This window comes from Billgrantia saliphila, from assembly GCF_002930105.1.
In the GTDB taxonomy this organism is placed as follows: domain Bacteria; phylum Pseudomonadota; class Gammaproteobacteria; order Pseudomonadales; family Halomonadaceae; genus Halomonas; species Halomonas saliphila.
Window position 1 is genome coordinate 1 of the sequence record NZ_PJRN01000012.1, and the last position, 110,886, is coordinate 110,886.

The window sequence follows — 110,886 nt, forward strand, 5'->3', positions numbered from 1 at the left end:
CGCTCAGCGCCGATGGTAGTGTGGGGCTTCCCCATGCGAGAGTAGGTCATCGTCAGGCATCTCTTCAGAAACCCCGGCCAACTGGTCGGGGTTTCGCCGTTTTAGGGCCTCCAGGGAGCGTCGCGGAGCGCCGCCCGTCGAAGGGCCGGCCAACGGCCCCGGCCCTTCCTCCAAGAAAGCCCCGTGTTCGAAGGAACGCGGGGCTTTTCTTTGCCTGTCATTTCTCTTCGTAAAGCTCGATGGGTGTGCCGTCGGGGTCACTCAGGAAGGTGAAGCGCGCTCCGGTCAAGGCATCGAGCCGGATAGGCTCGGGGCAGGCTCCACGGGCTTCGAGCAGGGCCACGCAGGCATCCAGGTCGCACGTCGCCAGGGCCAGGTGACGCAGGCCGCAAGCTTCGGGATAGCTCAGGCGTGCCGGTGGCGAGGGGAAGGAAAAGAGTTCAAGCTGAATACCGCCGGGCAGACGCAGATCCAGCTTATGGCTATCCCGCTCGGTGCGATAGGTCTCACTGATGATCTCGGCGTCCAGCACGTCGAGATAGAAGCGCTTGGCGCGAGGGTAATCGGCGGTGATCAGCGCAATGTGATGGACGCCCGACAGGGGAAGGGGAGACGTGGGCATACGGGTGATCTCAGGACGAGCCGGGCGTCACGCGACGCCCGACATAGAATCAGTGGCAGAGTGCCTCGAAGGTCTCGATCAGGCTGTCCATCTCGTCATCGGTGCCAATGGAGATACGCAGGAAGTCGCGCAACGCTTCGGTATTGAAGTGACGCACCAGAATGCCGCGCTCACGCAGGCCGACGAACAGCTGGGCGGCATCGTGCCGGGGATGGCGAACCAGGACGAAGTTGGCCTGGGAGGGGAGCGTCTCGAAGCCGAGCTCCTCCAGTCGCCTGACGGTGCGCTGGCGTGTGGTAATGACCTTCTCACGACAGGCCTCGAAGTGCCCACGATCCTCCAAGGAGGCGATACCGAGTGCGCTGGCCAGGCTGTCGATGGGATAGGAGTTGAAAGAGTCCTTGACCCGCTCGAGACCCTCGATCAGCTCGCGCGAGCCAATGGCGTAGCCCAGGCGCAGGCCGGCGAGGCTGCGTGACTTCGAAAAGGTGCCGGTTACCAACAGATTGGGATAACGGCCGATCAACGGCACGGCGCTCTCCCCGCCGAAATCGACGTAGGCTTCGTCGACCAGCACGACCTGCTGGGTGATCCGCTCCAGCAGGCCGGCAATGGCGCTGCGCGAATGGCCGTGGGCGGTCGGCGCGTTGGGATTGGCGAAGATGATGCCGGCGCTGTCTTCGGTGAAAGCATCCAAATCGATGCGCCACCGATCGTCCAGCGGCAGGGTGCGCTGCTCGATCCGGTACAGTCGGCAGTAGACCGGATAGAAACTATAGGTAATCGCCGGCATTTCCAGGGGAAGCGCCTGACAGAAGAAGGCCTGAAAAGCCAATGCCAGTACTTCGTCGGAGCCATTGCCGACGAATACCTGCGCCGGCTCGACCCCATGCTCCCGGGCGAGCGCTTCACGCAGGGCGAGGGACTGTGGGTCGGGGTAGAGCCGCAGGTGATCGACCGGATAGTCGCGCAGTACCGCCTCGACGCCGGGTGCCGGCGGGTAGGGGTTCTCGTTGGTGTTCAGCTTGATCAGTTTCTCACGCGGCTGCTCGCCCGGTACATAGGGCGTCAGCTCGCGCACCGCCGGGCTCCAGAACTGGCTCATGGTCTCTCGCTTGGCTGTCGGCACATGACTCAGGCCATGTTGACCGCTGCGCCCTGACCGCGCAAGCCGGGAGCGTGCTAGCCTAGGCGCTTTCGAGCGAACCCTCTCCCGGAATCCTTCATGACCGCACAGATCATCGCCACCCTGCTGCCGGTATTCCTGATTGCCGGCTGCGGCACCCTCTACGGGCGCTTTCGTACTCCCGACATCCGCAGCCTGAATACTCTCAACATGGAAATTTTCGTGCCCATGCTGGTATTCGCCGTATTGGCTGATCGCCAGGCCCCGCTGGCTGAATACGCCGGCCTGGCATTCGGCGCAGCGATAGTGGTGCTGGGATCCGGCGTGGTGCTATGGCCGCTAGTAAGACTGCTGAAGCTCGAACCCAAGACCTTTCTGCCACCGATGATGTTCAACAATTCAGGCAACATGGGCATTCCCCTGTTGGTGCTTGCCTTCGGCGAGGCGGCATTGCCCGCTGCGGTGGTGGTCTTCATCGTCGAGATGCTGCTGCACTTCTCGGTCGGCCTCTACATGCTGAGCCCGCAAACGCCGCTGTGGCGCCTGCTGAGAATGCCTATCGTACTGGCCAGCCTGGCGGGGCTCGGGATCAACCTGAGCGGCGTGCCGCTCCCGGGCTGGCTGCTCGAGGCGTTGCATATGCTGGGCGGAGTCTGTATCCCGCTGATGCTGTTCGCGCTGGGAGTGCGCATGCTCGACATCGATTTCGGCGACTGGAAAACCGGTTTGCTGGGCGCGGTGCTTTGTCCGCTCTCGGGGCTGATCCTGGCATTTCCGATGATATTGTGGCTGGAGCTGACGGGACTGCAGGCCGCGGCACTCTGGGTATTTGCCGCGCTGCCGCCCGCTGTGCTCAACTATCTAGTGGCTGAACAGTACCGGCAGGAGCCGCACAAGGTCGCCTCTCTGGTGCTGATTGGTAACCTGGGCAGTCTGGTGGTCATGCCCATCGTATTGGCACTGGTCTTCACGCGCGTCTATCCCGTTGCAGGCTGAAGATGTCGTCGATCAGGCGCCAGACTGTCTGCCTAAGCACTTAGGGGTTATGCTGTGACTCATGCTGACATCGGTTCATGGCGACAAAACCCATAGGTTAGGAGTGAGCAAATGCAAATAAGGACCCTGTTGGCTGGCTCGGCCATGCTGGCCTTACTGGCCGGCTGCGCGGCCGGCCCGACCGACGACAGTGCCGACATGGCAATGGACGATGCCGAAGAGGTGTATCAAGGTACTCTGCCCTGCCGTAACTGTGCGGGCATCGATCTTGACGTGAGGCTACGCGGTGACGAGCAGAGCTCGCTCGAGGAGCGTACCTTCAACCTGCGCGCAAGCTACCGTGAGCACCCCCAGGAGCCGCCGGATGAAGAGTATGCGGGCAACTGGGACGTGCTCAGCGGCACGGCCGTCGACCCGGATGCCACCGTCTACGAACTGACCCCCGACGGCGAGGGCCAGGTCTACTACTTCCTGCGTATCGACGAAGAGACCCTGGAACTGATCGATCCCCAGCGTCGCCGGTTCCAGAACAACGAGGCCCTGCAACTGCAGCGCCAATAGCGTCTGGTGGAAACGAGCGAAGGCGGCCAAGTGGCCGCCTTCGTGCGTCTGGGCACGCGTGGCCTGTTAGAATGACGCCGAAATCAGCGGGAGAGAGGCCGGCATGGCCAAAGCGAAGAGCGCCTTCGTCTGCACCGAGTGCGGGGCGGAGTATCGCAAGTGGCAGGGACAGTGTTCGAGCTGCCAGGAGTGGAATACCCTCAGCGAAGTCCGACTGAGTGCACCCCGTCCGGGTGCGGCGTCCTCCGGCGTGGCAGGACGCTCCGGCTATGCCGGCGGCCTGTCGAAGGAGGTGGTCGACCTGGGTAGCGTCGACCTGACCGAGGTGCCGCGGCTCTCCTCTACTTTCGGCGAGTTCGACCGCGTGCTGGGCGGGGGGCTGGTGCCGGGTTCGGCGGTGCTGCTGGGGGGGCATCCCGGCGCCGGCAAATCGACCCTGCTGCTGCAGACCGCCTGCAAGCTGGCCCAGGCGCGCAAGGTGTTCTACGTCACCGGCGAGGAGTCGCTCTCCCAGGTGGCGATGCGGGCGCATCGCCTGCAGCTGCCCACCCAGGGACTCAAGATGCTGGCCGAGACCAGCGTCGAGACGGTGCTGGCGGTGGCCGAGCGCGAGCGTCCCGAGATTCTCGTCATCGATTCGATCCAGACCATGCACCTGGAGGATATCGCCTCGGCGCCCGGCGGCGTGGCCCAGGTGCGTGAGTCTGCCGCTGTGCTGACTCGCTTCGCCAAGCAGACCAATACCGTACTGCTGCTGGTGGGGCATGTCACCAAGGATGGCACCTTGGCCGGGCCCAAGGTGCTGGAGCACATGATCGATGCCTCGCTGCTGCTCGAGGGCGGCGCCGACTCGCGTTTTCGTACCCTGCGCGGGCAGAAGAATCGCTTCGGTGCGGTCAATGAACTGGGTGTGTTCGCCATGCTCGAGCATGGCCTGAAGGAGGTGAAGAACCCCAGTGCCATCTTCCTTTCCCGCGCCGAAGAGCAGGCACCGGGCAGTCTGGTGATGGTGGTCTGGGAGGGCACGCGTCCGCTGCTGGTGGAGGTTCAGGCGCTGCTCGACGAGTCGGCGCTGGGCAACCCGCGACGGGTTGCGGTGGGGCTCGATCAGAACCGGCTGGCCATGCTGTTGGCGGTGCTGCATCGCCATGGCGGGTTGTTCACAGGTGACCAGGACGTCTTCCTCAACGTGGTGGGCGGGGTCAAGGTGCTGGAGACGAGCGCCGACCTCGCCGTGCTGTTGGCGGTGGTATCGAGCCTGCAGAACCGTCCTCTGCCGCGGGAGCTGGTGGCGTTCGGGGAAGTGGGGCTGTCGGGTGAGATCCGGCCGGTGCCCAGCGGGCAGGAGCGCATCGTCGAGGCGGCCAAGCATGGCTTCACCCGAGCCATCGTGCCCCGGGGCAATGCCCCGAAGCGCACCCCCGAGGGCATGGAGGTCGTTGCGGTGGACAAGCTGGCCGATGCCCTCGAGGCACTATGAGGCAATGGACCTCTGCTGCGGTAGAATGCCTAGAGAACTGCCAAGGAGAACGACATGAGCGCGATCCGACTGACTCAGTACAGCCACGGCGCCGGCTGCGGCTGCAAGATTGCTCCCGACGTGCTGGACGCGATCCTGGCCAAGGCCGGGCCGGGGGCAGCCCATTCGCGACTTATCGTAGGCAACCAGGGCCGCGAGGATGCGGCCGTTTATGACCTGGGCGATGGACGCGGCATGATCGCCACTACCGATTTCTTCATGCCCATCGTCGACGACCCCTTCGACTTCGGCCGCATCGCCGCCACGAATGCCATCAGCGATGTCTATGCGATGGGCGGCAAACCGGTACTGGCCCTGGGTATCCTGGGATGGCCGCTGGACAAGTTGGGTCCCGACATCGCCGCCGACGTGGTCGCCGGGGCCCAAGGCGTATGTCGAGAGCTGGGGCTTGCCCTGGCCGGCGGTCACTCCATCGATGCCCCCGAGCCGATCTTCGGCCTGGCGGTCAATGGCCTGGTCGATCTCGAGCATCTCAAGCTCAACAAGGGCGCCCAGGTGGGCGACCTGCTGTTCCTGACCAAGCCGCTGGGCGTGGGGTTTCTGACTACCGCCGAGAAGCAGGGGCTGCTCGAGTCCGGCCACCAGAATCTGGCCCGCGAGACCATGTTGAAGCCCAACCTGATCGGCATGGCGCTGGCCAAGGTGAAGGGGGTCCATGCCATGACCGACGTGACCGGTTTTGGCCTGGCGGGGCATCTGAGCGAGGTGTGCCAGGCGAGCGGCGTGGCCGCACGCATCGATTTCCGACGCCTGCCGCGCCTGGCCGAAGCCGAAGCCTACCGCCGCCGTGGCGCTGTGGCCGGTGGTACGCATCGCAACCACGATGCGCTGGGCACGGCGTTGAAAGACATGGACGAGCCGCACTGGCAGTGGTTGTGCGACCCGCAGACTTCCGGTGGGCTGCTGCTCTCCGTGCATCCTTCATGGCAGGACGACGTCGAGCGCATCGGTCGTGAGCATGGCATCGAGCTGGTTCCCTTCGGCGAGATCGTCAAGGCCGAGGGGCCGGCGCTCATCGAGGTGCGTGGATGAACCCGACGCTGGTCGAGCCCGATCTCGCCCTGCTGCAGCAGGGGCGCGTGCTGATCGATGTGCGCGCTCCGGTCGAGTTTGCCCAGGGAGGACTGCCTGGAGCGGTCAACCTGCCGCTGATGGACGATGAGGAACGGCGACTGGTCGGGATCGAGTACAAGCAGCGCGGCCAGCAGGCCGCCATTTCGCTTGGCCAGCGACTGGTAAGCGGTGGCATTCGGGCAGCTCGCATCGACGCCTGGCGGCGTACGCTCGAGGCCCACCCCGACGCCATCGTCTACTGTTTTCGCGGTGGACTCCGCTCGCAGATCGCCCAGCAATGGCTCGCCGAGAGCGGGGTGGAGCGGCCGCGCATCCGCGGTGGCTGGAAGGCGATGCGCCAGGCACTGTGCGCACGCATCGATGCGGCGGCCGAGCAGCCGTTGCTGGTGGTCGGCGGGCTTACCGGCTGCGCCAAGACGGCGCTGATCCTGGCGCTGCCTAACGGCCTCGACCTCGAAGGATGCGCCCGCCACAAGGGCTCGGCCTTCGGCCGCCATCCGTTGCCCGCACCCAGCCAGATCGACTTCGAACACGCCATGGGGCTTCGGTTGCTGTCGCTGCCCGGCCCCTTGGTCGTCGAGGACGAGTCGCGCCATATCGGGGCCGCCAACGTACCCCTCGCCTTCTGGCGGGCCATGGAGCGCGCTCCCCGGGTGCGAGTCGAGATGCCGCTGGACTGGAGACTGGCGCAGATCCACAAGGATTACATCGACGACCTATGGACTATCTACCGTCACCAGTTCGGTGAATGGCTGGGCTGGGCTCTGATGCGCAAGCAGCTGACTACCGCCCTGTCGCGATTGCGCAAGCGCCTTGGCCATGCCCGGCTGGCCCGGTTGCAGCGTCTGCAGCAGCTTGCCTTTCGCGAGCATGAACGTGGCAACCCCCAGGCGCACGAGGCGTGGCTGGCACCGTTGCTGACCGAATACTACGACCCCATGTATCGCTACCAGCTCGAGAAGCGCGATCCGGGCCGATTTCTGCACGTGGGTGACTGGGAGAGTTGCCTGGAGGTGGCCCGCGCCTGGTCGACGGAGATCTCGCGCCGCCAGACGGGGCAGTTGCAGCCGGCCTGAGTCGGACTCACATGGGAGCGGTGCGTAACCACTGGCTGAGCAGGCGGTCGAGCAGCGGCGCCAGGCGATCGAAACGCACGCTGTCGGCCAGGATGCTTGCGCTGGACTGGGCATGAGGGCTGGTTTCGCTGCCTTCCGGACGCTCGTCGCTGGCCAGCAGTTCGCTGACGTCGGCGCGGGTGACTTCGAGGTGACACAGCAGCCCCAGCGCGCGCCCCGCGTCCCAGGCGAAGCCCTGCACCGGGCTGCCGGAGCTACCGCCCAGCGGCAGGGCGTCTTCGGGCAAGGCGAAGACATCGCGATGCCACATGAAGGCGATGAACTGCTCGGGCAGATCGAAGGGGCTGTCGGGGGCCAGCGTCACCTCGTGCCAGCCGATTTCGGCGAAGGTGCCGCGGCCTACCATGGCACCGAGTTCGGCGGCGATCAGCCGGGCGCCCATGCCGATGCCGAGCAGCGGCTTGTTGCCGTCCAGCGCCCTGGCGATCAGCTTGCGCTCGCGCTTCAGCCAAGGGTGACGCGCGTCGTCCATGATAGGCATGGGGCCGTCGAGGATGATCAGGGCGTCGCCATCAGCGAGGCTGGGCGGTGCTTCGCCCTCATGCAAGTGGAAGACGGTATGGCTGTGGCCCATGCTGGTCAGCCAGTCGGCGATGCGGCCCGGACCATGATGCGGGCTGTGTTGAAGAAGGTGCAGGTGCATGGGAACCTCGCCGTTGAGGGAACACGAAAAGAGGAGTGGCAGCGTACATGAAGCCGGCGCTGCGCGAACAGATTCTGACCATTCTCGCCGCGATACCTCCGGGTCGCGTGACGACCTATGGGCGTATCGCCGCCATGACCGACGGCGCCACGCCCAGGCTGGTGGCCCGCGCGCTGCGCGAGTTGCCCGACGGGCATGGGTTGCCGTGGTTTCGCGTGCTTACCGCATCGCGACGCCTGGCCGACCACCCCGGTGCCCCCGAGCAGCGCCAGCGGCTGCTTGCCGAGGGCGTTCATTTCGACGCGCGCGGCCGCGTGGCGGCGGAAGCACTCTGGCCATGAGGCGTGCGGCACGATCCCGCTCACTTCACGCCTTCTTCTGACCACCGATTCACGAGGAGAATTCATGAGCCAGCCGAAAGAGGGCTTTCATCAGCGGCTGCAGGCTCTTTCACCACGCCGGCAGCAGGCCTTCATGGCGGCGCTGTGTGAGCGGTTGCTGCCCAACTATGCGCTTTATGCGCAGATGACTGGCCGCGGCGATCCGGCGGGCTTGCGCGCGATCCTCGATCTGGTGTGGGAGCACCTGAGCGTGCGCGAGGCACGCATCGATTTCGACCGGCAGTCGGAGAAGCTCGCCGACCTCGAGCCGCCGCCGGATGACGACAGCTTCGGTGCCCGCCGTGCCGTGGAGGCAACGGTGGCGCTCGCATCGCTGCTCGATACGCTGCGCGGCGATGCCCCGGGGGCGGTACTGGAAGTCAGTCGTGCCTCCAAGGGTGGGGTTCGCGCCTACATCGAGCTGACCGAGGGCGAAGAGGATGCACGACGCCTCGCCGAACTGGTGAAGGACCATCCCTTGATGACGGACGAAAACGACTTTCAGGATGCGGTGCTGGAAGCGGCCGAGGGGCGGCTCGATCGCGATGAACTCAAGGCGTTGCGCCGCCTGGGACGCAACGACGGCGTGAGCAACCTAGGACTATCAACCGATTGAGACGAAAGCAAAAAGCGCGGTTCATCGGCTTAGGGCCGTCTGGACTCGCGCTTTCGTCGGCATCTGTTTCGAAGGCTGCCGTTTCGAGGTTTAGAGGCGCATTTCGATCCCGCGCTCGGCCATGTAGCGCTTGGCCTCGGGGATGGTGAACTCGCTGAAATGGAAGATACTGGCGGCCAGCACCGCATCGGCACCGCCTTCCACCACGCCCGCCACCAGGTGATCGAGACTACCGACACCGCCGGAAGCGATCACCGGCACCGTCACGGCGTCGCTGATCGCCCGTGTCACGCCGAGATCGAAGCCGGCCTTGGTGCCGTCGCGATCCATACTGGTCAACAGCAGCTCGCCGGCCCCATATTCGACCATCTTTTTCGCCCACTCGACCGCATCCAGTCCGGTAGGGCGTCGTCCGCCGTGGGTGAAGATCTCCCAGCGCGGCGATTCGCCCTCGGCGGAGACACGCTTGGCATCGATGGCCACGACGATGCACTGGCTACCGAAGCGCTCGGCGGCCTCGCGCACGAAGTCTGGGTTGGTGACCGCGGCGGTGTTGATCGAGACCTTGTCGGCGCCGGCGTTGAGCATGGTGCGGATGTCATCGCAGGTGCGAATACCGCCGCCCACGGTGAGCGGAATGAACACCTCGCCAGCGATGCGCTCGACCATCTCCACCGTCGTATCGCGGTCCTCGTGGCTTGCCGTGATGTCGAGGAAAGTGATCTCGTCGGCGCCCTGAAGGTTGTAGCGCTGGGCGATCTCCACCGGATCGCCGGCATCGCGGATGCCGACGAAGTTGACGCCCTTGACCACGCGGCCAGCGTCGACGTCGAGACAGGGAATGATGCGTTTGGCCAGTCCCATGATTCAGCTCCCGGCTCGGTCGAGCCCTGCAGTCAGTTCATCGCACAGCTTCTGGCCTTCGGCCACGTCGAGGCTGCCTTCGTAGATGGCACGGCCGGTAATGGCGCCGAGGATACCCGGCTCGCCCGCGTCTACCAGGGCGCGCAGATCGTCTAGGTTGGTCACGCCGCCTGAGGCAATGACCGGCAACCCGCCTTCGCGGGCAAGCGCGGCGGTGGCCTCTACATTGACGCCGTTCATCATGCCGTCGCGGGCAATATCGGTATAGACGATACTGGAGACGCCGTCGTCGGCGAAGCGCTTTGCCAGATCGGTGGCCTTGACTGTGGAGACCTCGGCCCAGCCGTCGGTGGCGACGAAACCATCGCGTGCATCGAGTCCGACGATCACATGGCCGGGAAAGGCGCGGCACATCTCGCCGACGAATGTCGGCTCCTTGACCGCCTTGGTGCCAATGATCACATAGGAGACCCCGGCCTCCAGATAGTGCTCGATGGTTGCGGCGGAGCGAATGCCGCCACCTATCTGGATTGGCAGCTGGGGCCAGCGGCGGGCGATGGCGGTGACGGCCTCGCCGTTGATCGGCTCACCCTCGAAGGCGCCGTTGAGATCCACCAGGTGCAGGCGACGGGCGCCGGCATCGACCCAACGCGCGGCCATGGCCACCGGGTCGTCGCCGTAGGTGGTGGCGTCTTCCATGCGACCCTGCTTGAGTCGGACGCACTTACCGTCCTTGAGATCGATGGCGGGAATAACCAGCATGTCGTGTCCTCTATGGTACCGTCTGCGGCTCGGCTCGGCGCGCTCGCTATATGGCGCAGTTCAGGCGTTCAATTGATCAGGCGCGATTCAGGGCTCCCAACTGACAAAGTTCTCCAGCAGCCTGAGCCCGGCCCGAGAGCTCTTCTCCGGATGGAACTGGACGGCGAAGGTGGCGTCACGGCCGATGGCCACGTGGGCGTCGATGCGGCCGTAGCGCGTCGTGCCGAAGACGCAGGCGTCGTCACTCGCCGCCACGTAGTAGCTGTGCACGAAGTAGAAGTGCTCGTTCTGATCGATGCCGTTCCATAGCGGATGCGCATGATGCTGGTACACCAGGTTCCAGCCCATGTGCGGCACCTTGAGACGCTGCTCGTGCTCATCGACCATGTCGGTGGGGAAGCGCTTCACCTCGCCGGGCAGAAAACCCAGGCAGGGAATGCCGCCGCTCTCCTCGCTATGATCGAGCAACATCTGCTGACCGACGCAGATACCCAGCAGCGGCTTGCTCTGCTTTGCCAGCAGCTCCTGCACCAGCCCGCGCAATTCGGTCCTCTCGAGCTCTCCCATGCAGTCGCGAATCGCCCCCTGGCCGGGCAGCACCAGGCGGGTGGCGCCCTGGATGCGGCGCGGGTCGCGCGTGATGACCACGCGCTCGTGGGTCACGTGCTCCAAGGCCTTGGCAACCGAGTGCAGATTGCCCATTCCGTAGTCGATGACGGCAATGGTCATGGCGGCTCCTCTCAGGTTCGGTCGACGGCGTTACAGGCAGCCTTTGGTGGACGGCATCTGCCCGGTCATGCGCGGGTCGGGCTCGACGGCCATGCGCAGCGCGCGGCCGAAAGCCTTGAAGATGGTCTCCGCCTGGTGGTGAGCATTGAAGCCCTTCAGGTTATCGATATGCAGCGTGACCCGTGCATGATTGACGAAGCCCTGGAAGAACTCCCAGAACAGCTGGGTATCGAGGCGCCCAATGCTGGCTCGCGTGAACTCGACATCCATGAACAGGCCGGGACGACCGGAGAAGTCTATCACGACACGAGACAGCGCCTCGTCCAGCGGCACATAGGCATGACCATAGCGGCGAATGCCGCGCTTGTCGCCGATGGCCTGGTTGAAGGCCTGCCCGAGCGTGATGCCGAGATCTTCGACGGTGTGATGATCATCGATATGCAGATCGCCCACCGCCTTGATGTCGAGGTCGATCAGGCCGTGGCGCGCCACCTGGTCGAGCATGTGGTCGAGGAAGGGAACGCCGGTCTCGCAGTTCAGTCGGCCTTCGCCATCGAGGTTCACTGTGACCGTGATCTGAGTTTCCTGAGTATCACGGCTGACCGTGGCGATTCGCTCGGACATGTCGAACTCTCCCGCGCTGACGCGCGTCGCATGAGGTGGGCCCGGACGCGAGCCGGGCGGGCAAGTCGCTGTGCTTGCCGTAATCGGGCGTCCATTATAGTGAATCGCCCCCCCCATCCGCTACAATGCGCCATCACAGCGGCGGCACCGGGCCGCGGCCGCCCAGGAGACCGTCATGCCGGTAACGCTTCACCTCGTCGATAAGGCCGTCTGGGCGTCGGATGCCCAGACGCGCCAAGATCTGGCGCGAATCTATGCCGATGCACCCGCCGAACGCCTCGCCATGCCTGTGGACGGCTTCCTCCATGGGCATCTCGAGGATGGGCATTTCTTTGGCTGCGCGCGTTTCAACGACCGTCTTCTGGGGGCGGTCGCGGTGAGGGCCGACGAACAGGCCTGGTGGCTGTCGGAGCTATGCGTGCGCAAGGCCACTCGCCGGCGCGGAGTGGGCTCGCGGCTGCTGGCGCTGGTTGCCAAGGCCGCCCACGCCCGTGGTCTCGAGCTGCGCGCTCCCGCTTCGCAGCTACCGGTGGCCGACCAACTACTGCTGTCTCGTCTGGGGTATCGTCCGCATGCTACCGACGACTATTTCGTGCTCGCACCACCGCTGCAAGGAGGCGGTACATAATGAAGCGACTGTTTCAAACGCTGCTCGCCGCCATCGGGGTCCTGGGCGTCGTGGTGGTGGCGGCCGTGGTCTACGTCACGACATTCCTCGATCCCGAAGACTTCAAGCCGAGGCTGGTCGAAGTGGTTCGCGAGCACAGCGGCCTGGAGCTATCCCTGGACGGGCCGCTCTCCTGGTCGTTCTATCCGCGGTTGGGCGTAAGCGTGAAGGAGGCGGAAGGTCGCCTGCCGGAGCAGCAAGAGGGCGAACCGCCTTTCCTGGCGTTCAAGCATGCCGAGGTCAGTCTCGCCTTTGCGCCGCTGCTGCGCGGCGAAATCGCCATCGAGGGGCTGATGCTGGATGGCATGGAGCTGCGCCTGGTACGCGACGAGCAGGGGCGAGGTAATTGGGAAACCCTGCTGCAGCGTCTCGACGAACGCCGTGAAGGCGCCGAATCCGCCCTAGCGCCGGCCAGTGCGGGGCCCAGCCTGGAGGGCGGCAACCTGACCGTGGCCCTCAACATCGCCAGCGTGCAGATACGCAACGGGGCGGTTCGCTATCGCGACCGGGCGGCCGGGCGCGAGTGGTTGCTCGAGGAGGTGGGCCTGTCGGGTTCCAACGTCAATCCGCAGCGCGCCTTCCCACTGCGAAGCTCCTTTCGCCTGAAGTCCTATGACCGCCTTGACTGGCGCGAGCTGGAGCGCAAGCCGGCACTGGCCAGCGATATCAACCTGGAGGGACGAATGCGCCTGGCGCTGGCCGAGCGACGTTACGTCATGGAGGCGCCGAAGCTGAGCGCCGCCACCTTCTTCAGGGGAGTCGAAGGTCGGCAGCAGACGGACCTGACCGGCCAGCAGCTCATCCTGGATCTGTCCCAGCAGCGCCTGCAACTGCAGGAAGGCCGCCTCGAAGCCGGACTGCGGCACCCGGCGCTGGGCGAAGACCCCTTGCCCCTGACTCTCGCCCTGGCGCTGGATGCCGACCTGGAGGAGCGAGCGGCGCAACTGCGCGATCTGCAGCTCACCGGCCCCGACGGGCTGCGCTTGAGCGGGCATCTCAATCTGACCGGCCTCGGCAGCGCGCCGAGCTACAGCGGCCAGCTTAGCCTGGCGCCGCTGTCCCTCAGGCCGTGGCTTGCGCGCCTGGGCGAGGCGCCGTCGATGGCGGAGGACGGGGCACTCACCGACGTGGCTCTGACCAGCCCGGTCCGCGGCGACCTGGAGCACATCGAGTTGGCGGGACTGACGCTGGTACTCGACGACAGTACCTTTACAGGGCGCCTGGGCATGGGCTTCGATGGAAGGATGCTGGATTTCGAACTGCAAGGCGACAGCCTCGACCTGGATCGCTACCTATTGACCGACGCCCCTTCCGAACAGAGTGCGGCGCGGGGCAGTCTGTTCGGGATCGAGCGCGCCATGGCCAACGATCCCGCAGCGCTGGTGCCGGCCGAATGGCTGGCGGAGCTGAGCCTGGACGGAAGCCTCGAGCTATCGCGGCTGCAGCTTAACGGGCTCGACTTCACCGAGGTGGGGGTGGCGCTATCCGGTGCTGAAGGGCGACAGCGACTGGAGCGTTTCGAATCGGCCTTCTATGACGGCGAGTTGAGCGCTTCCGGTGCACTCGATCTGACCCGCGAGCCGATCCGCTGGCAGTTCGAACCGAACCTGTCGCGGGTGCAGCTGGAACCACTGATCCAGGCGTTGACCGAAGACGATAGCCCGGCGCCGCTGCGTGGACGCCTCTCTCTCGAGGGTGAACTGGAGTCGCGCGAAAACACCTGGCCGGCGCTGAAGCGCAACCTGAACGGTACGCTTGCCGGGCGCATCGACGAGGGCGCCGTATTCGATGTCAACGTCTCGCAGGAACTCTGCACGCTGGCGGCGACGATCGAGGGGCGCGAGACGAGCCGTGACTGGAGTGCCGATACGCGCTTCGAGCGAGCTGAAGCCAGCCTGCGCATCCGCGACGGCGTGGCACGCAGCGACGATATCCTGGTGACCCTCCCCGGAATCGAGATGGGGGGAAGCGGCGAGCTGGATCTGGGCAGCGAGCGCTTTGATCTGCGCACCGCGGCGCGCTTCGTCGACGGGGCCGACGCTGCCTGCCCGGTGAATCCGCGGCTACAGCGGGTGCCCCTGCCGGTACGCTGCAGCGGCGAGCTTTCCGGCGACAGCGACGAATGGTGTCGCTTCGATCGCGAGGCGTTCCAGGCCGCATTGGCCGAGCTGCTGCGTGATGAAGTGGGCCGCCGCGCCGGCGACGAGCTAGAGCGTCGGCTCGAACGTCCCCTGGAACGACTCGAGGAGCGTCTGGGCAACGACGCCGGCAAGGAACTTCGTGATGCCCTGCGCGGTCTGTTGGAGTGAGTACCAAGTAAGCCAGTCCCTGCGCCGACTCCCGAGTCGGCGCTTTTTTTCGCAAGGCCGGCTTTTTTGCAAGGATAATCGATGAGCGAGATGCCCACGCCCGTGCTCGCGCCGGAAGCGTTCCAGCAGCGCCTGCTGGCGTGGTTCGACCGGCATGGCCGCCATGACCTGCCCTGGCAGCGACAGCGCACCCCGTACCGGGTGTGGGTCTCGGAAATCATGCTGCAGCAGACCCAGGTCGCCACGGTGATTCCCTACTTCGAACGCTTCATGGCGCGCTTTCCCACGCTCGGCGACCTGGCCGCGGCCCCTCAGGACGAGGTCCTGCACTTGTGGACCGGGCTTGGTTACTACGCGCGCGGGCGTAACCTGCACCGGGCCGCGCGCGAGGTGATGGCGGAGCACGCCGGCGAACTGCCGGTGGCGAGCCTCGATGCCCTGGCCGCGCTGCCCGGCATCGGGCGCTCCACCGCGGGGGCAATCGTCGCCCAGAGCACCGGGCGCCGGGCGGTGATTCTCGATGGCAACGTCAAGCGCAGCCTGACTCGCCTGCACGCCGTCGAGGGCTGGTCGGGGCGCCCGGCGGTAGAGCGGCGACTGTGGGCGCTGGCCGAGCACTACACGCCGCACGCACGCGTTGTCGACTATACCCAGGCGATGATGGATCTCGGCGCGACCCTGTGTCGCCGCGGGACGCCCGAGTGTGGACGCTGCCCGTTCGCCGACGTCTGCGTGGCCCACGCCCGTGGAGAGGAGCGCCGCTTCCCCGAGGCCAAGCCGAAGAAGGCGTTGCCGACGCGCACTACCCGGATGCTGGTGTTACGCGATGCCGACGGTCGGGTACTGCTCGAACAGCGCCCCGCCAGCGGGTTATGGGGTGGGCTGTGGGGATTGCCGCAGTTCGACGATCCGGCAACGCTGCGTGCTTGGCTCGACGTCCACGCACCTGCCGCCGAGCTCGATCCGGCGTGGCCGGCCTTTCACCACACGTTTAGTCATTTTCGACTGGAGATCACGCCGCAGCCGGCTCGCGTCGATGGACTCGATTCGATCGGTGAGACGCGATGCTGGTACGATCCGGCCAATCCCCCGCGCCTTGGTCTGGCCGCGCCGGTCAAGGCTCTGCTGGCGTCACTGGCTCCTTTCGCCCTGGCCGCTTCCGAGGGACCATGAGAACGTTGCCGACCGCTTGCATTTCGTGATGAGGAGTTCGTCCATGAGCAGTACTGTATTCTGTCGCAAGTACCAGCAGGAGCTCGAGGCCCTGCCGTTCCCGCCGCTTCCCGGCAAGAAGGGGCAGGAGATCCAGGCCAACGTATCGAAGCGGGCTTGGGAGGAATGGCAAGCGCTGCAGACCCGCCTGATCAACGAGAAGCACCTCAACATGCTCGATCCCGAGTCGCGAGCGTATCTCAACGAGCAGATGGAACGCTTCCTCGACAACCGTGAGACCGACCAGGCGGAAGGCTACGTACCGCCCCAGGACTAGGCCTCCGGGCCGACGCTTACCCGCCATCTGCATGAAACGAAAGGGTTGACGCTGCGGGGCGAATCTTGTTTAATACGCACCGTTGGCAGCGGCCAGATAGCTCAGTCGGTAGAGCAGGGGATTGAAAATCCCCGTGTCGGCGGTTCGATTCCGTCTCTGGCCACCACAATGCTGGGGTATCGCCAAGTGGTAAGGCACCGGTTTTTGGTATCGGCATTCCCAGGTTCGAATCCTGGTACCCCAGCCACGCCAACCCCTATCCGATCTGCAGTTCGCCTGGATCGGTCCCGAGCCGGCATAGCTCAGTTGGTAGAGCAACTGACTTGTAATCAGTAGGTCCCGGGTTCGACTCCTGGTGCCGGCACCATCTAGACCTTCGGGATTTCAGGCACTTGCAGTGATTTAAAACCGCCCTTGAAGGCGGTTTTTTTGTGCAAGCGTAAAACTCCATATCGCCGAGCTTTTTGCCTTCTCGACCTCTGATGCTGGAGCTGTTCTTACGATCGTCACCTTGGGAGTGGATTGAGCCAGCAGCAACGTTGGCACAGAGGGCAAGGCATTGAGAGAAAAGTAACAATTCGGGTGCGGCACTACTATCCAAGGCATAACGTATGTTATGTGGCAAGACGCCTAGATGCGTCTACGATGAGGTTCGAGTCACAAGCAGAGACACTGTAGCAATGAAATGCTCCATTCCTGCCTTGGATATGGAGCACAAGCTTGACGGTCGACCCTAATTTTCTCAGCGCCCTGATGATCCTCAAATTGGAAGGTGTATTCACCCTGACCGGCGAGGAGAGGCAGGCGCTACACGACTTGCCAATGCGAGTCGTAGTGCTCAAGACCAATCAGGACATCGTACATATCGGTGAATGTCCGCTTCAATCCTTCTTGGTTCTGGAGGGCTTTGCCAGCAGCTATAAGCTGACAGCCGATGGTGTTCGCCAAATCGTGGCCCTGCATATACCCGGTGACGCCCCAGACCTGCAAACCCTGCACCTGAAGCGCATTGATTGCAGTTTCGCCTCGATTAGCCCCTGCAAGGTTGGGTTCTTCCAACTCGACGATTTGCGACGTATATGTGAGCGTCATCCGCGCCTCTCCGCCGCCTTCTGGCGCGAGACGCTGGTGGATGCCTCGATCTTGCGGGAGTGGGTAGTTAATGTCGGGCGTCGCGATGCCTATACACGGGTCGCACATCTTCTCTGCGAGTTCCTGGTGCGACTGAAGGCGGTGGGGCTTGTTGAGAACAGCGCCTTCGATTTCCCCATCACGCAGGCTAACCTGGCGGACGCGACTGGTATCAGCGCGGTCCACATGAGTCGTGCACTCAAGGCTCTTCGTGAGGATGGGCTGATCCAGACCAGGAGAATGCATCTGGCCGTCCCTGACTGGGCGAAGTTGGTGAATGCAGGCGACTTCGACCCTTTCTATCTCCACCTGGGGGTGAACGCTGCAGCAGGCTTTAGGCCCGCCCCCCAGCCAAAGGCGGCGGCGTTGTAAGTGGCCGATGCGGGACCAGCGACGGTTCGCTGCCTATAGATGACCGGACCCGCCGAGCCGGCTCCGTGGCCAGTTCAGCCTAGGGCGCTTTATAATTTATGAGCGGTAAGAATGCTAGGCACTGCCGCCATCATGAAAGTGCCTAAGCCTCGACCTGGTTGGCCATTCTGCTTCGGCTCTGGTACTTAGAAATTTGCATTCTTTTTAAAGAACTCAATCATCCTTGTGCCGATCTCTTCTGGCTGCTCTTCAGGCATGTAGTGTCCGCAATTACGAATAATTCCGCCTTCGATGTGACTCGCTAGCGGTTTCATGGCTTCGAAGATGTTCGGGGACATGCCTGTATCCCCGCCTAGCGCAAGAATCGGAGTATCGAGTTTTTTCGTTGCTAATGTTTTGTTCTGTTCAATGTCGTCTAATATTGATCGGTAATATTCTAGCGCGCCTCGTAAATTTCCGGGCTGTTTATAAACTCGTTCATATTCATCAATATCAGCCTTCGTGAAAGTGCCTGCTGGATTATAAGTTTTTCTATGAAAAAACCACTCTATATAGCTTCGCTCGCGGCCGGTGATCAATACTTCAGGAAGATCGACTACTTGATGGAAGAAGAAATGCCAAGCTTTCCAGCTATGCGGGCCAACATCGATTGTCGATTTCAGCGTTACTCCCGGTATGTTGGCGTCTAGCACCACAAGCCGGTCTACCTCGTTGGAAAAGCGCGCGACATAGGGATAAGCCACCCAAGAGCCTATATCATGCGAGCCGATATGGTAGCGCTCGAATCCAAGCTTTTTTGCTAATGCATGGACGCGATCGCCAGTTGTTTGCGTATCGTAGCCATCCAGCGGCTTGTCAGAATCTCCTTGGCCAGGAAGGTCAATCGCAACCACATGGAAATGATCGAAAAGTAGCGGCATGATCCGGCGCCATGCATACCAGCTTTGCGGGAAGCCGGCCATCAGTAGAACGGGAAAACCTTGTCCACCTGAAACTGTGTGAAAGCGAATGCCCTCAGCATCAACCATCGAGTGTGTAAATATTTTGCCGCCGAGCTCAATTTTATCATGTGCAGGCATCGCTTTTTCCTATGTTGGTTGCGGTTTACTTCTTGAGTAAACGTCATCTCCCATACAGTATCGTCTAGATTCGCCATGCATCAAGAACCGGCTTCATAAATTTCGCTCAAGCTTTTTGCGAATGGGGATCATGCCGCCCGTAGACATGCGAATTTGAAAGATAACAAGTCAGTTCAGTCGACTCAGATGAGCTGCTGCCATAATATCAGTATGCCGGCTGACACAATCATGCTCATGCCTAACCAGGTCATGACATCTGGTACTTCATTGAAAAGCAGGTAACCCCAGAAACAAGCAAATATCAGATAAGCGTAATCGTAAGTTCCGATCAAGGCCGATGGGGCGACTTGATAGGCTTTGGCCACGGCCGTATTCACAGTGACGAGCAATAATGCGTATGCTGCCACGATAAAAAAATCCTGGGGGCCGATCGGTTGCCAAGTAGAGAGCAGGAAGGGAGCATGTTCGGCGAGATGCGCAGTCTCGGCGACGGCCAGCACTGCGCTGAAGAAGCTGCCTGCACCCAAGAAAGCCAAATTCAGCCCTAGCGCTAGCAACAAAGGATGTTCCCTCTGACAATGACGGCGTGTGGCTACCATCGCCAAGGCGTACAGCAATGCCGCCATGACGGGTAACAGGGAGGCTGTGGCAAAGGCATCGCCGCCTGGCCGCAACACCATCACGACCCCCAGAAAACCGAAAGTAATGCCGACCCAACCCCGGCGTGAAAGGAACTCATCTGTCCCCATGGAAGCCAGGATGGCGATGAACAAAGGGGTTGTGTAGATGGCGACGGCCGCCACGGATAGAGGGATCAATGGCAAGGCGGCGTAATAGGCGATCCACATCAGCAGTAGAAGTAGGCTCCTCACGGCGACCCAACTCAGTGATTCGACACCGAATCGGACGTCTGAACGAACGGTGATCAACCCGATCAATGTGGGCGTCGAGACTAGCGAAGCAAGCACGTAGAGTTGCCACAGCGAAATTTTTGCGCTGAGATACTTAACCAGAGCATCAGCTAAGGCGAGCAGAAAAACGGCCCCCAAGATGAGCATTATGCCTTGGAGCACGTTATCGTCTTGCTTGGGAGCAGGCTCCATTGCGTGATTCCTGACGTGCATTCCGCTTTAGCATGCCGGCCTCACGATAAGCACTACAAACGATTTCTGTGTCACAATGCATGAGCTCAGGTTATGGATAAACACGCTAGAGGATTGCCGCCACTGGCCACACTGCGGCCTTTTGAGTCAGCTGCTCGACTTGAAAGCTTTTCACGTGCTGCACACGAGCTGCATCTGACCCAGGCGGCGATTAGTCGCCAGATTCGTGCACTGGAAGAAGACCTTGGTGTGACGCTATTCGAACGTCGTAACCGTCGAGTGTATCTAACCCGAGAAGGCCGAGAGTTCGGCCGTACGGTTTCACAGGCATTAGAAAGTATCGCCACTAACGCGCAGGCGATACGGGGTAATGCCGACGATAATCATGTGGTGCTGTTCTGTCAGTTATGCGAAGCATTCTATTGGCTGATGCCACGTCTGGCTGATTTTAATCGTCGACATCCAAAGGTCGAGATCCAGTTGGCCACCTCGACACGACCGGTTACCGAATTTGGAGGGACTTTTGATGTTGCCCTACAAACAAACGGGAGGCCCAGCGGCAGCCACCGGTTGGTGTTAACCGCTGAAGACGAGATATTTCCGGTCTGCAGCCCTGCCTACCTGGGCGATGCTACTACCCGTTTGAGTCTCGATGCCCTGCTTACCCATCGATTACTGCATCATCACGCCGAGCCGGCGGACTGGCTGGAGTGGGACGGTTGGTTCCGGGCCATGGGCCGCTTCGATATTCCTCTGGACGAGGGGGCGTTCTTCGATAGCTATCCGCTGCTGCTGCAGGCGGCGATTGCCGGGCACGGTATCGCATTGGGCTGGCGTCGTACCACACGGCGGTTGATTGAGAGTGGTGACCTGATCCGCCCGGTAGACGAGAGCCTGCCGCAGCACGATGCCATCGCACTCTATACCCGTAAGGGGGCGCCTCGCCGCGTTGCCAGTCAGGCATTACTGGATTGGCTGCGTGAACAGTTGGGCGAAGAAACGAAATGCTGGGGATGAGGACCGCTGTGAGCGATTGCTTTGAGCCTAGCGACGGCACATCGAGATCACCGGTGTATTCAGGCGCTTGCAGTGATTCGAAACAGGGCGACCAGTGGTGCTTCGGAATGAAAGCTCACACCGGTGTCGATGCAGCCACTGCGACTGACGGGTCACTAGCCAACCCCGATAGGACTTGACGAATCTGGGCGCGCAACCAGACCAGGCTGGGGTCCTTATCGACATGCACGGGCCATATCATATTGACGGGTGGAAAATTCAGAGCCAGCGGTACCGGGCTTACCTGAAGCCCCAGCATAGGTCCATAGCGTTCACCGATGCGTCTCGGCACGGTTGCCACCAAAGCTGTCTGGGAAGCTGCGGATAGCACCGGCATGAAGTCTGGCGCCGCCATCACCACATCCAGCGTAACGCCGATATGCTCCAATGCCTCGCGGATGCAGCCATGAATGCTATCGCTTTGTGATAGCACGGCATGCCGCGCGCCGAGGTAGGTGTCGCGATCGAGCGGGTTTCGAAAAGGCAAGAGCGAGGGGTTAAAGCAGCATGCGACCTCGGCGTCCATGAGCGATTCCCCCCGGTAGCGTGAGGCTAGATAATCCGAACAACCTATCGCCACATCGATTTCGCCGGCATCGAGCATGGCGTCGACCGTGCCGGGAGTAGCCGTACGGCTCAGAAATTTAATACCTGGAGCGGTGCTCTGGATACAAGCAACCAGATCTGGCAACAGCAATAATTCCATTTCACCCGATAGGCCGAGACGGAAGGTGCGTTGCTCGGTCTCAGGGCAGAAACTGTCTCGCTCGCTCAAGGCGGACTGTGCCTGTTGCAGAGCCATGCGTATCGGCACCGCCAAGGCCCGTGCCCGCGCTGTCGGCTGCATGCGCTGGCCGACACGTACGAACAGCTCATCCTGCAGTAACAACCGTAATGTCGAGAGGCTATGGCTCATAGCTGGTTGTCCGATACGCAGCTTGGCGGCTGCGCGAGTGACGCTCAACTCCTGCATCATCGCATCGAAGGCGATCAACAAATTGAGATCAAAAGAACGAAGATTGAAATGATCGATAGTATGCATGCTTGGTATCGATTGGTTCGTTGACCTCACTTATTATACCTTTTACGACACTATCGCAAGCCTCTCGATGCGGGGCCGTTTTACTTGAGGAGAATCTCATGATCACTCGCCGTTCGATGCTCAAAGGCTCGCTGGCTAGTGCCGCACTGGGCTTATTTGGTGGCGCGGTGATGCCGTTTAACGCACTGGCTCGGGCTCCGCTGGCAGGCATGCAGGCTCCCGGATACTATCGTAAAATGCTCGGGAATTTCGAACTGACCGCACTCTCGGATGGCACTATCGACTTGCCACTAGACACGCTCTATAAAAATACGTTACCCGAACATGTCGAAGAAAGGCTCGCTGAGATTTTCCAGTTGCCCACGACGCATATATCCGTCAACGCATATCTATTGAATGCCCAGCAGCGGTTGATACTGCTCGATACCGGTACTGGAAGCTTGCTGGGGCCACAGTTGGGCCGGCTTCCTGATAACTTGCGTGCCTCGGGCTATCACCCCGAACAGGTCGATGACATCGTCTTGACTCATATCCATACTGATCACTCCGGCGGCTTGGTTTTGAATGGCCAATCTGTCTTTCCTAACGCAACGCTGCATGTACCACAACGCGAGCTGGACTTCTGGTTATCTCGGGATCAAGCCGATAAGGCCAGCGAGGCGTTGAAGCCGATGTTTCGTGAGGCTCGCAATGCCCTGAGTCCCTACATTGAATCGGACAGGCTCAAGCCCTTTGCTGATAATGCCGCGCCCATTGCCGGTGTTGTACGCTCGGTACTTCGAAATGGCCATACGCCAGGGCACAGCGCGCTGGTGGTGGAAAGCCAAGGCGAAACCTTCGTCTACTGGGGAGATATCACCCATGGCGATGCCTTGCAGTTCGACGACCCCGGTATAGCTATCGATTTCGATATCGATTCGGCCCAGGCCATAGCAAGTCGCCAGGCGGCCTTTGCAGACGCTGCACGTGAACAGTACTTAGTAGGTGGTGCTCATATCGCCTTTCCTGGGCTTGGCCACGTACGTCGCGATAGCGATAACTATGATTGGGTGCCCCTCAACTACCAGACGCCGCTTTAAAAGCTCTGATGGTAGGCTAGTTGCGAAGAAGTCCGGCAACTTAGGCCGGGCTTCTTCAGCCCCTGTTCGGCTTCGAAAGGCGACCGAAAAATTCTGGACATTAAGAACCCAGATATTCGGCCTTGGCCTGGCGCAGGTGCTGTTCTGCATTGCACTTCTGACTGGAGCCGACCTGATTCCCGGTCTGTCATTTGTGCTCAAGCCTGCTGTGTCGAAGTTGCACAGCTGATGCCGCTTTGAGACCAAGGTCCCGCTCCGGCACGTCTCCTCACGGCTTTCTCCAGAAGCACCTTTGCTGGCACAGCAACCAGACAAAAGTCTTCAGGCTTCAATGCTTCTGGGCAAGGTTCATCAGGTAGAGAGCACCTGCCAGTGCCAGCACCGACAACGCCAGATAGATGGCCTCCAGCGGCGTCTGGAAGCGAATGTCCACGACGGCACGGAAGAATTCGATGATTACCGCGAGGATAACGACTCGGGCGATTTTGTCCTTGAGCTGGTCGAAGGACTGAACGTTGAAGGGGTGTCCCGTGGCATGCTCTTCGGCTTGCTCGATGGGTGAAACGAACAGCCGATAGACGCCAAGACCGAAGATCAGCAGGACGATCGCCACCAGATAGATATCCACGGCCATGACCACGCTCGGTACGACGGTATCGTGAATGTCTGGCCCGCTACCGATGAGATAATACTCGGCCGTGGCGAGAACCAGCTTGAGGATATCCATGGTGCCGATGACGAAGAGCGCAAAGGCACCTGCCAGGCTGGGGACGACCGCCAGCAGCACGAGAAAGCGGCTGCTCCAGAGCCAGCGTTCAAATCGTCTTTCCCAGCGCCCCTGGGGGGGCGGTGGCGGCTCCGGTGTCGTCGGCATGGCGGTCTCCTGGCTGGGGTGACGGGGAGCGGTGGGTGATCGTGGTCCACCGTGGCCCCATCAAGCCGCTCCTCCAATGCCGCCAATGTAGCAAGGCAAACCCGACCAGTGCCATGTTGGAAAAGGCGATTCGGGGTGCTCTTGAAAGCGCAACGCAGCATCGCCATATCTACGGCGCAAGCTCCTCTTGGGAGTCTGCCGCCACGGCTGCACGCCGTTGGAACGAGTTGGGACTGAACCTGATCACGGATACACAGGAGGTGATTGGATGACAGTGAAGACATCGTCCAACCGTAAGCTGAAACAGGCGACCGATTATGTCGGCGCCGACACCATGACCGCCCAGGTCGACAACACGCTCGATCGCATGCGCGATCCCTATCCCACTCGGCTTGCCAAGCCGCTCGACACCCTGTGGCTGGAGCGCCAGGAGGGTGTGGTGCGCGGCCGTGCCGAGGAGGGGCCGCTTAGTCAGGCGCAACTCGACGAGTTCGAGCGCAAGGGCTTCCTGTTCGAGCCCGGCTTCATCAGCGGAGAGGAGCTCGACGAGCTGCGTCGGGAGCTGAGCGGGCTGCTCAATCGCGACGACTTCCGTGGTTGCGATTTCAGCATCACCGAGCCCGACAGCCAGGAGATCCGCTCGCTGTTCGCGGTGCACTATCTGTCCGAGCGTTTCGCCGCCCTGGCACGTGACGAGCGCCTGGTGGGCCGCGTGCGCCAGATCCTCGGCGGCGACGCCTATGTGCATCAGTCGCGGATCAACTACAAGCCGGGCTTCGAGGGTAAGGGCTTCAGCTGGCACTCCGATTTCGAGACCTGGCACGCCGAGGACGGTATGCCGGCCATGCACGCCGTCAGCGCCTCGATCGTGCTGACCCACAACCACGAGTTCAATGGCCCGCTGATGCTGATTCCCGGCTCGCACAAGGTCTTCGTGCCGTGCCTGGGCGAGACGCCGGACGATCACCACCGTCAGTCGCTCAAGCGCCAGGAGTTCGGCGTGCCCGGACGCGAGGCGCTGCGTGAGCTGGTCGCGCACCACGGTATCGAGGCGCCGAAGGGAGCCGCAGGCGGCTTGCTGCTGTTCGATTGCAACACGCTGCACGGCTCGAACGCCAACATGTCGCCGGATCCGCGCAGCAATGTCTTCTTCGTCTACAACCGGCGTGACAATGCCTGCGCCGAGCCCTTCGCCGCACGACGTCGGCGTCCCAGCTTCCTGGCCCATACGCCGGATGAGACGTGGGCACCGCAAGGCTGACCCCGTCGCGGAGCGCGGTGAGTGGATGGAACAGGGCGCATGGTGCGGTAGACTGTTAGCCTTGTCGTCGAGATGCGGCACGCATAACGAGAAGGAGAAGACCCGCCATGCGCTTTGTCCCCCGTTTCACTGATGGCCAGGCGTTTCCTCATCCGCTTGGCAAGATCGTCTGCGTCGGCCGCAACTATGCCGATCACGCCAAGGAACTGAACAACCCGATACCCAGCGAGCCGCTGCTGTTCATCAAGCCCGCCACCAGCGCGGCACGCTTCGATGAGCCCCTAGAGGCCCCGCTCACGCGCGGAGAAGTGCACTACGAGGCGGAGCTGGCGCTGTTGATCGGCGAGCGGCTCAGCCATGCGACCACCAGCGAGGCCGAGCGGGCCATCGTCGGCATCGGCCTGGCCCTCGACCTGACCCTGCGCGACTTGCAGGCGCGCCTCAAGGAGAAGGGCCATCCCTGGGAGGTGGCCAAGGCCTTTGACGGTGCCTGCCCGCTGACCGACTTCCTGCCCCTTGATCGGGTACCGAACTGGAGCGCGCTGACCTTCGAGCTGGAGATCAACGGCGAGCTGCGCCAGCACGGCGAGGGCGCCGACATGCTATTCCCGGTTCCCACCCTGGTGGCCGAGATGAGCCGTCACTTCACCTTGGAGCCCGGCGACGTGGTGCTGACCGGCACTCCTGCCGGCGTAGGCGAGTTGCCGCGCGGCGCCAGTCTGCGCCTGACTCTTACCGGCGGCCTGGAGGTCAGCGGCCGAGTGGCGGAATAGACAGTTCAGTAGCGCTCGGCTTCCAAGTACACGCCCCCTCGGCCTGGCCGAGGGGGCGTTTCGCTACTGGACGCTAACGGGTCCGGTCACTCCAGGTAGGTATAGCCCTGCAAGCCGGCTGAGAGATCGTCGAGGAATTGCGCCTGCTCCTCGGCGGAGAGGCCGCTCTCCTGCAGCTGGCCGGCGAGCCGATCGCGCAGTATCGTGGCGTCGAAATTGACGTACGCGAGCACGTCGGAGACGCGATCGCCCTGCTGGGCGTGGCTGAGCACCCACTCGCCATTCTCGCCGAGCGCGGCATCGACCGAATCGGTATCGCCGAAAAGGTTGTGCAGGTCGCCGAGAATCTCCTGATAGGCGCCGACCAGGAAGAAGCCCAGCAGGCGCTCCTCGTCCTCGTGCCACTCGGGCAGCGGCAGGGTGGTCTCGACGCCTTGGCCGTCGACGTAGCCGTCGATGCGTCCGTCGCTGTCGCAGGTAATGTCCTGGATCACGCCGCGGCGGGTGGGCTCGCGATTGAGCCCGGTCAGCGGTAGCACGGGGAAGATCTGGTCGATTCCCCAGACGTCTGGCACCGACTGGAACAGCGAGAAGTTGACGAACAGCTTGTCGGCGAGCTTCTCGGCCAGTTCGTCGATGATCTCGCGATGGGCGCGGTTGCGGCTGTCGAGGCGCTCGCGCAGCCGCGCGCAGGTGGCGAAGTAGACGCCTTCCGCTTCGGCGCGCACGGTGATGTCGGCCAGCCCCATGATGAAGCGGTCATGCAGCTCGCTCATCGCCTGCAACAGGTCGTGCCACGCCTCGACCAGTTCGCGCGGTTCGACGCCACCCTGAAGCAGCTCGTGAACCCGCCATAGCTCGTCGAGCTGCGGGTCGTCCTCGGCCTGGCGCTCGGGAGGCTGATCGTTGACCCGTTCCTCGCCGATCACGTTGGCGATCAGCACTGCGTGATGGGCGGTCAGCGCACGGCCGGACTCGCTGATCAGGTGCGGATGGGGAATCTCGGCCTCGGCGCAGGCCTGGGCGAAGGCGCTGACCACGTTACGCGCGTACTCGCGCATCGAGTAGTTGATCGAGCAGAAGCTGCGCGAGCGTGTGCCCTCGTAGTCGATGCCCAGCCCGCCGCCTACGTCGACGGTGTCGATCGGCGCGCCCAGCGCCAGCAGGCTCTGGTAGAAGCGTGCGCACTCGCGCAGGCCGGAATGGATGTCGCGGATGTTGGCGATCTGCGAACCCAGGTGGAAATGCACCAGCTGCAGGCTGGCCAGTGAGTCGGCCTCGCGCAGCCGCTCGATCACCGCCAGCATCTGCGAGGCGGTGAGGCCGAACTTGGATTTCTCGCCGCCGGTATCCTGCCACTTGCCCATGCCCACCGAGGCCAGGCGTGCGCGCAGGCCGATGCGCGGGGTGACGCCCAGGTTCTCGGCTTCCTCCAGGATCAGCGGCAGCTCGGAGAACTTCTCCACCACCAGATAGACGCGGTGGCCGAGCTTCTCGCCCATCAGCGCCAGGCGGATGTACTCGCGGTCCTTGTAGCCGTTGCAAACGATCAGCGAGGGACCGTCGGCGGAGAGCGCCAGTACGGCGAGCAACTCCGGCTTGCTGCCGGCCTCCAGACCGACCCGCCCACGACCGCGTTCGCGGGTGGCGAGTATCTCTTCCACCACGCGGCGCTGCTGGTTGACCTTGATCGGGTAAACCGCGGTGTAGCCGCCGATGTACTCCTCCTCCTGCATGGCGAGGTCGAAGGCGTCGCACAGCTGCTCGACGCGGTCGTGCAGGATATCGCTGAAGCGCACCAGCACCGGCAGCCGCAGGCCGGCTTCGCGCAACTCGTCCACCAGCGGGGCGAGGGGTAGTGCCGGTCCTTCGGCCTCGCTGCCGAGCGGGCGCACCAGGGCGTGGCCGCTGTCGTCGACATCGAAATAGCCGCTGCCCCATTGATCGATGTTCCAGGTGCGGCGGGCACGCTGGGCAGGACCGGAGGCAGCTCCCATGGATAGGCTCATGTGTTGCTCGCTTCGGGCAGTGGCAGGGCGCCGTGCTTGAGGCGCGCCGCGAGAATGGTATGGAACCGAGCCGGGTCATGCGGCGTCAGGTCGTGAGCCGGCGGGTCCACGTAGACAACCAACAGGCGTGAGAGCCAGTAGCGCAGCGCCGTCATGCGCAGCATCGTCGGCCACACCTCGCGCTCGTCGGGTGTCAGCGGACGGCGGGCCTGGTAGGCACTCAGCAGCGTGTCGTGGCGCTCGCGATCGAGCCGCCCATCGGGACCGGACGCCCAGTCATTGATGACGATGGCCAGGTCGAACAGCAGGTCGCCGGTGCACCCATTGTAGAAGTCGATGATGCCGCCGAGACGACCTTCCTCGAACAGGGTGTTGTCGCGGAACAGATCACCGTGCAGGGCGCCCTGCGGCAGATCGGGAGCGTTGCCGAAGACGTCCTGATAGATCTCCACCTCGTCCTTCATCAGCGCCTGGTCTTCGGGAGAAAGATAGACCAGCACCTTGTGATGCATGGCCGAGAGCCAGTTCAGGTCGCGGGGATTGGGGCGGTGCCCCGGAAAGTGCTGTGATACCAGGTGCATGCGCCCCAGTGCGTCGCCCAGCGCCCGGCACTGGGCCAGGCTGGGTGCCATCGGATGACGCCCGGGCAGACGCGGGAACAGCAGCGACGGCTTGCCGGCAAGACTGTGCAGGGCAACGCCTTCGCGATCATGAACCGGGCCCGGCACCGGCAGGCGATGCTCGGCCAGGTAATCGAGCAGGTCGACGAAGAACGGCAGTTCCTCGTGTTCGCCCTGTTCGAACAGCGTCAACACCAGCTCGCGGCGGTCGGTGGTGAGGAAGAACGTGGTGTTCTCCGTGCCGCCGGCGACCCCCTCAAGGGACACCAGGGTGCCGACATCGAAGCGCTTCAGGAACTCTACGACCTGTGCGTCGCTTAACGGGGTGAATACGGCCATGTGTCTCTCGCCCAGCTTGCCAAGCCGCCTATTGTAGCGACTTGGCACCTCGATGCACGCCCGCGGATGCGATTCGGCGCCAGCGCCATGGCGAGCCTCACCAGCGGATCAGCACCCACTCCGGAATCGCGACCCGATCGCCCTCCTGGCGCTCGAAGTTGCCGTCGCCATCGTGATCGACGAGAAAGTAGCCGGGTCCGCTGCGCGGACGAATCTCGATGGCATAGAGCTGGCCGTTGACGCGGTACTCGCGAATGGTGCGATCCGCTTCCTGGCGGATGGTGATGTCCGGCTCCACGTCGGCCGACGACTGCGCCAGGGCCGGGGCGGCCATGGCCAGCCCTAGAGCGAACAGGGTTACCGTCAGGATGTGTCGTGAAAGGTTCATGTTGGCCTCCGAAGACCGCTTGCGACGATCACTGCCACGACGTGGCTACGTGCAGTGTATGACGTTGGCTGGCACGAGCCCAACGATGGCGGCAAAAGCGGCGCGCAATGCGTATCATGGCTGACCACGATCACGCTTTCAGCCCAGACCAACGGATGCCGATACATGGCCGATACGCCCATCGTTCTCGTCGACGGTTCGTCCTATCTCTACCGTGCCTTCCACGCCCTGCCGCCGCTGACCACCTCGTCGGGTCAGCCCACCGGTGCGATCAAGGGCGTGCTCAACATGCTCAAGCGGCTGATCAAGGATTATCCGGAAAGCCCCATGGCGGTGGTCTTCGATGCCAAGGGCAAGACTTTTCGCGACGAGCTGTTCGAGCAGTACAAGGCGCAGCGTCCGCCCATGCCCGACGACCTGCGTAGCCAGGTGGAACCGCTTTACGCCTGCGTCCGCGCCCTGGGGCTGCCGCTGCTATGCGTCGAGGGGGTAGAGGCCGACGACGTCATCGGCACCCTCGCCCGGCTGGCCACCGAGGCCGGCCGAGACGCGGTGATCTCCACCGGCGACAAGGATATGGCGCAGCTGGTCAACGGCCATATCACCCTGGTCAACACCATGAAGGACGAGTTCCTCGACGTGGAGGGGGTGAAGACCAAGTTCGGTCTGCCGCCGGAGCTGATCATCGACTTCCTGGCGCTGATGGGCGACAAGGTAGACAACATTCCCGGCGTGCCGGGAGTGGGCGAGAAAACTGCGCTGGGCCTGCTGCAGGGCATCGGCGGCGGGCTCGACGCTATCTATGCCGACCTCGACCGCGTCGCCAGCCTCGATTTTCGCGGCGCCAAGACGCTGCCCAAGAAGCTCGCGGAGCATCGCGACCAGGCCTATCTCTCGTATCGGCTGGCCACCATCAAGACCGACTGCGAGCTGCCGGTGGGGCTCGACGATCTCGACATCGCCCATCCCGACCGCGAGGCGCTCAAGCGGCTCTATACCGAGCTCGAATTCAAGGCCTGGCTCTCCGAACTGCTGGCCGGCAAGGACGAGGGGGTCGACGACATCGCCCGAGGCGCCGGGGTCGCGGGTAGCGCCGCGGCGGGCAATCTCGATCCCGACGCGCCTCCTGCCAGCGTCGCCGCGTGCAAGAACCACCTGATCCTGACCCAGGCGGAGCTCGATGCGTGGCTGTCCCGGCTCGATGCCTGTGAGGCCTTCTGCTTCGACCTGGAGACCAACAGCCTCAATTACATGGAAGCCGAGATCGTCGGCGTGGGACTCGCGCTCGAGCCCGGCGAGGCGGCCTACGTGCCGCTCGCCCACGATTATATCGACGTGCCTGACCAGCTCGACCGCGCCAGTGTGCTGGCGTCACTGAAGCCGCTTTGGGAGGACGCCTGCCGCGGCAAGATCGGCCAGAATCTCAAGTACGACATCTCGGTGCTGGCCAACTATGACATCCAGGTACGAGGGCCGTTGACCGACACCATGCTCGAATCCTACGTGCTCAACTCCACCGCCACCCGTCACGACATGGATTCGCTGGCGCTCAAGTACCTGGGCCAGAAGACGGTGAGCTTCGAGGAGATCGCCGGCAAGGGGGCCAAGCAGCTCACCTTCAACCAGATCGACTTCGAACAGGCCGTGCCCTACGCCTGCGAAGACGTCGACGTGACCCTGCGCCTGCACTGCGAACTGCGCCCGCGCATCGAGGCGGAAGGGCGCTTGGCCGAGGTGCTCGACAGCATCGAGCGGCCGCTGATCCCGGTGCTGTCACGCATCGAGCGTACCGGTGTGGCGATCGATGCCGCGCGCCTGCATGCGCAGAGCCAGGAACTCGAGGCGCGTATCCAAGAGCTCGAGACGCGTGCCTTCGAACTGGCCGGGCGTGAGTTCAACCTCGGTTCGCCCAAGCAACTCGGTGAAATTCTGTTCGAGGAGCAGAAGATCCCGGTCATCAAGAAGACGCCCAAGGGCGCGCCCTCCACCGCCGAGGCGGTGCTAGAGGAGCTGGCGCTGGACTATCCGCTGCCCAAGGTGATCATGGAGCATCGCGGGCTGGCCAAGCTCAAGTCGACCTATACCGACAAGCTGCCGCGGCTGGTCAACCCGCGCACCGGTCGGCTGCACACCAGCTACCATCAAGCGGTGACCGCCACCGGGCGGCTGTCGTCGTCCGACCCCAATCTGCAGAACATCCCCATCCGCACCGAGGAGGGTCGCAAGATCCGCCAGGCCTTCGTCGCCCGGCCCGGCTATCGCATCGTCGCCGCCGACTACTCGCAGATCGAGCTGCGCATCATGGCGCACCTCTCCGAGGATGCCGGCCTGCTTTCCGCGTTCGCCGAGAACCGCGACATCCATACCGCCACCGCCGCCGAAGTGTTCGGTGTACCGCTCGACCGGGTCAGCGGCGAGCAACGGCGCAGCGCCAAGGCGATCAACTTCGGCCTGATCTACGGCATGAGCGCCTGGGGCCTGGGCAAGCAGCTGCGCATCGAGCGCGGACAGGCCCAGACCTATATCGACCGCTATTTCGACCGCTATCCCGGCGTGGCTCGCTACATGGATCGCATCCGTGCCCAGGCCGCCGAGGACGGCTTCGTCGAGACTGTGTTCGGGCGTCGGCTCTATCTGCCCGAGATCCGCGCCCAGAACCACGCCCGGCGTCAGGCCGCCGAGCGTACCGCGATCAACGCGCCGATGCAGGGAACCGCGGCGGACATCATCAAGCGCGCCATGATCGATGTAGACGGCTGGCTGCAGGACAGCGAGTTCGATGCCTGCATGGTGATGCAGGTCCATGACGAACTGGTATTCGAAGTCGGCGAGGGGCAGGTCGAGGCGTTCATCAGCGAAGTGAAGGCACGCATGCAGGCCGCCGCCGAACTCAGCGTGCCGCTGATCGTCGAGGCTGAGAGCGGCAGCAACTGGGACGAGGCGCACTGAGGCCGGTGACGGACTGATTGCGGCTTCCAATCGGCACGATAGGCGTGCCGCCACTGTCGGCCATGCGGCGGCGCGCTATGCTGTGCGATAAGCCACTGCGAAGGGAGACGACATGGCAGACGCACCGCAGCGTACGCACGCCGAGCCGGACGAGGAGACGATCCAGCTTGCCACCAAGCTGTTCAACTGCGCCCGACAGGGCGATGTGGAGACCTTTGCCGAGCTGCTGCCGCAGGGCTTGCCGCCCAACCTGCGCAACCACAAGGGCGACAGCCTGCTGATGCTGGCCAGCTACCATGGCCACCACGAGACGGCACGACTGCTGCTCGAACATGGCGCCGATCCCGAGCTCGGCAACGACCAGGGCCAGAACCCGCTGGCCGGGGCCGCTTACAAGGGTGACCTGGCGATGGTGGAGCTGTTGCTCGCGCACGGCGCCGACGTGAACGGCTGCGCCCCGGACGGCAAGACGGCGCTGATGTTCGCCGCCATGTTCGACCGCGTCGAAGTGGTCGACTGCCTGCTCGCCCACGGTGCCGGCCGCGAAGCACGCGACAGCCGGGGCATGACCGCCCGTGACCTGGCTCAGGCCATGGGGGCCGAAGCGGCTGTGGGGCGTCTCGATGAGTAGGGAATTTTGAGTCGGAGCCGTGTTAGTAAGGGATCATCAGAATGACACCCGACACCAGCGCGAACAGCAACACGCCCTGGCGCAGTCGCCTGGCGTCGATGCGGTGGTGTGTCACGCGGCTGGCGGCGCTGCCGATGATCAGCGGCGGCAGCAGGTAGAGGGCCCAGAGCAACTGGTCGAGGTGAAATTTGCCCGCGGCGGCCAGAATGATCAGCGAGATGATCTCACCGACGAGGAAGCAGCAGGCGATGGTCGAGCGCAGTTCCGGCCCGGGTCGATGCTGGTAAAGCAGCGCCAGGGGCGGGCCGCCGACGCCGGTGGCGGTCTCGGTGACGCCGGTGATGACGCCGACCGAGGCGCAGGCGCCTGCCTTCGGTTGGAACACCGGGGCGAACAGGGCGGCGAGCACGGCGATCACCGTCGAGGCGCCGACCACCTGGTTGAGACTGTCGGCGCTCAGGATGACCAGGATCCACAGGCCGATGAAGGTACCGGGCAGGCGACCCAGGCTGATCCAGCCGACCCCTTTCCAGTCGATCGCCTCGCGTTCGCGCAGGCCGACGTAGAGATTGAGCGGCAACATCAGGATCAGCAGCGCGATCGGCAACAGATCGGGGCGCAGGAACCCCAGCACCGGAGCGACGATCAGCGCGAAGCCGATGCCGATCGCGCCCTGTATGAAGGCGGCGATGCCGGTGGCGGCGGCGATGATAACGAAGACGACGATCTCGTTCATGATGGACGAGCCGCTCCTGCGGTCCGCTCGTCGTCGATCTCCTGATTTCCTTTGATCGTTGCCCGGTGCGCCGACGATGGCGAATGCACTCGGTAGATCGGCGCGCGTTCCACCGCGGCGCCGGCCACCTCGCGCACCTCGGCAAGCAGCGCGCGGGCATCCCAGTCCACCGGCCAGCCCTGCCACAGGCGCAGCCGACCGTTGGTGAACACGGCCTCGATCTGGTCACGATTGCCATAGCGCACCAATTCCCAAGGACGATCCCAGGACGGCGTCATCTCCGGCACGTCGAGATCGACGAGCAGGAAGTCGGCGGCCAGGCCCGGGGCGATCTCGCCGGTCAGCCCCTTGAGTCCCGCCGCGTCGGCACTGGCACGGGTGGCGTGGTCGAGCCACAGCCAGCCGCCGCCGCAGGACGAATCTCCGGTCGTCAGGCCGACGGTCAGGCGCTGGCTGGTCTCGGCGGCATCCATCAGGCGGAAGGCGTCGCTGCGCGTGCCGTCGGTGCCCAGGCCGAAGCGGATGCCCAGCGCGGCCATCTGAAGTGCCGGCGCCACGGCATTACCTTTCCAGGAACTGGCGACCGGATTGAAAGCCACCGCAGTGTTGGTGTCGCGCAAGAGGTTGAGCTCCGTTGGCGTCACCAGGGTAGCGTGGGCGACCAGCGTCTGCGGCCCCAGCGCACCCACCGCGTGCAGATGCTCAAGTGGGCGTTGACGCCGCGCGACCAGCGAGCGTTCCACCGCCTGGAGGTGCTCGTTGACGTGGGTCTGGAAGATGGCGCCGCCCTCGGCGCACAGTGCGGCCACGTCGCGGAGCATGGTATCGCTGGCCACCTCCGGTATCGATACCGCCAGCGACGGCGCGACCAACTCATGCCCGCCCCAGCGGGCCAAATGCCGCTCGGCCTCGCGACGGATCGCGGCGCCATCCTTGATCACGTCCTGGCCGCCCAGGTCGTTGCAGATGAAGCCGAGCACGCAGCGCAGGCCGGTCTCCTCGGCGGCCTGGGCGATGCTGCCGATCTCTGCCGAGGCGCGGGTGCCGGCGTCTACCGCAGTGGTGAAGCCACCGCGCAGCGCCTCCAGCGCGGCGAGCTTGGCCGAGAGGTGCAGCATCCTCTCGTCGAGGCTGGCCTCGAGCGGGACCCAGATACGCTTGAAGATTTCGGAGGGCTCGCCAAACACCAGCGACTTGCCCAGCGATTGGGTCAGGTGATGGTGGGTGTCGATGAAGCCAGGCATCAGCAACTTGCCCGGCAGTTCGATCGGCGTCAGTTCGGGGTGGCGTGCGAGCAGTGCCTCGCGCTCGTCGATCTCGGCGAACTTACCGCCCGCGACGAGGGCCGCCTTGCCCTTGGCGCAGCCACTCTCGAGCAGTATTTCCTCGGGGAGCAGCAGAAGGGCGTCGGTGTCGAAAATTTCGGGGGAAAGCTTCCCCTTGCCCACGGCGTCGTGGGCCAGTGACTGAGTGTACATGAGGTTCCCTTTCTACTTGCTCTTGACGTGTTCGCTGGCGAGGTCGGCCTGCTCGGTCGCCGGTGCTGCATTGCGCGAATGGCCGAGGTGGTGGAATAGGATATTGACCAGCACCGCCGTCAGCGTGCCCATGGCCAGGCCGTTGCCGAGGATGATCTGCAGATGCTGAGGGAAGGCGCTGTAGAAGCCGGGCACGACGATGGGGATCAGGCCCATGGCCAGTGCCGCGGCCAGTGTGAACATGTTGCCGTGCTCGTTGAAATCGACTTTGCGCAGGATATTGATGCCCATCACGCCGATGATCGCGAACACGATCACCGCGGTACCGGCGACCACTGCGGTGGGCAGGGTGGCGGCCAACCGGCCGAGCGGAGCGAGCAGTGCCAGCACGACCAGGATAATGCCGGCCGCCACGGTCACGTAGCGCGAGCGCACGCCGGTGGCACGTACGATGCCGATGTTCTCGCCGCTAGTAATGATCAGCGAAGTGCCGAAACAGCCGCCGATCAGCGAACCCAGCGCGTCGGCACGGATGTTGCGCGGTACCAGCGCGCGCGAGTCGCCCTTTTTCTCGACGATCTCAGCGGTGGCCATGGTCTGGCCGGTGGCCTCGGTCATCGACACGACGCTGAAGATGATCAGCGGCAGCGAGGCGAAAATGTCGAACTTCGGCATGCCGAAGGGGAACAGCGACGGGAAGGCCACCACCGGGCCGGACAGCACGTTGTCGAAGCTCATCACGCCAAGCAGCGTGGCCACGGCCGCGCCGGCTACCAGCCCCAGCATTACGGCGATGCGCTGCAGCACGCCGGTAAACACACGGGCGAAGATGACGATGAAGCCCATGGTAAGCAGCGCCAGGACGATGCCGGTCATGTTGGCGAAATCCGGTGAGTCCGGCTTGCCGGTAATCAACCCGCCAAAGATGCGGATCAGATTGACCGCGACCAGCAGCAGCATGGTGCCGATCACGATCGGTGGAAAGTACTTCAGGACTCTGGTGAAAAACGGCAGGGCCAGAAAGTAGAACAGCCCGGTGAGAATAACCGCGCCGGTCGCCGTCTGTATGTCGGTGGCCTGGGCGATGGCCAGGAAGATCACGATCGGCGCGCCGCCCGGCACTTGGACAAAGGGCAGCCGCGCGCCGATGCCGAAGGGGCCGAAGGACTGCAGCAGCGTGCCCAGGCCGCAGGCCAGGAAGGTCGCGCTCATCAAGGCAACCGTGACGTCGCTGTCGAAGCCCATCGCCCGGCCGACCAGAAACACGGCGGTGATAGGCGCAGCGGCCATCACCAGCACGTGCTGGAATCCGTAGAGCATCATCGAGTGCAACGGCAGTTTCTCGTCCACGGGCTCGACCGCTGTCGCATTAGGCTCGGTGGGATCGTGTGTCGTTTTCATGGCTAGCTTCCTCTGTAATTGTTGTCGCCGCTCTACGAAAGCTAGCGCCGCCCGACTGTCCTGGTCCATAATAAAGTTTCGCTCATTTTGTTGCCGAAAAGGCAACGGTCCGCCTGCTCTGGATGATTTGCTATGCAGTTACTGCTGACCTCCCTGCGCTATTTCGAGGAAGTCGCCCGCCAGGGGTCGCTGCGCAAGGCGGCGGAACGGCTTCACGTTGCCGCCTCGGCGGTCAACCGCCAGATTCTCAAGCTCGAGGGCGAACTCGGCGTGCCGCTATTCGAGCGCCTGCCCCGGGGGCTGCGGCTGTCACCGGCGGGGGAGCTGATGCTCTATCAGATTCGCCAATGGCAGCGCGACGAGCGCCAGATGCTGGAGACTCTGGGCGACATTCGCGGCACTGGCTGCGCCGAGGTTCGAATCGCCACCATCGAGTCGCTGACTGACCAGCTGTTGCCGACCCTGTTGCGAGGCTTCAAAGAGCGCTTTCCCAGGGTGCGTTTCGTGCTGACCACCGGCCTGACCGAGACGATCCTGGAGCAGGTCGCCACCGGCGAGGCCGATATCGGCATCTGTATGAACCCACCGGTGACGCGGCGGATTCGTTTCGATCAGGCGGTCGAGCTGGGCTTCGGCGCGGTGATGGCGCCATCGCATCCGCTGGCCGAGAAGGAGACGGTGCGCCTGCGTGACTGCCGTCACTACCCGGCAATTTTACCTAGCGCCGAGATGTTTCACGGCTCGACCCTAGAGCGGACACTTGCCCACTCGGACATCGACCTCACGCCACTGGCCGGCTGCAACCGAATCTTGACGATCAAGTCGCTGGCGCGGGCCAGGTTGGGGGTAGCCTTTCTCAATAAGCTCGATATCGCCCGTGAGCTGGAGCATGGGGAGTTGGTATTCAAGCCGCTGCAAGATCGGAACATCGCCAAGGCGCAGCTGGTGTTGTGCAGCGCCGCCGAGCGTTCGCTGCCGTTGGCGGTGGCGGTGCTGGCGGAGGAGTTGCGGGAGGCGCTGCTCGGTATCGAGCCCAAGGATGATGGCGATATTCCGAGGGCGCCGGGGGATGCGTAAACGCAAACGCCCGCGGCCATGGCCGCGGGCGTTCTCTCGCAGGAAGTAGCGCTTAGCGCCAGCCGACGCGATCGAAGATACGAATCGCTTCCGGGTTGTTCTCGCCCAGGATGCTGACGTTGAGGTCGTCCTTCTTGAACTCACCCCACGACTCCAGCGTCTCGCTCATCTTCACGCCTTCCACGACCGGGAACTCGTAGTTGCCGGCGGCAAAGATTTCCTGGGCCTCGTCGGAAGCCAGGAACTCGAGGAAGCGGATGGCGTTCTCGCGGTTGGGCGCGCCTTCGACCACACCGGCGCCGCCGACGTTGACATGAGTGCCGCGGTCGTCCTGGTTGGGGAACAGGATGTCCACCTTCTCGGCCACTTCGCGTTCGGCGGCATCCTCGGACTCGAGCAGGCGCACGTAGTAGTAGTGGTTGGCCACGGCCAGGTCGCACTCACCGGCAGCCACTGCCTTGATCTGATCGGTGTCACCGCCCTCGGGATCGCGCGCCATGTTGTCGACGATGCCCTGGGCCCACTCCTCGGCAGCCTCGGCACCGTGGTGCTCGATCATCGAAGCCAGCAGCGACTGGTTGTAGATGTTGTTCGAGGAGCGAATGCAGACTTCACCCTCGAAGCGCGGATCGGCCAGATCCTCGTAGGAGGTGATCTCGCTGGGGTCGATGTTCTCGGGATTGTAAACGATCGCCCGGACGCGCTGGCTGAAGCCGAACCACTTGCCTTCCGGATGGCGCATGGCCTCGGGCAGGCGCTCGTCGAGCACATCGGATTCGACGCTCTGGAAGATGCCGTCCTGCTCGGCGCGCCAAAGGCGACCGGCGTCGACGGTGATCATCACATCGGCGGGGCTGGCCACGCCTTCGCGCTGGATACGCTCGATCAGCTGGTCGGACTCGCCCTCCAGCAGATTGACCTCGATGCCGGTCTGCTCGGTGAAGGCCTGATAGAGCGCCTCATCCGAGTCGTAGTGGCGGGCCGAGTAGAGATTGACCTCTTCTGCCGCCGAGGCAGCGAAAGCCGAGCCGGCCAGTACGGCGGCGAAGGGAACGGTGAGACGATGGCGTGGGTTCATGGGCTACCTCGTTGACCTTGCGGGGCAAGGTTTTGTCATTGAATGAGAATACGTTGTATTAAAGTGATCGCTATTGAAGCGCTTTGCCGTGGGGGCGTCAAGCATCCCGCGCGGTACGGCGAAGAACGGCGAGCCGGTGCCATGACCCCGGGCAAACAAATGTGGAGAAGATGGCAAATGCGAGGAGATTCCAAACGTATTTGCTGGACATTTCGAGTAGGATGAGTAAAGCCAACCCTCTTTTTCAAGTCGCTTTTTTCTATGACTAGCCAATTGAAGCCAATGGACGCCGGAACGATCGCCTACCGTCAGGCTACCGCGCTGACCATGGAAGGGGTTCACCACACCTTCGGCAATCAACCCGCCGTGCGGGGCGTCGATCTCGAGATCGCTCCCGGCGAGGTGGTCTGCCTGCTGGGGCCGTCCGGCTGTGGCAAGACCACCCTGCTGCGCATCGCCGCCGGGCTCGAAGTCCTTCAGCGTGGGCGCGTGACTCTCGATGGCGGGGAGATTGCCGTTCCCAAGGGGCGTCACGTGCCCCCGGAAAAACGCAATGTCGGTCTGGCATTTCAGGACTCGGCGCTGTTTCCGCATCTCACGGTGCTAGAGAACGTCACCTTCGGCCTCAAGGGGCAGCCCGCGCGGCAACGCCGCGAACGGGCCATGGCGCTACTCGAACAGCTGGGCATGGCGGCTTATGCCGAGAACTACCCGCACATGCTCTCGGGTGGGCAGCAGCAGCGCGTGGCGCTGGCCCGGGCGCTGGCACCGGCGCCGCAGCTGATGCTGCTCGACGAGCCTTTCTCGAGCCTCGACGCGCGCCTGCGCGATCGCATTCGCGACGACACGCTGCACGTGCTGAAGAAGGTAGGCGCGGCGACGCTGCTAGTCACGCACGATCCCGAGGAAGCGATGTTCATGGCCGATCGCATCGCCCTGATGCGGGAAGGCAGCATCGTGCAGGTGGGTACCCCGAGGGAACTCTACTGCGCCCCCTGCGATCCCTTCGTGGTGGCCTTCTTCGGCGAGGTCAACGAACTCCAGGGCGTGGTACGAGGCGGGCGGGTGCAGACCCCGGTGGGACCGGTCGAGGCCGGCTGGCTACCCGAGGGCAGCCAGGCGCTGGTCATGATCCGCCCCGAGGCGCTGCGCATCACCGAGCACTTCGACCCCGCCCCCGAGCATCGCTACAGCCATGTGATCATGGCCAAGCTGCTGGGCCGCAGCAGCTTGCTGCATATCTGCGCCCATGGTGAGGATGGCCGCGAGGCTCACTTGCATGCGCGCGTGCCCGGCGTGTTCCTGCCCGCCGAGGGCCAGCGGGTCGATATCCATCTCGACCTGTCGCAAGTCTTCGTCTTTCCGTCAGCGGCTGCCGGAACCGGGCCGTGAGCGGCGCATCGCCAAGCTGAGCAGAACCACGGGAACGATGCCGACGACGACGATGGCCAGTGATGCCGTCGAGGCCTCGGCGAGGCGCTCGTCGGAGGCCAGGCTGTAGGCGCGCACCGCCAAGGTATCGAAGTTGAACGGGCGCAGGATGACCGTCGCCGGCAGCTCCTTCATCACATCGACGAACACCAGGATACCCGCCGCCATCAGGCTGCCACGCATGATCGGGGTGTGGATACGCTTGAGCGTGCCGGCCGGAGACTGGCCCAGGGTGCGTGACGCGGCGTCCATGCTCGGTGTCACCTTGCCCAGGCTCGCCTCCACCGTATTGAAGGAGACGGCCAGGAAACGCACCACATAGGCGTAGATCAGGATGAACGCCGAGCCGCTGAAGACCAGCCCCAGGACCTTGCCATAGTGCGCGTGCAGCCAGCTGTTGAGCGTGCTGTCGAGCCAGGCGAAGGGAATCAGGATGCCCACGGCGACCACCGAGCCGGGTATGGCATAGCCCATGGCGGCGATACGCGTGGCAAAGCGAATCGGGGGGCTGTCGTGCAGTCTTACCCCGTAGCTGAGCAGCACGGCGAGCCCCACGGCGATCGCCGCGGCGATGGTGGCCAGCGTCAGGCTATTCCAGGCGAACTCCAGGAAACGGATGCCGAACAGGGCGTCACCCTTGGCCATGGCCATATGAGCCAGCAAGCCGCAGGGAAGCACGAAGCCGATCAGCACTGGCAGGGCGCAGGCGAGCAGGGCGCCGGCGGCACGCCAGCCGTGCAGGCGATACTCAGGCAGCTGCTGGTAGCGGTTGGTGGTGTGGAAATACTTGCGCTTGCCGCGCGACCAGCGTTCCAGCAGTACCAGGGCAATGACGAAGAGCAGCAGACAGGCTGCGAGCTGGGCCGCGGCGACCTGCTCGCCCAGGCCGAACCAGGTGCGATAGATGCCGGTGGTGAAAGTGTCCACGCCGAAGAATTGCACCGCGCCGAACTCGTTCAGCGTTTCCATCAATACCAGCGAGACGCCACCGACGATGGCTGGGCGGGCGAGCGGCACGGCCACGCTGCCGAACAGGCGCCAGGGGCCGCGGCCCAGGGTGCGGCCCACGTCCAGCACGCATACCGATTGCTCGAGGAAGGCCGCACGCGCCAGCAGGTAGACGTAGGGGTAGAGCACCAGCGTGATCAGCGTGGCCGCACCACCCAGCGAGCGTATGTTGGGGAAATAGTAGTCGCCGTGGCTCCAGCCGAAGAGTTCTCTAAGCCAGCTCTGCAATGGGCCCGCGAACTGCAGGAAATCGGTATAGGCGTAGGCGATCACGTAGGTGGGCACCGCCAGCGGCAGCAACAGCGCCCATTCGAACAGCCGCCGCCCGGGGAAGCGGCACATCACCACCAGCCAGGCCGTACCGGTGCCGATCACCATGGTGCCGAGTCCTACCGTAACGGCGAGAATGAAGGTATTGCTCAGGTAGCGGCTCAATACGGTGCTGGCCAGATGCTGCCAGACGCCTTGGGTAGGCATGAAGACATGAGCGAGGATGGCGATGACCGGCAGCGCCACGAACAGGGCGATGGCAAGGATCAGCAGGGTCCAGGGGTTCAGGCGATGCGAAAGCCGGCGCGTCACGTCGGACAGGCCGGCAGCGGCAGATCGGAACAAGCGGGGACTCCCTTCACTGGCCCGGCTCGCGGAAGCAAAGAATGCGAGGTGGTAACGTCTGCGAATGATACCAGTCTGGGCTCGCTACTGCAGCCGGGTGTGCCTGACCGAGGTCAAGGCAAGGCGCCCGTATCCTGGGATACGGGCGCCGTTCGAGGGGGAGTCAGTAACCCAGCAGTACCGACGGCAGTCCCGTCACCAGCACCGGGAAGAAGGCCATCAGCACGCAGGCCAGCACGATCAATGCCACGAAGGGGATCACCGCCCGGTAGAGGTCGAGGGTCTCGACCCCCGGCGGTGAGACGCCTTTCAGATAGAACAGCGCATAGCCGAACGGCGGCGTGAGGAAGGAGGTCTGTAGCACCACCGCCACCATCACCACGAACCACAGCACGTCGACGCCCATGTCGGCGACGATCGGCAGCATGATCGGGAAGCTCAGCAGCACGATGCCGGTCCAGTCCAGGAACATGCCCAGGATGAATACCAGGAAAAACATCAGGATCAGCGCGCCGATGGTGCCGCCGGGCATGGCCATGACCACCTCGTGGATCACCTGCATGCCGCCGCCCCGTGAAAAGACGCCGGTGAACGCGGTAGCGCCCACCAGCACCAGCATCACCATGGTGGTGGTCTTGCTGGCATCGATCAGGGTGCGGTAGCAGGTCGAGAGCTTGCGGTCGCCGAAGATCAGAAACAGCACGAAGGCGATGAACACCCCGATGGCAGAAGCCTCGGTGGCCGTCGCGATACCGGTGAACAGCGACCCCAGCACGCCGAGAATCAGGGCCATCGGCGGCAGCACGTACTTGGCCAGCATGATCAGCAGCTCCCGGGTGGAGACGTCGGCGCGCTCCTCCGCCGGCACCGGCGGCCCGTAGCTCGGCTTGAAGTAGCAGATCAGCAGCACGTAGAGGGCGTACATCACGCCGAGCATCACGCCCGGCACCAGTGCGCCGGCAAACAGCGCCCCCACCGAGACCGGCGAATAGCTCGCCATCAGGATCAGCATGATGCTCGGCGGAATCAGGATGCCCAGGCAGCCGCTGGCCATGATCACCCCGGTGCTGAGCTCCTTGTTATAGGAGTACTTGAGCATCGGCACCAGCGCGATCATGCCCATCACGGCAATGGAGGCGCCGACGATGCCGGTGGTCGCGGCGAGCAGCACCGAGACGATGACCACGGTCAGCGCCAGGCCACCTCGCAGGTTGGCCAATAGCAGGCGCATCGACTCGAACATCTTCTCGGTGACGCCCGAGTCGTTGAGAAAGCGCGCCATCAGCACGAACAGCGGAATCGCCACCAGGACGTAGTTGTCCATGGCATTGCCGTAGATGTTGTTGATCAGGGTGCCGAGCACCTTGGTGCCGGGGCCGAGCACAGCCCCCAACACGGCGACGCCACCCAGCACGAAGGCCAGCGGGTGGCCCATGAACAGGCCGACGAGCAGGCCGCCGAACATGAACAGGGTGAGCATCTCGGGGCTCATGCGGCCTCCTTCTTGTTCAGTTCCTGTACGGCACGGATCACGATGGCGACGGCCTGCAGGAGGATCAGTACGGCAGTAACGACGATAACCGCCTTCACCGGGTAGACGGGGAGCGCCACCATGCCGTAGGTGGTCTCGCCGCGGCTGAAGGAGCGTGCGAAGAAGCTCCAGCCGTAGGTGAGCAGCATCCAGATGAACGGAATGAAGAAGATCAGGTAGCCGAGGATTTCGAGAGCGGCCTGCTTGCGTCGCGACAGCAGGCGCTTGAGCACGTCGACCTCGACGTGGGCATGATGGCGCAACGCGTAGGCCGCCATCAGCATGAAGTGGGCGCCGAACAGCATCTTGGTGACGTCGAAGGCCCAGTCGCTGGGACGCCCAATGAAGAAGCGCATGGCGATGTCGTAGATCACGATCAGGGTGATCACGGCGAGCAGCGGGGCGATCAGGCGTCCGAACCCCTCGTTGAGGGCATCGATGGCCCTGGCAATGGCAGTCATGGTGAGGATCTCGGATTCGGTCGGATCAAGCGCGGGTCGTGGGGTGTCGTAATGAAGCTCGATCGAGGGTGGGTCCGTTCAGGACCCACCCCGACCCGCCTACTGGTTCATGCAGGATTCGATTTCCTCCAGCGAAGGAAGGTCGTCGGTAACGCGGCTCATATTGTAGGGCACGGAGATGTCGCGCCAGTTAGCATAATGCTCCATATAGCTGATCATGGAGTGGTAAATCTTGGCGTGCATTGGATCTTCACAGGCGCCCTGGATGATGACCTCGTTGGTGATGCGCTGGATCTCGGCCAGGTCTTCCTCGGACAGCTGGTTGATCTCGGTGCCATCCTCCAGGAACTTCACCGTGCCGTCGGTGGACTCGCGCTCCGACCAAGCCAGCGACCAGGCCATGGTGGCTTCGGCAGCGATCTTAAGCTTTTCCTGAGTCTCCTCGGAAAGCGCGTCCCAGGCATCCTTGTTGATCATCACGCCGAACACGCTGGCGGACTGGTGCCAGCCCGGTACGGACCAGTAGTCGGCGACCTCGGCGAAGCCGGCGTTGTAATCGACTCCCGGGGTCGAGAACTCGGCGCCGTCCACCACGCCGCGTTCGATAGCCTGATAGATCTCGCCGCCCGCCAGGGTGACCTGGGAGCCGCCCAACTGCTCGAGGACCCGGCCCTGATCGCGGCCGGAAAGGCGTAGGCGCTTGCCTTCCAGGTCGGCCAGACTCTCGATCGGGGTGCCACCGCGGAAACCAGATTCATTGTTGGTGATGCCGTAGGGCAGGTAGACCATGTTGTACTGGCCGTAGACCTCCTGATAGAGATCCCAGCCGCCCCACTGCATGATCCAGTTGAGGTAGTCCACCCCGTTGAACAGGCTGGTGGTGGTTGCAAGCGGCGAAAAGGCGGGCGAGCGGCCGGCCCAGTAGCCGGGCCAGTCGCCTGCGGCCTCGATGCTGCCGGTCTCGGTGGCGTCGAAGACCTCGGTGCCAGGCATCAGCGTGCCGCCGGCGCGGAATTCGATCTGCAACTCGTCGCCAGCCAGCTTGTTGACCAGTTCCGCCCAGTGGCGGTCGATCTCGATCAGGTCCAGGTTATCCGGCCAGGTCGTGGTCATGGTCCACTGTTCCTGGGCCTGGGCGGAGGAGGCGAAGGTGGCCAGGGCAATGCCGGCTGCCAGGCCGCTCAGCGCGAATTGAGCCTTTCTCTTCATGTCGTGCTCCCTATGGGTCTTGTTGTCATGCCGCGATACGGGATCATCCTGTCGAGCGGGCGCGCCTCGGCGCGACAACGGCCTGCGGTGAGCCGCCCGACACTTTGGACAAGCTAGCATGTTGATGCAGCAGGAATCGATAGCCCGCTCGGCTTAGCGTAGCGGCTGGGAGAGCGTCGTGTCGGTTATCGACAACGCTTAATTAAGAAATTGAACATCAAGGATGTGGCTGTAATGCAAGGTAATCTGTGAGAGGCGAAGGATTCGCCACTGGCCAGCAAGGGGAGCCTGAGGCAATACCAAAGTCTTAAGATCATTGTGCCGGAGCACCTTCTCGACCGCTCTCGGGCCCGGCGCCTGCCATGGGTGCCACCAAGGGCACCGGGCACTGCAACCGGGAGCTTGCTATTGCAGGTTACATTGAGTGTGCCGTGTGCTCGCGACATCATGACCCATGGGCATGACACGCGCACCCCGCCGGGTGAACAGGAGAAATAAGTGGAAAACCGCAGCGTCCAACGATTGATGGATTGGTCCCACCAGTTGAGGGCCTGCGGGTGGCGCAGTCTGGTATGGCTCGCAGCCGATCCCGATCTGGCACGGTCGCGGGCGGTGGCGCTGTGGCGTGCACGGCGCTGGCGATCGCCCTGCTGGCTGTCTTCGGCCCCGCCAGCCGAGATCGACGCCTCGGCCTGGATCTCGGTCGGTCGCGCCCGAACGCAGCTGGGGCGGGAGCATGACCTGGTCGTTGTCGATGCGGTCAGCGAAGAGGCGGAGTTCGATCCGGATGCCTTCGGTGCCATCAGCGGTACGCTGCGTGCCGGTGGGCTCTTGGTGCTGCTCACTGAGCCACACGAGAATGCCGCTTCAACCGCGGCGAGCCGTTATCGACGACGCTTGTTGCGGCGCCTGTCCCAGGCGGCCGATATCGTGCATTGGCCGGCCGGTGCCGCGCCGACGTTGCCCGAGCTGTCCGACGGCGCACCCGAGGCATCCGAGTCGATCGACGACCCGGCGTGCCGTACGCATGACCAGGCGGAAGCTGTGGCGCGTCTGGTCGCTCTCCGACGTCGCCGCCCGTTGGTGCTGACGGCAGACCGCGGGCGGGGCAAGACGGCGGCACTGGGCATTGCCTGTGCCCGCTTGCTCGCGACGGGCCTGGAGGCGATCCATGTCACGGCGCCGCGCCCGGAGGCGGTAGAATCGCTGTTCGAACGCCTGACGGCGCTATGCCCGCAGGGAAGTCGGCAAGGCAACCGCTTCGTCGATGCCCATGGCCGATGGGTGGCATTCGTCGCCCCCGACGAACTCAGTGCCCGGGTCGAGCGCGGTGAGGCCGGTGGACCGGGCGCCTGGCTGCTGGTGGACGAGGCGGCGGCCATCCCCGCCGCGTTGCTGGCTCGATGGCTCGAGGCCTTTCCGCGTATCGCCTTCTCCACCACGCTGCACGGCTATGAAGGCTCGGGGCGCGGCTTCGCCCTGCGCTTTCGCGAGCGGCTCGAACGCTTGGCGCCCGACTGGCGCGAATTCCATCTCTCGGCGCCGGTGCGTTGGGCCAAGGGCGACCCGCTCGAGCGACTGGTCGGCGAGTTGCTGCTGCTCGACGCCGAGCCGCCGCCGGCCGTATCGGGAGCACAAGCGAGCTCGCGCCTGTGGTCGCGCGATGCGCTGTCGAGCGACGAGGCGGCGCTGCGCGACATCTTCGGCCTGCTGGTGCAGGCGCACTACCGCACCACACCCGCCGATCTGCGCCGCCTGCTCGACGAACCGGGCCTGCGCATCGCCACGCTGACCGCCTGCGAGCATACCCAGGCCGTGGCGGTATGCGGTGACGAGGGAGGTTTCGATGCGGAGCTGGCGGAGCAAGTGGCCCGCGGCGAGCGCCGCCTACGTGGCCATTTGCTGGCCCAATCGCTGGCGGCACATGCCGGTTGTCGCGAGGCTTTGATGGCGCGTCTGCGTCGGGTGCAGCGCATTGCCGTGCATCCCGCTCGGCGTCGCGAGGGGCTGGGCCGTCGTCTGCTGGAAGGCGAGCGCGACGCGGCACGTGAGGCGGGAGCCGATCTGCTGGGCGCAAGCTTCGGCGCCGAGACGGGGCTGCTGGCTTTCTGGCAGGCGCTGGGTTTTCGCACGGTGCGGCTGGGGCTGTCGCGTGAAACCTCGACCGGCGAGCACGCCGTGATGGTGCTTGCCCCGCTGAGCCCGCGGGGCGAGGCGATCGTCGCCGAGCTCACGGTTCGTTTCCAGCAGTTGCTGCCCGCGCTGCTGGCCTTCGAACTGGCCGCACTCGATCCCGGTGTGGCGGTGGCGCTGCTGAGCGAAGGGCCTCGCCCGGCGCTGGGCGAGGAGGAGCGGCGCGATATCGCCGATGTCGCCTTCGCGCGTCGCGAGCCGGCCTTGGCGCGTCCTGCACTGCAGGTGCTCCTGCGCCGGGCGGCGGTCGGCGGGGCGACGGCGGGGCTCGATTGGCTGGTGGCCTGGGCCTTTCAGGGGCGCGATTCGGCCTGGCTGGCTGCACGGAGGGGACTGCGTGGGCGCCGAGAGGTCGACAGAGGCTTGCGGGAGGGTGTTGCGGCGCTCTTCGCGAGCGGGGCGGCAGGCGACGAATGACTTTTCCCAGAAGCGAGGGCCCGGTAAGGTAGCTCGGTTAACCTCACGAAGACGCATCATGAACGAACATCTCGAGCACCTCACGCCGCAGCCGCTCTGGCGCCATTTCCGGACGCTGTGCAACACGCCCCGGCCATCCGGACACGAGGCCGAGCTGGTAGCCGTCCTGGAGCGTTGGGCGGATGGCTGCGGCCTGGCTCACGACCGTGACGACTTCGGTAACCTGCGTATTCGCAAGCCGGCAACGGCAGGCCATGAGGCCGCCCCCGGCGTGATCCTGCAAGGCCATCTCGACATGGTGGCCCAGGCCAACGCCGATCATCCGCACGATTTCACCCGCGACCCCATCGAGACCTACGTGGACGATGGCTGGTTGCGTGCGCGTCACACCACCCTGGGTGCCGACAATGGCCTGGGTGTGGCCGCAGCGCTGGCGATCCTAGAAGATGACGCGCTGGTACACGGCCCGCTGGAAGCGCTGTTCACCCTGGAGGAGGAAACCTCCATGGGCGGTGCCATGCACCTGGCGGAGGGCTGGCTCGAGGGGAGCGTGCTGCTCAACCTCGACTCCGAGGATCGCGGTGAAGTCTTCATCGGCTGCGCCGGCGGCGCCGATATCGTGGTCGAGGCACAGCTACCCACGGCCGAACCGAGCGCCGGAGAAGTGGCCGTACAGCTTTCGCTCACCGGCCTGGTCGGCGGACACTCGGGCATCGATATTCACCGTGGCCGGGGCAATGCCAATCGCCTGTTGATTCGGGTGCTACGGGTACTGGAGGCTTTCGATATTCGCCTGGTGAGCTACCGTGGCGGCACCCTGCGCAATGCCATTCCACGTGAAGCCTTCGCCACTCTGGTGCTACCTGCCGATGAAGTGACGGCAGTCAAACGGCGGGTGGCGGAGCTGCAGAAGACGCTGCGCGCCGAGCTGGCCGGCATTGACGAAGGCGTCGTGCTGTCGCTGAAGCCGCTGAAGGACTTGCCGGAGCAGGCCCTCAATGCCCATGCCAGTCGCATGCTGCTCGCGGCGCTGAACGCGGCGCCCTACGGCGTGGAGCGGATGAGCACCGAAGTGCCGGGAGTAGTGGAAACCTCCAACAATCTGGGCGTGGTCAGTCTGGAGAAGGGGCGCTTTCACCTGTGTGCCCTGGTGAGATCGTTGCGCGACAGCGCGACAGCCGATATCGCCGATCGTTTCCGTGGTCTGTTCGAGCTGATCGGGGCGCGTACGCGCGTCGAGCACGCCTACCCCGGCTGGACGCCGGACCCCGACAGCCCGCTATTGGCGCGCTTCCGCCACCTTCATCGACAGCTCGTCGGCAGCGATCCGGCGGTCAAGGTGATCCATGCCGGGCTCGAGTGCGGCATCCTCGCCGGCAAGTATCCACAGCTGGACATGATCTCCTTCGGCCCCTCGATTCGTGGCGCCCATTCACCCGACGAGCGGGCGGAGCTCGACTCGGTGAGCGAGTTCTGGCGGCTGCTGCGTGGCTTGATCGAGGATCTCGCGACGCCACAGGCTTGAGCGACGGCAGAACGACGCCGCCCGCCGAAGAGCGGCGGGCGGCAGGGTCGTGCAGCCCCTGTTGCGGGGCTACCGATGGCCTCAGGCATGCTGGCGGCTGTGCTTGCCTTCAGCGATCTCCTCGATCAGCTTGCTGCAGAACGCTTCCAGATCGTCGGGCTTGCGGCTGGTGACAAGGCCACTGTCGACCACCACTTCCTGATCGACCCACTCGGCGCCGGCGTTGCGCAGATCCTGCTCGACCGAGGGAAAGGACGTCATGCGGCGACCCTTGGCCACGCCGGCATTGATCAGTACCCAAGGCCCGTGGCAGATCGCGCCGACCGGCTTGTGACTCTCGAAGAAACGCCGGGTGAACTCAAGCGCCTTGGGGTTCTGGCGCAGGGTATCCGGATTGAACAGTCCGCCCGGCAGTTCGAGGGCGTCGTAGTCATCGGCATCGGCCTGTTCCAGCCGGCGGTCCACATCGTAGGATTGGCCCCAATCGGTCTTGGCCCAGGCGCGAATGGTGTCCTTCTCGGGGGCGATCACGTGCACGGTGGCGCCCGCGCGCTCAAGAGCGGCCTTGGGCTCGGTGAGTTCCGACTCCTCGAAGCCATCGGTGGCCAGAATGGCGACGGTCTTGCCTTTCAACTTCTCGCTCATGATTACCTCCTTGCAAACGTGGCCGTCCGTCGGACGGCAAGTGCGAGTTGCGTCTGTCGCTCCATCAAGCGTTGTGGCGATGAGGGGGGATCACAAGGTCAACCATGTTGGAAAACGTCACACGACTTTTCGATGCGTGACGGGAAAAGCCCGGAGCCGGACGCCGTCCGGCTCCATAACCGGACGCTTCAACCCAGATAGGCGTTGAGCATCCAGACGGTCTTCTCCTGCTCGCGGATATAGTCGCCGGCCTGGGCGGCGGTCCCCTCGTCGTCGGCATCCGAGGCCAGCGAGAGAATGTCGCGCTGAAGCTCGATCAGAGTCTGGTAGCCCTTTAGCACGCCGCGCACGCAGGCCTGCCCGTCATGCACGTCCTTGTCCTCCTGGATCTGTGCCATGGCCACGTAATCACTGTAGGCATGAACCGGCTTGTGACCCAGGGTAAGAATGCGCTCGGCCACCTCGTCGACCTTGGTCAGCAGGTCGGTATAGAACTCCTCGAACTTGTTGTGTAGCTCGAAGAATTGCGGTCCCTTCACGTTCCAGTGGTAGCCGCGCACGTTCATGTAGAAGATCTGGTAGTTGGCCAGCAGTTCGTTGAGTTTCTCCGCCAGCTGATTGGCACTGTCATGATGCAGGCCGATGGCGTTGGTGTCGCTCATGTAGGCACTCCTTGTCTTGTCGCGTGGATGGATTCTACTTCCAGTGTAGGGACTGGGGAGGCATCGATTAAGCCAAATATGGACATGGCGCCGATAGTGTAACTCCATCGCGGGCGGCCATTTACCGTCTGGATCGAGGTCGTGTGCCGCGGGCCTCCTCGGAAGAGGGAACCCGCTGAGGGCGATGGGCTCTGATAACGTATGGACCCATATCGCCCCTCCAGACGGGTTCCCCTTGCGCGGTCCCGCGGGCAGCGTAGACTGCGGGCAAACGACGAACGGAGACGTCCCATGCGCCTGTCCTGGCTGATGCCCTGCCTGATCCTGCTGGTTGGCTGCGAGACTACACCGACGACACTGCCGACGGCGGAGCCGCGCCCGGCGGAAGAATGCCGCTGGGAGACCGGCGATGTCGAGGTGCGTGAATGGGTACAGCGCGCGCTCGACGCACTGGAGGCGGAGGATTTCGTAGTGCGCGATACCGAGCTGGAGTTGGGTGTGATCAGCGCCGAGCGGACTCGTGTCCTGCCGTACTACGGCGATCGCTACGATAGCTGGGAACGTCCCGGCCTGTTCGGCGGCTTCGGGGTGGGCAGTCGCGGCGGGTTTTCCACCGGCATGATGATCGGCTTCGGCGGTGGCGGCGGTGGATTCACGCAGGACGCCACAGAGTTGGAGCGTGTATCGCTGGTGGCCGACGAGGGTTGGGTTCGGCTCAGCCGCGACATCCAGGTGATCGACTGGCGTGGCGAGCTGCGCGAGACGCGCAGCGGCAGCGACGCCGATTTCTGTGGTCGGCTGCGCCGGGCCATCTCGGCCGACACGACACAGGAGGTGCGCTGATGCGAGTCCTTGCCCTGGCTCTGCTGTTGACACTGCTGGGCGGCTGCGCCGCCACACCCGCCGCGCCCGAGCCCCGCGAGCTATCCCTGGCCGCGCCGCCTCGCGCGACGCTGCAGGAAACCATGGCCGTTCTGATGGAACAGGGCTATGTGATCCGGCATGCCGATGCCGACCTGGGGCGGGCCGAGGCGGCGCTGGCACGCTGGCCGGGCTATCGAATTCGCGCCACGGTGACGCCGGAGGGCCAGGGCGCGCGCATCTCGCTGACGGCGACCCGGGGCGGTCGGCCCTTACCGCCACATCTGCTCGATCCCGTGCTGGCGGAGCTACAACGCAGGTTGGGGCTGGCTCCCTGAATCCACGATGACTTCATACGGCTAGGTTCGTTCATACGGAAAGGCACGCAACATCATGACGTTATCACTCGATTTCGCGCGAGCGAAGGTGGCTCGCGCCTGGCGTCTGGGGCTGTGGTGGCTCGCGCTGCTTCCAGGAGTGCTTCAGGCCCATCCACACGCCTGGATCGACTTCAGCGTTCGTCTGATCGTCGACGATCAGGGGCGCCTCGAGGCGCTGCATCAGGCCTGGCGTATGGACCCTTTTTATAGCCTCATTCTGCTCGAGGAGCTGTCTCAGGCGGAGGGCGGCCTGGAGGCGGGACTCGACCAGTTGGGAGCGGAGATTCTTGCCAACCTCGAGCCGCAGGGCTACTTCACCGAGGCCCGGCTGGGCGATCAGTTACTGAATCTGGGCGAGGTCAGCGAATACACCGTGATGGAGCGCGGCGGCCGGGTGGAGTTCGTCTTCCTGCTGCCTCTGGATACGCCGCAGCCATTGCGCCAGCGGACACTGGAGTATCGGATATTCGACCCCAGCTACTACCTGGAAATGGTCCATGAGGCCGAGGGCGATACGCCACGGGACGACGCCCTGCGAGTGAACGGCGAGCTGGCATGCACGACCCGCATCGAGCCGGCCGATCCCGACCCCGAACGGGTCATGGCGGCATCGATGCTGGACGTCAATGATGAGGCCGAGCCCGGGCTTGGCCGTCATTTTGCTGAGACAGGCGTGGTGACATGCGATTGACGGTCGGTACCACACCCCGGGGGCGGTTGATCGGTTGGGGGTTGTTGTTGGCGTTGGCGTCGGTCGTGGTGCTGTTCCTGGCCCAGGGCGGCCTGCAGACGCTGAGCTTCCAACTGGTCACCTGGCAGCGGGATTTTCACCGCCTGCTGACGCTGGCCATCACCGAATTCTCCGCCACTTCGTCAGCTTCCGCCTGGGCCGTGCTGCTCGGCATCAGCTTCGGCTACGGCGTCTTCCATGCCGCCGGTCCAGGGCACGGCAAGGCGGTGCTGGCCACGTATCTGCTCTCGCAAGGTGGCGCCGTGCGTCGGGCATTGATGCTCTCCTTCGCCGCCTCGCTGCTGCAGGGGCTAGTGGCCATCGGCCTGGTAGTAGTGCTGATGCATGGGCTGGGCTGGGTGACGCGCCGCGCCATGGGCAGCGTGGCTTGGGTCGAACAGGCCAGTTACCTGATGGTGGCGGTGCTGGGTGCCTGGCTCTGCCTGAGGGCGATTCGTCAGCTGCGCCGGACACGCGATGCGCACGTCCGCGAGCCTGCCCATGATCATCGTCAGGTTGCCGATCTGCATGACCCCCATGATCACCACGGCCATGATGGCCATCATGGCCACTGCTGCGGTGGCCAGCATCATATCGATCCACACCAGGTCGGCGACTGGCGCACGGCGCTGGGGACGGTGGTGGCCATCGGCATGCGCCCCTGCAGTGGCGGCGTGTTGCTGCTGGGTGCGTCGACGCTGCTGGGGCGGTTTCCGGTCGGCGTGGCGGCGGTGCTGGTCATGTCGCTGGGTACGGCATTGACCGTCTCGGGGCTGGCACTGGCCAGCGTCATGGCGCGCGACTGGGCGGAGCGTCGGCTGGCACGGCAGAGCAGCATGCGGCATGCCGGCCGTCTGCTGGGCTGGGCCTCCCTGGGGGGTGGGCTGGCCATTCTGGCCCTGGGCGTGTCGCTGTCGATCACCGGCGCGACTCAGTCTGCCTCGACGCCACTGCTCGAACCTCCCGCGCGCAGCATCCCGTCGAAGGCGCCGGACGGCCACCCCTTTGGCGGCTGAGCGCCGCCAGGCCTATAGATTCAGGGCGTCGAGCTGCGCCAGCAGTCGGTCGCGCATGGCAGCCAGCGCGTCGAGATCGTAGGGGCGGGCCTCGCCGTGCCCCCACACCGGTCCCGGCCATGCCTCGTCGTCGCGGCGCCGGGCGATCAGGTGAACGTGCAGCTGGGGCACCATGTTACCCAGGCTGGCCACGTTGAGCTTGTCACCCTCCGTCAGCGTCTTGAGCATGTGCCCGACCTCGGCGGCTTCATGCCAGAGCTGGCGCTGGTCGGTCTCGTCAAGCTCGTAGATCTCGCTCACCCCGGAACGCCGCGGTATCAGCAGCAGCCAGGGGAAGCGGGCGTCATCCATCAACCGCAGCTGGCACAACGGCAACTCGGTGATCGGGTAGCTGTCCCTCGCCAGGCGTTCATCGAGTTCGACGATGGTCATGGGCTTCTTCCTTGTGGCGATCGTCGGCTAATGATGACACAAGCGCTCGGCGCATGCTGATGCGGTCCAAGCCGCGCTTGCGATTCGATAATGCTAGAGTGTAAGAACGAAACCCACCGGAGGAGTGCACCATGAAGCGGACCGTGTCACTGATGTTGATCGCGCTGTTTGGCCTGACGCTGCTCAGCGGCTGCAACACCATGCGCGGCATGGGCGAGGATATCGAGCAAGGCGGCGAGGCGATCCAGCGCGAGGCAAGCTGATTTCCGGGCGCGGTTATGCAAAGCGAGACAATGACTGTTACGCTGAAACAGGCCATTGCTTCACGGAAAGGAATGGAAATCCAGTAACGTTCAAGGAGAAACCACCATGAAGAAAGCGATTGCTCTGAGTTTCGCCCTGTTGATGACCGCTGGCGCCCTGGCGGGTTGCAACACCATGGAAGGCGCTGGCGAGGACGTCGAGCGCGGCGGTCAAGCCGTGCAGGACGCCGCCGAGTAAATCACGCGGTCCGGCTTGGCGGCACACGGGCGACCTGGCAGTCTCCCCGTGTGTCGCCTGAACGATCGCTTTGCCACTTCACCTCCCCGAGACACCGCGAATGCCGAACCCCTTGAGGTCGTGCCTGGCCGCCGCCGGGTTGATGTTGCTAGCCGGTTGTTCCCCGATGAGTCAATCGAATGCTTCCCACGAACCCGCTCCCAAGCCGCCTCGCGTCACCAGCGAGAGTGAGGACGCCTGCGGCGCGAACCGCGTGCAGGACCGGATCGGGCGCCGTTATGACGATGCGCTGGGCGAGGCGATCCGTCGCGAGAGCGGTGCGGCCATGCTTCGCGTGATGCGTCCGGGGGAAGCGCATACGCTGGATTATCGCGCCGATCGGCTCAACGTCCATCTCGATGAAGGCGGTACCATCACCGACATCGGCTGCGGCTAGCCGGTTTCATTGCTCCCACCTTTACGTTTGCCTTTCACTCCTGCCTGGGAGTGCTGCCGTGTTCTGCCTGCGCGCGGCGCTCGGCTTCCTCGGCCTGCTTGCGCATCGCCTTGCGCAATGCGGCCTTCTCGTAGCGTAGCTTCTGCTGTGGCGTCTCCAGCCTGAGCGGCGGCACCGGTGCCGGTTGGCCGTGAAGGTCCACCGCGACCATCGTCAGGTAGCAACTGTTGGTATGGCGGATCACTTTATCGCGAATGTTCTCGGCCACCACCTTGATGCCGATCTCCATCGAGGAGCGTCCCACGTGATTGACGCTGGCAAGGAAGGTGACCAGTTCGCCGACATGAATGGGTTGCTTGAACAGCACCTGGTCGACTGACAGCGTGACCACGTAGTGACCGGAGTAGCGGCTGGCGCAGGCATAGGCCACCTCGTCGAGCTTCTTGAGAATGGCGCCGCCATGCACCTTGCCGCTGAAGTTGGCCATATCGGGCGTCATCAGCACGGTCATGCTCAATTCATGCTGACCGGGGAAATCATGGGGCAGGTTGCCTGAGTCGGCCATGTGCGGAGTCCTTGTCGGTTCATTTCTTTGCGCCGGGAATCGGCACGGCTCGCCACGTCGGGAAATGACAGCGGGCCCCGGCCGGGCCCGCGATTGCGGTGAATTCCCGCTCAGAACCAGGTCAGGCCCACCGAGATGATCACTCCGGTAATGACCAATTGAATCAGGCAGTAGCCCATGATGTCCTTCGCCTTGAGGCCGGCGATGGCCAGCACTGGCAGTGCCCAGAAGGGCTGCAGCAGGTTGGTCCAGGCATCGCCCCAGGCCACGGCCATGGCCACGCGGGAAACATCCACGCCGAGCGCCTCGGCCGCCGGCAGCATGACCGGAGCCTGGACCGCCCACTGGCCGCCGCCCGAGGGCACGAAGAGGTTGACGATGCCGGCGCTGATGAACGACCAGAACGGCAACGACATTTCGGTGGCGAAGGAGATCAGCGCCTCGGACATGGTCTCAGCCAGCCCCGACTGCACCATGATTGCCATGATGCCGGCATAGAAAGGAAACTGGATGACGATGCCGGCCCCGCCCTTGATCGCCTCGTTGAGGCTCTCCAGTAGGCTGCGTGGCGTGCGATGCAGCACGATGGCCAGGAACAGGAACATGAAATTGACGATGTTCAGGTTCAGGCCGCCCCCGCGTAGTACGAAGTGGTCGAGCAGGAAAATCACGCCGGGGATGCCGACCAGCCAGGCGAGGGTAATGCTGTTTTCCAGCCGCTCGGCGGGACGAGTGATGCGCGCCCGGGTGGCGGGGCCGTCGTCGAGCAGTTTGGGATCGACGTAGACGCTCTCGTTGTCGTCAGGCAGCATCGCTCGGTTGACCAGCGGGATCGCTACGAACAGACAGAGCACGATCGCCAGGTTGAAGAAGGCAAAGATGGTCGACCCGGTGCCGATCACGCCGATCTGCTCGGCGGTGAAATGGCCTTCGGTGGCAATCGTCAACGGTATCGAACCCGCCAGCCCGCCGTGCCAGACCACGAAGCCGGAGTAGGCGCTGGCCACCAGCAGGCGATAATCGACTCGCACCAGCCGCGCCAGCTCCTTGGCGAACAGTGCGCCGACCACCAGGCCGAAGCCCCAGTTGATCCAGCTGGCGACCAGCGAGACCAGCGTGACCAGCAGGATGGCGTGTCCGGCATGCTTCGCCAGCCCGGCGAGACGCTGCAACAGGCGCTTGATCGGCGGCGAGCTGGCCAGCATGAAACCGGTCACCAGAATCAGCAGCATCTGCATGGAGAACGTCAGCAGGTTCCAGAAACCGTCCCCCCAGTAGCGCATCACCGCCAGCGGTGTCTGTCGCTCGACGGCGATCGCGGCGGCGGCGGCGATGACTGTCAACAGCAGCACGAAGATGAACGGGTCCGGTAGATAACGATCGACCAGCCGGACGGCAGGTCTTGAGAGGAATCTGAGCATGGCAGTCGCTTCTTCTGGTTATCTTGGGTGCGTCTAGGAAAAGTAGCGCAAACGCATCGGCTTGCCCTAATGATCCAGTAAGGGCACCGCTTCAGGATTTTCTATCGAAAGGTTACCGTGACGTCCCGCTGGCGTTCACGATGCCGCCAGTGGGCGCGTCGATGGTGAAGATAGTAGCCGACCAGCACCGCCGAACGCACCACGGCGAAGGAGAGGAAGGCCAGCCATAACGCGTGATTCTCGCCGCCGGGTGGGGCGAGGCGGCTTCCCAGCCACCATATCGGCAGGTAGGCCGCCAACGCAACGAATATACTGTTGCGCATCTCGCGGATCGCCGTGGCGCCGATGAAGACACCGTCGAATAGATAGCTCCAGACCGCGATCAGCGGCATCGCCACCATCCAGGGCAGGTAGTGGCCTGCCGTGGCACGTACCTCCGGCAGGCCGGTCAGCAGGGCGACCAGGTGATTTCCAGCCAGTGCGAAGGCCAGTGCGGCGGTCGCTGCCGTCAATAGCGAGAATTCGGTAGCGGCGCGCACGGCAACGGCGAACTCGTCCCAACGACGGCGCCCCACGGCGCGCCCGGCGATGGCTTCGACGGCATGGGCGAAGCCATCTAGCCCATAACTGGTCAGCATGATGAACTGCATCAGCACCGCATTGGCAGCCAGTACGGTGTCTCCCTGCGCCGCGCCGCGCGAGGTAAAGAAGGCCATGGCGAACAGTAGCCCCAGCGTACGCACGAAGAGGTTGGCGTTGACCTGAAACAGTTCGCCGTAGGCGGCCAGACCGAGCAAGCGTTCGCGCAAGAAACGGCCCTGGAGCAGGCGCAACTGGTGGGCGACCCGCCAGACACCGAAGGCCAGCGCCGTGTAGTCGGCGATCACCGTGGCCCAGGCCACGCCATTGCTGGCCATGCCCAGGCCGACCACGAACAACAGATCGAGGACGATGTTGACGCCATTGGTCAGCACCAGCAGGGCCAGCGTGACGCGAGAGTTCTGCTGGCCGAGAAACCAGCCGAGAATGGCGTAGTTGGCCAGCACCGCCGGGGCCGAGAGAATGCGGATTTGGGCATACTCGGCGGCAAGCTGGGTGGCGGTCGCGCTGCCATCGAGCAGCCACAAGCCGAAGGCGATCAGTGGCTTGGAAAACACGATCAGCAGGGTACCGATACCGGCGGCAAGCAGCAGCGACTGGCCCAGCAGGTTGCGCACCTCGCTATCGTCCTCGCGACCCGCCGCCTGGGACGTGAGCCCCGTCGTTCCCATGCGCAGGAAGCCGAAGCCCCAATAGAGGAAGCCGAACAGGGTCGCCCCCAGGGTGACGGCGGCGAGATAGCGCGCATCCGGCAGATGGCCGACCACCGCGGTATCCACCAGGCCGAGTAGCGGCACGGTGACGTTGGAGAGGATGATCGGCCAGGCCAGCGTCCAGACGCGCCGGCGAGCGGAGTGGAGAGTCTCGGGGAGCTCGGGCACACGCGATTCCGTCGTTGAACGAGTCGAGCAGAATGGCGGCGGTCGCGGCATAACGCAACCTCCGCGGTGCCAGCTTCACTGAGGCTGGAAGCCGCGATCGGGGTGTGGGAACTTAGCATAAGCGCATGGGCCGGCTTCGCATCGAAGCGACCGACATACGAGGGGCAAGCGAATGGCAAGAGTCAGGATGAGCATGGCGGTAGCGGTAGGGCTGGTGGTGGCCAGCCTGGCGGCGACGGCGCAGGAGCCGCAGCGCCTGGAGCCAAGGCCCAGCGGCGGGGCGATGATTGCCGACGCCCTAATCGCGCGTCCGCTGCTGGCGGTGGCGACCCTCGGCGGAACGGCGCTGTTCGTCGTCTCGCTGCCGTTCTCGGCGCTGGGCGGCAACGTGGATGCCGCGGCCGAGACGCTGGTGAAGACGCCGGCGCAGGCGACATTCCGTCGCTGTCTGGGGTGTACCTCGATCAACTCCCGCCCGGCGGAGCGCTGATCCGGCCGGCCCGGAGCGCGACCCCATAGCGTCGCGTCTCAGGCGGCGGTGATCAGGCGATACTTCGCCATCAGCTCGTCCTGAGTCTCGCGGCGCTCGGGGTCGAGCGGGATGCAGTCGACCGGACACACCTGCTGGCACTGCGGCTCGTCGTAGTGGCCGACGCACTCGGTGCACAGGTTGGGATCGATGATGTAGATCTCCTCGCCCGCCGAGATGGCGCCGTTGGGGCATTCGGGTTCGCAGACGTCGCAGTTGATGCACTCGTCGGTGATCATCAGGGCCATTGGGCTACCTCGCGATCGGGCGGGCCGCGTCCGGCCGTGCCCAGGATAAAGCGGCTCGGAAATTACCGAGTAATTCGGTCAGGTATTGTAATGCTTGCGCAGCGTTTCGGCGACCCTGGGATGCACCAGGCGCGACACATCGCCGCCGAGCTTGGCGATTTCGCGCACGATGGTCGAGGAGATATAGGAGTTCTCCACTGCCGGGGTAAGAAAGACGCTCTCGAGTTCCGGGGCCTGGGCGCGGTACATGTTGGCGAGCTGCAGCTCGTACTCGAAATCCGATACCGCGCGCAGGCCGCGCAGAATGATGCGCGCGCCCTGCTCTGTCATCAGATCGGTGAGCAGGCCCGAAAAACCGATGATCTCGACGTTGTCGAGCCCCGCCGAGATCTCGCGGGCCAGGGCGATGCGCGTGTCGAGGTCCAGCGCGGGATTCTTGCCCGGGCTGGCCGAGATCGCCACCACCACCTTGTCGAACAGCAGCGAGGCGCGCTCGATCAGGTCGAAATGGCCATGGGTAATGGGATCGAAAGTGCCGGGGTAGACCGCAATTTTCATGGCGCTTGGCTCACTTGCGCAGCCCAAGAGGGCTAGGCTTCGTGTGAAAAGAAAGCCTAGGGTAAACGCCAGCGAGCCAGCCGACAATGCCGTCGGGCCGGGGTGTCAGTCGTCCAGCTTGCCGAAGGGGTTGTCCACCTTGAGCGATACTGGGCGTGCATAGCCGGGGATGCGGATGGCGTCGGCGTTGACGTCGAGTTCGGGGCCTTCCAGCACCCCCTCGCCGAAGCGGTAGCGTGCCTGATAAGCGCCGCGGTCGGCGTCGATCAGATAGGCCCGGGTCGCGTCACGGGTCGCCGCGCGCCGCTCCCGCCAGGCCTCGATGGCGGCTTCACCGTGGCGCTTCTCCAGCAGGCGCTCGGTGACGTCCGGCGATAGCACGACACCGGTAGCGTTGTTGCCGCCGAAGCCCTTGGCGTTGATGAAAGCGGCATCGGCAGCGAAGGCCATCGGCTCGCGCGAGAAGCGCAGCCGCTCGGCGTAGACGTCATCGGCGACAGCGTCGAGGGTGGGAATACCCGGCAGCAGGCCATAGGCGAAGCTGCCCAGCGCGTTGGTCAGCTGATCGCCGGCGGCGCTGCCCTGGGAATGACCGACGTAAGCCTTCACCGCGACCACCGGCCACGCCTCGATATCGTGGGCGCGAGCCACCAGATCGAAGACGTGGGATTCGGTGACGCGGTTCTTTGGCGTACTGGTGCCGTGGGCGTGGAGAAAGGTACGTTCGCGCAGTGCCCGCTCGCCGAGCATGTCGCGTGCCAGCGCGGCCGCCTTGCCCAGGGTAATGTAGTTGCCGATGCCAGGGGCGGAGATCGACCGCTTCCAGCCGTCGGCATTGACGAAGACGCCGGGCACACTGCCCAGTATCTCGGCGCCGAACTCCAGCGCCAGCGCGTCGTCGAGCAGCAGAATGAACTGACTGGATTCGGCGATGGTGAAGCCGCAATTGCGCGCGAAGGGGCGGCAGGCGCGTTGGTAGTCGGCGTCGGTGAGCAGCTCCAGAGCGTCCAGCGCCTTGAGACTCTCGTCATCGGCCAGGGCCCCCATGGCACGGAAGCCTTCGATGATCTCGGGCGTCACCGGGGCGTCAGAGGTGCCCACCATCACTGCGCGGCGCTGGCCGTTGCGGATGTCTTCGACTCCCAGGCGCAGGTTGTAGAGAAAGCTGGCACAGGCGCCCAGCGCCGCACCGGTACCGCCGACACTGCCCAGCACATAGGCGTTGAGAAAATCGGCGGGCATCTGGCCGTAGCCCAGCGGCATCTGCTTGGATGTGGCGCGATTGCCCGAGACGAAGCTCTTGAGCAGTCCGCCCCAGCCCTCATCGTCGAGCTGGCCGATGGAGTTGCCGGCGTAGACGGCGACCTCGTCGGGATCGAGACGGTCGCGCAGGCTCTCCCAGGACAGGCCGCTGCCGGCCAGGCAGTCGCTGGCGGCGAAGATCGACATCGATAGCCCGCGAGGGTGGTGCACGCTGCGATAGTAGCGGCTGGGGTCGAAGCCGCTGGGCAGTTGTCCGGCGGCACGCACCTGGGCCGGACGGGTCTCGGGCAGCATCACGTCGAGCTCGCCGGGGGGCACCGTGACTTCCAGGGTATGACGATCCAGCTCCCGCACCTGCCAGGTCGGCGGTAGACGTTCGGGAAGCTGGCGACGGCGAATACGAAAGACAAGCTCGGCGCCAAGCTCGAGGCTGGCACGACGGTTGGCCGGCAGCCCCTCGTCGTTGAAGCGGGGGTCCTCGATGCGTCGGACCAGGGTGTGGTCGAGCACCTGTCCGCGGCAGCGCTCCACCAGGCGGCTGGCCTCTATGCGTTCGCCGGCGGCATCGAACCAGGCCCCTTCCCGATGGCTGCCCAGCCCCATCAGGGCGGCCAGCCCGAGCAGCAGGGCCTCCTGCTCGGCTTCGGGAAGAGCGTCGATCACGGTGCGACGAAATGCTTGATGGCCAGACGTACGACCGGCGGCATTGACGCCGCCCATGCCGACGATCACCGGTAAGTGTGACAAGCCGCTTTCCTCGTATGCTGTTCGTGCGAGTCATGTTTTATAGGTGTGAGAAAGGCGATCATAGCACCCGGCTCGGGACGTCGTCATGGGCGCCCGGCGCCGCGGTCATCGTCAATTGTGAAACGAACGTTTGAACTGTGACGCGCGAAGCGCTATGCTGGTTGCGCTGTTTGAGTCATACGAGTGGGTATGTGGGCGCGCTCCCTGGAGCGCGTCTTTTTTTTGCCTGCTCTTCTCGCCTCCTCGCGTCGCCCGTCACGGCTGCTAGAATGGCCAGTTCTTCCACACCGAACCCAACGCCATGCATGCCACTTCCCGCGCCATCTCGACCAACCAGCTCGGCCCTCACAAGGATCTGGCGCGCCGCGTCGAGCGCGGCCTGCGCCATCCGCTGCGCAAGCCGGTGGCGGCGCATACTCGCGAGGCGTTCGCCAGCTGCCTGAACTGGCGAGCGCGTCAGGACGAGAACGGGCCGCGTCCGCTGATCCTGGACGCCGGCTGCGGGGTGGGGCTCTCGACTCGTCGCCTGGCGGAGCGCTACCCCGACCACGCGGTGATCGGGGTGGACCGCAGCGCCGACCGGCTGGCACGCGATCACGGCGCCATCGCCGACAACGCCCTGCTGGTGCGCGCCGACCTGGTGGACTTCTGGCGCCTGGCGCTGGAAGCCGGGTGGCAGCCGGCCCGGCACTACCTGCTCTATCCCAACCCCTATCCCAAGTCGGCGCGCCTCAAGCTGCGCTGGCATGGCCACCCGGTCTTTCCGGCGTTGCTGGCGCTGGGAGGACGGCTGGAGCTGCGTTCCAACTGGCGGCTCTATCTGGAGGAGTTCGCCTTGGCGATGGCGCAGGCCACCGGTGTCATGGCCACGGTGGAGCCGCATTCGCCCGGCGCGGACTGCCTGACCCCCTTCGAGTCAAAGTATCATGGCAGCGGTCAGCCGCTCTGGCGCCTGGTGGCGACGCTGCCGCATGCGCCCGAACTGGTGCCCTCGATAACCGCAGGAGAAGCGTGATGGCGTACCTCTACCTGGCGCTGGCCATCGTGGCGGAAGTCGTCGCCACCAGTGCCCTCAAGGCCAGCGACGGCTTCAGCCGCCTCGGCCCCAGCCTGGTGTCCGCGATCGGCTACGGCGTGGCCTTTTTTTTGCTGTCGCTGGTGCTGCGCACCGTGCCGGTGGGCATCGCTTATGCCATCTGGGCCGGCCTGGGCATCGTCCTGGTCGCCCTGGTCGGCGTCCTGGTGTACGGCCAGCGCCCCGACCTGCCGGCGGTGCTGGGCATCGCGCTGATCGTCGCCGGGGTGTTGGTGATACAGCTCTTTTCACGCGTTTCCGCTCACTGAGGGCATCGAAAACGGAGCCGATTGCATGTTAGGTAAAGGGATGACCACGCTGCGCTGCCTGCTGCTGCTGGTTGGTTTGGTGCTGCCCCTGGCGGCGCCGGGATCGGGATTTTCCGAGCTGAATGGTCTGACCGAGCGGGGCTTCCAGGTGGGCGCCGAGGCCCGCCTGCTGGGTGACGGCGCCCGCCCCGATGAGGTGCTCGGTGCCATCGAGCCCCATCGCCAGCTGTCGCCGGCGTCGGTGACCAAGGCCTATCTGGCGGCGGCGGCGCTCGATCGTTGGGGACCTCAGCACCGTTTCGTGACTCGCCTGGTCAGCGATGCCGCACTCGATGAGCACGGCGTGCTGCGGGGCGATCTGGTGCTTGACGGCGGCGGCGACCCGGCGTTGGCCAGCGAAGACCTGTGGCGGCTGGTACAGCGGCTGCACCAGCGCGGCGTGCGCGAGGTGGCGGGGCGCGTTGTGGTCAGCCAGTGGCGCTTCGGTCCGGTGGCCTGCATTACCACCGACCGCTGCCAGGCACAGTCGCGGGCGAGCAACAGCTACAGTGCGCTGCTCTCGTCAGCCGGCGTCAATCACGGCAACTGGTGCGTCAACGTGGCGCCTGGGGCGGCCCCCGGCCAGCCGGCCCGGATCACCAGCTGCGACAGCCAGGCGTTGATCGTCGACGTCGACAACCAGGTCGAGACGCGGGCGGCGGGAAGCGGCACCGAATTCAGCGCCGAGCGCGTCACCCGCGACGAGATCGATACGCTGGTGCTGCGCGGGTACATGGCGCTCGATGCTGCGCCCCGCGACGTGCATCGGGCTAGTGGCGATCCCGCCCGGCAAACGGCACGTACCCTGACGGCTCTGCTGGAGCAGGCCGGTATCGCGGTCAGGGGAGGCTACGTCACCACCGTCGCCGAACCGCCGCCGACGTCGCGCTCCCTGGCGGAGGTGGAAGGCAAGCCGCTACAGGAACTGCTGCTGCGCACCATGAACTACTCCAACAATTTCATGGCCGACGTGCTGGCGCTCAACTTGGCCGGCACGCCCCAGGCCAGCCTGCTGCAGGCGGGCGAGACGATCCAGCATTACGTCGATGGTCTGTCCGATCACGGCCCGCTGGTGATGCTCAGCGGCAGCGGCCTGACCACCGAGAACCGTACTTCGGCCCACGGCACCAACGTCCTGCTGGAAAGCATGTTTCACCGACCGGCGCTGTTTCCCAGTTTCGTCGCCAGTTTCCAGGCGCCGGCCAACGGCGTCTCGCGTTTCATCCGCCGCGGCTCCTCGCTGTTCCAGCATCATGTCATGCTCAAGACCGGCACGCTCAATCAGCCGTTCGCCGTGCGTGCCGCCAGCGGTTATTTTCGTACCCGCTCGGGCCGCTGGGGTGTATTCACCGTGCTGGTCAACGGCACCGCGAACACGCCCTGGCTCAACTGGACCCAAGTGCTCGACCCCTTGGCACGGGACCTGGAACGCATGGTTGAGGCACACTGATGAGCGACTTTGCCCCTCTCCCGAATAAGGATGGCCAGCGTGAGGACGGCAGCACGATGAAACCGGAACGTACCGGCTGGCGGCACCTGATCGATGCCACCGGCTACTCGCTCAAGGGACTCAGGATCGCCTTTCGTCACGAAACGGCGTTCCGTCAGGAGCTCGCCCTTTGCGTGGTGCTGATGCCGTTGGCCTGGTGGATCGGTTCGGGGCCGGTGGAGTGGATTCTTCTGCTGGGTAGCTGCCTGTTGGTGCTGATCGTCGAGCTGATCAACAGCGCTATCGAGAGCGTGGTGGATCGCATCGGCACCGAACATCATGAACTTTCCGGAAAGGCCAAGGACATCGGGTCGGCCGCGGTGATGCTGGCGCTACTGGCGGCCGGGCTGGCCTGGGGGCTGCTCGCCTGGCAGAAGTTCCTCGGCTGAAGGCTATCTTTGCACGCTGGCGCATGGCATCGCTAAGATCGGTAATCGTCTTGGTCAGGCAGGCTGTGCGTCGCATACCACCATGGCCTTGATCACACCGGTCGCCGGATCGCACCACTGCGGCATCAAAGTGGGCAACTCCGCAAGCGGGCCGCGGTGAGTGATCATCGCCGTAGGCTGCAGGTTGCCGCTTTCGATGAGACTCGTAACGGTCTCGAAGTCTTCGCGGGTGGCGTTGCGGCTGCCTAGAAGTGTAAGTTCCTTCTTGTGGAAGTCAGGGTCGTTAAAGGAGATATCGGCCTTGACCACACTCACCAGGACATAGCGCGCTCCATGCCCGGCCAGGGCGAAGCCGCGATTAATAGCAGCTGGATTACCGGTTGCGTCGAACACCACGTCCGCCAGGGCGCCGTCGTTATGGCGGGCGATACAGGCCTCCAGATCATCGTCCAAGGCATGCAGGATGCCGTCGGCACCCAATGTGTCACAGCAGAAGCCTAAACGGTCGCGGTTGGTATCGACGACGAGTGTACGAGCGCCGCGGGTCTTGGCGATTTGCAGGACACCCATGCCGATCGGTCCCGCGCCCACGATGACAACGAGTTCATCCGGTTTGATGTCGCTCCGCCGCACGGCATGGGCGCCGATCGCCAGGCATTCCACCAGTGCGAGCTGTTCCGAATCGAGCTTCTGAGACGTCACCAGATGATCGGCCGGCACGCTGAGATAGTCCGCCATGCCACCGTCACGGTGCACGCCGATGACCTGCATGTTCTGACAGCAGTTGGTCTTGCCGTGACGGCAGGCCCGGCATTCGCCGCAATTCAGGTAGGGAATCACGTAGGCGAGCTGGCCAATCAATTCGGGGTCAACGCCGTCGCCAGCGGCAACGATATCACCGGAAAGCTCATGCCCCAGTACGCGCGGATAGTCGAAGTAGGGCTGGTTTCCGCCATAAGCATGGATATCGGTTCCACAAATACCCACCCGGCGAACCCGGATCATCGCTTCCCCTGCAGCGCACGATGGTGCGGGAACATCGCGTAGCTCCATGTGGCGCGGCTGCGTACAGACTAGGGTCTTCATAGGCTCAGGGCTCTCCTAAAGGGGGCAGGTGTCGGGCGGGCTGGTGCGGGCCCGCCAAACGACGCCTGACCCTGGGTAGCAAGGCGATGTGCTATTGCTGGCTATCGGGAGACATGCCGAGATAGGGCGACATTTCACGCTGGCTGGGGTCCAGCAGTCCCGAGAATTCGGTCAGGTCGACGGATTCGGTATCGGCAACATGCACGCCGGTATCCACGCTACGAGGCAGCGCAACCCCTTGCTGGGCGGCATGCGCGTACCAGACGCCGGCATATCCCATCATGTAGGGATCCTGCACGATCAACGAGTCGATAATACCCTGGCGGAGGAAATCCACTTCCAGCTCGCTGGAGTCGAACGCTACCAGGCAGACGCTTTCGCCGGCTCCCTGCTCGGCAAATGCCGTGCCGGCACCGTCGCCCATCAACTGGTTGTCGGCAAAGATGCCGCGCAGGTCGGGGTAGCGATTGAGCAGATCCAGCGTATCGTTCATCGCCTTGGCGGTATCGTTGTTAGCTACTCGATTATCGACAACCTCAATGTCGGGGTAATTAGAGATAGCTTCGAGAAAGCCCTCATCGCGGGAAACCAGCGACTCGCCGTTGGGGTTGGCTCGCAGGTAGGCCACCTGACCGGCTGCCTCGCCTTGGGTCTTTTCGATGCATCCTGCGAGCGCATGCCCGGCACGCTGGCCGGCGGCAAAATTGTCGGTTGCGATCAGTGCCGCGTACTTGTCCGTATCGACACCCGAGTCGATGATGATCATCGGTATTTTTGCCTCGGTCGCGGCCTCTACCGGCCCGGCCAGGGCATCGGTCGAGACCGGGGCCAGCACGATGGCGGGGGGGCGACGGCTGATCAGGTTTTCCATGATCGAGATCTGCTCCGCCACCTGGGTTTCGTTGGCAGGACCTAGTTCCTCGATCTGGATGCCGAGTTTCTCGGCGGCTTGCTGGGCCCCGTCGAAGACCGCCTGCCAGTAGGAGGCCGTAGTTGCCTTGATCACGACCGGAATCGTCATGGTGTCCTGGGCCATGGCCGGCGACAGACAACTGGCCGCCGCCGCTGTAATGGCGAGGGTGTGTTTGGCGAATCTCATGGTTATGCTCCTTGCATTGGTCTTGTTGTGTGTGAGCGCTTAGGCAGTCTTGCGGTCGGTGTACCCCGTCATGTACTTGATGAGTTCCTCCTGGCTGGTGTCTTCGGAGCGCGCGACGTGTACGATGCGGCCGCGGTACATCACCGCGATGCGATCGGCGACTTCGAGTATCTCGATCAGGTTGTGACCGATATAGATCACTCCGACCCCCTTACTGGCCAGCATTCGAGAGAGCTTGATCACGTTTTCCCGCTCCATCACGGCCAGGGCCGCGGTGGGCTCGTCGAGAATCACTACCTTCGCTTCCCAATAGAGTGCGCGGGCAATCGCAACGGCCTGACGCTGGCCGCCGGAGAGGCCGGCTACCGTACTCGTCCCATCGGGAATATGGCTTTCGATGCTGTCGATCAGTCGCTGTGTTTCCTGCTGGATGGCGCGCTTGTCGACGACGGGTAAAAGGCCGAGCCAGCGGCGGGTGGGTTCGCGGCCCAGAAAGATGTTTCCCCCAACGGATAGTTCATCGGCCAAGGCCAGGTCCTGATAGACCGTTTCGATGCCGGCCTTTCGCGCCTGCTTGGGCGATCCGAATGCCACCGGCTGGCCATCAAGAAGTATTTGGCCATCGTCGCGCTGATAGACACCGGAAATATGCTTGATCAGCGTCGACTTGCCCGCGCCGTTATCGCCGATGACGGCCAGCACTTCACCGGCCTCGAGCGTCAGATCGACGCCGCACAGCACTTCCACGGCACCAAAGCGTTTCTTCAGCGAACGGACTTCCAACAGCGAATTCATGGCCTTCTCCCGTCTTACTTCAGGCCGCTCTGGCGGCGTTTATGCAGGTTGTCGACGTAGACCACCACGGCGATCAGCACACCCGTGGCAACCATTTGCCAGAAGGAGTCGATGCCCAGCAGGTTGGCGCTATTGGCAATGGTGGCGAACAGCAGGGCACCGATGAACGTGCCCAGCACGCTGCCTCGTCCCCCGAACAGGCTGGCGCCCCCTACCACCGCGGCTGCAATGGCGTTGAGTTCGTAGGCGACCGCCGCCGTAGGGGAGCCGATGCTCATGCGCGACATGAGCAAGATGCCGGCGATACATGCGGCCAGTGAGCTGACGATATAGGCGAAGAAGACGATGCGCTTGATGTTGATACCTGCGCGCCGGGCCGACTCGTAATTGCTGCCCATGGCAACCATGTAGCGACCGGTGCGGGTCTGGCTGAGGATGAAATGCAGGATCAGGCCGATCACCAGCATCGTCCAGAACAGTGACGGGATACCCAGCCATTCGGCGCGGGCAAAACTCGCCATTTCCTTGGGCAGGCCGAAGACGCTGGTACCGTCGCTGACCAGGAAGGCGCCCCCTCGGTAAGCCTGCAAGCCGGCCAAGGTGATGATGAAGGCGGGAATCCCCAAACGGTAGACCGAAAAGGCGTTGAGCGAGCCAATGGCCACACCGAGCAGCAGAGTGAGGCCAATGGCGACAGGAATCGGCAGGCCCATGGTCAACAGGGTGGCACAGACCACGCCCGACAAGGCGGCGACCGAACCCACCGACAGATCGATGCCGCGAATCAGGATGGGAAACAGCACGCCGAAGGCGATGATGCTATCGACCGAGACTTGGCGCAGGATGTTGATGAGATTATTGGTAGTAAAGAAGGTGCTCGTCGACAACGACATGACCCCCCACAACAGCAGCGTGAGCCCGAGCACCAGGGTTTCTACCGGCAAACGCCATCGCTTCACTGCCACCCGGTGACTAGTAGGTTTTTTTACTGTTCGGCCAGCTGGAAGATTGGCTTCATGAGTTGCCATTTGTTGTTCTCCTCTGTCCATGGGGTCGGGCGCTGGTAGCGTCCCATTTCGTCTTCCCACTGCTGGATGATTGGTGATTGCCGCTCGGCTTCGGCCATGGCCGCGAAGCTGAAACGTTGCGCGTCGACTTCCATGATCATCGTCAGACGTGTGCCGAGACGGTAGATCTGCATATCGATGACCCCGCATCGGAGGAGGTGATCGCGTACCTCTGGCCAGATGCGGTGGTGGCGGCGTTCGTACTCTGCGATCAGCGCTTCATCGTCAATCAGGTCCAGGGCCAGGGCCAGGCAATAGCGCATGGTCGTCGCCTCATGAAGCGGTCAGTGCTCTGTCGAGATGAACGTAGCCGCCATCCACGAATAGCCATTGCCCCGTGGTATGGGAGGCTCGGGCCGAGAGCAGGAAGACGGTGGTATCGGCGAGTTCCCGCGCCTCGGTCATACGCTGCCCGAAGGGAATCGCAGACGTGATTTCGGCCAGCTTGGTGTCGGCGTCTTCGAAGGTATCGATCCAGCGTCGGTAGAGCGGCGTCATGACCTCGGCGGGAATCACTGCATTGACGCGCACGCCATCCTTGGCCAGGCTCGCCGCCCATTCTCGGGTCAGCGCCAGTTGGGCGCCCTTGGATGCGCTGTAGCCACTGGTATCGCCTTGCCCGGTGAGAGCTGTCTTCGAACTGACGTTGACGATGGCGCCGCGCCAGTCGCGCAGGTGGGGCAGGCACAGATGGGCCATGGTGTAATAGTGGATGAGGTTGCGTCTCAGCGAGGCGGTGAAGGCCTCGACGCCCGCCTCCAGGCCGACCTTGTCATTGACGCCGGCATTGTTGACCAGCCCGTCGATCCGGCCAAAGCGGTCGATGATTTCATCTACTGCCCGGCGGCATGCCGCCTCGTCGCTGAGCTCCGTCGCAATGAAGCAGGCTTTTGACGACAGGTTTTCCAGTTCGACCATGAAGTCCGGTTGAGGCTGGCTGCGGGCAAGAATGACCGGAATGGCGCGCTCCTGCGCCAGGGTGAGCGAGATAGCCGCGCCGATCCCGGATGCGCCGCCGGTGACGATGACGACCTTGTCGTCCAGTTCAAGATCCATGATTCACCTCGTCAGCGGGGTACTGCCCGATACGATAGAGTCGTTGGGCGTTGCCGCCGAATAGCGCCGTCTTGTCGAGTCCGCGCCGAGTCGCCCAGTCATCGATAAGGCAATACACCGCCGTGTAGCTGCCTGCGACCAGGCATACCGGCCAATCGGAGCCGAACATCAGCCGTTGTTCGCCAAAGACGTCGAGCGCCGTATCCAGATAGGGCCATATCTGTTTCGGCTGCCAGCGCTGCCAATCGGCTTCGGTGATCAGGCCCGAGAGCTTGCACGCAACGTGCTCCAGCTCGCCGAAGCGACGGAAATCACGTCGCCAGTTCTCGAAGTCGCTGTCGCGAATATTGGGCTTGCCCAAATGATCGAGAACGAGGACGTGACCACCGCAGGCCGTACATAGCTCGTAGGCGGAGCCGAGGTCGGCTGTTGTGACCAGCACGTCGTAACTCAATGCGTGCCGCTGCAAGGTCCGGATGCCTTGGCGTACGGCTGGGTCGGCCATATAAGCGGCCGGTTTTTCTTCGTCCTGAATGAGGTGGCGGAAACCGCACAGGCGAGGGTGTGACCACTGTGCCAGACGTTCTTCCAGGTCCGCGGCGGTAAGGTCGACCCAGCCGACGACACCCACGATAGAGGAGGTCCGATCGCTCAGCTCCAGTAGCCATCGGGTCTCCGCCTCACTGGGCCTGGCCTGTACGGCGATGCTGGCTTGTATGCCACAAGCGGTTCGCTCCCTGGCCAACTGCTCAGGTAGGTAATCTTGCCTGAGCGCTGTCATGGATTCGTCGATCCACGGGTATTCGGCAGCCGCGTAGCGCCAAAAATGCTGATGAGCATCGATACGCATGGTTGCCCCTTAACGACTGGTGCAGGGCTGGTGTAGCTCATCGAAAAGGGAAGCAGGATGCATGGCATGGCTCCTTTGTTGTGATTGTCATTGATGGCGAAGTTATGCCGAACATGGGAAAATGCTTGGACTAGTCATCTAAAGGCCTGACCAATGATCCGGTTAACTATGGTTGGCTTTCGCGCCAAACAACAAGGTTTGTACGTAGAACTTTGGTCGAAATGCTACGAGGAGTGACCAGATGCCGATCAAGACGATCCAGTCCCAGCGCCTCTACCGGCAGATTGCCGACCAGCTGCAACAATTGATTCACGACGGCGAATTTCCCGCCGGAACGTTGCTACCGCCGGAGCGCGAGTTGGCGCAGTCGCTGGGGGTCAGTCGGGCTTCGGTGCGCGAGGCGCTCATAGCCTTGGAAGTGGTAGGGCAGGTCGAGGTTCGGGTCGGCCATGGCGTGCTGGTCAAAGCCGTCTCGCCACTGCCAAATGAGCCCGTCATGCAGGCGGCCGTGCGTAAGGAGTCCTGGGCCATGGACCCTGAGTTCGCCAGCGAGATCGAGCTCAATCTCGACGAGGAAATCCCACCCTTCTCGCTGCTACAGGCACGACGCTACCTGGAGCCGGAAAACGCTGCTCTCGCCGCTGTCAACGCCAGCGAAGAGGACCTCACCGCCATCCGTGCCGCCCTGGCCCGCAACATGGACGACACCTTTAGCTACAGTGGTAAGTTGGTTGGAGACCGGCTGTTGCATATCCGCATAGCTGAAGCCTCGGGAAATGCCGCCTATGCGTTACTGATCAAGCATTTGCTGGGTCATAAATACGGCGCAATGTTTCGCCGTCTGCAGGATCACTACATGGAAACGGGGATGGCGTTGCACTCACAGGGGGACCATGAGCGCATCGTTCGGGCGATCGAGGAGCGCGATCCCGAAGCGGCACGACGCGCGATGGAAGTGCATCTGGATCATGTGATCAATGTGTTCTTCAACGAGTAAGTACGAGCGGCTCTTCTTCCGCCATGGCCCGTTCGCTATGCTGAGTGCATTCGAATTCTGAGCATGAGATGCCCATGGCCCTGCCCGACGACTTTCTGCCTGCCGCTGACATCCCCCCTCAGCTTGCCTCCGCCCTGCAGAAGGCCAGGCAGCGCTTGAGCGATAGCCTGGCGCAGGCCGACGACCTCGCCGAGATGACCGGTCAGGAGCCGCCATCGGAGAACTGGCTGGCGCTGGATACGCAGCGGCGCCGGGACCTGGCGCGGGTACTGACCATTTCCGACTTCGCCCTCGACACCCTGGTACGCCATCCCGACTGGCTGCAGCACCTCGATGCCAGCGGCGAGCTGGAGGCGTCGCCGCCCGCCGAGGCGCTCTCCGCCTGGCTGGCCGACCGGCTGGAAGGGGCCGAGGACGAGGCGGGGCTGCATGCCGCGCTGCGCCGCTTTCGTCGGGCGCGCATGCTGGGCATCGTCTGGCGCGACCTGACGCGGCCGGCGGGTGTCGACATGTGGACGACCGCGGCGGCGGTGTCGCGGCTCGCCGAGGTCTGCCTGGAGGGGGCGCTCGCCTGGCTCGAAACGCACCTCGAGCCGCGCTGGGGACGGCCGTCCACACGCGCCGACAGTAGCGAGCAGCGGCTGGTGGTACTGGGCATGGGCAAGCTCGGCGCCGGCGAGCTCAATCTTTCTTCCGACATCGATCTGATCTTTGCCTTCCCCGAGAACGGTGAGACCGAGGGTGGGCGCAAGTCGCTCGAGCATCAGGAGTACTTCACTCGCCTGGGGCAGAAACTGATCGCCGCGCTCGACGCGGTGACCGCCGAAGGTTTCGTCTTCCGTGTCGACATGCGCCTGCGCCCGCTGGGCGACGGCGGCCCGCTGGTGGGAAGCTTCGCCTCGCTGGCGGCCTATTACCAGAACCAGGGCCGCGAGTGGGAGCGCTATGCCATGCTCAAGGCGCGGCCGGTGGCTGGCGACCTGGAGGCCGGAGCCGAGCTGCTGGGGCATCTGCGCCCCTTCGTCTACCGTCGCTATCTCGACTTCGGCGCCATCGAGTCGCTGCGCGAGATGAAAGGGCTGATCAATCGCGAAGTGAAGCGTCGCGGCATGCAAGCCAATATCAAACTCGGCCCCGGCGGCATTCGCGAAGTGGAGTTCGTGGTCCAGGCCTTTCAGCTCATTCGCGGCGGGCGCGATACCGAACTGCAGGTCACCTCGCTGCACACCGCCCTCGAGCGACTACCGGCGTTGGGCCTATTACCGCCGACGGTGGTCGACGAGCTGCTTCCGGACTACGTCTTCCTGCGTGATCTCGAGCATGCGCTGCAGGCGCAGGAGGACCGTCAGACCCAGAACCTGCCCGACGACGACCTGGGGCGCGAGCGCGTCGCCCTGGCGCTGGGCATGGAGGACTGGCCCGCGGTGGTGGCGCGGCTCGAAGAGGTGCGGGCGCGGGTGCGCCAGCATTTCGACGCGGTGATCGCCGATCCGGAGACGGAGCTCGAAGAGGAGGAGAATGCGCCGAACGGCGCCGTCGTGTCGCTCGACGATTGGCGTGAGCTGTGGCAGGCCGAACTCGACGACGACGAGGGGCGCGCGCTGCTCGATGAGGCCGGTTTCGCCGACCCTGCGACGGCGCTGCGGCGGCTGGCGACCCTGCGCCAATCGCGCCAGGTGCAGACCATGCAGCGCATCGGCTACGAGCGTCTCGAAGCCCTGATGCCGCTGCTTTTGGATGCCGTGGCCGGCAGCGACGCCCCCGACGTTGCGCTCGAACGAGTGCTACCGTTGATCGAGGCGGTGCTGCGGCGCACTGCCTACCTGGCGCTGCTGCGCGAGAACCCCGAAGCACTGAGCCACCTGATGGGGCTGTGCGGCGCGAGCCCATGGATCGCCGAGCAGCTGGCCCGTTATCCGCTGCTGCTCGACGAGCTGCTGACACCGGAGACGCTGTACACCCCTGCCGACAAGGCGCGCCTGGCCGACGAGCTGCGCCAGGCCCTGGGGCGCATCCCCGAAGAGGACGAAGAGGCTCAGCTCGAGGCGCTGCGTGTGTTCAAGCATGCCCACGTGCTGCGGGTCGCCGCCTCGGACATCGCCGGTACCCGACATCTGATGAAAGTCAGCGATTACCTCACCTATATTGCCGAGGTACTGCTCGAGGCGGTGCTGACCATGGCCTGGCGCCATCTGGTGCGCAAGCATGGCCATCCGCAGCGGCGCGACGGCAGCCGCGCCGGCATCGAGCCCGAATTCCTGATCGTCGGTTACGGCAAGCTGGGCGGCATCGAGCTGGGTTACGGCTCCGATCTCGACCTGGTCTTTATCCACGACGCCGACACCCATGGCGCCACCGATGGCTCTCGGCCCCTCGACGCCCCGGTGTTCTTCACGCGCCTGGGGCAACGCATCATTCACCTGCTTACCGCGGTGACCCCGGCCGGCGCCCTTTACGAGGTCGACATGCGCCTGCGCCCCTCGGGCAATGCGGGATTGCTGGTCGCGTCGCTGGACGCTTTCGCCGACTACCAGCGACGCGAGGCCTGGACCTGGGAGCACCAGGCGCTGGTGCGTGCCCGTGTGGTGGCCGGTCATTCGCGACTGGCGGAGGGCTTCGCCGAGATTCGACGCGAGATTCTCGGTCGCGAGCGCGACCGTGAGGCGCTGCGCGCGGAGGTGGTGAAGATGCGCCAGAAGATGCGCGACCACCTGGGCGGCAAGAGCGGGGAGGGCGAATTCGATCTCAAGCACGACCCCGGCGGCATGGTCGACATCGAGTTCCTGTGCCAGTATGCGGTGCTCTCCATGGGCCACGAGACCCCGGACCTGCTCGAGTGGAGCGACAACATGCGCATCCTCGAGACTCTGGAGGCGACCGATCGTCTGCCCGCCGATGAGTGTCGACGGTTACGCGAGGCCTACCTGGCCCTGCGCAGCGCCGCCCATCGCGCTTCGCTGACGCGCGAGCCCGCCCGCGGCCGAGACGCGGACTTCAGGGCGCAACGCCAGGCGGTGATCGACGCCTGGCAGCGCCTGCTCGAGCCCGAATCATGATCGCCTGTCGATTCCGCCACCACTCGATGGAACCAAGATGAACAAGGTACTGGTACTGCACGGCCCCAACCTCAACCTGCTGGGCACCCGCCAGCCCGAGATATACGGCCGCGAGACGCTGAACGACATCAACAATACGCTGTACGAGAAAGCCGCGGTCAACGGCTGGGACATCCGGGCGCTGCAGAGCAATCACGAGGGGGAGCTGATCGACGCGATCCACGCGGCGCGTGACGACGGCACCGCGGCGATCATCATCAATCCCGCCGCCTACACCCATACCTCGGTAGCGATCCTCGACGCCCTCAACGCCTTCGAAGGCAAGGTGATCGAGGTGCATCTCTCCAACGTGCACAAGCGCGAGGGCTTCCGTCATCACTCCTACGTCTCGCTACGCGCCGACGGCGTGATCGCCGGGCTCGGCAGCCAGGGTTACCTGGCCGCGCTCGACGCGGTGATCCGGGCCGCTGAGCGCACCTGAGGCAATCCTCGTCAGGTGTCGAGGGATGCTTGAGGGGGTAATTGTGCCGGTTTGGGCAAGCGCGGCGCCCTCTCCGAACCCTCGCCTAACCTGCCGGGAGCAGGCCGACGCCCTGCAGGCTCCAGATGACCAGGCTGAGGGTAAGGAAGGAGGCGAGGGTTGCCACCATGAGCGCGGCCGCCGTCACTCCCTCCATGCCGTGGCGCAGCCCGAGCAAGGGGTAGATGCTGATCATCGGGGCGCAGGCGAAGATCAGCGCGCCGGCCACCAGCAGAGGATCGAAACCCGGCAGCAGCAGAAAGGCGACGAGCACGGCCAGCGGGTGCAGCAGCAGCTTGCCGACGACGATTTGGCCCACGTCGCCGACCATGCCCCGCACGCGCAGCCCGAACAGGGTCGCGCCGATGACGAACAGGGCGGTGGGCGCGGCGGCGTCCGCCAGCATGTCGATCGCGGTATCGACGGGGACCGGCAGCTCGATCCCGCCCAGCGCCAGGCTCACCCCGATCGTCAATCCGATCAGCACCGGATTGCGCACCAGGCGCACTGCCGTGCTGCGCACGACTTCGCGTACGCCCTGGCCACCCTGCCTCCCCACCTCGGCCAGGATGAGGGCGGCGGGGATCACCAGCAGGTTTTCCACCACCATGTTCAGTGCCAAGAAGATGGCGGCGGGCGAGCCCAGCGCCATCGCGGCCACGGGGTAGCCGACGAAGCCGCTGTTGGAGGCCGACGTGCCCAGTGCCTGCAGGGCGGCGACCTCGAGTGGACGCCGCTGCAGGCGCAGCGCGATCAGCAGCACCAGCAGGAAGACGGCGATCGAACCGCCGCCGTAGGCCAGCAGGTAAGGAAGGTTGAAGACCTCTTCGATGGGGCTCTGCGTCAGGGCGCGGATCACCAGGGCGGGCAGGGCGATGTAGAGAACGAACGTCGCCACTCCCTGCACCCGCTCGCGGTTCGCTATGCGAAGCAGCATGGCCAGGTAGCCGATGCCGATCAGCAGGAAGATGGGTGCCGTAATCGCGAATATCTCGAGCACATCGGCCTCCTTGCCTGGACGAGCGTGGCCCTCAGCTGACCGAGGTGCGGATCTGGCGTGCCTTCTCCTGCAGCAGTGGCAGGTAGCGCTTGACCAGGGTGTCGTAATCGACGCGCGCCGCATTGGTGCTGATGTTGATGCCGCCGAGCAGCTTGCCGTTGGCGTCGAAGGCCGGCACCGCCAGCGAGCGCAGCCCTGAGTCGAGTTCCTGGTCGACGATGGCATAGCCCTGCTGGCGCACTTCGAGGATACGCCGCTTGAGCTCCGCCCTGTCGGTGATGGTTCTGTCGGTATAAGGCTCGAGCACGGCCTTCTCGAGGAAGGCGTCGAGTTCGGCGTCGGGCAACTGGGCGAGCAGCACCCGGCCCATCGAGGTGTGTGCCGCCGGCAGACGCGTGCCCACCGAGAGGGTAATGGCCAGCAGGCGGTGCCGTGCCGCCGAGCGCGCCACATAGACGACCTCGTTGCCCTCCATGACACCCAGCGAAGACGACTCACCGATTTCCGCCGTGATGTCTTCCAGCACCTGCTGAATGACGCTGCGATAATTGTTGGAAGAGAGAAAGGCATAGCCGAGCTGCAGCACCTTGGGTGCCAGCTCGAAGGAGCGACCTTGCTTTCTGACGTAGCCCAGCGCATGCAGCGTCAGCAGGAAGCGGCGCGCCTTGGCGCGATTCATGCCGGTACGGGCGGCCACTTCGCTCAGCGTCATTCGCGGATGCGCCTCGTCGAACGCCAGGATGACCTCCAAGCCACTGGCCAGGGCAGTCACGAAGTCGCGGTCGTCTGGGCTCAACACCTCGTCTTGCATGGAGACATCCTCTTTACAACTACAACGGCTGGATTCGCGCCGGACAGGCGGCGCAGACGATAACGCATCAGTGTTCGATATGCGAACCAAAACCCGCGACACTGACGAGAGAAAAACCACGGATCGCGATGCCACAGGCGTTAAGACTAAAGTCGGGTTTTGGGGCCAAGAAAGAACGCAGTACTCTCGGTGTGGTTTGCGAATATATGTACGTATAACGAACAGGGCGATCCCCATCAACAATAACGTACCCAATCGAATAGGTGGCGTGATGATGAATTTCCTGAAAGCAGCGAGCCTGGCGGTGTGCAGCGGCAGCCTGGCAATGGCGGCGAGCGTCTCCACGGTGCAGGCCGACGAGTGGCCGACCGACGACGTGCGCCTGGTGGTGCCCTACGCGCCGGGCGGTACCACCGACGTGTTGTCCCGTCGCGTTGCCGATCTGCTCCAGGAGGAGCTGGACGCCAACGTGGTGGTAGAGAATCGCCCCGGCGCGGGCTCCACCGTGGCGACCGGGCGCCTGGCGCGCGGCGGCCGCGACGTCGATCACACCATTCTGATGGCTTCCCCTGGCCATACCATCGGGGCGGCGATCTATCCCGACCTGGCCTACGACCCGGTCGAAGACTTCGTCTTCCTGCAGAACCTGATCGACATCCCCAACGTCATGGTGGTGCCGGCGGACAGCCCCTACGACAGCGTCGAGGAGTTCGTCGAGGCGGCCAAAGAGCAGAACATGACCTTCAGCCACAGCGGCGTGGGCAGCTCCATTCACATGTCGGGTGAGCTGTTCAAGACCCTGACGGAAACCAACATGACGGCCGTTCCGTTCGCGGGTAGCGGCGCGGCATTACCGGCCCTGTTGGGTGGCGACGTCGACGTGTCGTTCGAGAACATGCCGACCGTGCTGTCGCACATCAAGTCGGGTGACCTGAAGGCCCTGGCGGTCACATCCGCCGAGCGCTCCGAGCACCTGCCCGACGTACCGACCCTGCGCGAAGGGGGTGACTACAACCTCGACCAGTTCGTGACCACCGCCTGGTTCGGCCTGATCGCGCACGAGTCCTTCCCGCAGGAGGCGCAGGACGCCATGCGCGAAGCGCTCGACGCCGTGATGCAGCGCGAGGAATTCCAGAACTTCGCCGAGCAGCTGGGCGCCGAACCCGGCCAGGTCGCCGGCGAGGAGTTCAAGCAGTTCATCGCCTCCGAGGTGGAGCGCTGGCAGGAAGTCGCCGATCAGGCGGGCATCAGCCAGTAATTTCCTGAGCCGGTCCGGCAATCGATGAGGCGAGGGCTCCGTCCTCGCCTCACCTGTTTTCCAGAGGAGGTGGCTATGTCGACACCCGTACACAAGCGCGGTGGGCCGATCCGGGACCCCGGCGACGTCCTGGCCGGCGTCGTGCTGCTGATCGCCTCCGCCATCCTGCTGTTCCATCTGATCCCCAACTACATCGGCGAACCACCGATCCTGCAGAACCCCATGATGTCGCCGCGCTGGCTGCCGCGCATCGTCGGTTGGCTATTGCTCGGTTTCTCCGCCCTACTGATCGTGCAGGGATTGCTGGTCGACAACACCGACAAGGAGGACGGTCGCCGCATCGAGAAGGGGCCGCGGCGCCGCTTCGCTCTGATGGTCGTGGCACTGCTGGTCTACGTGACGCTATTCGAGGCGCTGGGCGCGGTGATCAGCGGCATCCTGGCCACGCTGATCCTGTTCGTCGCCCATCCGGTGCGTACCTGGTGGGTCTATGGCCTGGCCATCGTCTTCCCGGTCGTCGTCACCTTCCTCTTCGTCAAGGTCATGAACGTGCCGCTGCCGGTGATGCCGTTCTGATGGCGAACCGCCCACCCTGGTTCTAGGTGACGTATGGAAATCATTTCGGAAGTCCTGCAGCTCTTCCTCCATCCAGAGAACTTCCTGGCCATCGCGCTGGGAGTCGTGATCGGCGTGGTGGTGGGTTCCATTCCCGGCTTGACCGCCACCATGGCGGTGGCACTGGCCCTGCCTTTCACCTTCTCCATGGAGCCGATCGCCGCCATCCTGCTGCTGGTCGGCATCTACAAGGGCGGCATGTACGGCGGCTCCATCACCGCCATCCTGATCCGCACGCCCGGTTCGCCCGCGTCGGCCTGCACCCTGCTCGACGGTTATCCCATGGCCCAGCAGGGGCACGCCAAGAAGGCGCTCAAGATGGCGCTGTATTCCTCGGTCATCGCCGATTTCATCTCCAATATCGCGCTGATCTTCTTCGCCGCCTACCTGGCCAAGATCGCCCTGAACTTCGGTGCCCCCGAGTTCTTCTGGCTGATCTGCTTCTCGCTGACCATCATCATCTCGCTGGCCAGCGGCTCGATGATCAAGGGGCTGCTGGCGGCGCTGCTGGGCATTCTGCTTTCACTGGTGGGGCTGGATGAAGTCTTCGGCTCCCAGCGGCTGACTTTCGGCAACTACAACCTGATGGACTCGATCTCGTTCATTCCGCTGCTGATCGGTCTGTTTGCGATTCCCGAGATCGTCGAGTTCTACCGCAAGAAGGCATTGCCGCACATCAAGGCCAAGGCCAGCGGCGCCAGCGTGACCCTCTCCGAGATGAAGCGAAGCCTGAAAACCATCGTTCGCGGCAGCCTGATCGGCGTGATCATCGGTGCCATCCCCGGCACCGGAGCGACCGCCGCGGCCTTCATCTCCTACAGCGATGCCCGGCGCCGCTCGCCGCGGCGCGACAACTTCGGCAAGGGCGAGGTGGAAGGCGTGGCCGCTTCGGAAGCGGGCAACAACGGCGTGGCGGGGGCGACCATGATCCCGCTGCTGTCGCTTGGCATCCCCGGCGACGTGATAACCGCGATCATCCTCGGCGCTTTCATGGTGCACGGCCTGACGCCCGGCCCGCTCCTGTTCCAGGAGAACTTGCCGCTGATCTACGCCCTGTTCATGGGCATCATGTTCAGCTCGCTGGTGCTGCTGGTGGTGGGCAACGGCGCCATCAAGTACTTCTCGCTGATCGCCGACATTCCCAAGGAGATCCTTTTTCCCATCGTGCTGATGTTCTGCGTCTACGGCGCCTACGCCGTGAACAACGACACCTTCGACGTGTGGCTGATGCTGGGCTTCGGAGTGCTGGGTTATGTCTTCAATCGCGCGGCGATTCCCGCCGCCCCCTTCCTGATCGGCTTCATCCTGGGGCCGATGTTCGAGGACAACCTGCGTCGCTCGCTGCTGATCGGCGGCAACGACCTGTCGATCTTCGTGCGCGGCCCGATCGCCTGGTTCTTCATCGCGCTGACGCTGGGCTCCATCCTGCTGGCGCTCTACCGCTACGTGACCGCGCGGCGACTGCCGACCCAGACCGACACGTCCCAGGAGGCGCCTTGAGCCCCATGTGAGCCAGGGTGACGTTGAAGGTCTAGGACCGGAACCGATGAGGCACGTCCGCTGCCGACCGCGCATATTGCGCCGGGTGGCGATCGCACGAATGACGAGCCTGCGCCGTCAGCGATGACGTGAAGCATAATTGAGGAGCGATACGATGGCAGGACCGCTGACAGGCCTGCGGGTGCTCGACCTGAGTCGCGTGATGGCCGGCCCCTGGTGCACCCAGATACTCGCCGACATGGGCGCAGAGGTCATCAAGATCGAGCGCCCCACGAGCGGCGACGACACACGCCACTGGGGGCCGCCATGGTTCAAGGACCGCGATGGCAACGAGACCCGAGAGTCGGCCTATTACCTCTCGGCCAACCGCGGCAAGCACTCGGTGACGGTGGATATCGGCAAGCCGGAGGGCCAGGCGCTCGTCCGCGAGCTCGCCGCCGAGAGCGATATCCTGGTGGAAAACTTCAAGAGTGGCGGCCTGGCCCGTAAGGGGCTCGACTATGCCACTCTCGAAGCCATCAACCCGGGGCTGATCTACTGCTCGATCACCGGCTTCGGTCAGACCGGGCCGATGGCTACCATGGCCGGCTACGACTACCTGATCCAGGCCCAGGGTGGGCTGATGAGCATTACCGGGGCGGCCGACGGCGAACCGGGCGCCGGCCCGCAGCGGGTCGGCATGGCGGTGGCGGACCTGACCACCGGCATGAATGCCGCCATCGCCATTCTCGGCGCGCTGCACCATCGCAGCCAGACCGGCGAAGGCCAGTACATCGACATGGCGCTGCTCGACGTGCAGGTGAGCTGGCTGGCCAACCAGGCGCAGAACTATTTCTGCAGCGGTACGCCGCCCACCCGCACCGGCGAGTACCACCCCAACCTGGTGCCCTACCAGCCGTTCCCCACCGCCGACGGCGAGAAGGTCATCATCGCGATTGGTAACGACGGCCAGTTCCAGCGTTTCTGCCAGGCGGTGGGCCGCCTCGAGCTGGCCGATGACTCGCGCTTCGCCACCAATCCGGAGCGGGTGCGCCATCGCCTTGAGCTGGTGCCGATCATGGTCGAGATCACGCGCAGCCGCACTGCTGCCGAATGGATGACGCTGCTGCGTGAGATCGCGGTGCCCTGCGGGCCGATCCAGAACATCGCCCAGGTATTCGATGACCCCCAGGTCCAGGCGAGGGAGATGAAGATCGAGCTCGAAACCGAGCGTGGACCGGTACCTGGGGTGGCCAATCCGATCAAGTATTCGCGTACCCGGCTCGAGTACCGCAAGGCGCCGCCGACACTGGGCGAGGATACCGAGACCGTGCTGGCGCGGCTGCTCGGCAAGGCGCCGAGGGAGATCGATGCACTACGTCGTCAGGGCGTTCTCTAGGCCCGGTCATGCGCATGCGACAGGCCCCGATATGGCGGGGCCTACTCGAGACGGCACTATTCTCAGCCGACGTCAGCCGACGGTGACACCACCACAGACGAACAGGGTTTGCCCGGTGACGAAGCCGCTGCGCTCGTCGCAGAAGAAGCTCACGGCCTGGGCCACGTCCTCGGGCTGACCCATGCGCTGCACGGGGATATTGTCGATGATGCGCCGTGCCCGCTCGGAATCCGGCGGGTTGTTCTCCCAGAACGCCGTCGTGGCGATGGGGCCGGGGGCCACGCAGTTGACGGTGATGCCGTCGCCGGCCAGCTCCAGCGCCCAGGTGCGAGCCATGGACTGCAGCGCCCCCTTGGTCGCGCTATAGAGCGTGCGCGCCTCCTTGCCCAGTACCACGCGGCTGGCGTTGATCACGATGCGGCCGTGGTTGCGCTCGCGCATGCCCGGCAGCAGCGCCTGGGTGCAGACCAATGCCGAACGCACGTTTAGGTGCATCAGGCGATCGAAGTCCTCCACCCGGGTCTCGTCGAGCAGCGCGGGGACGACGATGCCCACATTGTTGACCAGGCAGTCCACGGCGTGCTGCCGGGCGATCTCGTCCAACGCCGCGCGGGTGGCGTTCACGTCGGCGAGGTCGACCCGCCTCGCATCCGCCTTGAGCGATTCGGCCTCGGGCTCGACGATATCCAGCACGAAGGTGCGATAGCCGTCGCGCTGCAGGCGCAGGGCGATGGCCTGGCCAATGTTGCGGGCGCCTCCGGTGACGACGGCACAGGATTCGGTCATGTCGGATCCTTCGATGACGGTACGCTATGCGTACATAAGTTCGAATTGCGTTTAATGGTTGCGCCGCGACACGCACGCCACAATGCGACTTTCGTTTAACGGCTCCAGGCAAGGCTGTCGCAACGGAGGTTTTCTGGCGCCCGGCTCGTGAGTTGCTCAATGACGGCGCAGCCTCTAGCATCGGTTCGAATCGCGAACATTGGTACGTACAACAAGCCCGCCTCGGAGACCTCACCATGCCAGCCCCCCTGATTCGACACCCCTTCATGAGCCAAACGGCATTGGCAGAGTGCGATGGCCAGGCCATGGTCCAGGCCATGCTCGCGTTCGAGCTGGCGCTGGTCGAGGTGCAGGAACGCCAAGGGGCGCTGCCGGCCGGAACCCACTGCGCCATGTGTGAGCGTCTCGAGACGCATGCGTTCGATCTCGATGCCCTGGCGGCGGGTGTGGCCAGCGGCGGCAACGCGGCGATCCCCTTCGTCAAGCAGGGGCGCGCGGCACTGCCCGAGGCACTCAAGCGCTATTGGCACATGGGTGCCACCAGCCAGGACGTGATCGACAGCGCGCTGATGCTGCTGCTCAAGCCTCGCCTGGCCGCACTGGATGCACTGCTGCTGCGCTGCCGCGCCGCCGCGGTCGAGCTGATGAAGACCCATGAGCAGTCGGTCATGGTGGGACGCACCCTGATGCAGCAGGCGCTGCCGATCACCTTCGGCGTAAAGGTGGCCCACTGGGCCATCGGGCTCGAGCAGGCGCGCCGCCGCCTGGTCACCACCGAGCTGCCGGTGCAGTTCGGCGGTGCCGTGGGGGTGCACTCCGGCTGGGGCGAGCAGGGCCTCGATTTCATGGACGCCCTGGCGGAGCGCCTGGGGCTTGCGGCCCCGGTGCTGCCCTGGCACACCGACCGCCAGCCCATCCATGCCTTGGCCACGGCGCTGGATGCCGTGGCCGGAGCCGCCGAGAAGGCGGCATTGGACGTGTCATTGCTGACCCAGACCGAGATCGGCGAGATCAGCGAGCCAGGCGGCGAGGACATGGGCGAGTCATCCGCCATGCCGCACAAGCGCAACCCGGTGCGCTGTGCGCTGATTCGGGCGGCCTGTCGTCAGATTCACGGCCATACCACGGTACTGCTCAATGCCGGCGCTCAACCCCTGGAGCGTGGACTGGGCGAATGGCACGCCGAGTGGTCGCCGCTGATTGACAGTGCGCTGTCGCTCGAGGGTGCCCTGGAGCAGCTCGCGGTGCTGCTCGAGGGGCTCGAAGTGCACCCGGAGGCGATGCAGCGCAACCTGGCGATCACCGGCGGGGCGATCATGGCCGAACCGGTGTCGCGCTTGCTGGCACCCGTCGTCGGTCAGGACGCGGCCAAGCGGATCAGCGCCGAGGCGGCCGAGACGGCCCGCATCGAGCGGCGTGGCTATGCCGAGGTGCTGGCCGAGCACCCCGAGGTGCAGGGGCGTATCGACAGCGCCGAGCTGGAGCGTGCCGCCGATCCCACCTTATACCTTGGTAGTACCCAAAAGCAGGTCCAGCGTGCCATCGATTGGCTTGGAACGCCGTAACCTATTGTGCGGTCGTGATTATGCGGGAACGTGCAGACAGGGGAGGCGATGGCTTCCCCTTTTTCGTTATTGACGATCGCGAAAGGGGTGATTACTGTTGTTCGTATCACAAACCTGTGTTCGTTATGCGGACAAAAGGAAACACAAGAGAAAGAGGTTCCCACCATGGCCGAGATCCTCAGCCTGCATGACGCGGTAGCGCGCTACGTCGAAGACGGCGCCACCGTGGCCATGGAAGGCTTCACTCACCTGATTCCCTTCGCCGCCGGTCACGAAGTGATTCGCCAAGGCCGGCGCGATCTCACCCTGATTCGCATGACGCCCGATCTGGTCTACGACCAGATGATCGGTGCCGGCTGCGCCAAGAAGGTGATCTTCTCCTGGGGCGGCAACCCCGGCGTGGGCTCGCTGCATCGCCTGCGCGACGCGGTGGAGAAGGGCTGGCCGCACAAGGTCGAGATTCTCGAGCACAGCCACGCCGCCATGGCCTGCGCCTTCGAGGCCGGGGCCGCCGGGCTGCCGCTGGCCGTGCTGCGCGGCTACGTGGGCAGCGAGCTGCCTAGCGTCAACGACCAGATTAAGTTCATCGAGTGCCCCTTCACCGGCGAACGCCTGGCCGCGGTGCCCTCGGTGCGCCCCGACGTTTCCATCGTCCACGCACAGAAGGCCGACCGCGCCGGCAACGTATTGGTCGAGGGCATTATCGGCGTGCAAAAGGAAGCCGTACTGGCGGCGAAGAAGAGCATCGTCACCGTCGAGGAGATCGTCGACGACCTGCGCACCGAGCCGGGCTATCACCCCAACGCCTGCATCATCCCCGGCTGGGCGGTCAGCGCCCTTGCCGTGGCCGAGAGGGGCTCGCTGCCCTCCTATGCTCACGGCTATTACCCGCGCAACAACGCCTTCTACAAGGAGTGGGACGCCATCGCCCGCGACCGCGACACCTTTACCCGGTGGATCGAAGAGAACGTCATGACTGCAGGGGGGAATGCCTGATGAGCCTCGACTACAGCTCCGCGGAGATGATGAGCGTCACCGCCGCACGTGCGCTCGAGAACGGCATGACCTGTTTCGTCGGCATCGGCCTGCCCAGCGAGGCGGCCAACCTGGCGCGCCTGACCCATGCGCCGGAGGTAGTGCTGATCTACGAATCCGGCACCCTGCAGACCAAGCCCGAGGTGCTGCCGCTCTCCATCGGCGACGGCGAACTGTGCGAATCGGCGCTGACCACCGTCTCGGTGCCGGAGATGTTCCGCTACTGGCTGCAGGGCGGCAAAGTCGACGTGGGGTTCCTCGGCACCGCCCAGATCGACCGCTACTGCAATCTCAACACCACCCTGATCGGCGACTACCATGATCCCAAGGTGCGCCTGCCGGGCGGCGGCGGGGCGCCGGAGATCGCCACCAACGCCGGCGAAGTGTTCATCACGCTCAAGCACTCCAAGCGCACCTTCGTGAAGGACGTCGACTTCATCACCACGCTGGGCTTCGGTCGCGACGGTAAGGGCCGCGACGGCGTACCCAACATCGGCCGCGGCCCGACCCGGGTTATTACCGACCTGTGCGTGATGAAGCCCGATCCCGAGACCAAGGAGCTGGTCGTCGTCTCGCTGCATCCGAGCGTGACCCGCGAGGACGTGATCGAGGCCACCGGCTGGGAGATCCGCTTCGCCGACACGCTCGAGACCACGCCGGAGCCCAGCGCCCGCGAACTCGAGGTGCTGCGTGAGCTTAAGGAGAGGACCGAACGCAAGCACGCGGGCGAGTAAATTCGCCTTATAACGGCCTGCGCTTGGCCATACGGCGTTGAGAGACAGCTCGGGCGCGAGTCCGATCAAAATGCATTTACCCATACGTAAACTCCGCCTTTGGACTCGCGACATCCATGTCGCTCGCTCTTCGAGCAGCGGAGCTGCCCAAATCGGCAATCCTTGCCGTTTTGTCGCTGTCTCTCACCTTGTCTGGCCATTGCTCGTCACGTTCTAACAGCGAATTTCAGGAGATTTTTATCCATGAACGACGTCTATCTGTGTCATCCGGTGCGCTCGGCGATCGGCAAGTTCGGTGGCACGCTCTCTAGCGTGCGCCCCGACGACCTCGCCGCGCGCATCTTCGAAGCCCTGCTCGCACGCGCCCCGGACCTCGATCCGGCCGCCATCGATGACGTGATCATGGGCTGCGCCAACCAGGCCGGCGAGGACAACCGCAACGTGGCGCGCATGTCGGCGCTGCTCGCCGGCCTGCCGACCAGCGTGCCCGGCACCACCATCAACCGACTGTGCGGTTCGAGCATGGACGCCATCGGCACCGCGGCGCGTGCCGTGCGCGCCGGCGAGGCCGAGCTGATGATCGCCGGCGGCGTCGAATCGATGTCGCGGGCACCCTACGTGCTGAGCAAGGCCGATGGCGCCTTCTCGCGCAGCCAGACGATGGAGGACACCACCATCGGCTGGCGCTTCATCAACCCGTTGCTCAAGAAGCGGTACGGCGTCGACTCGATGCCGGAGACCGCCGAGAACGTCGCCGAGCAGTTCGGCATTTCACGCGAGGACCAGGACCAGTTCGCCTACACCTCGCAGCTGAAGACCAAGCGTGCCCAGGACAATGGCCGCCTGGCCCGCGAGATCGTGCCGGTCGAGGTGCCGCGGCGCAAGCAGGAACCGCTGGTCTTCGATACCGACGAGCATCCGCGCGAGACCACCCTGGAGAAGCTCGCCAGCCTGCCCACGCCGTTCCGCGCCGCCGGCTCCAGCGTGATGGGCTCGGTCACCGCGGGCAACGCCTCCGGCGTCAACGACGGCGCGGCGGCGGTGATCGTCGCCAGCGAAGCCGCAGTGAAGCGCTACAACCTGACCCCGATGGCACGCATCCACGGCATGGCCACCGCCGGCGTCGAGCCGCGCATCATGGGCATCGGCCCGGTGCCGGCCTCGCAGAAGCTGTTGCAGCGGCTCGGCATGAGCGTGGACCAGCTCGACCACATCGAGCTCAACGAAGCCTTCGCCGCCCAGGCGCTGGCCTGCCTGCGCGAGCTCGGCATCGCCGACGACGACCCGCGGGTCAATCCCAACGGCGGTGCCATCGCCCTGGGTCACCCGCTCGGCATGTCCGGCGCGCGTATCGTCACCAGCGCTATGCACGAGCTGCAGCTCACGGGCGGCCGCTACGCCCTGTGCACCATGTGCATCGGCGTGGGGCAGGGGATCGCGACGCTGATCGAACGCGTATAAAGGCAAGGGCGCCGAGCCATGATTCGACGCCTGAGGATGGGAGAGTGTTTATGGCATTTCTGACGATCGACGGCCGCAGCGTCGCCTATCGCCTGCTCGGCCCCGAGGCGCTGCCGCTGGTGGTGCTGGCGCATCCGCTGGGCATGACCCAGGCGGTGTGGGACGACCTGCTGCCGGCGCTGCTGCCGCGCTACCGTGTGCTGACCTGGGACCTGCCGGGCCACGGTGCCAGCCAGGCCTGGCCCGAGGCGGGCGGCGAAATCACCCCGGCGGCGCTGGCCCACGATGCCCTGGCGCTGGTCGAGCATGCCGGCGCCTCGCGCTTCCACTTCGTCGGCACTTCCATCGGCGGCGTGGTGGGCCAGCACCTGATTGCCGAGCACGCCGAGCGGCTCTACTCCGTCACCCTGACCAACACTGGTGCCGTGATCGGCAACGCCGAGCTGTGGACTACCCGCGCCGGCCGCGTGCGCAATGAGGGGCTTTCGGCCATTTCCGGTGAGATCGTGCCGCGCTGGTTCTCCGCCGAGCGGCTTAAAGCAGAACCCGCCCTGGAAGCCGGCTGGCGTACCCAGATGGCGCGTACCGACGGTGAGTCCTACGCCCGGCTGTGCGAGATGCTCGGCTGCAGCGACTTCCGCGGCAAGCTGAAGGGGCCGCTCGCGCAGTACCCGAACCTCGGTGTACACCTGCTCGGCGGCAGCGACGACGTAGCCACCCCGCCCGAGACCCTGCAGGCCCTGGCGGCCGAGTGTGGCGGCGCGCCCCTGGAGATTCTCGAAGGCTTCGCTCACGTGCCCTCGGTGGAGAGCCCGGCAATCATGGCCAAGCGGCTGCTGCTGTGGATGGCCAACGATCGAGAAGACGTCGGCAAGCATGGCGTGAGCTACGCCGATGGGCTCGAGACCCGCAAGCAGGTGCTCGGCGAGGCGCACGTGGCCCGCTCCACCGAGAACGCCAACAGCCTCGATGCGCCGTTCCAGCAGATGATCACCCGGCTGGCCTGGGGCGAGCTGTGGAGCAACGACGACCTCACCCGCCGCGAGCGCAGCCTGATCACCACCGGCATCCTCGCCGCCCTGGGCCGCGAGGAGCTAACGCTCCACCTCAAGACCGCCAAGCGCATCGGGCTGAGTGAAGCCGAGCTGCGCCAGGTGTTGCTGCACGTGGCGGTCTACGCCGGCGTGCCGGCGGCGAACCATGCGTTTGCGTTGGCAAAAGAATTAGGTTGGGGTGAGAAATCCTAGACTTTCGTTAGGGTGCTAATAAGATGTGCCGCATGGCATGATCCGAACCGGCCTTTGGGCCGGTTTCGGCTTTACGGACATGATGCAGTGAGCGCAGGAGAGAAGGGCATGACCCACGACACGCTAACCCAGCAGACCTCGGAAGGGCTGCGCCAGGCGCTGCTGGCCTATGGCCTGCTGTGGTGCCTGGGGCTCTACCTGCGCCTCACGGTGCTGGTGGTGCCGCCGCTCATTCCGCAGCTCAAGGGGTTGCTGGGGTTCACCAACGGCGAGGTGGCCACCGCCACCAGCCTGCCGCTGGTGACGTTGGCCGCGGGTGGGCTGGTGGCGGGCTGGCTGCTGGCGCGCCTTGGTGTGCGCGGCTGCCTGCTGCTGGGGCTGGCGGTGATGGCGCTGGGCAGCGGCCTGCGCAGCCTGCCGCAGGGCTTCCTGGCCTTCACCCTGGCCACCGTGCTGATGGGTATGGGCATCGCCTTCATGCAGGCCGCCATGCCGGTGCTGGCCAAGCTGTGGGCGCCGGGCCATGTCGGCCGCGCCTCGGCGGTCTACACCAACGGCCTGCTGGTCGGCGAGCTGCTGGCGGCCGGCGCCACCGGGCCGATGGTGGCGCTGTGGCTGGGCGAGCGGTGGCAGTGGGCCTTTACGGTGTGGGTGCTGCCGGTGCCGCTGCTGATGCTGGCACTGCTGCTGGTGGGCCGCCGGCTGCCGCTGGCCAATTCGCCTGCCGGCAGGCCTGCCGAGGGCCGCCTGACCCTGCCGGACCTGGGCGACGGGCGCATGTGGCGCCTGGTGGCTCTGCTCGGCGCGGCGGCGGCGCTCTATTTCTGCGGCAACATCTTCCTGCCGCCGCTGCTCGAGGCAAGCCAGCGCCTGCACCTGCTGGCGGCGAGCCTCATCGCCCTCAACGGCGCCCAGATGATCTCGTCGGCGCTTTTGATCCTGTTCGCCGACCGCCTGATGGGCCGCGCCCGGCCGCTGATCGCCATCACCCTGCTCGCCCTGCTGTCGATACCCGCCATGCTGGCGCTGCCGGGCGGCCACGTGGTCTGGGCGGCGGGCGTGTTCGGCTTCTTCACCAGCGCGCTGTTCATCTTCGTGCTGGCGCTGCCGGCCTGGCTGGTGACGCTCGAGCAGCTGCCGCGGCTGATGAGCGGCATGCTCTGCTTTGGCTACTTGCTGGTCTTCGCCATCACGGTGCTGGGCGGGTGGCTGAACGACTGGAGCGGCACGACGAGCCTCGCCTTCCTGCCGACGGCGTTTATCGGGCTGGTGGCGATCGGCATCATCCCGCGGCTGCTGGCCAGCCGCGAGCCGGCCGCGCACGCTTCCCCACACGCGCCGCGCTGAGCCGCGTGACTTCCGTTCCCGCGCGGTTTGCGCGAAGGTAACGGTTCCTTACGCCGACGCCGAATCGTCATGCTCAACTCCCGCATCAAGCTGCGTCACCTGCAGGCCTTTCTCGAGGTTGCCAAGCGGCGCAGCTTCGCCCGTGCCGCCGAGGTCCTGGCGATTACCCAGCCGGGCATCTCCAAGGCGATCCGCGAGCTCGAGGATATCCTGGAGACAGACCTGTTCGAGCGCACCGCCCAGGGCGTGGCGCTGACCCAGGCCGGCCTGACCCTGCTGCGCCACGCCGGGCCGGCCTTACGTGCGCTGGAGGAGGGCGTGGCCACTGTCGGCGATACCCACCGCGGCGACCGCTGGCTGCGCGTGGGCGCGCTCTCCACGGTGGAGAGCCACCTGCTGCCCGAGGCCATTCGGCGCTGGCACGCCGCGCCCGGCGGTCAGAACGACGTGGGCGTGAACGTGGTAACCGGCTCCAGTGCCTTCCTTCTCTCGCGGCTGCGCCGCGGCGAGCTCGACCTGGTGGTGGGGCGCATGACCGAGGCCCGCGAGATCCGCGACCTGGCCTTCGAGCATCTCTACTACGAGCCGTTGCTGCTCAGCGTGCGCAGCGGCCATCCGCTGGCCGGCGTCTCCCCCCTAGACCCTGCCCGGCTGGGCGACTTCCCCTGGGTACTGCCGCCGCCCCAGACCACCTTGCGCCAGCAGGTCGACAGCTTCAGCGTGCGCCATTCGCTGACATTGATGAGCCAGCGACTGGAGACCCTCTCGTTGCCCGTCAGTCGACGCTACACCCTGGAGAGCGACGCGATCTGGGTCGCGCCCGAGGAAGCCATCGCCGAGGACCTGGCGGCGGGGCGGCTGTGTCGGCTAGCCGTTGACCTGGAAGCCCAGGGCGGCTCCGTTGGGCTCTGCTTCAATGCCAGCATGCAGCCCTCGCTGGCGCTGGAGGCCTTCTGCGAGGTGCTGCGCGAGGTCAGCGCCGGGCGCGGCTCGGGTAGCCGTGCAAGATAGCCATCGTAGCGGCAGCGCAGCATAACCCAACGGTTATGGGGGGTGCCCGAGTCGTCAATTGGCGCACCTGCGACAAGGCGCCACACTGGGCGAGACCCAACCCCAGAGACGATTCCCATGCAAGACGACAACAAGCGCTTCGTAGAGCGCGACCGTAACTGGCACCCCCCGGCCTACGCGCCCGGCTACAAGACCACGGTAGCCCGCTCGCCGCAGCAGGCACTGGTCAGCATGCAGCAGCCCAGCGCCTCCGAGCTTTCCGGGCCCGACTTTCGCCAACTGCGCATGGGCCCCCACGACAACGACCTGCTGCTCAACTTCCGTGAAGACCCGTCGCTTTCGGGCGCGGCCGGCCTGCCCGTGGGCGAGCGCATCATCATGTTCGGTCGCGTGATCGACCAGTTCGGCAAGCCGGTGCCGCACACCCTCGTCGAGATGTGGCAGGCCAACGCCGGCGGCCGCTATCGCCACAAGAAGGACGGCTACCTTGCCCCGCTGGATCCGGGCTTCGGCGGCGTGGGCCGCACCCTGACCGACGAGCAGGGTTGGTACCGCTTCCGCACCATCAAGCCGGGCCCCTACCCCTGGCCCAACGACCCCAACAGCTGGCGCCCCTCGCACATCCACGTCTCGGTGATGGGCCCGTCTATCTCCACCCGGCTGATCACCCAGATGTACTTCGAGGGCGACCCGCTGATTCCGATCTGTCCCATCGTCAACACCATCAAGGATCCGGCCGCGGTCGAGACCATGATCGGCCGCCTCGACATGGCGCGCAGCAAGCCCATGGACTGCCTGGCCTATCGCTTCGACCTGGTGGTACGCGGCGAACTGCAGACCTTCTTTGAAAACCAGTAAGCGGGTTCGAGAACCAGCAAGGGGCAACCAGATGAAACAGCCGAATTCCCAATCCTGCAGCGAGCTGATGCTGCGCGAGACCGCCTCCCAGACTGCCGGCCCCTACGTGCACATCGGCCTGGCCCTTCACGTGGCCGGCCTGCCCGAGCGTGACGAGGAGATCTGGAGCCGAATGGCCAGGCCTGAGGCCGAGGGCGAGCACATCGAGGTGGTCGGCACCGTGATCGACGGCAACGGCGACCTGGTGCGCGACGCCCTGCTCGAGGCCTGGCAGGCCGACAGCAAGGGCCGATACCAGCCCGAGTTCGACCTGAAGAAACCGTTCAACAGCTTCGGGCGTACCGCCACCACCGCCGACGAGGGCAGCGAGTGGTCGCTGACCACCATCAAGCCCGGCCGCGTGCGGGTCGACGGCATCGACGAAGAGCATGGCGTCATCGACGACAAGGACTCCCACCTGGCGAATGCCCGCAGCGCCCTGAAGATGGCACCGCACATCAACCTGGCGATCTTCGCCCGTGGCGTGAACATCCACCTGCAGACCCGCCTCTACTTCGAGGACGAAGCCGACGCCAACGCCGAGTGCCCCGTGCTCTCCCGCATCGAATCGCCGACCCGCCGCCAGACCCTTATCGCCAAGCGCGAAGAGGCCGACGGCAAGGTGCGCTATCGCTTCGACATCAAGCTGCAAGGCGAAGGCGAGACGGTGTTCTTCGATTTCTGATTCAGCGTCACCGTAGCGAACCCGGCTCTGTTAGGCGGAGCCGTCAGCACGAGAGCCAGCGCATTGCGCTGGCTCTCGTCTTTTTGGCTTACGTTGACCTGGGTCGCTGGTGCAAGCCTGTCGTGGCGTATAGGCTGAAGAAATGTGTTTGTTTGTAAGCTGAATTTCGGCGGGGCTGGGTGTCGGCAGCTAACGACCCAAAGCGGACATGGCGGGAGAGGCAGCAAGCAATGTTGGCACTGAGAAAAAGTCGTTATGGTAAACGGCTGCGGGGGACGTACAGTGATACAACGAGTCTTTTTAAGATGGCTACATGATTATGGTCAAGGTGCGCTAAGTCCCATCATCATGGAGAGAATGGGATGAGCCAATACCTTTTGAGCTTTGCCAGAAGTCATCTTGATGGTAAGTCCGACGCCTATTTGGCGCTTTTTTGGTGCCTCTACAAGGCCAATCAGAGTAAAGGTCGTTATTCAGAACATATAAAAACCTACTTGGCCACAGCTGCTGACGAACTTCTTCAGAAGGACTACCAGCGTATCGCCTTACGCTTCAAGAAGGTTCTCGATGCTAAGCCTGAGCTTGATTGGGTCGCCCCCTCTGGCTTGAGCCCCTTGGCATATCTACAGGTAAAAAACTTCAGAGGGTTTGGTGAGCTTTCTTCAGAGGACAAAGGAAGTCACCTGAGGTTTAGCAAGACAAAAAATATCTTTTACGCCCCTAACGGAGGCGGGAAGTCTTCGCTGTGTGAAGCCTTGGAGTATGGCACCACGGGGCACATAAAAGAGGCGGATCGACGCAAGACCAAAGTTAGGCAATACATTGCTAGAGGGGCGGCAAAGATGTCCCTCTCCCTAGTGGGGACAGATAGAGCGCCTGTCACTCGCAGCATCGCCTGGGCAAGCTGCTTTATTGATCGCAATCGCTTGCATGAATTCTCATTGCTTGGCTCCAAGGATACTGGCAGCCACGAGAGTGACGTCATTGCCACGTTGTTTGGTCTCGAAGAGTTTCAAGACGTCATATCACGGTTTGTGAAACCAGAAAGCTTCAGCCTCAATATGTACCTTCGCCAAGATCATACTGAGGCCCTGGCTACCATTGACAGCGAGAAAGCGGCCTTGATTAAGGAGCGGCGTCGCCTTGCTGAGAATATAATTGATCTGAACAATAAAGTGTGTGCCCATCTTGTTTTGCCGACTAATCAGCAAGGCGCTGTACGTGTCAGGTTCTTGCGTCTAGCGAAGCTGGCAGAGCTGAAAATCCGTAAGGCCGAAAGGCTAAAGCTTTCAGAGCCCCCTACCATTATTAAGATGGAGCGAATTCGCCGCGCTGGTTGGATCGCTACCCGCTTACTCTCAAGAAAATCGAAGATCGAAGCTGCGTTCCTCCATAACGTTTCAGCGGTTAATTATCGCGCTGTTTATGAAGCCCTTGTGGCTATTGAGAGCACGGGAACGGGTGATGTATGTCCTGCGTGCTCCACATCGTTACGTAGTGTGACCGAAAACCCGTTCGAGAAGGCTCGGCGTGAGCTTCAGTCACTGAGTATGTTGGAACAACTACAAATTTCTCAGCAACGCAACGATCAGCGCATAGCCCAACTGGCTGCAAAAATCTCCACTGGCCTTGCTGAGATTGAGACGAATACTCGTTTAGGTGTATCGTGTTCATTAAGCCTAAGCGACCTCCAATCAGCCATTTCTAATTTCCAAGAAGCAACGGATAGAGCAATGGCTGCGGCTCAGGTGCTCGCTCATTTTACCCAGCTGCTAACCGTCGACTCCGCAGGCATCGAAGCCTATTTTAATGATTGTCAGCAGAAAAATGTGGAGATTCAGCAGGCAGATGTGATAGTCAACGGCCTTGAGGAACAGGCTTCAACTCTCAAGAAAACAGAAGAGGTCGTTAGGGAGCTGTTTACTGAAAAGATAGCCTCGCAACGAGCTTACACCAGCGCGGGTGAGAGAATATCGAGTCTGTTGCTCCAAACGGACGCGCTTCAGAATGAGGATGCGGGCAATGCGAGGTTCAATTCGTTCATACAGCAACTACAGTTGGAGTACGGTAATCTATATCGTGACTTGTTAGGCTATAAGCTTTCCTTGGAAAATTCGAGAATCGCTGGGATTGAGAAAAAGGCTGCCGATTATTACAAAGCGATCAATGACCACGATGATGAGCACGAACGCATCGAGTCTATCCGTTTTGATAAAGCCAGTGATGGCTACCGGATAAAGATCTCGAACGCTGACGGTACCTCCATTGATGCCTTCTCTATTCTGAGTGAAGGTCATTTGCGGACACTGGGTCTTTCGCTACTCCTGGCGATGGCCGAGAAAAATAATTTCCCGTTAATCGTTTTCGACGATGTAGTCAATGCTATTGACAGCGATCACCGCTCCAATATCATCGACTTGTTCTTTTCGGATCCGTACCTTAAGCGTACTCAAATGGTGGTCACGACACATGATCGCCTCTTTTGGGAGCGTTTCTGCATCATTGCAGAAAGGCATCCACAAGCCGACCAGCACTCCAGCTGTGTACTTAGCTATACAAACAAGGGTGTCGTGATTGTTGACTACGCAGGTGGGTTCCAGGCGAAGGTTCACGAGGCCTTAACGGTATATGACGTGAGGCAGGCGTTAATCTACTGCCGAATCTGGTTTGAGTCCATGGTGGTTGAATATTGCTTGGAGAATTCAGTATCGATCACTGCTAAGTTTGGGAAATCCAATCTTAAGAAAAATATATACTTACAGATAAGTCTGGAAAAAACCTTTGCGTTAGTTGAGCCTCATATTGCCTACGATCTAAAGCACTTCAATTTGATCAAGAACGATCTCGTTAACTGGAGCGGGCAAAATCAGGAGCATCATGCGTTCGATGAGGCCAGCTTGAATTTCGTTCACTCGAAAACCAGCCAAGAAGTCATTAAAATCTATGATGCACTCCGCTTGCTGGAGTGCCAGCTTTTTCCAAGCAAAAAGCAAGCCTCATGTCAGGACCTTCTTCAGGATGTGAACGAAAAAATCGACATGTGGGCTGTAAAAATCGAAAGACTTGGAAGAGCTCCAGCCGAGGTTCAGCTGGCTGCTAAGAAGAAGTTAGATCTTTTGCGTAAACGTGCAGATGAACTTACCCAGGAGCTCGCTTATGTTGAGGTTTGTCTGGCTGGAATGTCAGCTTGACTTTAGCGTACGATGTGAAGCCGAGTCACCTTGGTGGTTACCACAGGTGGAGTGAAACAAAAGAAGGCGGGTATTTATTTATATTGCTCTAACGTCCGTTTCTGGCCGAATCCTATCTCCCCTCCCACTGCTACACTGCCGACAGTATCAATAGCTGCTGATCGGAATGCGTAACCATGAGCCTATATGTCGAGAAAGCGCCCGTGCCGCTGGAGAAGGTGCGCCGCTATCTGGAGCCAGGGCCCATCGTGCTGGTCTCGTCGGCTTGGGAAGGGCGACGGAACATCATGACCATGGGCTGGCATACGGTGATGGCGCTCTCGCCGTCGCTGGTGGGCTGCATCGTCTCGGCCGGCAACCACAGTTTCGAGATGATCCGCCGTAGCCGCGAATGCGTCATTAACCTGCCGACGACGGCCCTGACCGATCAGGTGGTGGGTATCGGCAACAGCAGCGGCGCCGAGGTCGACAAGTTCGAACACTTCGGGCTGACCGTCCAGCCGGCGGAACGGGTAGGCGCCCCGCTGGTTGGTGAGTGCCATGCGCACTTCGAGTGTCGGCTATTCGACGACTCCCTGGTGGAGCGCTACGACTTCTTCATCTGGGAAGTCTTGTCGGCCCGCTCGGCGGTAGCGCCCGAGTACCCCGAGACCCTCCACTACACTGGCGACGGTGTCTTCACGGTGGCCGGCGAGATCATCGACCGGCGCGAGCAGTTCTTGCCACAGATGCTCTAGGCCTTGTCCGGCAGTGGCCTAGGTCTCACCCTCACCCCTCCCTCTTACCAATCGCCTCAATAATGCTTTCGCAAAACCAGCGCTGAGAGGGGGAGCGGCTGGCCTGGGCCTGCCAGTGCAGCGCGACTTCGAACTCGGGTACGTGAAAGGGCAGTTCGTGGATGGTCAGTGGCGAGCCTTCGGTGAAGCTGGCGGCGACTTGCAGCGGCATGATGGCGATCAGGTCGCTGTCGTGAAGCACCCGTGGCAGCACCGAGAAGTGCGGGATCTCGAGGCTCACCTTGCGCTGTATACCCTCCTGGCGCATGACCTCTTCGGCCATGCCATGCCCCGAGGAGGAGGTGACGGCGACATGGCGCGCGGCGATGAAGCGCTCGCGGGTCAAGGGGTCTTCCTCGAAGCGTTCCTGGTTGAGCAGGCACACGTAGCGATCCCTTAAGAGCACATGGCGCGCAATCGCCGCGCTCGTCAGCGGGCGGCTGCAGATCAGTGCATTGACCCTACCGGCGGCCAGCCACTCCTCGGCGTGCTCGATCTCCAGCGGCACCACTTCCAGCTCGGCCTGCGGCGCCTGGTCGTGCAGGTGGCGCATGAGCTTCGGCAGCAATGCCATTTCGCCCAGGTCGGTCAGGGCCAGCCGGAAGCGGCGGGTGCAGGTCGCCGGGTCGAAATCGCGGCTGCTCTCGATGGTGTCCTGCAGCTGCTGCAGGGCGTCGCGCAGCGAGGGGTAGAGCTGGCGGGCGGCAATGGTGGGCTCCATGCTCTGGCGAGTGCGCACGAACAGGCGGTCCTCGAAGAGGTCGCGCAGCCGGGCCAGCGCATAGCTGACCGAGGGCTGAGTGACGTAGAGCCGCTCGGCCGTGTGAGTGACGCTACCGGTTTCGTACAGCAGCACGAAGGTGCGCATGAGGTTGAGGTCGATGTGATTCATCGCATAGACACACTTTATTTTTCATAGAAAGAATATCGATTTGCTTGATTATAGCAGCGGCGACTAGCGTGAAGGCACGTACTGCACAAGACCAAGGAATCGAGCATGCCGAGCGTTCACGCCGTCACCTATTCGCTCCTGCGCCGCCAGGGCATCACCACCGTTTTCGGCAATCCCGGCTCCAACGAGTTGCCGTTTCTCAAGGGCTTTCCCGAGGACTTCCGCTACGTGCTCGGGCTGCACGAAGGCGTGGTGGCCGGGATGGCCGACGGCTACGCGCTGGCAAGCGGCCGGCCGGCGTTCGTCAACCTGCACGCCGCGGCGGGTACCGGCAACGCCATGGGCGCGCTGACCAACGCCTGGTATTCACATTCGCCATTGGTGATCACCGCCGGGCAGCAGGCGCGCTCGATGATCGGCGTGGAGTCGATGCTGGCCAACGTGGAGGCGCCGCAGCTGCCCAAGCCGCTGGTCAAGTGGAGCTACGAGCCGGCCTGCCCCGAAGACGTGCCGCGTGCACTGAGCCAGGCGATCCACAGCGCCTCGCTGCCGCCGCGGGGGCCGGTCTACGTCTCGATTCCCCACGACGATTGGGATCGCGAAGCCGGCGAAGACGCCGCGCTGGTGGTCGAGCGCGAGATCGACCACGCCGGTTTGCCGTCACCCGCGCAGATCGAGCGGCTGGCTCAGCGATTCAATGCCGCCGACAACCCGGTGCTGGTGCTGGGTCCGGAGGTCGATGCCCGCCAGGCCAACGGGCTGGCCGTGGAGCTGGCCGAACGCTTGAGTATGCCGGTGTGGGTGGCGCCTTCCGCCTCGCGCTGCCCCTTCCCCAATCGCCACCCTTGCTTTCGCGGCGTGCTGCCGGCGGCTATTGCCGGCATCGCCGCCCAGTTGGAGGGGCACGACCTGATCGTGGTCGTCGGCGCCCCGGTGTTCCGCTATCACAAGTACGCGCCGGGGCGTTACCTGCCCGAGGGGGCGCGGCTGGTTCACGTCACTGGCGATGCCAACGAGGCGGCCCGCGCCCCCATGGGCGATGCGGTGGTGGGCGACGTTCACGCCACGCTCGAGGCGCTATTGCCGCACATCGCGCCGAGCGAGCGGGCCATGCCCGAGCCGCTCCCCAAGGCGGCAGCGGCCGAGGATGGCGAGGGGCGCCTGGCCCCGGCCAACGTGTTCGACACCCTTGATGCCCTGGCGCCGGAGGATGCCATCTACATCAAGGAGTCGACCTCCACGGTGGAGATCTTCTGGGAGCGCGTCGAGATGCGCCAGCCCGGCAGCTACTTCTTTCCCGCCGCGGGTGGGCTCGGCTTCGGCCTACCGGCGGCGCTCGGCGCGCAGCTCGCCCAGCCGCAGCGCCAGGTCATCGGAGTGGTCGGCGACGGTTCGGCCAGCTACGCCATCACCGCACTGTGGAGCGCCGCGCAGTATCGAATTCCGGCGGTGCTGATCATCCTCAGGAACGATACCTACGGCGCCCTGCGCGGCTTCGCCCGGCACATGGCGGTGGATGACGCCCCCGGGCTCGACGTGCCGGGCATCGACTTCTGCGCCCTGGCTCGCGGCTACGGGGTCGAGGCGCGCCTGGCCGACTCCCGCGAGGCCCTGGTTGCAGCGCTGCAGGAGGGCTTCGCCATGGACCGGCCGCTGCTGATCGAGGTGCCGACCCTGCCCACCTGATCCGTTTCATGGAGCAATCGAAAGGCAGCCGACATAACGCCACCAATACAACGATAAAGAGGTCACTGACATGAAACACGCCATCTCACGCCTGCTGCTTGCCACTTCCGCCCTGGGGCTGTGCGCCTCGGCCGGCGCCGAGACCACCCTGCGCATGGCGCATCTCTGGCCGGAGGGCTCGGCGGTCAACCAGGAGATCTACCGGGCCTGGGCGGAACAGGTGGAGCAGGATTCCGGCGGCGAGCTCAAGGTCGAGATGTACCCTTCGCAGACCTTGAGCAAGGCCGATCAGGCCTATGACGCGACGGTCAACGGCATCGCCGATATCGCCGTCACGCTTCAGGGCTATACCGCCGGGCGGTTTCCGCTCACCGAGATCGTGCAACTGCCCGGTATCGTCAACAGCGCTTCCCAGGGCGCGTGCATCCTGCAGACCCTCTTTGAAGAAGGCGATATCGCCGGGGAGTACGACGATACCCGCGTGCTGTTCCTGTTCACCACGGGGCCGGCCTACCTGCATACCCGCGATACCGAGATCCGCACGCCGGACGATCTCGAGGGGCTGCGCATCCGCCGCCCCAGCGAGGTGGCCGGCGAGATGCTCGCCAGCATGGGCGCCCAGCCCCTGGGCATGCCGGCGCCGGACATCTTCACCTCGCTGCAGCGCGGCGTGATGGATGGCTTGAGCTTTCCCTGGGAGGCGATGAAGGTGTTTCGCATCAACGAGCTGACGAAGTATCACCTGCAGGTGCCGTACTACGCCGGTGCCATCGTGGCGACGATGAGTCAGGCGAGCTATGAACGACTCTCCCCCGAGATGCAGGCGGTGATCGACGAGAACAGTGGCATGGCCTGGGCCCAGCAGGCAGGGCGGGTCTTCGACGAGCTGGACAAGGCCGGTCGCGAGGAGGCCGTGGCTCAGGGCGACACCATCCATGTCGTTGAGGACCCGCTCAACGATCCCGACTGGGCCGAGCCGCTCAACCAGGGCACCGAGAACTATCTCAAGCGGCTCGAGGAGCGTGGCCTGGATGAGGCCCGCGCCATTTACGAGAAAGCCATGGGCCTGCGCGAGCAGTGCGAGGCGTAAGTGCTAGGCTCTATCCGAAAAGTGCCTGCGCTCGGCCATACGGCGTTAAAAATCGTCACTAGAACAATGAGGAGCTCGCCATGAATACCCTGGACCTGCTGATTGGCGGCCAATCCCGGCCCGCCCATGAATCCGCCACCTTCGAGCGCGCCAACCCGCTGAGCGGCAAGGCCGTCACCCAAGCGGCGGCGGCAACGATCGACGACGTCCAGGCCGCCGCCGAGGCGGCGGGAAAGGCTTTTGAAACCTGGTCGCAGATCGGCCCCGGTGAGCGGCGCGGCAAGCTGCTCAAGGCCGCCGAGCTGATGGAAGCGCGCCAGGCCGAGTTCATCGAACGCATGGTGGACGAGACCGGCGCCACGCCGGCCTGGGCGGGCTTCAACGTGATGGTGGCCGCCGGCATGCTGCGCGAGACGGCATCGCTGACCACCCAGATCCAGGGCGACGTAATCCCCTCCAACGTGCCCGACAATCTGGCCATGGGCGTACGGGTGCCGTGCGGCGTGGTGGTCGGTATCGCGCCGTGGAACGCGCCGATCATCCTCGGCACCCGGGCCGTGGCCACGCCGCTGGCGTGCGGCAACACGGTGATCCTCAAGGCCTCGGAGCAGTGCCCGGCGACCCATCACCTGATCGGTGAGGTGCTGGTCGAGGCGGGACTCGGCGAGGGCGTGGTCAATGTGATCACCAATGCGCCGGCCGACGCGCCCGAGCTGGTCGAGGCGCTGATCGCGCATCCCGCCGTGCGACGCATCAACTTCACCGGCTCCACCCCGGTGGGTCGCATCATCGCCGAGAAGGCGGCGCGCCACCTCAAGCCGGTGCTGCTCGAGCTGGGCGGCAAGGCGCCCTTCCTGGTGCTCGACGATGCCGACCTGGACGCCGCCGTGGACGCGGCGATCTTCGGTGCCTTCTTCAACCAGGGGCAGATCTGCATGTCCACCGAGCGGCTGATCGTCGATGCCTCGGTGGCCGACGCCTTCGTCGACAAGCTGGCCGAGCGGGCTGCGGCGCTGAAGGCCGGCGATCCGCGCGGGGAGGGCAATGCGCTGGGCACCCTGATCAACGCCGAGTCGGGCGAGAAGCTCCCCGGCCTGCTTGACGATGCCGTGAGCCACGGGGCGAGGCTGGCCAGCGGCGGCAAGGCCGAAGGCGTGGTCATGCCGGCCACGGTGGTGGATGGAGTGACGCCGCAAATGCGCCTCTATGCCGAGGAATCCTTCGGGCCGGTGGTGGCGGTGATGCGTGTCGAGGGCGAGGAGGAGGCCGTTCGGGTTGCCAACGACAGCGAGTACGGCCTATCGGCGGCGGTGTTCAGCCAAGACACGGCACGCGGACTCAAGGTGGCCGGGAAGATCCGCTCGGGCATCTGTCACATCAATGCCCCCACGGTGCACGATGAGCCGCAGATGCCCTTCGGCGGCACCAAGTCGAGCGGCTACGGGCGCTTCGGCGGCAAGGCGGGCATCGAGGAGTTCACCGAGCTGCGCTGGATCACGGTTCAGTTGGGGCCGCGGCACTATCCCATCTAGCCGGCTCAGTCGCCATGCCTTGCCCGAGGCATGGCGATTTGCAGCCCTCAATAAGTCAGTGTCTCTGCGAGCATGAACCTGATAACCCATGGAGTCGTGCGTGAGGTTCACTCGGTGAGCAAGCTTGGCGTCACCGCCTCCGGGAAGGTTCGCATCGTTTGCTGATTCCAGGTTTCGAAGTGATCCTGCATTGACTGACGAGCCAACTCCCGGTCACGAGTCTTGATGGCAGCCACAATCGCAATATGCGTTTCGTTGGTTTTCTTTTGCGCTTCTCGGGATTGCCTTGCCAAGATCCTGCGTTGGTGAAGGACCTTCTTCAGCACTGATGACAGCCCCTGAAAGATGATCAAGACAGCAGGGTTCTTCGCCATGATGGCAAGCTGCTCATGGAATTCGTAATCAGCCTTTATCCCTTCGAGAACATCAGTGGACTTCACGATTCTATCGCAAAGCCGTTCGAGCCTTTCCAGCTCATGAGGCTGATGATTCACCGCGGCGGCCTGAACGATCTCTTTTTCGAACATTTCCCTTGCCGTCTCGAGGTGATCGACGGAAATGTAATTGAGCTTTAGCGCAAGTTCGAAATAAAGCTGTATGAAGACCGGCTCAGGCATCTTGAGAAAAGTGCCACTGCCCTGCTTGCGCTCGATGAAACCAAGGCTATGTAGTACCGAAAGTACATTCCTGACCGAGGAGCGATGCATGGAAAAGTGCTCACACAGCGCTCTCTCCGGTGGAAGTTTCAAACGGCCATCCCTGGACAGCTCGGAGACGGAAACAAACTCCTTCAGCCTGTCCAGAAGGTTCGGATCGATCTGGCTCATAACGTCATCCAAGCGCTGCCCCCATACCACGACCACAAGGGCAGCTTAGCATAGTCAGTGAATGTGCATGCCACCGTTGACATCCAGGGTTGCTCCCGTGATGTAGCCCGAGAGCTCGCTGGCCAGGAACAGAAAGGCGCTAGCGACGTCATCGGGCGTACCCAGCCGAGCGAGGGGAATGCTTTCCAGAATCTTGGCCTTCATCTGATCGTCGAGCTTGCCCGCAGTGATGTCAGTAGCGATCAGACCCGGGGTGACAGCGTTGATGCGGATGCCGTGTGCCCCCAGCTCCCGCGCCATGGCCTTGCCGAGCCCCAGCATGCCAGCCTTGGCAGCGCTGTAGTGCGGTCCACCGAAGATACCGCCGCCACGCTGCGCGGACACGGAGGATGTATTGATGATGGAGCCTGCCCCGGCCTGCTTCATATACGGAACGACAGCCTGCGACATGTAGAGCATGCCACGAAGGTTGACGTCAAGGATACGGTCATAGTCTTCCGGCGAAATTTCTTCGAACTTCACTGGTTGGGTGATGCCGGCATTATTGACGAGCACATCGATGCGACCGAACTTGTCAATGACGGCCTTCGCCAGATTCCGGCAGTCATCACGATTCGCTACGTTTCCGGTCACCACCAGAGAACGCTCGGGATCGAACTCACCTCGTATCTTCTCGCAGGCCTGCTCGTTGATATCGGAAATTACCACCGAGGCCCCATGTTCATAGAAGAGCCTGGCGGTTCTCAGGCCGATCCCCTTTTCACCTGCGGCGCCGGTGACGATGCACACTTTGTCTTTAAGCAGCATGATATTGTCCTCTTATGCATGTTCGGAAAGTAAAGCCAACTCCTGAAGGGAGCGGGTAACGCGCGACTCGATCACCTCGAGTGGCAGTGGTTTCTCATCACGCCATGGCTGGGCATTCGCGTCACGATGGAGGCGGAACGGAAGTTCCAGTGAAAATGGCTTGCCTTGCTTCAGAAGCACTGCTGCTATCTCGGTGTCATCCAGATCTCCCTTTCCAAAGGCAACGAAGTCGAAGCCGTCTGCGGTTCGGACGCAGGGCTTGAGATGGAAATGGTTGGCACTGCTCATGGCTTCGCTGGCATCGCTGAGCGGTTCACGATCGGGGCAGTGCGACAGCAGATTGCCGACGTCATAGTTGATGCCAAACGCATCACGATCCAGTCGCTCCAGCAGGCCAGGCACGTCGCCAGCATGATCGAGCACGTTGGGCTCCCCGTTGCCGGGGTTTTCAAGCAGGACGCGCACTTCGTACTTCCGTGCTATTGCCGCCAATGTATCGGCCTGCCGGAAGAAGGCGTCGCCACGCTCGAGCGTAGCGGCGTTGGTAATCACGTAGGATGCCCCTAACCTGGCAGCGAAGCGGCAGCGTGCCTCGAGCCTGTCAGAGGCATCCTCACTGCCCAGGTCAATATGCCCTGAAAAGTAGCGACACTCCTGTCCATGTCGCTGCATCTGGCTCTTCAGGTCTTTGGCGAAGTGGTCGGTAAAGTCGCTGTCGGTAAATGCCTGCACATAGCCCTCGATGAAGGCGAACTCGACATGGCGCACGCCGCAGCGGGCCAAGGATGGCAGGATCTTGTCGAACCCGTAGCCATCGTAGGCCGCTGTGCTCACAGATACATAGCTGGTCATTGATGACTCCTCAGCCCGTGCCGTTGAGCAGCCGGTAGGTACGAATCAGCTGGCTGTCATCGAGCTGGCCTTCACCGCGCTGGGAACTGGACACGAACAGCTGACGAGCGGTTTCCGCCAATGGAGTAAAGGCCTTGGAGGCTTTCGCGGAGTCGCAGACGATGCCCATGTCCTTGCAGAAGATATCGATGGCGCTGGTAACATCGCCCGGCTCGGCAATCATTCGCGGTCCGCGATCCTTGAGCATCCAGCTGGACGCTGCAGACCCCGTCACCATGGATAACATCAGCAACGCATCGATACCGTTCTTCTCGGCTAGCGACAGCGCCTCGGCGGCGGCGGCGATATGCACACCGCACAGCAGTTGGTTGACTGCCTTCATCGCGGAGCCTTGTCCCGGCTGTTCCCCCGCTTCGTATACGGCCTTGCCCAACACCTCGAATGCCGGACGACATCTCGCCAAGGCGTCGTCCTCCCCCGAGGCCATGATGGTAAGTTCACCGGCGCGAGCGCCCACCACGCCTCCAGAGACCGGGGCATCCACATAACGCAGGTCGGGCCTCACCGCTGCGACGTCTCTCGCCATGGCCGCAGCATCGTCGGGCGCTATGGTAGACATCTGAACGATGCAGGCACCCTGCCCCAGCGACTCGACGACTCCCTTCTCGAACAGCAGTGAGCGGACCTGGTCGGCATTGACCACCATAAGGAAGAGCGCCTCGCAGCTGGCGAAATAGCGACTCTCTTCCTCGGTTGAGATCGCTTGGCCGTTGAATTCTTGCGCTTTCTGTTCGAGCGCATCGATGCCGAGCACCTGGAAGCCGCCTGCTTTCATTTGGGATGCCATGGGCCACCCCATGGCCCCCAGTCCTGCAAAAGCGATATTTCGCATAATCACACCTCAATAAACGATCAGAGCCGGCACATAGGAAACAAGCAGCAGTACGATGATCGCGACCAGATAGAAGGGGCCCAGCTCCTTCACCACGGCCCCGATACGCTCACGGGCAATGGCGGAGGAGACGAACAGCGTAGTGCCGATAGGCGGCGTGAACAGGCCGATGCTGAGATTCACGCACATGATGATGCCGAGCTGCACGAGGTCCAGCCCGATCGCATTGGCGATGGAGACCAGCGTCGGTCCCAGCAGCAGGATGGCGGCGGGCAGGTCGAGGAACATGCCGATGAAGAGCAGCAGCAGGTTGATCGCCAGGATGATCAGGATCGGATGCTTGAGATACTCCACGGCCCACTGGGCGACTGCCTGCGGCACGCCACCGGAGGTCAGAATGTAGGCAATGATGTTGGCCGCCGCGATGATCAGCATGACGATGCCCGTAGTGATCACCGTGTTCACCAACGCACTCATGACTCGGTCGGCAGTGAGATCGCGATAGATGACGATGCTGACCACCAGTGCATAGGCAACGGCGATGATGCTCACCTCGGTAGGTGTGGCAATACCGGCCCTCAGCAGCACGAGAATGAATACCGGCATCAGCAGCGCCGGCAGAGCGGTTATCAGCGTGCTTCTCACCTCGGCGCGAGTGTGCTTGAGCGTAAGCCGCGGGAACCCACGGCGCCTGCCGATGATATAGCAGGCCAGCATCATGCCACCGGCGAGCATCAGTGCCGGGATCACTGCCGCGATGAACAGTGATGCAATGGAGCTGTTCGAGACGGTGGCAAACAGGATCAGTGGAATCGAAGGCGGCATCAGGCCAGCGATTACCGATGAGGCCGAGGTGACGGCCGCCCCGAAGGCACCGGGATAGCCTTCTCTCTTCTGCCAGGGAATCAACATGGAGCCGAGTGCCGAGGCCTCGGCCACCGAAGAGCCGGAGACGCCACCGAAAACGGTCGAACCCACTACGGTAACCTGCCCGAGGCCGCCGTGATATTTTCCAACCAACATAGAAGCCAGACTCACCAGCTTCTGGCCCAGTTTGCCTGACATCATCAGGCCACCCGATAGAATGAAGAAGGGGATCGCTAGCAGAGGAAAGCTTTGTGTCGGCTGAAAGATCTTCATGACCGCCATGCTTGACGGCATAGGGCCGAAGACAGACAGTGCTGCCCAACCACTAATCACCAGCGAGTAGCCGACCGGCATTGCCATCAAAAGAAACAGAATAAAGCCAATGAGCATTTGGGCCGTCATATTCCGTCCTCCCCATGAGAGGTCTGAGGCTCGGAGAATTGATCTCCGCCGGTCAGCACCATCGCGATGTTAATGAGAGAGACGACTGCCAGGCCCATGAATCCGATCACCACTGACCAGTAAGCCCAGGACATGCCGATCCGGGTTATCGGGAGTCGCTGGGTTCCTGCGATCTCAACGACATCCAGTCCATGAACTGCCATGACACCGAAGGCAATCATCGCAATGACGTTGACGGCCAATACAGTTATCTTCTTCGGAAATTTTGGCAGTTTTTCTACTACCAGTTCGACTCCAATATGCTCGTTCCTGGCAGCAGCAGCCACGATGGCGCTCATCGTCAACCAGGGAAAAAGCAGATTGGGTACTTCCGTCACCCATCCCAGGTTAGTGGAGAGCACATACCGGACCACAACGCCCAGCAATAGAGAAAGGAAAATGGCCACGATGGATACGATGGATATCCATTTGGAGGCGTGATAGATGATATTTTTTGAGCTCACTAGCAGTGAAGTGGGCGTACCCACTTCACCACTGCGGCTCTCTTCCGAGAGCTTCATGAAAAGCCCCTCCCGTTACTGCGACTCGCTCTGAGCCGCATTGATGACCATCTCGACCAGGTCGGGATACTCATTGCGCCAATGGTCATAAACGGATGCCGTGGCTTCGATGAAAGGCTCTGGGTCCACTTCATTGAACGCCACACCGGCGTCTTCCATTACACTGCGAAGTTCCTCATCAGCCTCAAGAGAGGCCTGACGATTGAATTCCCCGGCCTCGATGGCAGCATTTTTAATCACTTCCTGCTGCTCTTCCGTTAGGGTGTCCCATACAGCCTTGCTCATCAGTAGTGGAGTGGACTCATATTTATGGCCGGTCAGCGAGATGTAGTCCTGCACCTCATGAAGCTTGGATGAATGAATATTCATCAACGGGTTCTCCTGACCATCCACGACTCCCTGCTCAAGGGCAATGTACAGCTCGGAGAAGTTCATTGGGGTCGGATTGGCATCTAGTGCCTCGAAGATGTCGACGGTCATCTCGTCGGGAGGAGTGCGGATTTTAAGGCCTTTGAGATCCTCAGGCGTCTCGATGGGACGAACATTGTTACTGACGTGTCGAATGCCGTTATCCCACAGCGCGAGAAGCACCAGGTTCTGCTCTTCCGCCAGTTTCTTCAGCTCGTCCCCGACTTCTCCGTCCATCACTGTCCAGGCGCTGGGAAGCGAGTCGAAGAGGAACGGCAGGCCGAGTACGGAAAACTGCGGAACGACGCTCGAGGTCGCTCCCTGGCTATTGGTGCTGAAAGCCAGCGTCCCCATTCTCATCTGGGTCAGCGCTTCCATGTCATCGCCATACTGGGCGTTGCCACCTACGTCTACTACCAGCTGTCCATCAGTGCCTTCCTCTACCAGCTCGGCGAAGCGTTCGGAGGCATCCCACTTCGGATTACCCTCCGCTGCATTGTGGGCAAGCTGGAGCGTTTGCTGAGCAGCGGCGGTACCGGAAAGGAAAATGGCAGTGATGGCGGATCCAATCAATGTCGCTTTCATGACGTTTCTCTCTGTTCAGATAGTTGTTGTAAATGTAGCTAACGTCTTAAATCGTTGGCTTTATTTCTTCGCTTGTGGAGACATGTTGCTCTAGGGTTTTCACTACCTCCTTGGTTGAAATTCCATAACGGTCATGGAGGGTCGGCAGGGCGCCAGCATCCAGAAATTCATCGGGCAGACCGATCTGACGGAACTTGACCGACACGCCTTCCTTCATCAGCAGTGACGCGATGCTTTCCCCCAAGCCGCCGACAATCGAGTGGTTCTCGGCCACGAAGACGGGGCGATCGGGGTGAGAGCGAACCTCCGCCAGGATGGCATCAGTGTCCAGCGGCTTGATTGTGGCGCAGTGCATAACAGCCACATCGACACCTTTCTCCTTCAGCTCATCGGCGGCCTCGATCGCCCGCATCGTCATGAGCCCGGAAGAGATAATCAAAGCATCGCTGCCATCCATCAGCCGCTTGGCCTTGCCAATCTCGAAGCGGTAGCCTTCGAAGCGGTCCATGACGCGCGGTACCTTGCCCCGCAGCAATCGCAAGTAGACGGGGCCGTCGAAATCCACCATCGCTTGCACTGACTGCTCGATATCCACCGCATCGCAGGGGTCGATGATGGTCAGATTCGGCATGCCGCGGAAGATGGCGACATCCTCGGTGGCTTGGTGGCTCGGCCCATAGCCGGTGGTAAGCCCCGGAAGCGCACTGATGATCTTGACGTTCAACTTCTCCTCGGCAATCGCCAGGCAGATGAAGTCGTAGGCCCGGCGTGAGGCGAAGACACTGTAGGTCGTAACGAAGGGGATGAAGCCCTCGCGAGCCATGCCTGCCCCTGCCATCATGAGCAGCTGTTCGGCCATGCCCATCTGGTAATACCGATCGGGATAGGCCTGAGCGAAGATATGCAGATCGGTATACTTGCCCAGGTCCGCCGTCATGCCCACGATCTTCGGGTTCTTCTCGGCGGCCTCTACCAGCGCGTGTCCGAAGGGGGCCGACGTCGTCGGCTGTCCTTCTCCGGCAATGGACGCAATCATTGCCGAGGTTTTCAATTTCTGCTTGGCGCTCATCTCATTTCCTCCTTACTGGACATCGTAGGCTTCATCGAGCTGCTTGAGCGCCACACTCCACTCATCCTCATCAACACGAATGAAGTGGGTCTTGTCCCGAGTCTCGAGAAACGGCACACCGCGACCCATCAGGGTGTCGCAGATGATGACGCGAGGTTTGTCGGCACTGCTTTCCATGGCGCTGTCGAAGGCTACGATCAACGCCTCCAAATCATTGCCATCGACGCGATAGGTCTCCCACCCGAACGCCGCCCACTTGTCGGCGATCGGTTCGTAGTTGAGTACGGTGGAGGACTTGTCGTCGGCCTGTTGATCGTTGACATCCACAATCGCAATCAGATTGTCCAGCTTCCAGTGGGCCGCAGAGGCGACGGCCTCCCAGGTCGAGCCTTCGTTCAGCTCACCGTCCGATAACAAGTTGAATATGCGCGAGGCACTCTTCTTACGCTTGAGACCCAACGCCATGCCGACACCAATACCTAGGCCGTGACCCAGAGAGCCACCGGTAATCTCCATGCCCGGCGTATAGTCGGCCATGCCTGACATGGGCAGGATGCTGTCATCGCTGCCGTAGTCTTCGATTTCATCTTCGGAGATGACGCCGGCCTCGATCAGGGCAGCATAGAGGGCGATGGCGTAGTGCCCGATGGACAGCAGGAAACGATCCCGCTCCTCCCATTCGGGGTTCTTGGGATCCAGTTTCAGCGCTCGGAAATAGGCAACCGCCAGGACGTCGGCAACCCCCAAGGCCTGGCCGACATAGCCCTGGCCCTGCACCTCGCCCATGCGCAAGGCGTGGCGACGAATCTTGTAGGCCCGCTGCCGAAGCATCTCGACGGCGCTGGCCTTCGATGTGGTAGCTGCGTCACTCATTCCAGTCACCTCCAATTGGTTGACCATTTCAAGGTAGAGATGGCCGATTGGTTGCGAAATAAGACCTTAGTCTATTTTTAATTTTAAGGATTCCGTATATAGGTCCCTGGGCTGGATAGCCTCGCGTTCATTAACCTGACAACAAATTGTCGAGTGTTTTGAATTCTGAGTTTATTGTTTATAAACAAAAATATATACGTCTTTCAGTGGGGTGTCGGCAGACTTGATCTGATATGTATATAGACAAACTGAATTAGAATTTCAGCATGCCCCCGTCTTGTCTGCATTCAAAGGAACCAGTTTGTTTTCTAAGTGGTCAACCATTTATTGAAAATTGGTTGGCATATGCGGATGTCGGAGACAACAGTTCCTCTGCCGGGTCATTCCTACTGGCCCACGACTTTAGTCTTGTGTCGGCTATGGGTGCTTCGGGCGAGAAACGCAAACGGCAGCCCGTAGGCTGCCGTTCATAGAGGAAGGAAGGGGGATCAGGCGGGACAATCGTTCTGCAGGGCCATCGCGGACTCGTAGATCTCGCCCGCCTGGCTGCCGGTTTCTTCCAGGTAGCGGTCGATGGTCTCCTGCAGTACGGGCGCCCAGTCGGGATGGTCGAGGGCGTTCTCGATGACCAGAAACTCGTGGCCGGCCGCTTCGGCGTCCTGGCGGCCCTGGCGGATCAGTTCGTCGTAGACGGCGGCGGCGCGCAGCGACCATTCCATACCGCTATGGTCGTCGATCACCTGCTGCAGGTCCTCGGGCAAGCCGTCATAGGTGCGCTGGCTCATGGTGGCGAACAGCGACAGGTCGTAGAGCGGCACCTCGGTGTGATAGCTGGCCAGTTCGTTGAGGCGGAAGGTCTTCATGCCTTCCCAGTTGAAGCTCAGGCCGTCGACTACGCCGCGCTGCATGGCGGTGAAGACCTCGGGGGCGGGCATGCCCACGGCCTGAGCGCCTAGCCGGGTGAACATGTCGCCCACCACC

The 110,886-nt window shown here is 63.5% G+C and carries 107 protein-coding genes and 3 tRNA genes (1 of these 110 only partly in view); 58 read left to right on the forward strand and 52 right to left on the reverse strand.

The window, feature by feature from the left end:
- Window positions 1–217 precede the first annotated feature (217 nt).
- Both gloA2 and hisC read right to left on the reverse strand, forming a co-directional pair.
- Window positions 218–622: an SMU1112c/YaeR family gloxylase I-like metalloprotein gene (gene gloA2, locus CYJ07_RS13705; RefSeq protein WP_104204276.1), complete on the reverse strand. Its 405-nt coding sequence runs from the start codon at window positions 620–622 to the stop codon at window positions 218–220.
- Window positions 623–671: 49 nt separating this feature from the next.
- On the reverse strand, window positions 672–1,727 hold the full coding sequence (gene hisC, locus CYJ07_RS13710; RefSeq protein ID WP_104204277.1) for a histidinol-phosphate transaminase: 1,056 nt from the start codon (window positions 1,725–1,727) through the stop codon (window positions 672–674).
- Window positions 1,728–1,847: 120 nt separating this feature from the next.
- On the opposite strand from hisC, the gene CYJ07_RS13715 reads away from it, so the two are divergent.
- The 5 genes from CYJ07_RS13715 (at window position 1,848) to mnmH (ending at window position 6,995) form a co-directional block, all read left to right on the forward strand.
- A complete protein-coding gene (locus CYJ07_RS13715) occupies window positions 1,848–2,744 on the forward strand; it encodes an AEC family transporter (RefSeq protein WP_104204278.1) in 897 nt (298 codons plus the stop codon).
- A 111-nt stretch (window positions 2,745–2,855) separates the two neighbouring features.
- Window positions 2,856–3,305, forward strand: a complete 450-nt coding sequence (locus CYJ07_RS13720; RefSeq protein ID WP_104204279.1) for a copper resistance protein NlpE N-terminal domain-containing protein — start codon at window positions 2,856–2,858, stop codon at window positions 3,303–3,305.
- A gap of 103 nt (window positions 3,306–3,408) precedes the next feature.
- On the forward strand, window positions 3,409–4,785 hold the full coding sequence (radA, locus tag CYJ07_RS13725) for a DNA repair protein RadA (RefSeq protein ID WP_104204280.1): 1,377 nt from the start codon (window positions 3,409–3,411) through the stop codon (window positions 4,783–4,785).
- Window positions 4,786–4,839: 54 nt separating this feature from the next.
- Window positions 4,840–5,877: a selenide, water dikinase SelD gene (gene selD, locus CYJ07_RS13730; protein ID WP_104204281.1), complete on the forward strand. Its 1,038-nt coding sequence runs from the start codon at window positions 4,840–4,842 to the stop codon at window positions 5,875–5,877.
- Window positions 5,874–6,995, forward strand: a complete 1,122-nt coding sequence (mnmH, locus tag CYJ07_RS13735; RefSeq protein WP_104204282.1) for a tRNA 2-selenouridine(34) synthase MnmH — start codon at window positions 5,874–5,876, stop codon at window positions 6,993–6,995. The genes selD and mnmH overlap by 4 nt, the downstream gene beginning before the upstream one ends.
- A gap of 7 nt (window positions 6,996–7,002) precedes the next feature.
- Here mnmH and CYJ07_RS13740 read toward each other — a convergent pair whose 3' ends face one another.
- Window positions 7,003–7,698, reverse strand: coding sequence for a type 1 glutamine amidotransferase (locus CYJ07_RS13740; RefSeq protein WP_104204283.1), 696 nt, complete (start codon window positions 7,696–7,698; stop codon window positions 7,003–7,005).
- Between the two features lie 47 nt (window positions 7,699–7,745).
- On the opposite strand from CYJ07_RS13740, the gene CYJ07_RS13745 reads away from it, so the two are divergent.
- Window positions 7,746–8,039: an MGMT family protein gene (locus CYJ07_RS13745; RefSeq protein ID WP_104204284.1), complete on the forward strand. Its 294-nt coding sequence runs from the start codon at window positions 7,746–7,748 to the stop codon at window positions 8,037–8,039.
- A gap of 64 nt (window positions 8,040–8,103) precedes the next feature.
- The gene (locus CYJ07_RS13750) at window positions 8,104–8,694 is read left to right on the forward strand and encodes a YjaG family protein (protein WP_104204285.1); all 591 of its coding nucleotides are present in this window, start codon (window positions 8,104–8,106) and stop codon (window positions 8,692–8,694) included.
- Window positions 8,695–8,784: 90 nt separating this feature from the next.
- Here CYJ07_RS13750 and hisF read toward each other — a convergent pair whose 3' ends face one another.
- The 4 genes from hisF to hisB form a co-directional block, all read right to left on the reverse strand.
- On the reverse strand, window positions 8,785–9,558 hold the full coding sequence (gene hisF / locus CYJ07_RS13755; protein ID WP_104204286.1) for an imidazole glycerol phosphate synthase subunit HisF: 774 nt from the start codon (window positions 9,556–9,558) through the stop codon (window positions 8,785–8,787).
- Window positions 9,559–9,561: 3 nt separating this feature from the next.
- Entirely contained in the window at window positions 9,562–10,320 is a 759-nt protein-coding gene (gene hisA / locus CYJ07_RS13760) for a 1-(5-phosphoribosyl)-5-[(5-phosphoribosylamino)methylideneamino]imidazole-4-carboxamide isomerase (protein ID WP_104204287.1), read from the reverse strand.
- Window positions 10,321–10,407: 87 nt separating this feature from the next.
- Window positions 10,408–11,049 carry an imidazole glycerol phosphate synthase subunit HisH gene (hisH, locus tag CYJ07_RS13765; protein ID WP_104204288.1) on the reverse strand — a complete coding sequence of 214 codons (642 nt, stop codon included), beginning with the start codon at window positions 11,047–11,049 and terminating at the stop codon, window positions 10,408–10,410.
- Window positions 11,050–11,079: 30 nt separating this feature from the next.
- Window positions 11,080–11,673, reverse strand: a complete 594-nt coding sequence (gene hisB / locus CYJ07_RS13770; RefSeq protein WP_104204289.1) for an imidazoleglycerol-phosphate dehydratase HisB — start codon at window positions 11,671–11,673, stop codon at window positions 11,080–11,082.
- Between the two features lie 175 nt (window positions 11,674–11,848).
- On the opposite strand from hisB, the gene CYJ07_RS13775 reads away from it, so the two are divergent.
- The 8 genes from CYJ07_RS13775 to CYJ07_RS13810 all read left to right on the forward strand — a co-directional run bounded on the left by CYJ07_RS13775 (window position 11,849) and on the right by CYJ07_RS13810 (window position 17,641).
- Window positions 11,849–12,301: a GNAT family N-acetyltransferase gene (locus CYJ07_RS13775; protein WP_104204290.1), complete on the forward strand. Its 453-nt coding sequence runs from the start codon at window positions 11,849–11,851 to the stop codon at window positions 12,299–12,301.
- Window positions 12,301–14,649 (forward strand): AsmA family protein, encoded by a 2,349-nt coding sequence (locus tag CYJ07_RS13780; protein ID WP_104204291.1) that lies wholly within the window; start codon window positions 12,301–12,303, stop codon window positions 14,647–14,649. The genes CYJ07_RS13775 and CYJ07_RS13780 overlap by 1 nt, the downstream gene beginning before the upstream one ends.
- An 81-nt stretch (window positions 14,650–14,730) precedes the next feature.
- The gene (gene mutY / locus CYJ07_RS13785) at window positions 14,731–15,822 is read left to right on the forward strand and encodes an A/G-specific adenine glycosylase (RefSeq protein ID WP_104204292.1); all 1,092 of its coding nucleotides are present in this window, start codon (window positions 14,731–14,733) and stop codon (window positions 15,820–15,822) included.
- A gap of 43 nt (window positions 15,823–15,865) precedes the next feature.
- The gene (locus CYJ07_RS13790) at window positions 15,866–16,138 is read left to right on the forward strand and encodes an oxidative damage protection protein (RefSeq protein ID WP_104204293.1); all 273 of its coding nucleotides are present in this window, start codon (window positions 15,866–15,868) and stop codon (window positions 16,136–16,138) included.
- Between the two features lie 90 nt (window positions 16,139–16,228).
- Window positions 16,229–16,304: transfer RNA gene (locus CYJ07_RS13795), tRNA-Phe, on the forward strand.
- Window positions 16,305–16,310: 6 nt separating this feature from the next.
- A tRNA-Gln gene (locus tag CYJ07_RS13800) sits at window positions 16,311–16,385 on the forward strand.
- 44 nt (window positions 16,386–16,429) lie between these two features.
- Window positions 16,430–16,505: transfer RNA gene (locus tag CYJ07_RS13805), tRNA-Thr, on the forward strand.
- Window positions 16,506–16,858: 353 nt separating this feature from the next.
- Window positions 16,859–17,641, forward strand: a complete 783-nt coding sequence (locus CYJ07_RS13810; RefSeq protein ID WP_231489638.1) for a Crp/Fnr family transcriptional regulator — start codon at window positions 16,859–16,861, stop codon at window positions 17,639–17,641.
- Window positions 17,642–17,826: 185 nt separating this feature from the next.
- Here CYJ07_RS13810 and CYJ07_RS13815 read toward each other — a convergent pair whose 3' ends face one another.
- Together CYJ07_RS13815 and CYJ07_RS13820 are read right to left on the reverse strand one after the other, a co-directional pair.
- On the reverse strand, window positions 17,827–18,720 hold the full coding sequence (locus tag CYJ07_RS13815; RefSeq protein ID WP_104204294.1) for an alpha/beta fold hydrolase: 894 nt from the start codon (window positions 18,718–18,720) through the stop codon (window positions 17,827–17,829).
- Window positions 18,721–18,902: 182 nt separating this feature from the next.
- Window positions 18,903–19,823, reverse strand: a complete 921-nt coding sequence (locus CYJ07_RS13820) for a DMT family transporter (protein ID WP_197038370.1) — start codon at window positions 19,821–19,823, stop codon at window positions 18,903–18,905.
- 93 nt (window positions 19,824–19,916) lie between these two features.
- Here CYJ07_RS13820 and CYJ07_RS13825 point away from each other — a divergent pair, with 93 nt between their 5' ends.
- Window positions 19,917–20,840, forward strand: a complete 924-nt coding sequence (locus CYJ07_RS13825) for a LysR substrate-binding domain-containing protein (protein WP_104204296.1) — start codon at window positions 19,917–19,919, stop codon at window positions 20,838–20,840.
- Window positions 20,841–20,955: 115 nt separating this feature from the next.
- Here CYJ07_RS13825 and CYJ07_RS13830 read toward each other — a convergent pair whose 3' ends face one another.
- Window positions 20,956–21,921 carry a LysR family transcriptional regulator gene (locus CYJ07_RS13830; protein ID WP_104204297.1) on the reverse strand — a complete coding sequence of 322 codons (966 nt, stop codon included), beginning with the start codon at window positions 21,919–21,921 and terminating at the stop codon, window positions 20,956–20,958.
- Window positions 21,922–22,019: 98 nt separating this feature from the next.
- Between CYJ07_RS13830 and CYJ07_RS13835 the strand changes: the two genes are divergently transcribed.
- Complete coding sequence (locus CYJ07_RS13835; RefSeq protein ID WP_104204298.1) at window positions 22,020–23,000, forward strand: MBL fold metallo-hydrolase; 981 nt, start codon at window positions 22,020–22,022, stop codon at window positions 22,998–23,000.
- A 328-nt stretch (window positions 23,001–23,328) separates the two neighbouring features.
- Here CYJ07_RS13835 and CYJ07_RS13845 read toward each other — a convergent pair whose 3' ends face one another.
- The gene (locus CYJ07_RS13845) at window positions 23,329–23,874 is read right to left on the reverse strand and encodes a YqhA family protein (RefSeq protein WP_104204300.1); all 546 of its coding nucleotides are present in this window, start codon (window positions 23,872–23,874) and stop codon (window positions 23,329–23,331) included.
- Between the two features lie 268 nt (window positions 23,875–24,142).
- Here CYJ07_RS13845 and thpD point away from each other — a divergent pair, with 268 nt between their 5' ends.
- Both thpD and CYJ07_RS13855 read left to right on the forward strand, forming a co-directional pair.
- The gene (gene thpD, locus CYJ07_RS13850; protein ID WP_104204301.1) at window positions 24,143–25,135 is read left to right on the forward strand and encodes an ectoine hydroxylase; all 993 of its coding nucleotides are present in this window, start codon (window positions 24,143–24,145) and stop codon (window positions 25,133–25,135) included.
- A gap of 107 nt (window positions 25,136–25,242) precedes the next feature.
- On the forward strand, window positions 25,243–25,908 hold the full coding sequence (locus CYJ07_RS13855) for a fumarylacetoacetate hydrolase family protein (RefSeq protein ID WP_104204302.1): 666 nt from the start codon (window positions 25,243–25,245) through the stop codon (window positions 25,906–25,908).
- An 86-nt stretch (window positions 25,909–25,994) separates the two neighbouring features.
- Here the strand turns inward: CYJ07_RS13855 and speA are convergent, their stop codons facing one another.
- The 3 genes from speA to CYJ07_RS13870 all read right to left on the reverse strand — a co-directional run bounded on the left by speA (window position 25,995) and on the right by CYJ07_RS13870 (window position 29,264).
- Window positions 25,995–27,917 (reverse strand): biosynthetic arginine decarboxylase, encoded by a 1,923-nt coding sequence (gene speA, locus CYJ07_RS13860; protein WP_231489639.1) that lies wholly within the window; start codon window positions 27,915–27,917, stop codon window positions 25,995–25,997.
- A complete protein-coding gene (locus CYJ07_RS13865; RefSeq protein ID WP_104204304.1) occupies window positions 27,914–28,876 on the reverse strand; it encodes a homoserine kinase in 963 nt (320 codons plus the stop codon). Before CYJ07_RS13865 ends, speA begins: the two co-directional genes overlap by 4 nt.
- Window positions 28,877–28,973: 97 nt before the next feature.
- On the reverse strand, window positions 28,974–29,264 hold the full coding sequence (locus tag CYJ07_RS13870; protein ID WP_197038371.1) for a DUF2782 domain-containing protein: 291 nt from the start codon (window positions 29,262–29,264) through the stop codon (window positions 28,974–28,976).
- 165 nt (window positions 29,265–29,429) lie between these two features.
- Here CYJ07_RS13870 and polA point away from each other — a divergent pair, with 165 nt between their 5' ends.
- Both polA and CYJ07_RS13880 read left to right on the forward strand, forming a co-directional pair.
- Window positions 29,430–32,213 (forward strand): DNA polymerase I, encoded by a 2,784-nt coding sequence (gene polA, locus CYJ07_RS13875; RefSeq protein ID WP_104204305.1) that lies wholly within the window; start codon window positions 29,430–29,432, stop codon window positions 32,211–32,213.
- Between the two features lie 112 nt (window positions 32,214–32,325).
- Window positions 32,326–32,844: an ankyrin repeat domain-containing protein gene (locus tag CYJ07_RS13880; RefSeq protein WP_104204306.1), complete on the forward strand. Its 519-nt coding sequence runs from the start codon at window positions 32,326–32,328 to the stop codon at window positions 32,842–32,844.
- Between the two features lie 22 nt (window positions 32,845–32,866).
- On the opposite strand, the gene CYJ07_RS13885 is transcribed toward CYJ07_RS13880, so the two are convergent.
- The 3 genes from CYJ07_RS13885 to CYJ07_RS13895 are packed head-to-tail and all read right to left on the reverse strand — an operon-like array spanning window position 32,867 to window position 36,459.
- The gene (locus CYJ07_RS13885; RefSeq protein WP_104204307.1) at window positions 32,867–33,580 is read right to left on the reverse strand and encodes a sulfite exporter TauE/SafE family protein; all 714 of its coding nucleotides are present in this window, start codon (window positions 33,578–33,580) and stop codon (window positions 32,867–32,869) included.
- Entirely contained in the window at window positions 33,577–35,058 is a 1,482-nt protein-coding gene (locus CYJ07_RS13890; protein WP_104204308.1) for an amidohydrolase family protein, read from the reverse strand. The genes CYJ07_RS13885 and CYJ07_RS13890 overlap by 4 nt, the downstream gene beginning before the upstream one ends.
- Window positions 35,059–35,070: 12 nt before the next feature.
- Complete coding sequence (locus CYJ07_RS13895) at window positions 35,071–36,459, reverse strand: uracil-xanthine permease family protein (protein ID WP_104204309.1); 1,389 nt, start codon at window positions 36,457–36,459, stop codon at window positions 35,071–35,073.
- Between the two features lie 132 nt (window positions 36,460–36,591).
- Between CYJ07_RS13895 and CYJ07_RS13900 the strand changes: the two genes are divergently transcribed.
- The gene (locus tag CYJ07_RS13900; RefSeq protein WP_104204310.1) at window positions 36,592–37,536 is read left to right on the forward strand and encodes a LysR family transcriptional regulator; all 945 of its coding nucleotides are present in this window, start codon (window positions 36,592–36,594) and stop codon (window positions 37,534–37,536) included.
- Window positions 37,537–37,588: 52 nt separating this feature from the next.
- Here CYJ07_RS13900 and CYJ07_RS13905 read toward each other — a convergent pair whose 3' ends face one another.
- Window positions 37,589–38,614, reverse strand: coding sequence for a Fe(3+) ABC transporter substrate-binding protein (locus CYJ07_RS13905; RefSeq protein WP_104204311.1), 1,026 nt, complete (start codon window positions 38,612–38,614; stop codon window positions 37,589–37,591).
- A 282-nt stretch (window positions 38,615–38,896) separates the two neighbouring features.
- Between CYJ07_RS13905 and CYJ07_RS13910 the strand changes: the two genes are divergently transcribed.
- Complete coding sequence (locus CYJ07_RS13910; protein ID WP_104204312.1) at window positions 38,897–40,006, forward strand: ABC transporter ATP-binding protein; 1,110 nt, start codon at window positions 38,897–38,899, stop codon at window positions 40,004–40,006.
- Here the strand turns inward: CYJ07_RS13910 and CYJ07_RS13915 are convergent.
- From CYJ07_RS13915 to dctP, 4 genes are all read right to left on the reverse strand, one after another.
- Window positions 39,980–41,668 (reverse strand): ABC transporter permease, encoded by a 1,689-nt coding sequence (locus CYJ07_RS13915; RefSeq protein WP_104204313.1) that lies wholly within the window; start codon window positions 41,666–41,668, stop codon window positions 39,980–39,982. The two genes, CYJ07_RS13910 and CYJ07_RS13915, sit on opposite strands and share 27 nt — an antisense overlap.
- A gap of 163 nt (window positions 41,669–41,831) precedes the next feature.
- Window positions 41,832–43,160 (reverse strand): TRAP transporter large permease, encoded by a 1,329-nt coding sequence (locus tag CYJ07_RS13920; RefSeq protein WP_104204314.1) that lies wholly within the window; start codon window positions 43,158–43,160, stop codon window positions 41,832–41,834.
- Window positions 43,157–43,660, reverse strand: coding sequence for a TRAP transporter small permease subunit (locus CYJ07_RS13925; RefSeq protein ID WP_104204315.1), 504 nt, complete (start codon window positions 43,658–43,660; stop codon window positions 43,157–43,159). The genes CYJ07_RS13920 and CYJ07_RS13925 overlap by 4 nt, the downstream gene beginning before the upstream one ends.
- A gap of 99 nt (window positions 43,661–43,759) precedes the next feature.
- Window positions 43,760–44,869, reverse strand: coding sequence for a TRAP transporter substrate-binding protein DctP (gene dctP, locus CYJ07_RS13930; RefSeq protein ID WP_104204316.1), 1,110 nt, complete (start codon window positions 44,867–44,869; stop codon window positions 43,760–43,762).
- A gap of 498 nt (window positions 44,870–45,367) precedes the next feature.
- On the opposite strand from dctP, the gene CYJ07_RS13935 reads away from it, so the two are divergent.
- Window positions 45,368–47,479, forward strand: coding sequence for a tRNA(Met) cytidine acetyltransferase TmcA domain-containing protein (locus tag CYJ07_RS13935; protein ID WP_231489640.1), 2,112 nt, complete (start codon window positions 45,368–45,370; stop codon window positions 47,477–47,479).
- 58 nt (window positions 47,480–47,537) lie between these two features.
- The gene (locus CYJ07_RS13940; protein WP_104204318.1) at window positions 47,538–49,004 is read left to right on the forward strand and encodes an aminoacyl-histidine dipeptidase; all 1,467 of its coding nucleotides are present in this window, start codon (window positions 47,538–47,540) and stop codon (window positions 49,002–49,004) included.
- Window positions 49,005–49,085: 81 nt separating this feature from the next.
- Here CYJ07_RS13940 and CYJ07_RS13945 read toward each other — a convergent pair whose 3' ends face one another.
- On the reverse strand, window positions 49,086–49,649 hold the full coding sequence (locus CYJ07_RS13945; RefSeq protein ID WP_104204319.1) for a type 1 glutamine amidotransferase domain-containing protein: 564 nt from the start codon (window positions 49,647–49,649) through the stop codon (window positions 49,086–49,088).
- A 188-nt stretch (window positions 49,650–49,837) separates the two neighbouring features.
- Window positions 49,838–50,311 (reverse strand): Dps family protein, encoded by a 474-nt coding sequence (locus tag CYJ07_RS13950; protein WP_104204320.1) that lies wholly within the window; start codon window positions 50,309–50,311, stop codon window positions 49,838–49,840.
- Window positions 50,312–50,602: 291 nt separating this feature from the next.
- Between CYJ07_RS13950 and CYJ07_RS20335 the strand changes: the two genes are divergently transcribed.
- From CYJ07_RS20335 to CYJ07_RS13965, 4 genes are read left to right on the forward strand one after another with little or no spacing between them, the layout of a single operon-like run.
- Window positions 50,603–51,154, forward strand: coding sequence for a hypothetical protein (locus CYJ07_RS20335; protein ID WP_156085506.1), 552 nt, complete (start codon window positions 50,603–50,605; stop codon window positions 51,152–51,154).
- The gene (locus CYJ07_RS13955; protein WP_197038372.1) at window positions 51,154–51,510 is read left to right on the forward strand and encodes a hypothetical protein; all 357 of its coding nucleotides are present in this window, start codon (window positions 51,154–51,156) and stop codon (window positions 51,508–51,510) included. The genes CYJ07_RS20335 and CYJ07_RS13955 overlap by 1 nt, the downstream gene beginning before the upstream one ends.
- A gap of 55 nt (window positions 51,511–51,565) precedes the next feature.
- A complete protein-coding gene (locus CYJ07_RS13960; RefSeq protein WP_104204321.1) occupies window positions 51,566–52,243 on the forward strand; it encodes a DUF1007 family protein in 678 nt (225 codons plus the stop codon).
- Entirely contained in the window at window positions 52,234–53,298 is a 1,065-nt protein-coding gene (locus CYJ07_RS13965) for a nickel/cobalt transporter (RefSeq protein ID WP_104204322.1), read from the forward strand. Before CYJ07_RS13960 ends, CYJ07_RS13965 begins: the two co-directional genes overlap by 10 nt.
- A gap of 12 nt (window positions 53,299–53,310) precedes the next feature.
- On the opposite strand, the gene CYJ07_RS13970 is transcribed toward CYJ07_RS13965, so the two are convergent.
- On the reverse strand, window positions 53,311–53,730 hold the full coding sequence (locus CYJ07_RS13970) for an HIT domain-containing protein (RefSeq protein ID WP_104204323.1): 420 nt from the start codon (window positions 53,728–53,730) through the stop codon (window positions 53,311–53,313).
- 131 nt (window positions 53,731–53,861) lie between these two features.
- On the opposite strand from CYJ07_RS13970, the gene CYJ07_RS13975 reads away from it, so the two are divergent.
- From CYJ07_RS13975 to CYJ07_RS13985, 3 genes are all read left to right on the forward strand, one after another.
- The gene (locus tag CYJ07_RS13975) at window positions 53,862–53,993 is read left to right on the forward strand and encodes an entericidin A/B family lipoprotein (protein WP_104204324.1); all 132 of its coding nucleotides are present in this window, start codon (window positions 53,862–53,864) and stop codon (window positions 53,991–53,993) included.
- A 106-nt stretch (window positions 53,994–54,099) separates the two neighbouring features.
- On the forward strand, window positions 54,100–54,231 hold the full coding sequence (locus CYJ07_RS13980) for an entericidin A/B family lipoprotein (RefSeq protein ID WP_104204325.1): 132 nt from the start codon (window positions 54,100–54,102) through the stop codon (window positions 54,229–54,231).
- Window positions 54,232–54,397: 166 nt separating this feature from the next.
- Entirely contained in the window at window positions 54,398–54,667 is a 270-nt protein-coding gene (locus tag CYJ07_RS13985) for an I78 family peptidase inhibitor (RefSeq protein ID WP_104204326.1), read from the forward strand.
- A gap of 34 nt (window positions 54,668–54,701) precedes the next feature.
- Here the strand turns inward: CYJ07_RS13985 and CYJ07_RS13990 are convergent, their stop codons facing one another.
- The 3 genes from CYJ07_RS13990 to CYJ07_RS14000 all read right to left on the reverse strand — a co-directional run bounded on the left by CYJ07_RS13990 (window position 54,702) and on the right by CYJ07_RS14000 (window position 58,134).
- The gene (locus tag CYJ07_RS13990) at window positions 54,702–55,232 is read right to left on the reverse strand and encodes an acyl-CoA thioesterase (protein WP_104204327.1); all 531 of its coding nucleotides are present in this window, start codon (window positions 55,230–55,232) and stop codon (window positions 54,702–54,704) included.
- Window positions 55,233–55,342: 110 nt separating this feature from the next.
- Window positions 55,343–56,653, reverse strand: a complete 1,311-nt coding sequence (locus tag CYJ07_RS13995; protein ID WP_104204328.1) for a short-chain fatty acid transporter — start codon at window positions 56,651–56,653, stop codon at window positions 55,343–55,345.
- A gap of 101 nt (window positions 56,654–56,754) precedes the next feature.
- Window positions 56,755–58,134 (reverse strand): MATE family efflux transporter, encoded by a 1,380-nt coding sequence (locus CYJ07_RS14000; protein ID WP_231489641.1) that lies wholly within the window; start codon window positions 58,132–58,134, stop codon window positions 56,755–56,757.
- Window positions 58,135–58,306: 172 nt separating this feature from the next.
- Between CYJ07_RS14000 and CYJ07_RS14005 the strand changes: the two genes are divergently transcribed.
- Entirely contained in the window at window positions 58,307–58,624 is a 318-nt protein-coding gene (locus CYJ07_RS14005; RefSeq protein WP_104204330.1) for a hypothetical protein, read from the forward strand.
- A gap of 38 nt (window positions 58,625–58,662) precedes the next feature.
- Here the strand turns inward: CYJ07_RS14005 and CYJ07_RS14010 are convergent, their stop codons facing one another.
- From CYJ07_RS14010 to CYJ07_RS14020, 3 genes are all read right to left on the reverse strand, one after another.
- Window positions 58,663–58,911, reverse strand: coding sequence for a YfhL family 4Fe-4S dicluster ferredoxin (locus CYJ07_RS14010; RefSeq protein WP_104204331.1), 249 nt, complete (start codon window positions 58,909–58,911; stop codon window positions 58,663–58,665).
- Window positions 58,912–58,989: 78 nt separating this feature from the next.
- Window positions 58,990–59,469 (reverse strand): pantetheine-phosphate adenylyltransferase, encoded by a 480-nt coding sequence (gene coaD, locus CYJ07_RS14015; RefSeq protein ID WP_104204332.1) that lies wholly within the window; start codon window positions 59,467–59,469, stop codon window positions 58,990–58,992.
- 105 nt (window positions 59,470–59,574) lie between these two features.
- Entirely contained in the window at window positions 59,575–61,452 is a 1,878-nt protein-coding gene (locus CYJ07_RS14020; protein WP_104204333.1) for a beta-ketoacyl synthase, read from the reverse strand.
- A 328-nt stretch (window positions 61,453–61,780) separates the two neighbouring features.
- On the opposite strand from CYJ07_RS14020, the gene trmB reads away from it, so the two are divergent.
- Genes trmB through CYJ07_RS14040 form a run of 4 tightly spaced genes read left to right on the forward strand, consistent with a single transcriptional unit; the run spans window position 61,781 to window position 64,740 of the window.
- A complete protein-coding gene (gene trmB / locus CYJ07_RS14025; protein WP_104204334.1) occupies window positions 61,781–62,494 on the forward strand; it encodes a tRNA (guanine(46)-N(7))-methyltransferase TrmB in 714 nt (237 codons plus the stop codon).
- On the forward strand, window positions 62,491–62,823 hold the full coding sequence (locus tag CYJ07_RS14030) for a DMT family transporter (protein ID WP_197038373.1): 333 nt from the start codon (window positions 62,491–62,493) through the stop codon (window positions 62,821–62,823). The genes trmB and CYJ07_RS14030 overlap by 4 nt, the downstream gene beginning before the upstream one ends.
- 25 nt (window positions 62,824–62,848) lie before the next feature.
- On the forward strand, window positions 62,849–64,312 hold the full coding sequence (gene dacB, locus CYJ07_RS14035) for a D-alanyl-D-alanine carboxypeptidase/D-alanyl-D-alanine endopeptidase (RefSeq protein WP_231489642.1): 1,464 nt from the start codon (window positions 62,849–62,851) through the stop codon (window positions 64,310–64,312).
- Window positions 64,313–64,368: 56 nt separating this feature from the next.
- Entirely contained in the window at window positions 64,369–64,740 is a 372-nt protein-coding gene (locus CYJ07_RS14040; RefSeq protein ID WP_104204411.1) for a diacylglycerol kinase, read from the forward strand.
- Window positions 64,741–64,794: 54 nt separating this feature from the next.
- On the opposite strand, the gene CYJ07_RS14045 is transcribed toward CYJ07_RS14040, so the two are convergent.
- From CYJ07_RS14045 to CYJ07_RS14075, 7 genes are all read right to left on the reverse strand, one after another.
- Window positions 64,795–65,826: a zinc-binding alcohol dehydrogenase family protein gene (locus CYJ07_RS14045; RefSeq protein ID WP_104204337.1), complete on the reverse strand. Its 1,032-nt coding sequence runs from the start codon at window positions 65,824–65,826 to the stop codon at window positions 64,795–64,797.
- Window positions 65,827–65,917: 91 nt separating this feature from the next.
- The gene (locus CYJ07_RS14050) at window positions 65,918–66,925 is read right to left on the reverse strand and encodes an ABC transporter substrate-binding protein (protein ID WP_104204338.1); all 1,008 of its coding nucleotides are present in this window, start codon (window positions 66,923–66,925) and stop codon (window positions 65,918–65,920) included.
- A gap of 39 nt (window positions 66,926–66,964) precedes the next feature.
- Window positions 66,965–67,720, reverse strand: a complete 756-nt coding sequence (locus tag CYJ07_RS14055) for an ATP-binding cassette domain-containing protein (protein WP_104204339.1) — start codon at window positions 67,718–67,720, stop codon at window positions 66,965–66,967.
- 14 nt (window positions 67,721–67,734) lie between these two features.
- Window positions 67,735–68,679 (reverse strand): ABC transporter permease, encoded by a 945-nt coding sequence (locus CYJ07_RS14060; protein WP_197038374.1) that lies wholly within the window; start codon window positions 68,677–68,679, stop codon window positions 67,735–67,737.
- Window positions 68,680–68,705: 26 nt separating this feature from the next.
- The gene (locus CYJ07_RS14065) at window positions 68,706–69,050 is read right to left on the reverse strand and encodes an L-rhamnose mutarotase (protein WP_104204341.1); all 345 of its coding nucleotides are present in this window, start codon (window positions 69,048–69,050) and stop codon (window positions 68,706–68,708) included.
- A gap of 10 nt (window positions 69,051–69,060) precedes the next feature.
- Window positions 69,061–69,843: an L-fucose dehydrogenase gene (locus tag CYJ07_RS14070; RefSeq protein ID WP_104204342.1), complete on the reverse strand. Its 783-nt coding sequence runs from the start codon at window positions 69,841–69,843 to the stop codon at window positions 69,061–69,063.
- Window positions 69,833–70,693 carry an amidohydrolase family protein gene (locus CYJ07_RS14075; RefSeq protein ID WP_104204343.1) on the reverse strand — a complete coding sequence of 287 codons (861 nt, stop codon included), beginning with the start codon at window positions 70,691–70,693 and terminating at the stop codon, window positions 69,833–69,835. Before CYJ07_RS14075 ends, CYJ07_RS14070 begins: the two co-directional genes overlap by 11 nt.
- Window positions 70,694–70,934: 241 nt before the next feature.
- Between CYJ07_RS14075 and CYJ07_RS14080 the strand changes: the two genes are divergently transcribed.
- The 3 genes from CYJ07_RS14080 to aroQ all read left to right on the forward strand — a co-directional run bounded on the left by CYJ07_RS14080 (window position 70,935) and on the right by aroQ (window position 75,227).
- Complete coding sequence (locus CYJ07_RS14080; RefSeq protein ID WP_104204344.1) at window positions 70,935–71,690, forward strand: FadR/GntR family transcriptional regulator; 756 nt, start codon at window positions 70,935–70,937, stop codon at window positions 71,688–71,690.
- Window positions 71,691–71,764: 74 nt separating this feature from the next.
- Window positions 71,765–74,746: a bifunctional [glutamate--ammonia ligase]-adenylyl-L-tyrosine phosphorylase/[glutamate--ammonia-ligase] adenylyltransferase gene (glnE, locus tag CYJ07_RS14085; protein ID WP_104204345.1), complete on the forward strand. Its 2,982-nt coding sequence runs from the start codon at window positions 71,765–71,767 to the stop codon at window positions 74,744–74,746.
- Between the two features lie 37 nt (window positions 74,747–74,783).
- Window positions 74,784–75,227 carry a type II 3-dehydroquinate dehydratase gene (gene aroQ, locus CYJ07_RS14090; RefSeq protein ID WP_104204346.1) on the forward strand — a complete coding sequence of 148 codons (444 nt, stop codon included), beginning with the start codon at window positions 74,784–74,786 and terminating at the stop codon, window positions 75,225–75,227.
- A gap of 85 nt (window positions 75,228–75,312) precedes the next feature.
- Here the strand turns inward: aroQ and CYJ07_RS14095 are convergent, their stop codons facing one another.
- Window positions 75,313–76,266: an AEC family transporter gene (locus CYJ07_RS14095; RefSeq protein WP_104204347.1), complete on the reverse strand. Its 954-nt coding sequence runs from the start codon at window positions 76,264–76,266 to the stop codon at window positions 75,313–75,315.
- A 31-nt stretch (window positions 76,267–76,297) separates the two neighbouring features.
- On the reverse strand, window positions 76,298–77,077 hold the full coding sequence (locus CYJ07_RS14100) for an IclR family transcriptional regulator domain-containing protein (RefSeq protein ID WP_104204348.1): 780 nt from the start codon (window positions 77,075–77,077) through the stop codon (window positions 76,298–76,300).
- Between the two features lie 271 nt (window positions 77,078–77,348).
- On the opposite strand from CYJ07_RS14100, the gene CYJ07_RS14105 reads away from it, so the two are divergent.
- The 4 genes from CYJ07_RS14105 (at window position 77,349) to CYJ07_RS14120 (ending at window position 81,828) form a co-directional block, all read left to right on the forward strand.
- Window positions 77,349–78,335, forward strand: a complete 987-nt coding sequence (locus CYJ07_RS14105) for a Bug family tripartite tricarboxylate transporter substrate binding protein (protein ID WP_104204349.1) — start codon at window positions 77,349–77,351, stop codon at window positions 78,333–78,335.
- A gap of 75 nt (window positions 78,336–78,410) precedes the next feature.
- A complete protein-coding gene (locus CYJ07_RS14110) occupies window positions 78,411–78,911 on the forward strand; it encodes a tripartite tricarboxylate transporter TctB family protein (protein ID WP_104204350.1) in 501 nt (166 codons plus the stop codon).
- A gap of 33 nt (window positions 78,912–78,944) precedes the next feature.
- Window positions 78,945–80,450, forward strand: coding sequence for a tripartite tricarboxylate transporter permease (locus CYJ07_RS14115; protein WP_104204351.1), 1,506 nt, complete (start codon window positions 78,945–78,947; stop codon window positions 80,448–80,450).
- A 154-nt stretch (window positions 80,451–80,604) separates the two neighbouring features.
- The gene (locus tag CYJ07_RS14120; RefSeq protein WP_104204352.1) at window positions 80,605–81,828 is read left to right on the forward strand and encodes a CaiB/BaiF CoA transferase family protein; all 1,224 of its coding nucleotides are present in this window, start codon (window positions 80,605–80,607) and stop codon (window positions 81,826–81,828) included.
- A 72-nt stretch (window positions 81,829–81,900) separates the two neighbouring features.
- Here the strand turns inward: CYJ07_RS14120 and CYJ07_RS14125 are convergent, their stop codons facing one another.
- Window positions 81,901–82,614, reverse strand: a complete 714-nt coding sequence (locus CYJ07_RS14125; protein WP_104204353.1) for an SDR family NAD(P)-dependent oxidoreductase — start codon at window positions 82,612–82,614, stop codon at window positions 81,901–81,903.
- Between the two features lie 236 nt (window positions 82,615–82,850).
- On the opposite strand from CYJ07_RS14125, the gene CYJ07_RS14130 reads away from it, so the two are divergent.
- The 11 genes from CYJ07_RS14130 to CYJ07_RS14180 all read left to right on the forward strand — a co-directional run bounded on the left by CYJ07_RS14130 (window position 82,851) and on the right by CYJ07_RS14180 (window position 96,524).
- Window positions 82,851–84,179 (forward strand): class-II fumarase/aspartase family protein, encoded by a 1,329-nt coding sequence (locus CYJ07_RS14130; RefSeq protein ID WP_104204354.1) that lies wholly within the window; start codon window positions 82,851–82,853, stop codon window positions 84,177–84,179.
- A gap of 165 nt (window positions 84,180–84,344) precedes the next feature.
- Window positions 84,345–85,175 (forward strand): CoA transferase subunit A, encoded by an 831-nt coding sequence (locus tag CYJ07_RS14135; protein ID WP_104204355.1) that lies wholly within the window; start codon window positions 84,345–84,347, stop codon window positions 85,173–85,175.
- The gene (locus tag CYJ07_RS14140) at window positions 85,175–85,948 is read left to right on the forward strand and encodes a CoA-transferase subunit beta (protein WP_104204356.1); all 774 of its coding nucleotides are present in this window, start codon (window positions 85,175–85,177) and stop codon (window positions 85,946–85,948) included. The genes CYJ07_RS14135 and CYJ07_RS14140 overlap by 1 nt, the downstream gene beginning before the upstream one ends.
- Window positions 85,949–86,191: 243 nt before the next feature.
- Complete coding sequence (gene pcaF, locus CYJ07_RS14145; RefSeq protein WP_104204357.1) at window positions 86,192–87,409, forward strand: 3-oxoadipyl-CoA thiolase; 1,218 nt, start codon at window positions 86,192–86,194, stop codon at window positions 87,407–87,409.
- Window positions 87,410–87,459: 50 nt separating this feature from the next.
- Window positions 87,460–88,656, forward strand: a complete 1,197-nt coding sequence (locus tag CYJ07_RS14150; RefSeq protein ID WP_104204358.1) for an alpha/beta fold hydrolase — start codon at window positions 87,460–87,462, stop codon at window positions 88,654–88,656.
- A gap of 108 nt (window positions 88,657–88,764) precedes the next feature.
- Window positions 88,765–90,003 (forward strand): MFS transporter, encoded by a 1,239-nt coding sequence (locus tag CYJ07_RS14155; protein ID WP_104204359.1) that lies wholly within the window; start codon window positions 88,765–88,767, stop codon window positions 90,001–90,003.
- Between the two features lie 69 nt (window positions 90,004–90,072).
- A complete protein-coding gene (gene pcaQ, locus CYJ07_RS14160; protein ID WP_104204360.1) occupies window positions 90,073–91,014 on the forward strand; it encodes a pca operon transcription factor PcaQ in 942 nt (313 codons plus the stop codon).
- Window positions 91,015–91,131: 117 nt separating this feature from the next.
- Window positions 91,132–91,872, forward strand: coding sequence for a protocatechuate 3,4-dioxygenase subunit beta (gene pcaH / locus CYJ07_RS14165; RefSeq protein ID WP_104204361.1), 741 nt, complete (start codon window positions 91,132–91,134; stop codon window positions 91,870–91,872).
- 31 nt (window positions 91,873–91,903) lie between these two features.
- On the forward strand, window positions 91,904–92,596 hold the full coding sequence (locus CYJ07_RS14170; RefSeq protein WP_104204362.1) for a protocatechuate 3,4-dioxygenase subunit alpha: 693 nt from the start codon (window positions 91,904–91,906) through the stop codon (window positions 92,594–92,596).
- Window positions 92,597–92,958: 362 nt separating this feature from the next.
- A complete protein-coding gene (locus CYJ07_RS14175; protein ID WP_104204363.1) occupies window positions 92,959–95,787 on the forward strand; it encodes an AAA family ATPase in 2,829 nt (942 codons plus the stop codon).
- Between the two features lie 176 nt (window positions 95,788–95,963).
- A complete protein-coding gene (locus tag CYJ07_RS14180; RefSeq protein WP_104204364.1) occupies window positions 95,964–96,524 on the forward strand; it encodes a flavin reductase family protein in 561 nt (186 codons plus the stop codon).
- Between the two features lie 31 nt (window positions 96,525–96,555).
- On the opposite strand, the gene CYJ07_RS14185 is transcribed toward CYJ07_RS14180, so the two are convergent.
- The gene (locus tag CYJ07_RS14185; RefSeq protein WP_104204365.1) at window positions 96,556–97,455 is read right to left on the reverse strand and encodes a LysR family transcriptional regulator; all 900 of its coding nucleotides are present in this window, start codon (window positions 97,453–97,455) and stop codon (window positions 96,556–96,558) included.
- A gap of 105 nt (window positions 97,456–97,560) precedes the next feature.
- On the opposite strand from CYJ07_RS14185, the gene mdlC reads away from it, so the two are divergent.
- The 3 genes from mdlC to CYJ07_RS14200 all read left to right on the forward strand — a co-directional run bounded on the left by mdlC (window position 97,561) and on the right by CYJ07_RS14200 (window position 101,763).
- Window positions 97,561–99,141, forward strand: coding sequence for a benzoylformate decarboxylase (mdlC, locus tag CYJ07_RS14190; RefSeq protein WP_197038375.1), 1,581 nt, complete (start codon window positions 97,561–97,563; stop codon window positions 99,139–99,141).
- Window positions 99,142–99,211: 70 nt separating this feature from the next.
- The gene (locus CYJ07_RS14195) at window positions 99,212–100,231 is read left to right on the forward strand and encodes a TRAP transporter substrate-binding protein (protein WP_104204367.1); all 1,020 of its coding nucleotides are present in this window, start codon (window positions 99,212–99,214) and stop codon (window positions 100,229–100,231) included.
- 80 nt (window positions 100,232–100,311) lie between these two features.
- Window positions 100,312–101,763 (forward strand): aldehyde dehydrogenase, encoded by a 1,452-nt coding sequence (locus tag CYJ07_RS14200; protein ID WP_104204368.1) that lies wholly within the window; start codon window positions 100,312–100,314, stop codon window positions 101,761–101,763.
- Between the two features lie 107 nt (window positions 101,764–101,870).
- Here CYJ07_RS14200 and CYJ07_RS14205 read toward each other — a convergent pair whose 3' ends face one another.
- The 10 genes from CYJ07_RS14205 to CYJ07_RS14250 form a co-directional block, all read right to left on the reverse strand.
- Complete coding sequence (locus CYJ07_RS14205) at window positions 101,871–102,590, reverse strand: FadR/GntR family transcriptional regulator (protein WP_104204369.1); 720 nt, start codon at window positions 102,588–102,590, stop codon at window positions 101,871–101,873.
- A gap of 54 nt (window positions 102,591–102,644) precedes the next feature.
- The gene (locus CYJ07_RS14210; RefSeq protein ID WP_104204370.1) at window positions 102,645–103,397 is read right to left on the reverse strand and encodes an SDR family NAD(P)-dependent oxidoreductase; all 753 of its coding nucleotides are present in this window, start codon (window positions 103,395–103,397) and stop codon (window positions 102,645–102,647) included.
- 12 nt (window positions 103,398–103,409) lie between these two features.
- Window positions 103,410–104,249: a sugar phosphate isomerase/epimerase family protein gene (locus CYJ07_RS14215; RefSeq protein ID WP_104204371.1), complete on the reverse strand. Its 840-nt coding sequence runs from the start codon at window positions 104,247–104,249 to the stop codon at window positions 103,410–103,412.
- Window positions 104,250–104,259: 10 nt separating this feature from the next.
- Window positions 104,260–105,141: an NAD(P)-dependent oxidoreductase gene (locus CYJ07_RS14220; protein ID WP_269320548.1), complete on the reverse strand. Its 882-nt coding sequence runs from the start codon at window positions 105,139–105,141 to the stop codon at window positions 104,260–104,262.
- A 9-nt stretch (window positions 105,142–105,150) separates the two neighbouring features.
- A complete protein-coding gene (locus CYJ07_RS14225; protein WP_104204373.1) occupies window positions 105,151–106,410 on the reverse strand; it encodes a TRAP transporter large permease in 1,260 nt (419 codons plus the stop codon).
- Window positions 106,407–106,970: a TRAP transporter small permease gene (locus tag CYJ07_RS14230; RefSeq protein WP_104204374.1), complete on the reverse strand. Its 564-nt coding sequence runs from the start codon at window positions 106,968–106,970 to the stop codon at window positions 106,407–106,409. Before CYJ07_RS14230 ends, CYJ07_RS14225 begins: the two co-directional genes overlap by 4 nt.
- 15 nt (window positions 106,971–106,985) lie before the next feature.
- On the reverse strand, window positions 106,986–107,963 hold the full coding sequence (locus CYJ07_RS14235; RefSeq protein WP_104204375.1) for a TRAP transporter substrate-binding protein: 978 nt from the start codon (window positions 107,961–107,963) through the stop codon (window positions 106,986–106,988).
- A 46-nt stretch (window positions 107,964–108,009) separates the two neighbouring features.
- On the reverse strand, window positions 108,010–109,032 hold the full coding sequence (locus CYJ07_RS14240) for a transketolase family protein (RefSeq protein WP_104204376.1): 1,023 nt from the start codon (window positions 109,030–109,032) through the stop codon (window positions 108,010–108,012).
- Window positions 109,033–109,044: 12 nt separating this feature from the next.
- The gene (locus CYJ07_RS14245) at window positions 109,045–109,905 is read right to left on the reverse strand and encodes a transketolase (protein WP_104204377.1); all 861 of its coding nucleotides are present in this window, start codon (window positions 109,903–109,905) and stop codon (window positions 109,045–109,047) included.
- 488 nt (window positions 109,906–110,393) lie between these two features.
- A protein-coding gene (locus tag CYJ07_RS14250; RefSeq protein WP_104204378.1) for a TRAP transporter substrate-binding protein crosses the window boundary here: on the reverse strand, window positions 110,394–110,886 show its end. 530 nt of this gene lie beyond the right edge of the window; the window shows 493 of its 1,023 coding nt (coding positions 531–1,023); its start codon lies off the right edge, out of view; its stop codon occupies window positions 110,394–110,396.

What these genes read in the sequence shown, in the direction of transcription:
- gloA2 (WP_104204276.1), bottom strand. Translation starts at nt 622, where the DNA reads ATGCCCACGTCTCCCCTTCCCCTGTCGGGCGTCCATCACATTGCGCTG.
- hisC (WP_104204277.1), bottom strand. Translation starts at nt 1,727, where the DNA reads ATGAGCCAGTTCTGGAGCCCGGCGGTGCGCGAGCTGACGCCCTATGTA.
- CYJ07_RS13715 (WP_104204278.1), top strand. Translation starts at nt 1,848, where the DNA reads ATGACCGCACAGATCATCGCCACCCTGCTGCCGGTATTCCTGATTGCC.
- CYJ07_RS13720 (WP_104204279.1), top strand. Translation starts at nt 2,856, where the DNA reads ATGCAAATAAGGACCCTGTTGGCTGGCTCGGCCATGCTGGCCTTACTG.
- radA (WP_104204280.1), top strand. Translation starts at nt 3,409, where the DNA reads ATGGCCAAAGCGAAGAGCGCCTTCGTCTGCACCGAGTGCGGGGCGGAG.
- selD (WP_104204281.1), top strand. Translation starts at nt 4,840, where the DNA reads ATGAGCGCGATCCGACTGACTCAGTACAGCCACGGCGCCGGCTGCGGC.
- mnmH (WP_104204282.1), top strand. Translation starts at nt 5,874, where the DNA reads ATGAACCCGACGCTGGTCGAGCCCGATCTCGCCCTGCTGCAGCAGGGG.
- CYJ07_RS13740 (WP_104204283.1), bottom strand. Translation starts at nt 7,698, where the DNA reads ATGCACCTGCACCTTCTTCAACACAGCCCGCATCATGGTCCGGGCCGC.
- CYJ07_RS13745 (WP_104204284.1), top strand. Translation starts at nt 7,746, where the DNA reads ATGAAGCCGGCGCTGCGCGAACAGATTCTGACCATTCTCGCCGCGATA.
- CYJ07_RS13750 (WP_104204285.1), top strand. Translation starts at nt 8,104, where the DNA reads ATGAGCCAGCCGAAAGAGGGCTTTCATCAGCGGCTGCAGGCTCTTTCA.
- hisF (WP_104204286.1), bottom strand. Translation starts at nt 9,558, where the DNA reads ATGGGACTGGCCAAACGCATCATTCCCTGTCTCGACGTCGACGCTGGC.
- hisA (WP_104204287.1), bottom strand. Translation starts at nt 10,320, where the DNA reads ATGCTGGTTATTCCCGCCATCGATCTCAAGGACGGTAAGTGCGTCCGA.
- hisH (WP_104204288.1), bottom strand. Translation starts at nt 11,049, where the DNA reads ATGACCATTGCCGTCATCGACTACGGAATGGGCAATCTGCACTCGGTT.
- hisB (WP_104204289.1), bottom strand. Translation starts at nt 11,673, where the DNA reads ATGTCCGAGCGAATCGCCACGGTCAGCCGTGATACTCAGGAAACTCAG.
- CYJ07_RS13775 (WP_104204290.1), top strand. Translation starts at nt 11,849, where the DNA reads ATGCCGGTAACGCTTCACCTCGTCGATAAGGCCGTCTGGGCGTCGGAT.
- CYJ07_RS13780 (WP_104204291.1), top strand. Translation starts at nt 12,301, where the DNA reads ATGAAGCGACTGTTTCAAACGCTGCTCGCCGCCATCGGGGTCCTGGGC.
- mutY (WP_104204292.1), top strand. Translation starts at nt 14,731, where the DNA reads ATGAGCGAGATGCCCACGCCCGTGCTCGCGCCGGAAGCGTTCCAGCAG.
- CYJ07_RS13790 (WP_104204293.1), top strand. Translation starts at nt 15,866, where the DNA reads ATGAGCAGTACTGTATTCTGTCGCAAGTACCAGCAGGAGCTCGAGGCC.
- CYJ07_RS13815 (WP_104204294.1), bottom strand. Translation starts at nt 18,720, where the DNA reads ATGCCTGCACATGATAAAATTGAGCTCGGCGGCAAAATATTTACACAC.
- CYJ07_RS13820 (WP_197038370.1), bottom strand. Translation starts at nt 19,823, where the DNA reads ATGGAGCCTGCTCCCAAGCAAGACGATAACGTGCTCCAAGGCATAATG.
- CYJ07_RS13825 (WP_104204296.1), top strand. Translation starts at nt 19,917, where the DNA reads ATGGATAAACACGCTAGAGGATTGCCGCCACTGGCCACACTGCGGCCT.
- CYJ07_RS13830 (WP_104204297.1), bottom strand. Translation starts at nt 21,921, where the DNA reads ATGCATACTATCGATCATTTCAATCTTCGTTCTTTTGATCTCAATTTG.
- CYJ07_RS13835 (WP_104204298.1), top strand. Translation starts at nt 22,020, where the DNA reads ATGATCACTCGCCGTTCGATGCTCAAAGGCTCGCTGGCTAGTGCCGCA.
- CYJ07_RS13845 (WP_104204300.1), bottom strand. Translation starts at nt 23,874, where the DNA reads ATGCCGACGACACCGGAGCCGCCACCGCCCCCCCAGGGGCGCTGGGAA.
- thpD (WP_104204301.1), top strand. Translation starts at nt 24,143, where the DNA reads ATGACAGTGAAGACATCGTCCAACCGTAAGCTGAAACAGGCGACCGAT.
- CYJ07_RS13855 (WP_104204302.1), top strand. Translation starts at nt 25,243, where the DNA reads ATGCGCTTTGTCCCCCGTTTCACTGATGGCCAGGCGTTTCCTCATCCG.
- speA (WP_231489639.1), bottom strand. Translation starts at nt 27,917, where the DNA reads ATGAGCCTATCCATGGGAGCTGCCTCCGGTCCTGCCCAGCGTGCCCGC.
- CYJ07_RS13865 (WP_104204304.1), bottom strand. Translation starts at nt 28,876, where the DNA reads ATGGCCGTATTCACCCCGTTAAGCGACGCACAGGTCGTAGAGTTCCTG.
- CYJ07_RS13870 (WP_197038371.1), bottom strand. Translation starts at nt 29,264, where the DNA reads ATGAACCTTTCACGACACATCCTGACGGTAACCCTGTTCGCTCTAGGG.
- polA (WP_104204305.1), top strand. Translation starts at nt 29,430, where the DNA reads ATGGCCGATACGCCCATCGTTCTCGTCGACGGTTCGTCCTATCTCTAC.
- CYJ07_RS13880 (WP_104204306.1), top strand. Translation starts at nt 32,326, where the DNA reads ATGGCAGACGCACCGCAGCGTACGCACGCCGAGCCGGACGAGGAGACG.
- CYJ07_RS13885 (WP_104204307.1), bottom strand. Translation starts at nt 33,580, where the DNA reads ATGAACGAGATCGTCGTCTTCGTTATCATCGCCGCCGCCACCGGCATC.
- CYJ07_RS13890 (WP_104204308.1), bottom strand. Translation starts at nt 35,058, where the DNA reads ATGTACACTCAGTCACTGGCCCACGACGCCGTGGGCAAGGGGAAGCTT.
- CYJ07_RS13895 (WP_104204309.1), bottom strand. Translation starts at nt 36,459, where the DNA reads ATGAAAACGACACACGATCCCACCGAGCCTAATGCGACAGCGGTCGAG.
- CYJ07_RS13900 (WP_104204310.1), top strand. Translation starts at nt 36,592, where the DNA reads ATGCAGTTACTGCTGACCTCCCTGCGCTATTTCGAGGAAGTCGCCCGC.
- CYJ07_RS13905 (WP_104204311.1), bottom strand. Translation starts at nt 38,614, where the DNA reads ATGAACCCACGCCATCGTCTCACCGTTCCCTTCGCCGCCGTACTGGCC.
- CYJ07_RS13910 (WP_104204312.1), top strand. Translation starts at nt 38,897, where the DNA reads ATGGACGCCGGAACGATCGCCTACCGTCAGGCTACCGCGCTGACCATG.
- CYJ07_RS13920 (WP_104204314.1), bottom strand. Translation starts at nt 43,160, where the DNA reads ATGAGCCCCGAGATGCTCACCCTGTTCATGTTCGGCGGCCTGCTCGTC.
- CYJ07_RS13925 (WP_104204315.1), bottom strand. Translation starts at nt 43,660, where the DNA reads ATGACTGCCATTGCCAGGGCCATCGATGCCCTCAACGAGGGGTTCGGA.
- dctP (WP_104204316.1), bottom strand. Translation starts at nt 44,869, where the DNA reads ATGAAGAGAAAGGCTCAATTCGCGCTGAGCGGCCTGGCAGCCGGCATT.
- CYJ07_RS13940 (WP_104204318.1), top strand. Translation starts at nt 47,538, where the DNA reads ATGAACGAACATCTCGAGCACCTCACGCCGCAGCCGCTCTGGCGCCAT.
- CYJ07_RS13945 (WP_104204319.1), bottom strand. Translation starts at nt 49,649, where the DNA reads ATGAGCGAGAAGTTGAAAGGCAAGACCGTCGCCATTCTGGCCACCGAT.
- CYJ07_RS13950 (WP_104204320.1), bottom strand. Translation starts at nt 50,311, where the DNA reads ATGAGCGACACCAACGCCATCGGCCTGCATCATGACAGTGCCAATCAG.
- CYJ07_RS20335 (WP_156085506.1), top strand. Translation starts at nt 50,603, where the DNA reads ATGCGCCTGTCCTGGCTGATGCCCTGCCTGATCCTGCTGGTTGGCTGC.
- CYJ07_RS13955 (WP_197038372.1), top strand. Translation starts at nt 51,154, where the DNA reads ATGCGAGTCCTTGCCCTGGCTCTGCTGTTGACACTGCTGGGCGGCTGC.
- CYJ07_RS13960 (WP_104204321.1), top strand. Translation starts at nt 51,566, where the DNA reads ATGACGTTATCACTCGATTTCGCGCGAGCGAAGGTGGCTCGCGCCTGG.
- CYJ07_RS13965 (WP_104204322.1), top strand. Translation starts at nt 52,234, where the DNA reads ATGCGATTGACGGTCGGTACCACACCCCGGGGGCGGTTGATCGGTTGG.
- CYJ07_RS13970 (WP_104204323.1), bottom strand. Translation starts at nt 53,730, where the DNA reads ATGACCATCGTCGAACTCGATGAACGCCTGGCGAGGGACAGCTACCCG.
- CYJ07_RS13975 (WP_104204324.1), top strand. Translation starts at nt 53,862, where the DNA reads ATGAAGCGGACCGTGTCACTGATGTTGATCGCGCTGTTTGGCCTGACG.
- CYJ07_RS13980 (WP_104204325.1), top strand. Translation starts at nt 54,100, where the DNA reads ATGAAGAAAGCGATTGCTCTGAGTTTCGCCCTGTTGATGACCGCTGGC.
- CYJ07_RS13985 (WP_104204326.1), top strand. Translation starts at nt 54,398, where the DNA reads ATGAGTCAATCGAATGCTTCCCACGAACCCGCTCCCAAGCCGCCTCGC.
- CYJ07_RS13990 (WP_104204327.1), bottom strand. Translation starts at nt 55,232, where the DNA reads ATGGCCGACTCAGGCAACCTGCCCCATGATTTCCCCGGTCAGCATGAA.
- CYJ07_RS13995 (WP_104204328.1), bottom strand. Translation starts at nt 56,653, where the DNA reads ATGCTCAGATTCCTCTCAAGACCTGCCGTCCGGCTGGTCGATCGTTAT.
- CYJ07_RS14005 (WP_104204330.1), top strand. Translation starts at nt 58,307, where the DNA reads ATGGCAAGAGTCAGGATGAGCATGGCGGTAGCGGTAGGGCTGGTGGTG.
- CYJ07_RS14010 (WP_104204331.1), bottom strand. Translation starts at nt 58,911, where the DNA reads ATGGCCCTGATGATCACCGACGAGTGCATCAACTGCGACGTCTGCGAA.
- coaD (WP_104204332.1), bottom strand. Translation starts at nt 59,469, where the DNA reads ATGAAAATTGCGGTCTACCCCGGCACTTTCGATCCCATTACCCATGGC.
- CYJ07_RS14020 (WP_104204333.1), bottom strand. Translation starts at nt 61,452, where the DNA reads ATGGGCGGCGTCAATGCCGCCGGTCGTACGTCTGGCCATCAAGCATTT.
- trmB (WP_104204334.1), top strand. Translation starts at nt 61,781, where the DNA reads ATGCATGCCACTTCCCGCGCCATCTCGACCAACCAGCTCGGCCCTCAC.
- dacB (WP_231489642.1), top strand. Translation starts at nt 62,849, where the DNA reads ATGTTAGGTAAAGGGATGACCACGCTGCGCTGCCTGCTGCTGCTGGTT.
- CYJ07_RS14040 (WP_104204411.1), top strand. Translation starts at nt 64,369, where the DNA reads ATGAAACCGGAACGTACCGGCTGGCGGCACCTGATCGATGCCACCGGC.
- CYJ07_RS14045 (WP_104204337.1), bottom strand. Translation starts at nt 65,826, where the DNA reads ATGAAGACCCTAGTCTGTACGCAGCCGCGCCACATGGAGCTACGCGAT.
- CYJ07_RS14050 (WP_104204338.1), bottom strand. Translation starts at nt 66,925, where the DNA reads ATGAGATTCGCCAAACACACCCTCGCCATTACAGCGGCGGCGGCCAGT.
- CYJ07_RS14055 (WP_104204339.1), bottom strand. Translation starts at nt 67,720, where the DNA reads ATGAATTCGCTGTTGGAAGTCCGTTCGCTGAAGAAACGCTTTGGTGCC.
- CYJ07_RS14065 (WP_104204341.1), bottom strand. Translation starts at nt 69,050, where the DNA reads ATGCGCTATTGCCTGGCCCTGGCCCTGGACCTGATTGACGATGAAGCG.
- CYJ07_RS14070 (WP_104204342.1), bottom strand. Translation starts at nt 69,843, where the DNA reads ATGGATCTTGAACTGGACGACAAGGTCGTCATCGTCACCGGCGGCGCA.
- CYJ07_RS14075 (WP_104204343.1), bottom strand. Translation starts at nt 70,693, where the DNA reads ATGCGTATCGATGCTCATCAGCATTTTTGGCGCTACGCGGCTGCCGAA.
- CYJ07_RS14080 (WP_104204344.1), top strand. Translation starts at nt 70,935, where the DNA reads ATGCCGATCAAGACGATCCAGTCCCAGCGCCTCTACCGGCAGATTGCC.
- glnE (WP_104204345.1), top strand. Translation starts at nt 71,765, where the DNA reads ATGGCCCTGCCCGACGACTTTCTGCCTGCCGCTGACATCCCCCCTCAG.
- aroQ (WP_104204346.1), top strand. Translation starts at nt 74,784, where the DNA reads ATGAACAAGGTACTGGTACTGCACGGCCCCAACCTCAACCTGCTGGGC.
- CYJ07_RS14100 (WP_104204348.1), bottom strand. Translation starts at nt 77,077, where the DNA reads ATGCAAGACGAGGTGTTGAGCCCAGACGACCGCGACTTCGTGACTGCC.
- CYJ07_RS14105 (WP_104204349.1), top strand. Translation starts at nt 77,349, where the DNA reads ATGATGAATTTCCTGAAAGCAGCGAGCCTGGCGGTGTGCAGCGGCAGC.
- CYJ07_RS14110 (WP_104204350.1), top strand. Translation starts at nt 78,411, where the DNA reads ATGTCGACACCCGTACACAAGCGCGGTGGGCCGATCCGGGACCCCGGC.
- CYJ07_RS14115 (WP_104204351.1), top strand. Translation starts at nt 78,945, where the DNA reads ATGGAAATCATTTCGGAAGTCCTGCAGCTCTTCCTCCATCCAGAGAAC.
- CYJ07_RS14120 (WP_104204352.1), top strand. Translation starts at nt 80,605, where the DNA reads ATGGCAGGACCGCTGACAGGCCTGCGGGTGCTCGACCTGAGTCGCGTG.
- CYJ07_RS14125 (WP_104204353.1), bottom strand. Translation starts at nt 82,614, where the DNA reads ATGACCGAATCCTGTGCCGTCGTCACCGGAGGCGCCCGCAACATTGGC.
- CYJ07_RS14130 (WP_104204354.1), top strand. Translation starts at nt 82,851, where the DNA reads ATGCCAGCCCCCCTGATTCGACACCCCTTCATGAGCCAAACGGCATTG.
- CYJ07_RS14135 (WP_104204355.1), top strand. Translation starts at nt 84,345, where the DNA reads ATGGCCGAGATCCTCAGCCTGCATGACGCGGTAGCGCGCTACGTCGAA.
- CYJ07_RS14140 (WP_104204356.1), top strand. Translation starts at nt 85,175, where the DNA reads ATGAGCCTCGACTACAGCTCCGCGGAGATGATGAGCGTCACCGCCGCA.
- pcaF (WP_104204357.1), top strand. Translation starts at nt 86,192, where the DNA reads ATGAACGACGTCTATCTGTGTCATCCGGTGCGCTCGGCGATCGGCAAG.
- CYJ07_RS14150 (WP_104204358.1), top strand. Translation starts at nt 87,460, where the DNA reads ATGGCATTTCTGACGATCGACGGCCGCAGCGTCGCCTATCGCCTGCTC.
- CYJ07_RS14155 (WP_104204359.1), top strand. Translation starts at nt 88,765, where the DNA reads ATGACCCACGACACGCTAACCCAGCAGACCTCGGAAGGGCTGCGCCAG.
- pcaQ (WP_104204360.1), top strand. Translation starts at nt 90,073, where the DNA reads ATGCTCAACTCCCGCATCAAGCTGCGTCACCTGCAGGCCTTTCTCGAG.
- pcaH (WP_104204361.1), top strand. Translation starts at nt 91,132, where the DNA reads ATGCAAGACGACAACAAGCGCTTCGTAGAGCGCGACCGTAACTGGCAC.
- CYJ07_RS14170 (WP_104204362.1), top strand. Translation starts at nt 91,904, where the DNA reads ATGAAACAGCCGAATTCCCAATCCTGCAGCGAGCTGATGCTGCGCGAG.
- CYJ07_RS14175 (WP_104204363.1), top strand. Translation starts at nt 92,959, where the DNA reads ATGAGCCAATACCTTTTGAGCTTTGCCAGAAGTCATCTTGATGGTAAG.
- CYJ07_RS14180 (WP_104204364.1), top strand. Translation starts at nt 95,964, where the DNA reads ATGAGCCTATATGTCGAGAAAGCGCCCGTGCCGCTGGAGAAGGTGCGC.
- CYJ07_RS14185 (WP_104204365.1), bottom strand. Translation starts at nt 97,455, where the DNA reads ATGAATCACATCGACCTCAACCTCATGCGCACCTTCGTGCTGCTGTAC.
- mdlC (WP_197038375.1), top strand. Translation starts at nt 97,561, where the DNA reads ATGCCGAGCGTTCACGCCGTCACCTATTCGCTCCTGCGCCGCCAGGGC.
- CYJ07_RS14195 (WP_104204367.1), top strand. Translation starts at nt 99,212, where the DNA reads ATGAAACACGCCATCTCACGCCTGCTGCTTGCCACTTCCGCCCTGGGG.
- CYJ07_RS14200 (WP_104204368.1), top strand. Translation starts at nt 100,312, where the DNA reads ATGAATACCCTGGACCTGCTGATTGGCGGCCAATCCCGGCCCGCCCAT.
- CYJ07_RS14205 (WP_104204369.1), bottom strand. Translation starts at nt 102,590, where the DNA reads ATGAGCCAGATCGATCCGAACCTTCTGGACAGGCTGAAGGAGTTTGTT.
- CYJ07_RS14210 (WP_104204370.1), bottom strand. Translation starts at nt 103,397, where the DNA reads ATGCTGCTTAAAGACAAAGTGTGCATCGTCACCGGCGCCGCAGGTGAA.
- CYJ07_RS14215 (WP_104204371.1), bottom strand. Translation starts at nt 104,249, where the DNA reads ATGACCAGCTATGTATCTGTGAGCACAGCGGCCTACGATGGCTACGGG.
- CYJ07_RS14220 (WP_269320548.1), bottom strand. Translation starts at nt 105,141, where the DNA reads ATGCGAAATATCGCTTTTGCAGGACTGGGGGCCATGGGGTGGCCCATG.
- CYJ07_RS14225 (WP_104204373.1), bottom strand. Translation starts at nt 106,410, where the DNA reads ATGACGGCCCAAATGCTCATTGGCTTTATTCTGTTTCTTTTGATGGCA.
- CYJ07_RS14230 (WP_104204374.1), bottom strand. Translation starts at nt 106,970, where the DNA reads ATGAAGCTCTCGGAAGAGAGCCGCAGTGGTGAAGTGGGTACGCCCACT.
- CYJ07_RS14235 (WP_104204375.1), bottom strand. Translation starts at nt 107,963, where the DNA reads ATGAAAGCGACATTGATTGGATCCGCCATCACTGCCATTTTCCTTTCC.
- CYJ07_RS14240 (WP_104204376.1), bottom strand. Translation starts at nt 109,032, where the DNA reads ATGAGCGCCAAGCAGAAATTGAAAACCTCGGCAATGATTGCGTCCATT.
- CYJ07_RS14245 (WP_104204377.1), bottom strand. Translation starts at nt 109,905, where the DNA reads ATGAGTGACGCAGCTACCACATCGAAGGCCAGCGCCGTCGAGATGCTT.